Source organism: Actinoplanes auranticolor, assembly GCF_018332655.1.
GTDB classification, from domain to species: domain Bacteria; phylum Actinomycetota; class Actinomycetes; order Mycobacteriales; family Micromonosporaceae; genus Actinoplanes; species Actinoplanes auranticolor.
Genome location: NZ_BOQL01000031.1, coordinates 1 through 103,133, shown reverse-complemented (window position 1 = coordinate 103,133; position 103,133 = coordinate 1). Strand labels below are relative to the sequence as shown.

Below are 103,133 nucleotides of genomic sequence, written 5' to 3'. Positions count from 1 at the left end.
GCCGCGCCGCGACGGCCGTACCGGCGGGCGCACCGGTTCCGGTGCTCGACCGCCCTTGTCGTTACGGCTAGGCCGCGCAGCAGGACGACGAACTTCTTGCGCTGCCCATCAAGCGCCGAGCCGACCTCGGTCACTACGCGGTCCACGGCCACACCCCGGCCGGTAGCCCACACGACGACCCGGGCGACCTGCCGATCCAGATCCGGCTTCTGATCTGCCGACGACCCCCGGGCGTACACCACGACCTGCTCCGCGGGCCGGACTGCACCGGTCAACGGCTCGCCGACCATGATCAGGCGCCCCAGCCGGTACGCAGGAACGGGCAGCGTTCCCGACTCGAACCGCCGCCGCGCGGGCGCGTACGAGATCCCAGTGACTGCCGCCCACTCCTTCAAGTTCACAACGTCACTCTGCCTATTGTTGGCCATTGATGACGACTGACACGCCAGCAGTTTCCTGCCCCGCGCCGGGGCCGTCCAGGCGGCCGTACGCGAGACTGGTCCGGTGCTGATCGCCGCGGACGCCCTGCCCGACCTGCCCATCCGCGCGGTCCTGAAGGAGGTCACCGCCGCCCTGGCCGGTGCGGGTGCGGCGGTGCTGGTCGCGCCCCCGGGCACGGGCAAGACGACGCTGGTCCCGCTGGCCCTGGCCGGGGCCGCACCCACCGCGAAGGTGGTGGTGGCCGAGCCCCGCCGGGTCGCGGCCCGCGCCGCGGCCCGCCGGATGGCGGCCCTGCTCGGCGAGCAGGTGGGCGAGCGGGTGGGTTACACGGTGCGCGGTGACCGGCGCGTCTCGGCCCGGACCCGGGTCGAGGTCGTGACCACCGGTGTCCTGGTACGCCGGCTGCACCGCGACCCGGAACTGGCGGGCACGGCGGTGGTGATCCTCGACGAGTGCCACGAACGCCACCTGGACTCGGACCTGGCGCTGGCCTTCCTCATCGAGGTCCGCGCGGCCCTGCGCCCCGACCTGCACGTCCTGGCCACGTCGGCGACCGCCGAGTCGCAACGCCTGGCCGAGGTCCTCGGCGACGCACCGGTCGTGGAGGCCCAGGCCGCCCTGTATCCCGTCGAGGTGCACTGGTCACCACCACCGCAGCCGATCACTCCCCCGCACGGCCTGCGCGTGGACCCCAAACTGCTCGACCACGTGGCCACGACGATCCGCCGGGCCCTGGCCGGGGGCGACGGCGACGTGCTCGCGTTCCTGCCGGGCGCCCGCGAGATCGAAACGGTCGCGACCAGACTGCGCGGCATCGACGCGGAGATCGTCCCGTTGCACGGCCGCCAGTCGGGCTCCACTCAGGACGCCGCCCTGCGCCCCAGCCCGGTGCGCCGAGTCGTGCTGGCCACCGCGGTCGCGGAGAGCAGCCTGACGGTCCCCGGCGTCCGTGCGGTGGTCGACGCCGGCCTGAGCCGCGTCCCCCGGATGGACCACAGCCGCGGCCTGGGCGCCCTGGTCACGGTGCCGGTCTCCCGGGCGTCGGCGACCCAGCGCGCCGGCCGGGCCGGCCGCGAGGCCCCCGGCCGGGTCTACCGCTGCTGGTCCCAGGCCCGGCACGACCGCCTACCGGCCCAACCGGAACCGGAGATCGCCGCCGCGGACCTGACGGGATTCGCTCTGAACCTGGCGGAATGGGGCCATCCCGACGGCACCGGCCTGAGCCTCCCCGACCCCCCACCCACCGGCGCGATGCAGGTGGCCACGGCCACCCTGCGAGCCCTGGGCGCCACGGACACCGACGGCCGGATCACCGCCCGGGGTCGCGCCCTGGCCGACGCGGGCCTGCACCCCCGCCTGGCCCGAGCCCTCCTGGACGGCGCCACCACCATCGGAGCCCGCCGGGCGGCCGAGGTGGTGGCCCTGCTGGACGCGGACCGCACGGCCGACGACCTGGCCGCAGCCTGGCGCCGGGCCCGCACCGACCGCGACCCGGCCTGGCGCACGGAAGTCCGCCGCCTGACATCGGCAATCCCGAACAGCAGTGACGGCGGTCGCGAGTGGCTGGCCGATGATCTGGCTGCCGGGCTGATCGTCGGCCTGGCGTACCCGGAACGGGTGGCCAAGGTGCGCGAACAAGGCGGGCGGGCGTACCTGATGGCCGGCGGGACCGCCGCCGACCTCACCGGCGGCAGCGGCCTGGCCGGCACGACCTGGCTGGCCATCGCTGATGCGGACCGCGCCCCGGGCGCCCGCACCGCCCGCATCCGCAGCGCCGCCCCACTGGACGAGGCGACGGCCCGCGAGGCGGCCGCAACCCTGCTGGAGTCGGGCACGGAGATCGGCTGGCTGGACGGCGACGTGGTGGCCCGCCGCACCGAACGCCTGGGCGCGATAACCCTGGTGGAACGCCGCATCGACAAGCCCGACCCGGCCCGGCTGCGAGCCGCCCTGCTCGACGGCCTCCGCCGCGAAGGTCTCACCCTGCTCACCTGGTCCCGGGCAGCGACCGAACTCCGCGAACGCCTGGCCTTCGCCCACGCCGCCCTGGGACCCCCGTGGCCGGCCGTGGACGACGAATCCCTGCTCAAAAGCCTGGAGGACTGGCTCCCCCTGGGCCAGTCCCGCCGCCGCGCCGACCTCGCCAGGATCGACGTCGCCGGCGCCCTCCGCCGCCTGCTCCCCTGGTCGGTGGCCGGCCGCCTGGACGACATAGCCCCGGAACGCCTACCGGTCCCGAGCGGCTCCCAGGTCAGAGTCGACTACACGGACCCGGCAGCGCCGGTCCTGGCGGTCAAGGTCCAGGAAGCCTTCGGCTGGCGCGAAGCCCCCCGCCTGGCCGACGGCCGCATCCCGGTCCTGCTGCACCTGCTGTCCCCAGCCGGCCGGCCGGTAGCGGTAACCCGGGACCTCGCATCCTTCTGGTCAACGGGCTACCCCCAGGTCCGAGCGGAACTCCGCGGCCGCTACCCCCGCCACCCCTGGCCGGAAGACCCGACAACAGCCCCACCGACGCGCCGTCTGAACCCCCGGACCCGCTGAGCAACCAGCAGAACTAGGACGCCAGGTGCTTCGAGGGATGCGGGGAAGGCTGGGCCGGAATGGTCGCGGTGAGGCGGTGAACAGGCCCGGGCTGACCGAACAGATATCCCTGCCCGAGATGACACCCCAGCGCGGCGAGGGCGTGAGCACGGGCAGGCGTCTCGATCCCCTCGGCCACCACCGCGATCCCGAGCTCGGCGCAGATCGCCAGCACGGAACGGCACAACGCCCCGGCCCGCTCCGGTGACACGTCCACATCGGTCAGGGACGAGTCCAGCTTCACGATGTCCACCGGCAGCGAGTGCAGCTGCGCCAGCGCGTTGTACCCGCTGCCGAAGTCGTCCAGGGCCACCCGTACCCCGCGCCGGCGCAGGCGTTCCGCGACCTCGATCGCGCGGGGCATGTCCGGGATGCGGCGGGTCTCGGTGATCTCCACGACCAGCCGGGACGGCCGTACGTTGTGCCGGTCCAGCGCCTGGGCCACCGCCTCCTCCAGCCCGTGCTGCCCCAGCCGGGCCGCGGAGACGTTCACGTGCACGTCGATCGGCCGGCCGTACGTGTTGGCCAGCCCCGCCGCGTCCGCGCAGGCCCGGTCCAGCACGAAGTCGTCGATCGCCGCGACCAGCCCGGTGCGTTCCGCGACCGTCACGAACACGTCCGGGTCGACCGGTCCCGCCACCGGGTCGGTCCACCGGGCCAGCGCCTCCACCGCGACGATCGCGCCGTCGGTGAGCCGGACGATCGGCTGGTAGTAGACCTCGAAGCCGGCCGCCGCCGGTGCGCCGGACAGGGCCCGGGCCAGCAGGTGCGGCAGGTCCGCGTTCGGTCCGCCGTCGGCGCCGCCGGAGTAGCGGGCGAGGGCGTTCTTGCCGCGGCGCTTGCTGACGTACATCGCCGCGTCCGCGCGGCGCAGCAGGGTGTCCGCGGACAGTTCGATGTCACCGGGCTCGGGGACGACCAGGCCGAGGCTGGCGCTGACCCCGACGGTGTGGCCGTCGATGACGAACGGTTCGCGCAGCGCGGCCAGGATGCGGTGCCCGGCCGGTTCGGCGTCGGCGGCGCGGTGGTCGAGCAGCACCGCGAACTCGTCGCCCCCGAGGCGGGCCACCAGGGCGCCGGGGCCGGCCGCGGCGACCAGCCGGTCGCCGATCGCGCGCAGCAGCCGGTCGCCCATGGCGTGGCCGAAGCTGTCGTTGATCAGCTTGAAGTCGTCCAGGTCGGCGAAGAGCAGCGCCACCGGTACGCCGCGGTGCCGGTACGCGTCGAGGGCCAGCACCAGCCGTTCGCGGAACAGCGCCCGGTTGGCCAGGCCGGTCAGCGAGTCGTGGTACGCCTGGTGGTGCAGCCGTTGCTGGCCCTCGGAGACGCGGGCGAGCAGCACCGTGTTGTCGACGATGGTGAACATCTGCCGGGCCACCACCAGCCCGAGGCCGAGCCACCCGAGGTACGCCTCGTACGACGTCAGCTGGCCGCCCGTACCGGTGCGCACCGCGATGACCACACCGGTGGCGACGACCGGCACGTACGGCAGCAGCAGGTGCAGCCACTCCGCCTCGGCGTGCTCGTCGAGGCTCGGCTCGCCCAGCCCGGGGTTGCTGATCGCCGCCAGGGCGAGCAGCGCCGGCCCGAGCAGGTAGCCGGCCGACTCGACCGGGGTGAGCACGCCGCTGCTCAGCTGCAGCAGCCGCAGCGTGTCGGAGACGCCCAGGGCCAGCATGGCCAGCGCGGTGAGCCGCAGCGGCACCCGCGCCGCCCGGGAGGCCGGGCGGGTGGCCAGCAGCAGCACGACCATCACGGCGATCAGCAGGTCGGCGACCGGGTACGCCGCCGCGAAGCCCACGATCCAGGGGTTCTCCCCCACCTCGTCGAAGATCCGCCGGGGCACCGCCGACCAGACCAGCGCCAGCAGCGAGCCCGCGATCAGGACGCTGTCGATGACCAGCACGATCCGGTCCCGGCGCAGCGACGCCTGCACCGGCCGCGGCAGGGCCATCGAGCCGGCCACGAGGGCGAGCACGGTGAAGACCGGCAGGGCGAGCACGCCGATGTCGGTCAGGTCGGCCGCGACTTCACGGGTGCGCTCGAGGACGTCGCTGATGGTCCACCACAGGCGCACCACCGCGAATCCGGCCAGGCCGGTGCCGAGCAGGATGCGCCAGCGGCGCCGGTGACCCGACCTGTCCCGTCCGGCGGCGAAGCAGACCACGGCGGCGAGCACGCCCGCGGCGCACTGGGCGGCGTCGGTGAAGAGTCGCTGGCCGGCTCCGGCGGGCACCGCGTACGTGCCGATCGCCGTGACGGCGGCGACGAGCACCAGCGTCACGGCTGACTGTGCCGACAGCCGTCCCGTCGTCATCACCACCCGCAGCAGAGCCGCGGCTGGCCGTCCCGCGACCGGAGTAAGGTACCGCAGCCCCGGGCCGTTGCGGGAAGCCGCGGCGGCCCGGGATCTCGACGCTCAGTCGACGGCGGTCAAATCGGCGACGATCACCGTGATGTTGTCCGGGCCGCCGCCCTGCAACGCGAGGTCGAGCAGGCGCTCGGCGCAGCTCTGCGGCGCGTCGCAGGCGAGCATCTCGGCCTCGATCCGCTCGGCGGAGACCACGGTGGTGAGGCCGTCGCTGCACAGCAGCCAGCGGTCGCCGGGCTCGGGCTCGACGATCACGTACGACGGGCTGACCGGCTCGCCCTGCAGCGCCTGGGTGACGACCGCGCGGCGCGGGTGGCTGCCCGCCTCCTCCGGCCGGATCAGGCCCTGGTCCACCAGCATCTGCACGTACGTGTCGTCCTTGGTGAGCTGGTTGAGCCGGCCGTCGCGCAGCAGGTAGGCCCGGGAGTCGCCGACGTGGGCGAGGGCGGCGCGGTCGCCGGAGAAGATCACGGCGGTCAGCGTGGTGCCCATGCCCTGCAGGGCGGCGTCGGTGGCGACGGTCTCGGCGATCCGGCCGTTGGCCACCTCGAGCGCCTTGTGCAGCGCGTCCATCTGGCTGTCGTTGTCGATCGGCACGTCGAGGGAGGTCATCGCCTCGACGGCGAGGCGGCTCGCGACGTCGCCGGCGGCCATGCCGCCCATTCCGTCCGCAACGACGAGGAGCCGGTCACCGGCGTAGTAAGCGTCCTGGTTGTTGCTCCGGACGTGGCCTCTATCGGTGACGGCCGCCCACCGCAGGTGCAAGGTCATGGCGTGCAGCCTGCCAGGTCCGGTCCAACCTGTCTGCACGTGGTCGGCGGCGCGTCGCGACAACCCGTGCGTACCCGCGCAAATCCCGAGGTCATAGCGGCCGCCCGAGGCAGCGCGGGTCGACGTCGGTGACCTGCCGGGTCGGTGCGACCCATTCGAGCGCGGACTCGTCGATCGGCCAGCCGCGTACCGTGATCCGGCTTTTCTGCGTCCGGATCGGCTCCGGGCACAGGGTCTTGGACCGGACCTCGTCGTTGGGGATGAAGCGCACCTCGCCGCCGCGCTGCAGGATCGTGGTGGCGGTGTCGTCGACGGTGATCAGCTGGCCGCGGAGCACCTCGACGGCGGCACCCCGGGCGCCGACCTCCACGGCGCTGTTGGGCAGCACCGGCGCGCGCAGGAAGACCACGCCGATCACGAAGGGGGCGACGATCATCGCGCCCACGGCCGGCCAGTGCGTGGCCAGCCGCGCGGCGCGGGGCGGGAGCGGGCCGGTGAGCAGCCAGCCGAGCAGCGAGGGGGCGATCAGCAGCGCGGCGGTGCCGTAGTCGCCCGCGGCCAGCGACACCCGGATGCCGGGCCGGACCCAGATCAGGATCAGCAGGCCGAGCACGACCGGGACCACCAGGGTGACCACGGTCAGCATCCGGCGCTCACCGGGGTAGCGCTGCACCGCGGTCAGCGCCAGGATCACCGCGACCAGCATGAGCAGGGTGGGCAGCAGCCGCAGCTGCCAGGTGAAGCCGGCCAGCGCGACCGCGACCCCCACCACCCAGTCCGGCATGCGCAGGGCGGTGAGCGCGAGCAACGAACGCCGGGCCGCCTCCTCCTGGTCCGGCGAGCTGATCAGCAGCAGGCCGCCGAGGACCCGCAGCACCAGCACGACCGCCGGGATGGTCCAGATCAACGTGATGATCAGCGCGCTGATCATGCCGAGCGGGCTGATGTACTGCACCAGCAGCAGCATCGTCGGCAGGTCCTGGCGGCTCAGGTACCAGAGCCGGAGCACGAGCAGCACCAGCGGGAACGCCGGCAGGGCGGTGAGCACCCAGTTGAGCTGGTTGCGGCGCACGCGGCGGGCCGGCCGGGCCATCGGCGTCACGGTCACGGGACCACCTCCTCCCAGGGCAGCTCGCGGACCCGGGGCCGGGCGGTGACCGGCTGTCCCGGCCGGGACAGCGGCACGAGCTGACCGTCGGCCGCCTCGTTCAGTACCGTCTCGGGGAGAATCTTGCTCTTGTACGCCTCCTCCCAGCGCGAGTCCTTCGGGTCTTTGAAGGAGCGGTAGAGCGTGATGTTGACCAGGTCGCGCAGGGCCGCGTTGGCGCCGACGCTGACCCCCCACGCCTCGGTCTTGTCCAGGCCCAGGTCCCAGTGGTCGTACTTGTCCGGAAAACGCGCCTTGTAGCCGCCGAGAATCGCGGCGTCGGTGCTGACCGCGTCGACCTTCTTGTCGTCCAGCAGTCGGAAGCACTCCGATACGCGGTTACGCTGCCGCAGCTTGGCGCGGGAATCGGCAGCCGCCTGGGCGCTGGTGGAGCTGGACAAAGAGCAGACGGTCTTGTCTCGGAATTCCTCGAGGCTGGCGACCTTGTCGGAACCCTTCAACGTGATCACCGACTGCTCGGTGTGCAGGTACGACTGGGTGAACATGACGTTGGGCTCGCGCTCGCGCTCCGGCGTGATGCTGTAGCTCGCGATCACCATCTTGACCGGCACCGGCTTGCCCTCCAGGTCGGTGGCCTCCATCCGGGCCCGGTCCTCGCTCTCGATGCCGTAGAAGAGCACCTCGTCGCGGCGGAAGCCCAGATCTTCGGCGATCATGTACGCGATGTCGATGTCGAAGCCGGCCCACTTGCCGGTCTCGGGATCCCGCTCGGCGATGCCGGGTTGATCGTCCTTGACCGCGATGGGCAGCGTCTGCCACTCGTCGACCCCGGCGGCGCGGCGCAGGTCCTCGACCGAGGGCGGGCCGATGTGGAAGAGCCGCACCCAGGCGAACGCCAGCATCATGACGATGATCACCCCGACGGCCACCAGCCGCCACGGCGCCAGCGAGCCGCCCCAGGTGCGGGTCAGCAAGTCGGTCCGGGCGAACCCGGGCTGGGCGAAGGAGCGCCGGAGCCCGGTCAGCGCGCGCTGCGTCCGGGCCCGGCGGGGGCGGCGCTGGGCGGGCACGCGCCGGTGCACGACCACCTTGCGGACCCGCACCTCGCCGCTCTCGTCGTCCATCATCGACACCGCACTCCCGTCCCTGTACCGGATCGCCCATCGTTTCCGACGAAGGTCACGGAAGGGGATCCGCGGTCCCGTACCCGACGCCGGGCCGGCAGCGCCGCAGCCGCCGTGTGGTCAGCCGCAGGCCCTCGCCCGCGCCGTAGCGCTGCACCGCCTCCAACCCGTAGGCGCTGCACGTGGGCGCGAAGCGGCAGCGGGTCGGCAGTCGGGGCGATAGCCGGCGATAACCACGGATAGCGGCCATGACGGCGCTGCCAGTGCGTGAGCCGGCACCCGCACGGGTCGGCCGGGACAAGGCGAGCAGGATCGCCGACACCAGGCCGAGGCCCAGAGACGGCAGCTCGCAGATGGTGCAATCGCACCCCTCATACCATTTGGTCTTACGCTTGGCGCGCTGCTTGTCTCCCGGCATGACGCCATCGTGGCGTACCCGTGCGACGGGTCCGCATGGTGGCACGAAATCCGGGGTACCGGGACCACATGAGAATCGTTCCTGTCGTGGCAGTGGCTGCCCTCGGCACCGCCGTGGCAGTGCGGGTCGCTCGCTCCCGGGAACGCCGCTTCCTGCATCCCGACGGCCGCTCGTTCACCGGGGATCTGGAGGTCTGGGGTGCGCTCCAGCCGACCGGCGCGGAGCTGTTCGACCGCCCGGGCCGGCATCCGGTCACCCTGCGGATCTCCAAGGGCATCGGCACCCGGCCCGGCCGCGCCGACATCCTCGGCGTCGCCGTACGGGTGCACGGGCCCGTCGCGGGACGGCGGCACGACCTGCTCTTCTCCACCTCCGGCAAGGGCCGGGTGCTGCGTCACGTGCCGGTGCCCCGGACGAGCTTCGACACCGTGTACGGGTCGATCCTGCCGTACCGGACCGGCTCCGGACGTACGTTCCACCTCGGTGTGCAGGCCGACCCGGACGCCGGACCGCTCGGCCGTACCCTCGAATCCGTGACGGCCGCGGCCCGGCACGACGGCGCGGTCCTGCTGCTCGCTCTGGCCGACGGCGCGGCCGTCGAGGTCGTCGGCCGGCTGCGTTTCGGCGCGGCGCTGGCCGCGAAACAGGACGCGGATCTGGCGTTCGACCCGGTGCGCAACGTCGCGGCGGACCTGCATCCCACCGGCCTGGTGCACGGCAGCCGCGCGCTGGCCTACCCGCTGAGCCAGCGCTGGCGCGGCGCCCGGACGGCGGCGCGGAACCCGGCGGCCGTGGCCAGGACGAACCTGCACCGCTGACCGCCGGGTCACCGCACTCAGCGGAAGGCGACCACCACGGCCGACTCCGGCGGGAGCTCGACCCGGTCGCGCTGCAGGACGACGCCCTGCTCGGTGGCGAGCAGCACGCTGCGCGGCACCGCCCGCAGGCTGATCGTCTGCGGGCCCGCCGCCAGGTTCACGGCCACCGCGCAGTCACCGCGGCGCATCACCACGTACTGGTCGCCGTGCCAGACCTCGACCTTGTCCAGGCGCGGGTCGGACAGGTCGGCGCGGCTGCGGCGCAGCGCGATCAACTGCCGGTGCAGCTGGAGGATCTCCGCGTGGCCGGGCTTCTCCCGCTCGTCCCAGTCCAGCTTGGAGCGCTCGAACGTGGCGGGGTCCTGCGGGTCCGGCACCTCGGCCTCGGCCCAGCCGTGCGAGGCGAACTCGCGGCGCCGGCCGTTCTGCACGGCCGCGGCCAGCTCCGGCTCCGGGTGGCTGGTGAAGAACTGCCACGGGTTGCTGGCCGCCCATTCCTCGCCCATGAACAGCATCGGGGTGAACGGCGAGGTGAACAGCAGCGTGGCGCCGATCTTGAGCCGGCCCGGCGACAGGGTCGCGGACAGCCGGTCACCGATCGCCCGGTTGCCGATCTGGTCGTGGTTCTGCAGGTAGGCGACGAACCGGTGGCCCGGGATCCGGGTCCGGTCGACCGGGCGGCCGTGCCGCCGGCGGCGGAAGCTGGACCACGTGCCGGCGTGGAAGAACGCCCCGGTCAGTACGGTCTCCAGGCTCTCCAGCGAGCCGAAGTCGCCGTAGTAGCCCTGCCGCTCGCCGGTCAGCAGCGCGTGCAGGACGTGGTGCACGTCGTCGTCCCACTGGCCCTGCAGGCCGTAGCCGTTCGCCTCGCGACCGGTGATCAGCTTCGGGTCGTTGAGGTCCGACTCGGCGATCAGCGACAGCGGCCTGTTCAGGTGGGTGGACAGGCTCTCCACCTCGGCCGCCAGCTGCTCCAGCAGGTGTACGGCGTTGTGGTCGGCCAGCGCATGCACGGCGTCGAGCCGCAACCCGTCGACGTGGTAGTCGCGCAGCCAGCTGAGCACGTTGTCGATGATGTAGCGGCGGACCTCCTCCGACAGCGGCCCGTCGAGGTTGACCGAGTCGCCCCACGGGTTGCTGCCGGCGGCGCTGAGGTACGGCGCGAACATCGGGGCGTACGCGCCGCTGGGGCCGAAGTGGTTGTAGACGACGTCCAGCACCACCCCGATGCCCTTACGGTGGGCGGCGTCCACGAAGCGCTTGAGACCGTCCGGGCCGCCGTACACCTCGTGCGGGGCGTACCAGCAGACGCCGTCGTAACCCCAGTTGTACTCGCCGTTGAAGGAGTTCACCGGCAGCAGCTCGACCAGGTCCACGCCGAGCTCGACCAGGTGGTCCAGCCGCTCGATCGCGGCGTCGAAGGTGCCCTGCGGGGTGAACGTGCCGACGTGCAGCTCGTAGAGGACCGAGCCGGGCAGCTGGCGACCGGTCCAGGAAGCGTCGGTCCAGGCGAAGGCCGAGTGGTCGTACACCCGGCTGGGACCGTGCACGCCTTCGGGTTGCCACGCCGAGCGCGGATCCGGCAGCGCGCCGTCGTGGTCCGGCAGCAGGTACGCGTAGTCGGTGCCCGGCCCGGCCTCCGGCACGTCGAGGCGCCACCAGCCGTCGTCGCCGCGTTCCATGTCACGGTCCGTTCCGTCGATCCGCAGCCGGACGGTCTTCTCGGGAACCCAGACTTCGAAGAGCGTCATTACTCTTTCACCAGCAGTGCGACGGGATAGGTGTGCAGCAGATCGGCCACCGCCAGGCGGTTACCGCCGTAACTGGTATTCGTGAACACTTCCGTCCACGTGTGGCCGTCGAGTGTCAGCGTGGTGTCGTGCCAGCCGCCGTGGCGTGACAATCCGACCGGCAGCCGGGTCGCCACGGCCACCACGCCGCCGCGGTCGAAGGCGAGCACGTGGTCGGAGACCCGGCCCTCGGCGTAGACGCTGCGGTAGCCGGTGAACAGCTCCGGCCGCTGCCGGCGCAACCGCAACGTACGGCTGGTCACCAGCAGCTTCGCCGCGCCGGTCTCGTCGACCGGCGGCTGCCAGCCGTCGTCGAGGCGGCCCAGCAGCTCGCGCCGCAGGCCGAAGTCGACCGGCCGCCGGTTGTCCGGGTCGACCAGCGAGAAGTCCCACAGCTCGGTGCCCTGGTAGGTGTCGGGCACGCCCGGCATGGCCAGCTGGACCAGCTTCTGGCCCAGCGAGTTGGCCCAGCCCGGCGCGGTGATCGACGCGGCGAAGTCACCGATCTCGGTGTGCAGGGCCGGGTCGTCGTAGATCTTGTCGACCATCTCGCGCAGCGCCGTCTCGAACCGCTCGTCCGGGTGCTGCCAGGTGGTGGCGGCCGCGCCCTCGCGGGCGGCCTTGAGCGCGTACGCCTGCAGCCGCTCCCGCTCGATCGGCCAGGCCCCGACGGCGGCCTGCCAGATCAGGTGGGCCAGCGCCGGATCGCTCAGCGGGGCGGCGCGCACCCAGCGGCGCACCACCTCGGTCCAGTCCCCGGGCAGCTCGCTGAGCACGGCGAGCCGGGCCCGCACGTCCTCACTGCGCTTGGTGTCGTGGGTGGAGAGCGTGGTCATCGTCTCCGGCCACCGGCGCTGCCGCTCGCCGGCGTACTCGTGGAACTCGTCGGGATAGACCCCGAACTTGGCCGGGTCGTTGCCGACCTCGTTGCGGGCGGTGAACCGGGTCCACCGGTAGAACGCGGTGTCCTCGACGCCCTTGGCCATGACCGCGCCGGTGTACTGCTGGAACCGGGCGGCCAGCTCGTCGTCGGGGCGCCGCAGCCGGGCGGTGAGCTGGTCCAGGGCCGGGATCAGGCCGGGGCGCCGCCGGCCCGCCTCGGACCGCGCCTTGGCCAGGTGCCGGGTGCCGAACGGCAGGTAGGACCGGTAGACCGGGAAGCAGGCGGCCAGCTCGGCCAGCGCGCGCGGAGCGGCCTCGATCTCCGGCACCAGCCGGCACATCCGGGCCAGTTCGGCGGCGAGCAGCGTGGTCGCGGCCTGCAGCTTGGTCTCGTGCACCAGGTCCTGCCAGCTGCGCTCACCGCCGGTCAGGTGATGGTCGAGGGTGTCGAAGAACGCCTCCGTGCCCGGGTCCACGAAGACGCCGCAGACCTCGGACAGCGCGTCGTAGCCCGTCGTGCCGGCCACCGGCCAGTCCGGGAGCTCCTCGCCGGGCTCGAGGATCTTCTCGACCGTGAGCCAGGCGTCCGGGGCGCGCTCGTGCAGCCGGCGCAGGTAGTCGCCGGGGTCACGCAGGCCGTCCGGGTGGTCGACCCGGATGCCCTGCACCGCGCCCTCGTCGTACCAGCGCAGGATCTCGCGGTGGGTCGCCTCGAAGACCTCGGGGTCCTCGACCCGCAGGCCGGCCAGGTCGACGATGGCGAAGAACCGGCGGTAGTTCAGCTCCGAGTCGCCGCGGGTCCAGTTGACCAGTTCGTAGTGCTGGCGGTCGTGCACCTCGCGGGCGGTGCCCCCGCCGGTGCCGTCGGCGATCGGGTAGCGCTTGTCGTAGTAGTGGAGCTCGTCGCCCTCGACCTTCAGCTCGTCCAGCGCGGCCGGGTCGTCGGCCAGCACCGGCAGCAGCAGCCGGCCGCGGGACCAGTCGATGTCGTAGAACTTCGCGTACGCCGACTGCTCGCCGTGCTTGAGCACGTCCCACCACGTCGGGTTGTGGGACGGGACGCCCACGCCGGCGTGGTTGGGCACGATGTCGATCACCAGGCCCAGGCCGGCCCCGTCCAGGGCGACCTTGAGCGCCAGCCGGCCCTCCTCGCCGCCGAGCGCGGGGTTGACCTGGTTGTGGTCGACGACGTCGTAGCCGTGCTCGGAGCCGGGCGTCGCGGCCAGCAGCGGCGCGGTGTAGAGGTGGCTGACGCCGAGGTCGGCCAGGTATTCGGCGAGTTCGGCCGTGGACTTCAGGGGGAATTCGGGGCGGACCTGGACACGGTAAGTAGCAGAGGGGGGCAATTTAAACCGTCCTGTCCAAGACGATGAGCGAGCGGTCCGGCACGAGGATGGAGGAGCCGGCCTCGACGACCGAGGGCCGGTCCGGGGACGGTTCCGCGGTCTCGATGACCTTCTCCCACTTCTCGCCGTACTCCGCGGGGGGCGTATGGAACTCGATGGGCGCGTCGTGGGCGTTGAAGAAGAGCAGGAAGGAGCTGTCCACGTGGCGCTGGCCGTACTGGCCGCGCTCGCGGATGCCCTCGCCGTTGACGAACAGGGCCACGGCCCGGCCGAAGTCGTTGCCCCAGTCGTCACCGGCCATCTGCCGGCCGTCCGGGGTGAACCACTCCAGGTCGGGCAGCGGGTCGCCGCCGCCACGCGCGGTCACCGGCAGGCCGGTGAAGAAGCGCCGGCGCTGGAAGACCTGGTGGCGGTGGCGGAACGCGGTCAGCTTGCGGGTGAACTCCAGCAGCGTCTCGTCGGCGTTGTCCCAGTCGATCCAGCTGATCTCGTTGTCCTGGCAGTACGCGTTGTTGTTGCCCTGCTGGGTGCGGCCCAGCTCGTCGCCGTGCGAGATCATCGGCACGCCCTGGCTGAGCATCAGCGTGGCCAGGAAGTTGCGGCGCTGCTTGGCCCGCAGCTGCAGCACCTGCTGGTCGTCGGTCGGGCCCTCGGTGCCGCAGTTCCAGGACCGGTTGTGGCTCTCGCCGTCGCGGTTCTCCTCGTTGTTGGCCTCGTTGTGCTTGTCGTTGTACGAGACCAGGTCGTTGAGGGTGAAGCCGTCGTGCGCGGTCACGAAGTTGATCGAGTGGAACGGCTTGCGGCCGTCGTCCTGGTAGAGGTCGGCCGAGCCGGTGATGCGGCTGGCGAACTCGGCCAGCGTGGCCGGCTCGCCGCGCCAGAAGTCGCGCACGGTGTCGCGGTACTTGCCGTTCCATTCGGTCCAGTTGGGCGGGAAGTTGCCGACCTGGTAGCCGCCCGGGCCGACGTCCCAGGGCTCGGCGATGAGCTTGACCTGCCCGACCACCGGGTCCTGCTGGACGACCTCGAAGAAGGTGGACAGGCGGTCGACGTCGTAGAACTCGCGGGCCAGCGTGGAGGCGAGGTCGAAGCGGAAACCGTCGACGTGCATCTCGGTCACCCAGTACCGCAGCGAGTCCATGATGAGCTGGAGGCTCTGCGGGCTGCGCACGTTGAGGCTGTTACCCGTACCCGTGTAGTCCATGTAGAAATTGGGCTGATCGTCGACCAGACGGTAGTAGGTCCGGTTGTCGATGCCCTTGAGGCTCAGCGTCGGGCCGAGGTGGTTGCCCTCCGCGGTGTGGTTGTAGACGACGTCGAGGATGACCTCCATGCCGGCCATGTGCAGCGCCTTGACCATGGCCCGGAACTCGCTGGTCTGCTGGCCGAGCGACCCCATCGCCGAATAACCGTGGTACGGCGCGAAGAACCCCAGCGTGTTGTAACCCCAGTAGTTGCGCAGTCCCAGGTCCGCCAGGCGGTTGTCGTGCACGAACTGGTGCACCGGCATCAGCTCGACCGCGGTCACCCCGAGCTGCTTGAGGTGCTCGATGATCGCCGGGTGGCCGATGGCCGCGTACGTGCCGCGCATGTCCCGGGGCACCTCGGGGTGCCGCTCGGTCAGGCCCTTGACGTGCGTCTCGTAGATCACCGAGTGGTGGTACGGGATGTCCGGCCGGCGGTCGTTGCCCCAGTCGAAGTACGGGTTGACCACGACACCCTTGGCCATGTGCGGCGCCGAGTCGAGGTCCGACATCTCGTCCGGGTTGTCGAAGTCGTAGGCGTACAGCGAGGGGTGCCACGCGATGTCCGCGTCGACCGCCCGCGCGTACGGGTCCAGCAGGAGCTTGTGCGGATTGCACCGCAGCCCCCGCGACGGGTCGTACGGCCCGTAGACCCGGTAGCCGTAACGCTGACCCGGCTCGACCCCGGGCAGGTAGGCGTGCCAGACGAAGGCGTCCTGCTCGTGCAGCTGTACCTTCCGCTCGTTGCCCGACGGATCGAACAGGCACAGCTCCACGGCCTCGGCGACCTCGGAGAAGATCGCGAAGTTGGTGCCCGTGCCGTCGTACGTCGCGCCCAGTGGATACCGGTGACCCGGCCACACCTGCATGTGCTGCTCCCACCCTCGACCGTTGGTGCCCTGCGGCCGCGAGGCCTCGCCGCGGGGGCGGGCCGTGTCTTCCCCGCCCGGGCGGGGCTCAATCCTGTGCGACCGTGTCAGCGGTCATTCTCACCGATGGGACTGGCGGCGTCCCGGCGACTGTCCGGTTACCCACTGAGACTTCCCCCATTCGCTGCGGACATTCCATGAAATTGGGTGGTTTAACAGGTTCCACAATGAGCATTGCGCCATGGTGGCGCTGAGTGAGCTTCCCGCATGACGATGCCGATCATTCTCGAACCACAGACCTGCGGTTCGCTCGCGGCCGACGGCGGCACCGAGCACGAGTGGCCGGTCACCGACGGGCTGGGCGGATTCGCCTCCGGCACGGCGTGCGGCCTGCGCACCCGAGCACGGGCCGGTGACGCCGCGGATCGGCAAACCGGTGAAGATCAACGTGCTCTGGGTGAACGCACTGGCCGCGCTGGGCGACCTGCTGGAGGAGGCCGGCCGCGACTCGGATGAGCTGCGGGCCCGGCACGCCCGGGCCTCGTTCGCCGCCCGCTACCGAGCGCCCGAGGGCTGGCTGTACGACGTGGTGGACGGGCCCACCTCGGCCTACCCGCTGGGTGCCGGCGCCTTCGACGACGACCCCTCGCTGCGGCCCGACCAGTTGCCGGCGTGGTCCCTGCCGCACCGCCGCTGGCCGGCCCGGCCGAGCGCGACCGCGACCGGGCCGCCGTCCGCGCGGTCGGCGCCGCGCTGCTCACCCCGCTCGGACTGCGCACCCCTCGCGCCCACCGAGTACCGCTACCAGGGCGCCCACCGCGGCGGCCGGGACGAACGAGGTGACGGTGGTGACCCGGCACGCCCCCGGCGCGCTGCGCGAGGAGTACGCCGAGGGTGTGCACATCGTCCGCGCCCCGGACGACCCGCCGGAGTTCCCGGTCACCGACGGCGGTGTCGCAGACCGGCGGGCTGGCCGAGATCGTCGAGCACGGCGTGACCGGGGTGCGCTTCAGTCCGCAGGATCCGGCTTCGCTGGCCGCCTCGGTCGGCGACGTCCCGGCCGACCGGCACTACGCCCGCCGCCTGGCCCGCCGCGGCCGGCGCCGGGTCCGCGACGACTTCGCGTGGCCGGCGATCGCCGCCGACACCGTGGCGGTCTACGCGGCGGCCGGCGCCGACGGCAAGGTCACCCGGGCGGCCCAGGACGTGCTGGCGCTGGCCGGCTCCTGAGCGCCTGAAACCTGGCGGGCGCCCCCAAAATGTCACACCGGTACGCCAGGATGCCTGCATGGACAGCCAAGGGTTCTCATCATGAGCGCACCGGCGATCGAGACCTCCGGTCTCGTCAAGATCTTCGGGGCCAACCGCGCGGTCGACGGCGTCGACCTGACGGTGCCGGCCGGCACCGTCTACGGCCTGCTCGGGCCGAACGGAGCAGGCAAGACCACGGTGGTACGCATGCTCGCCACGTTGCTGCGCCCCGACGGCGGCAGCGCCCACGTGTTCGGCAACGACATCGTCTCCGAGGCTGACGCCGTCCGCGCCCGGGTGAGCCTCACCGGTCAGTACGCCTCGGTCGACGAGGACCTCACCGGCACGGAGAATCTCGTCCTGCTGGCCCGCCTGCTCGGTCATTCCCGGCCGCGGGCCCGTGAGCGGGCGGCGCAGCTGCTGGAGGCCTTCGGCCTGACCGAGGCCGCCGACCGGCAGGTGAAGAAGTATTCCGGCGGCATGCGCCGCCGCCTGGACATCGGGGCGAGCATCCTCAACACTCCCGACCTGCTGTTCCTGGACGAGCCGACGACCGGCCTCGACCCGCGCAGCCGCAACCAGGTCTGGGACATCATCCGGATGGTGGTGGCCAACGGCACCACCGTCCTGCTGACCACGCAGTATCTCGACGAGGCGGACCGGCTCGCGGGGCGGATCGCGGTGATCGACCACGGCAGGGTCATCGCCGAGGGCACCCCCGGCGAGCTGAAGTCGTCGGTGGGCGCGGGCACGATCCACGTCCGGCTCCGCGACGCCGCCCAGCGCCCCGCCGCCGAGCGCATCATCGCGACGGCCCTGGAGACGGCCGTCGAGCTGGACGCCGACCCGGTGTCCCTGACCGCGCGGGCGGTGGGTTCCGAGCAGGGCGCCGCCGAGCACGCGTCCCGGGCGCTGGCCGCCCTGGCCACGGCCGGGATCGTGGTCGACGACTTCGCCCTCGGCCAGCCCAGCCTGGACGAGGTCTTCCTGGCCCTCACCGACCGGCCGGCCCAGCAACAGGAGGTCAACGCATGAGCACCACGACCACCACCCCCGACGCGGCGACCGCCTACGCCCCGTCGGCCGAGACGCTGGCCGCCGTGCTGAGCCGGGGCGAACGCCCACCACGCCCGAGCGCACTGTCGGCCTCACTGACCTTCGGCTGGCGCGCGATCCTGAAGATCAAGCACGTCCCCGAGCAGCTCTTCGACGTGACCGCCTTCCCGATCATCATGACGCTGATGTTCACGTACCTCTTCGGCGGTGCGCTGGCCGGCTCCACGGGTGAATACCTCCAGTTCTTCCTGCCCGGCATCATGGTCACCAGCGTTGTGATGATCACCATGTACACCGGCGTGGGCTTGAACACCGACATCGAGAAGGGCGTCTTCGACCGCTTCCGCACCCTGCCGGTGTGGCGCCCGGCGGCCCTGGTCGGCATGATCTTCGGCGACGTGCTCCGCTACATCCTGGCCGCCCTGGTCATCATGTCCGTCGGCTTGGCCCTGGGCTTCCGCCCCGAGGGCGGCGTAGCGGGCGTGGCCGCGGCGATCGGCCTGCTGGTCGTCTTCTCGTTCGCCTTCTCCTGGGTCTGGACCATGTTCGGCCTGTTCCTGCGCTCGGAGAAGTCGGTGATGGGCGTCAGCATGCTGGTCCTGATGCCGCTGACCTTCCTGAGCAACGTCTTCGTCGACCCGCGCACGATGCCGGGCTGGCTGCAGGCCTTCGTCGAGGTGAACCCGATCAGCCACCTGGTGACGGCGGTCCGCTCCATGATGTCCGGCGCCTGGGACATGAGCGAGATCACCTGGACCCTCATCGCCAGCGCGGCCTTCGTAGCGGTCTTCGGCACGCTGACCATGCGCCTCTACAACCGGCGGTGAGTGCGGTGGGGGCGGCGCCCCGCCCGCCTCCGTCAGCCGGTCTGGGTCAGCACATCGTTGAAGATCTTCTGAATGACGGTCTTCTTCGCCGGCGGGGCGAACGCTCCCACCCCCACCTGCCACGCCCCGCCGGAGGTCGTGAAGAAGTGGCTCATGTCGAGGGTGTACCGCCCCTTGGCATCGGTCGGCGTCTCCACGTACCAGGTGCTCTTGTCGTACGCCCGCCCCTTTGCGCCCGGGTCGAACCATTCCGCGGTCAGCCGGTCCCGCTCCGCCTCCCCGCAGGGCGCCGGGCACGGCCGCAGCATGATCTGCAGCCTTTGTCCGCTTCCCGGGTTGCCCTCGTCGATGCACACCCGGGCCTGCGCCTCCGGGAGGTCGATGCGGCCGGCCAGGCACCCCCAGGTGCCGGGCGTGCGGAACGCGAACGGCCACCCGGCGAAAGCCATCGTGTACGTGTCTTCCCCGGCCGCGTACGCCGGACCGACGAGCTTGCGGACGGGCGCGGACCGCAGGGTGGGCTTGTCCGAGGGGACCGCCCCCGTCGCGCCCGGACTGGGTTCCGTCGTTCGCGGCCGGGCCGGGATCGGCTCCACGGCGGTGGGCCGGGCCACCGGGGTGCCGGATTCCGAGTCGTCGATCAGAGCCGCCGCGCCGAGACCGCCGCACACGCACAGCAGCAGGACCAGCGGCACCACCACGAGCGCGATCGCCGCCGGCAGACCGCGGTACTTCTGTGGCGCCGGCCCGATCGCGCCGTCGAGCAGGGCGATCGCCGGTGCGCGGTACTCCACCTCGGCCACCTGGCCGGGATGGACCGGCACCACCGTGTCGGCAGTGCCGATCCGCGACGGCAGCAGATACGGCACGTGCACGTGGACGTGGTGCTGCCCGGGCGGCACCGGCACGACGGTCCGCCCCCAGCGGGCGGCAACCGGCTGACCGTTGATCGCAAGGTACGGCTTGAACAGGGCCAGCATGAAGGTCAGCCACGAGTACCGGGCAGTCACCGCGATGGCGGTCGAGCCCTGGTACCCGGGACCGGGCGGTGGCGGAGGCGGCGCGCCCCACGAGGGCTGCGGCGAGTCGTACACGGCGATCCTTCCGATCAGAGCTGCGAAGCATACGGCTGCGGTCAGCCGGTCCTGCCGCGGGAGGTCCGGCCGGATCGGGCCGCGCCTGGACCGGCAGTCCGCGCGCCCAGCCGCGACCCGGCCCAGGCCCGCCCGCCCATGCCACCCGGCCGGCCCGGCGGCCGATCCCTCGGCCTGGACCGGCCGCTGGGCCGAGAACCGCCCCACTCCGGCCCGGTGCTGAGGTTGGCCTACGCCGGGACGCTTACCGCAAGGTCGGTCGGTTTATTCGGCCGCCGGTGTTGCAGCTGGTCGGCGCAGGGACGCACGTCGTCGCATGACGCGGCAGTCACCACCAGCACGCGGTCAGGCGGTGAACGATCGGAGGTAGGCCAGGGCCGCCTTCATCGATACCCGCATCGGTTCGGCGGTCCGGGCAGTCTGGCTGAGGATGCTGCCACCCTGGAGCGCTGTCAGCAGGACCATCGACAGCTCGTCGAGGTCGGCTTCCGGGCGGAGCTCGCCTCGTTCGCGCATCGCTCGCAGGCCGTCGTGCAGCAGGGACTGCCAGCGCTGGAAGGCGTTGCACAGGTCTTCGCGGGTTTGTTCGTCGCTCGGGCTGAGCTCCCCCGCCAGAGACGTCAGCGTGCACTCGCCGCGGCCGCTGTTGTGTTCCTGGTGTTCGATCGCGGCGTCGGCCCAGGCCCGCAGTGCGTCGAAGCTGTCCAGGGCGCCCATGACCGGCCGGCCGGGGATCAGCGGCGCCTCGGCCTGGCGGGTGATGACCGCCCTGATCAACGCCTGCTTGCTGGCGAAGTAGTGGTACAGCTGCGAGCCGCTGATGCCGGCCGCCTTCCGCACGTCCTCCGTGCTCGTGCCGGCCACACCGTGCTGGGCGATGAGCTCCGTCGCCGCCTCGAGGATGCGTTCCCTGGTCGCCTGCCCTTTGCGGGTCAATGTCACCGGCCCAGCCTAGCGGAATGGGTTGCACATCCCAAAAAGACGCGGTAGGAATGGGTTCATCAACCCAGAACGGAGTCACATGTCTTCTCTAGCAGGAAAAACAGCCCTGGTGACCGGGGCCACGGCGGGTATCGGCCGGGCCGTCGCGGTGCGGCTCGCGGAGAACGGCGCCGAGGTCGTGGTGCACGGTCGGGACTCCCGGCGCGGGGCCGAGCTGGTGTCCGCCATCGCCGAGCGGGGTGGCCGGGCGCGGTTCGTCACCGCCGACCTGTCCGCCGCCGCGGATGTCGAGCGGCTGGCGGCCGAGGCCGGAGCAGTCGACATCCTGGTGAACAACGCCGGGGTGTACGAGTTCACCTCCACTCCCGGCACCAGCGCCGACAGCTTCGACCGGCATCTGGCGATCAACACCCGGGCGCCGTTCCAGCTGGTCGGGGCGCTGACCCCGGGCATGGTCGCCCGTGGCCACGGCGTGATCGTCAACATCAGCTCGACCGCCGCCACCTCCGTCGCGCCGGTCGGGGCCGCCTACGGCGCGTCCAAGGCCGCGCTGGAGACGCTGACCCGCTACTGGGCCACCGAGTTCGGGGGCGCCGGCATCCGGGTCAACGGGGTCGCGTCCGGTCCGGTGCGCACCCCGGGGACGGCGCCGCTGCTGGCCGCCTTCCCCGACGCGATGGATCAGGTGACCGCGCGTGGCCGGATCGGCGACCCGGAGGAGATCGCGGATGTCGTGCTGTTCCTGGTCGAGCAACGCAGCAGCTACGTGAACGGGACCGTGGTGGCCGTCCACGGTGGAGAGCGCAGCCTGCTGCCGGGCTGACGGCCCGAGGAGCTAGCGGCTGCGGCTGTAGACCGACAGGTTCGTGTAAGCGGCGGCGTACAGCGGCGCGTCCACTCCCAGCCGCTCCGCGTGGGCGACCAGGTCCCCGACGATCGCGTCCGCCTCGACCGGCCGGCCGGCCTGCATGTCCCGGTACATCGACGACGTCGTCGGGACCTTGCGGGCGTTGGTGATGCTCCCGCGCAGGAACGTCAGCGCCTGCTCGCGCGGCGGGTGGCCCGCCGCCGTCACGATGGCGACCGCTTCGGCGATCACCCGATCGGTGAAGGCCGGGCCGCCCGGCGCCGCCAGCACCTCACCCACCGGGCTGCGCATCAGCGTCGTCACCACGCCCAGGCTGGCCAGGAACAGCCACTTCTCCCACATCTGCCGGGTGATCGCCGTCGTGCCCTCGGAGTCGAAATCCGCCCCCGACAACGCTTCGGTCACCGCCGGCAGGCGCGGGTCCGGGCCACCGTCCAGCGGACCGTACGCGAGCCGCTGCAGTCCGGTGAGCTGCACGACGTCGCCCTCGTCGGTCAGCGTGCCGGCGATCATGCACACGCCGCCGTACACGTGAGCGGGCCCGAACGCCGAGACCAGCGCGTCGATGTGCCGCATGCCGTTGAGCAGCGGGACGATCACCGTCCCCGGTCCCACCGCCGGCTTCAGGTCCCGCAGTGCCCCGTCCAGGCCGTAGCTCTTCACGGCGAGCACGATCAGGTCGTACGGGCCGTCGATCTCCCCCGCCGTGACCGTCCTGACCGCGATGGTGCTCTGCCCGGCCGGGGAGTGGATCCGCAGGCCGCGTGCGGCCAGCGTGGCCGCGCGGGCCGGGCGGACCAGGAACGTGACGTCCCGGCCCGCCTCGGCCAGCCGGCCGCCGAAGTAGCCGCCGGTCGCGCCGGCCCCGACGAAGAGCGTCCTCATCGGGGCTCAGACACCGAGTACGTCGTCAACGAAGCACCACTTCCACTTCTCACCCGGCTCGTAGGAGCGCATCACCGGGTGGCCGTCCGTTTCGTAGTGGGTGGACATGTGCCGGCGCGGCGACGAGTCGCAGCAGGCCACGTAGCCGCATTCCAGGCACAGGCGCAGGTGCACCCAGTCGCGGTGGCCGTCGGCCACGCACTCGGGGCACCCCTGCTCGTACGGCGCCTGCGGGGTCGGTTCCCCGGCTTCCTTGAGGTGCTGGCAGGTCAATCGTCACTCCGGTTCAGCTGGGACTCTTCCAGGTCGAGGTCGCGCTGGGCGCGGTTGAGCACCTCCTCGGAGATGCGCCCCTCGTTGCGGGCGATCTTGAAGACGTGGCGCTCTGCGGTAATCATCTCCCGACGCAGCCGACCGTACGCCGCCGACGGGGTCTCCTGCGCCTGATTGCCGAGGCGTTCCCAGGCGCTGTTGGCCCGGCTGTCGGTCAGCGCGCGCAGCCGGTCCACGACCGATTGCGGTGCTTCGCCGGCTGTCGCTTCCAGCCGTTCCAGCGCCGCCCGGCTCGCCGCGTGCTGCACTCCGGCCTCGGCCAGGGCGTCCTCGGCGGTGGTGTCCTCCCTGACGCCGAGGCGCTGCGACAGCAGCGGCAGCGTGGTGCCCTGGATCAGCAGGGTCAGCACGATGACCGCGAAGGCGACGAAGACGAACAGCTCGCGCGGGTAGTCGGCGTTGGCCACGTCCTCGTTGAGCGGCAGGGTCAGCGCGGCGGCCAGGGTGACCACGCCGCGCATGCCGGCCCAGGCGATCACCGTGGGCACGCTGGGCGGCGGGCGTTCCTCCCGGGCCCGGATCCGGGGGATCAGCCGGGCCAGGTACGTAGCCGGATACATCCACGCGAACCGGACGAGCACCAGGGTGAGGAACACCGCCGCGGTGACCGTGACCGTGGTCTGCAGGTCGCGTTCGATCCGGCTGATCAGGTCGCGGATCTGCAGACCGACCAGGAGGAAGACCACACCTTCGAGCAGGAACGTGATCAGCCGCCAGACCGCGTCCATCTGCAGCCGCGAGGTCGCCGACAGCAGGTACGGGATCCGGTGGCCCAGGTAGAGCCCGGCCACCACGACCGCCACGACGCTGGAGGTGTGCATCCGTTCCGCCACGATCACCACGACGAACGGCGTGAGCAGCGAGACCGCGTCGTCGAGCAGCGGGTCGGTGATCCGCTTGTGCAGCCAGGCCGCGCCGATCCCGAACGCGAAGCCGAGCAGGAGGCCGCCGCCCGCCTTGAGCGTCACCTCGCCGGTGATCTCCCAGAAACCGACGGCCGAGCCGAGCAGCGCGCCGATCGAGATCCGCAGCAGCACCAGGGCGGTCGCGTCGTTGAGCAGGCTCTCGCCCTCGAGGATGACGACCACCCGGCGGGGCAGGCCGATGCGACGGGCGATCGCGGTGGCCGAGACCGCGTCGGGCGGGGCGACGACGGCGCCGAGCGCGACGCAGGCCGCGAACGGCACCTCCGGCAGCAGTGCGTGCACGACCACGCCGACGGCGAACGCCGTGACCACGATGAGCCCGACCGCGAGCAGCAGGATCGGGCGCAGGGCGCGGCGGAAGGCGACCACGTTGGTCTGCAGCGCGGCGACGTAGAGCAGCGGCGGCAGGATGCCGATCAGCACCAGCTCCGGCTCGACCTCCACCTCCGGCAGGCCGGGGACGAAGGACAGGCCCAGGCCCGCCACCAGCAGGACCAGGGGCGCGACGAAGCCGAGCCGCCGGGCGAGTGCCGCGCCGAGCACGGAGATCGCCACGAGCACGACCGTGTCGACGATGGGTTCCATGCCCGGAAGCTTAGAGAAGTCCGGGCCCGCCGCCCTGTGGCGCCTCCCACCCCGGCAGCCCCTGGTCCTGGTCGCGGGGCCTAGGAAGAATGAGCCGTTCTACTCACGCCGCGGACCCCGGCACTGCTGAAGGCTGGCGCCCATGACGACGACCGTTCCCCGCGTGGGTATCACCGCCGTGGCCAGCTCGCTGCCCGAGCAACGGCTGACGACCGCCGAGCTGCAGGAGCGGGTGGCCGGCGGCCTGCCGTTGCCGCCCGGGATGTTCGCGCAGGCCACCGGCATCACCACCCGCCGGGTCGCCGCCGACGGCGAGTACGCCTCCGACCTGGCCGTCGCCGCCGGGCGGCAGGTGCTCGAGCAGGCCGGCCTCGATGCGCTGGACGTGGACCTGCTGCTGTTCGCCTCGGCGACGCGGGACATGGCCGAGCCGGCCACCGCGCACGTCGTGCAGGCCGCGCTGGGTGGCCGGGCGCACGCCCTGGACGTGACGAACGCCTGCAACAGCTTCCTCAACGGCATCGACCTGGCCCGTTCGATGATCCTGGCCGGGCGGGCCGGCCGGGCGCTGGTGGTGACCGGCGAGACGCCGACCCGCGCGATGCGGCCCCGGCTGGACGGCATGCGGCAGGCCCGCCAGGCGTTCGCGGGTTACACCTTCGGCGACGCCGGGGCCGCCGTGCTGGTCGAGCCGGTGGCCACCGGCGGCATCCTGGACGTGGACGCCGAGACGCACTCGCAGCACTGGGCGGTGGGCGGCATCTTCGGCGGCGGCTCCCGGCATCCGCGCGGTGACGAGCACACCTACTTCACCGGCGACGGGCACAAGCTGCGCGGCGTCTTCGAGAAGATCGGGCTCGGCCTGGTCGAACGTGTCCACCACCGCACCGGTCTGGGCTGGGACGACTACGCCCGGGTGCTCGTGCACCAGGTGACCCTGCCCTACCTGCAGCGGTTCGTGGAGGTGGCCGGGGTGCCGGTGGACAAGCTCGAGGTGACCGTGCCCGAGCTGGGCAACATGGCCAGCGCCACGCTGGGCGTCCAGCTCGCCCGGGTGCGCCCCGCGCTGCGCACCGGCGACAAGGTGCTGCTGGTCGGGCTGGGCGGCGGCGTGAGCCTGATGACCATGATCTGGGAGGTGTCGTGACCGCGCTGTGGGTGATCGTGCCGGCGTACAACGAGGCCGGGCGGATCGCTCAGACCCTGCGGGCGCTGGCCGCGCAGACCGACACGGACTTCGAGCTGCTGGTGGTGGACAACGGCTCGACGGACGGCACCGCCGCCATCGCTCGCGCGTTCGTCGCGCCGTTCCCGGTGCACGTGCTGGTCGAGCCGGAGAAGGGCGTCGGGTGCGCGGTCGACACCGGCTTCCGGCACGCGATCGCGGCCGGGGCGACCATGCTGGCCCGTACGGATGCCGACTGCCTGCCCCGGCCCGGCTGGCTGGCGGCGGCCCGGGCCGGGCTGACCGGTGGCGCCGGGCTCATGTGCGGGCGGATCACCGCGCGCCGCGACGAGCACGGCCCGGCCGGACGCGCCCTGTTCCGCCTGTTGGTGGCGATCGCCGCCACCTTCGGACGGCTCCGGCCGGCACACCGCGCGGACGGCTACCGGGCGCCGTACCGGATGCACGCGGGCAACAACATGGCCATCACCGCGCAGCTGTACGAGGCCTGCGGCGGCATGCCCCGGCGCCCGTCCCCGACCGACCGCACCTTCCTCAACCGGGTCCGCCGCAGCACCACCGCGATCCGGCACAGCCGCACGATGGTGGTGGAGAATTCCACCCGCCGGCTGGCGGCGTACGGGATCGTCGGCACCGCCAAGTGGTATCTGGACCGCGGCAGCGGCCCGCTCACGGCGGATCCCCGCTGATGCTGGGCGAGCTCATCGCGGGCCTGCGCGACGACGACTACCGGCCGGCCGTGCTCGGCGCCGGGCGCACCGGGCGGACCGTGGTCCGGGCCACCCGCGCCGACCTGTCCCGGTTGACCGGCGGATATGCGACCGCTCTGCACGCGCGCGGGCTGGTGGCCGGGGACACCGTCGGCATCGCCGTGCGCCCGGGGCCACGGTCGCTGGCGGTGCTGCTGGCGGCGTACCACCTGGGTCTGCGGGTCGCGGTGCTGGACCCGACCGCCGGGCCGGAGGTGCTGCTGTCCCGGCTGCGGCTCGCCGAGCCGCGGCTGGTGCTGGCCGACGCCGCCGCGCAGGCGGTCGCCGGCTGGGCCGCTCCCCTGGCCCGCCGCGCCCACCTGGCTCTGCCCGACCTGGCCGCGCTGGCGCCTGCGGTGACGATCGGCCGCCGGCTGCCCGGCACCGCGCCCGGCCTGGTCCCGGCGCGCGGACCGGTCCCGGCGGCGTTCGACGGCGACGGCGACGCGGTGGTGGTCTTCACCTCCGGCACCACCAGCCGGCCGCGCGCGGTCGTGCACACCCGGACCAGCGTCTCCGCCGGCATGCGGGCCGTGCGCAACCTGGTGCTGCCGGTGCCCGGCCGCCCGGTGCTCGGCGGCACCTTCTTCGTCCTGGTGCCGTCGCTGGCCGGCGGCGCGCCGGTGGCGTTGCCGGCGCGCCGGCCGCGGACCTTGGTCCGGCAGCTCGCGCGGCTGGCGCCGCAGGCCACCTATCTGACGCCGCCACAGTTGCGGGCCGCCCTGGCCGCCGGGGCCCGGTTCACCGGGCGGATCTACAGCGGATCGGCCCCGGTGAGCGCGGGACTGCTGGCCGCCGTCCGGCGCGCGGGGGCGGAGCAGGCCTGGGGCGTGTACGCCCTCACCGAGGTCTTCCCGGCCGCCGCGGTGGAGAGCGCCACCAAAACGGCGTTCGCCGGGCCCGGTGATCTCGTCGGTGAGCTGCTCCCGGGGGTACGCGCCCGGGTCGGCGAGGACGGTCAGCTGCTGCTCGCCGGGGCCAACGCGGCGGACCGCTACCTCGGCGAGCCACCCAGCCCGTGGGTGGCGACCGGCGACATCGGCCGGGTCGACGGCGGCACGGTGGTGCTCGGCGGCCGGTGCAAGGACATGATCCTGCGCGGCGCCGAGAACATCTACCCGGGCCTGTACGAGCCCGCGCTGCACGTCCCCGGCGTCGAGCTGGCGGTGATCGTGGGTGTACCGGCGGGTGACGGCGACGAGCGGGTCGTGGCTGTGGTGCAGCCCGCGGCCGGCGCCGCGCCGGAGGCGGTCCGGGCCGCGTTGCGTGTGCCGCTGGCCCGGATGGGCTCGGCCCGGCCGGACGCGGTGGTGCTCGCCGAGGTGCCGCTGGCCGGGCGGTCCCGCAAGCCCGATCGCGCGGCGGCGGCACGGCTGGCGGCGCGCGCATGAGGGACCTCGCGGTGATCGTGCCGGCCTACAACGAGGCCGCGCTGCTGCCGGGCCTGCTGGCGGCGCTGGCGGCGCAGTCCGATCAGGACTTCACGCTGGTCGTGGTGGACAACGCCTCGACCGACGGCACGGCCGCGATCGCCGCCGCCCATCCCGGCGACGTGGTGGTCCTGCGCGAGCCGGAGCCGGGGGCGGGCACGGCGGCCGACACGGGTTTCCGGCATGCCATCGCCGGTGGCGCGACCCGGCTGCTGCGTACCGACGCCGACTGCCTGCCGGCCCGCGACTGGGTGGCCACCGGCCGGCGCCTGCTCGACCGGGCCGACCTGGTGTGCGGGCGCAGTGTGCCGCGCCGCGACGAGGGACCGAGCCTGGCCGAGCGGCACCTCTACCCGGCCGTCGTCCGGCTGGCCGCCCGTTACGGCGGGTGGCGGCACCGGTCCCCGGCCTACCGGTGCCCGTTCGTGCTGGTGCACGGGCACAACGTGGCGATCACGGCGGAGCTCTACCAGCGCTGCGGTGGCACACCCCGGGAGGCCCTCGGCGACGGCTCGGAGGACGTGACGATGCTGAACAGGGCCCGCCGGCACAGCGACCGGGTGGTCCGCGCCGAGGACCTGGTCGTGGAGTCGAGTCTGCGCCGGCTGCGGGCCTGGGGCGCCCGCCGCACCCTGCTGTGGCACTGGGACCGGCGGTACCGGCCCGCGCCGGCCGCGGTGCACGTCCGATGAGGGCGCGCTCCCGGGACCGGCTGGTCTATCTCGGCAGTCATCCGGTGCTGTTCGCGTTGCTCGCCGCGGCCCGGCTGCGGCCGGTGCTGCGGCTCGGCGGCACGCTGCTGATCAACGACGCCGAGGCGTACACGGCCGGACTCACCCGGATCCCGCTGGACCGTACCGCCGAGGGCACCACCGGCGGGGCCGCGGGCCGGCTCACCGGCGGCGATCTGCTGTTCGACCAGCACGGCGACGATCACCGGCGGGCGCGGCGCGGCACGGCCGACGCGCTGGGAGCGGCCGGGGTGCAGCGGCTGCGCCCGATCTGGACGGAGGTGCTCGACCGGGGGCTCAAGCCGCTGGCCGACGGGGAGACCGTTGATCTCGTACCGGTGGTGACGGAACTGGCCGGGACCACCGCGGCGGCGTTGCTCGGCCTGGAGATCGACGGCCCGGCGCTGGCCGCGGCCGCCCGCGAGGCGGCCGCGACGGCAGCCCGCTCCCACCTGCCGGGCCCGGGCCGGCGGCGGGCCCTGACCCGGGCGCGGGCGGCCACCGACCGGCTGTCCGCGCTGGTCGCGCCCGAGGGCGGGCCGGAGACCGGACTGGCCGTGATGCTGGCGGTGGCCGCGGTCAACACGACGGTCGCCGCACTGCCGCGGGCCGCGGCCTGGGCCGCGGACGCCGATCTCTGGGGGTACGCCGGGAGCCCCGCCCTGGCCACCGAGCTGCTGCGGGTCACGGCCCCCACCCCGCTGCTGCCCCGCGTCGCCGCCGAGCCCGGCCGCCTGCCCACGGCCGCCGGCGGCTGCCCGGTCCACGCCGGCGACCGGATGCTGCTCATCGCCCGGCATGCCGTCGGCGCCCACCACCTCGACCCGGACCCGGGCGCACCCGCACCGGCGCACATCGCCCAGCTCGTCTTCGGGGTCGGCCCGCATGCCTGCCCGGGTGCGCGGCTGGCCCGGGCCCAGCTCGGCGATCTGTTGCAGGCGCTGGCGCCGCTGCGCCCGGTGGTGGTGCGGGCCCGGCCGGATCGCCGTGCGGCCCTGCCGGGCTGGGGTTCCTTGACGGTACGGGCGACATGCGGCTAGCTGTCACCGGCGCGTCCGGCTTCTGCGGCGCGGCCGTGGCCCGCCTCGCCGTGGCCCACGGGCACGACGTGCTCTGCCTCGGTCGCCGCCCCGGGCCGGTGGGCCGGCACGTCGGTTGGGACGCCGCCCGGGAGCTGCCCGACCTGACCGGCGCCGACGCCGTGGTGCACCTGGCCGCCGCCGTCGGTGACCCCCGCCCGGGGCGCCGGGCCGAGGCGGCGTTCCGGGCCGTGAACGTCGACGGGACGGCGCGGCTGCTGCGCGCGCTGGACGGCCGGCCGCTGGTGTGGGTGAGCAGCGCCAGCGTCTACCGCCCGGGCCCGTACCCGGCGCCGGTGCACGAGGATCATCCGGCCGACGGCCAGCGGGGCGTGTACGGGCGGACCAAGGCGGCCGGGGAACGGCTGGCCCTGGCGGCCGGTGCGGTGGCGCTGCGTCCGCGGGCGGTCTACGGCGACGGCGACCGGCATCTGCTGCCGCGGCTGCGCCGGGTGGTGCGTGGGGGCCGGGCGTGGTTGCCGGGACCGGACGTGGGGATGAGTCTCACGGCGGTGGAGAACCTCGCGGAGGCCTGCCTGGCGGCGGTGGGGTGGCCCGGCGGCGCGTACAACATCGCCGACGAGCGGCCGTACCGGCGTGACGAGGTCTTCGCCCGGGCCCTGCGGGTGCCGGTGCGGCACGTGCCGGCCGGGCCGGTCCGGGCGCTGGCCGCGGTGTCCCCGACGGTCACCCGCTATGCCGTCGATCAGCTCACCGACGGCATGGTCCTGCGGCTGGACCGGGCCCGGTCGCTGGGCTACCGCCCGGCCCGCACCCTGGCCGACTACTTGGTGTAGACGACCGACGAGCGGAAGACCGTCGCCGCGTGGGTGCCGTCGCCGCTGCGGCGGGTGACCACCGCGTCGACCGTGAACACGTAGCCGGTCCTGCGGTCGAGGTTGGGCACGGTCGCGCGCAGGTAACCGCACGGGTTGCCCGGCTTGACCGTCACCCAGCCGACGTCACGCTGCTCGCCGTGCTTGAGATCCTGGCTGACCGCGGTGATCCGGAACTCGACGATGTTGTAACCGCCGACGTTGTACCAGCTCACCGTGGCCGAGGTGGTGCCCGGCGTGGCGGTCAGGGCGTTGATCTTGTTGAAGTGCGGGGTGTCCCGGGCACAGGTGGCCGACGGGGTGGGCCGCACCACCGGGGGCAGCGGCAGGAAGCCCCGGGTGGTCGCGGTCGGGGCCGGCGAGACGCCGGTGCTGGGCCGCGGGGCCGGCGTGGCACTGCCCTGGGCCACGACCAGCCACTGGTCGCTGCCGGTCACCTCGGAGGTGATGTCCGTACCGCCGCCCTTACTGGTGCTGGGCGCGGTGAACATGCTGCAGCCGGTGAGCAGCAACGGGGCCACCAACAGCGGGAGCCACCGCTTGCGCAACGGCAAGCGGCCCCCGGCGTTCGTGTCCCTGTCCATCACAGGAGCACTCATCGACAACGCTCGAGCGGACTTTAGGACTCGGCGGGCCCTCAGGAGCCGCCGCGGTACAGCTCCGTGGTGCGCTGGGCCAGGTCCTTGGTCGCGGCGGAGTTCGCCCAGGTGCCCAGCACGACCGCCGCGCCGGGGATGACCTTGGCGGCCATCCGCCGCGCCGCCTTGACCCCGGCCATCTGGGCCAGCTTGACGCCGAGCTTGAGCATGACCCCGGTCAGCGGCTGGCCGGCCGAGGTCGCGAAGAGCCGGCTGGCGCGTTCCCGGCCCGCGGCCACGCCGAGCGCGAGCCGGGCCGCCTCGGCCGCCTTGTGCACCCGCTGCAGCACCAGCAGATCGGTGGCGCGTTCCGGGCCGGTCGGGTCGACGCCGTACGCGGCAGCGATGTGCAGCACCATGCGCGCCTGGGTCCAGGCGAGCACGCCCACGTCCACCACCGCGCCGGGCAGACCGGTGGCGCCCGAGACGGCACCGGAGAGGCGGGCGTGGTTGGTGAAACGCCGGACCACTTGTTGGGCCAGCGCGTCCGCGGTGAGGTCGGGGTGCTCCTGGCGGGAACGCTCGGCCCAGCGCTGCGCCTCGGGGCCGAGCCGGCGGACCGCCTCCAGGGCGAGGTGCTCGGGGGCGTACTGCGGGTCCGCCTTCATCCGGGCCCAGAGTGTCCCGGGCGGGCCGGCGGGGTCCGGCCCCTGGTCAGAGGCGTTCGGTGGGGTCGGGAGGGCGGGTACGGCGGAATCGGTCACCAGATCACTCCGAGGGGTCGAGAGGGGATCTCCTTCCATTGTGCCGTGCAGCTGCACGTGCACGGCAACGTTTGGCCGGATCCCACGCTGTGCGTCCGCCCGGTGACGCTCACCGCCCCGCTTTTCGCTCATCCGGTCCACCCCGCGACCGATGAGCCCTGCACAGGCACACATCCGCGGCGGAAGGACGACGCACGCAATGACGACGAGCGAGGAACGGCAGGTGGAACGGCTACGGCCGACACCGATGCTGATCACTGCGGTCGCCGTACTGGTCGTGTCGATCGGCGTCTTCGCGGCGAACTTCGCCACCCAGCGCAGCCCGGTGGTATGGGGCTGGATGCCCGCCATGCTCGGCACCGCGATCGCGGGCTGGGCGTGCTGGCGTACCGCCTTCGCGCCCGGGCTGGACCTGGTGACCCGGCGCGTCTGGCGGTCCCTGGCCGTGGTCTGCGTGCTGATCGTGCTGGGTCTCACCGGCGATGCCCGGTTCACCGTGCTGAACCCCGGCCGGCTGGACCAGCAGCACGACATCCCGACCTCGATCTGCTACGCGCTGGCCATGCTGGTACTGCTCTGGGCACTGCTGCGGCTGCCGATGGCCAAGCGGGAGAGCAGGGACCGGATCATGGTCCGCTTCCTGCTGGACGCCGCGACGATCAGCATCACGGTCGGCATCTTCGCCTGGTACTTCGTGCTGCAGGTGGCCAACGCCTGGGAGGCCGACGGGTCGGCCGCCGTACCGGTGATCATGCTGATGTCCCTGGGCCTGGTCGGCTCGCTGGCCTTCGTCAAGGTCGCGCTCAGCGGCTTCGGCGGCGTGGACCGGATCGCCCTGCGGCTGCTCGCGGCCGCGGCGGCCGTCGGTGCCGTCGGCGGCGGGCTGTTCCCGCTGCTGTTCGACCTGCACCCGGGCCTGAGCGGGTCGCAGATGTTCGTGCCGGCGACGCTGCTGTTCGTGGCGTTCGCCGCCGACCGGCAGCGCCGCGCCGCCGGGGTCCCGCAACCCGAGCGCCGCCGCCGGCCCTTCAGCGTGGTGCCCTACCTGGCCGTCGCGGCCACCGACGCCCTGCTGCTGACGGTCAGCAGCCAGGCCGGCAGCGCCGTGCTCACCGTCGCGATGGCCGCGGTGCTGCTGACCGCGCTGGTCGTGCTGCGCCAGGTCAACGCGCTGTCGGAGAACGGCCGGCTGCTCGGCCGGGTGGACGCCAACCTGGTGGAACTCAACGGCTACCAGCGCCGGCTCACCCACCGCGCGACCCACGACGCCCTCACCGATCTCGCCAACCGCAGCCTGTTCGAGCAGCGGACCCGCGCGGCCCTGGCCGAGACCGAGGCCGGTGCGGCCGACACGCTGAGCCTGGCCCTGATCGATCTCGACGACTTCAAGGCGATCAACGACCGGCTCGGTCACGCCGTCGGCGACGCCCTGCTGGTCGTGGTCGCGCAGCGGCTGCGCGAAGCGGTCCGGGAGGACGACGTGGTGGCCCGCCTCGGCGGTGACGAGTTCGGCCTGCTGCTGCGCGGCCTGCGCCTGGCCGAGGCGACCGAGGTGCTGGACCGCATCGCCGAGTCGCTGACCCGCCCGGTGCACGCGCTCGGCTACGACCTGCTGGTCAAGGCCAGCATCGGCCTGGCCGAGGTGTGGCCCGAGGCCAGCCCGCAGGAGCTGCTGCGCCGCGCCGACCTGGCGATGTACGCCGCCAAGGAACGCGGCAAGGGCCGGCACGCGGTCTACGACGCCCGCCTCGAGCAGGACCAGGCGGCCGACGCCCAGCTCGGCGCCGAGCTGCGCCAGGCCCTGGACAACGGCGACTTCACGCTCGTGTACCAGCCGATCGTCTCGCTGCCCGACGGCGAGTGGACGTCGCTGGAGACGCTGATCCGCTGGAAGCACGCCGAGCGCGGCTTCATCGGCCCGGACGTGTTCATCCCGATCGCCGAGCGCACCGGCCTGATCGTGCCGCTGGGCGACTGGATCCTGCGCACCGCGCTGCGCCAGGCCGCCGAGTGGCAGGACGTCTTCGGCTCCGGCGCGCCCGGCGAGATCGGCGTCAACGTCTCGGCCCGGCAGTTGCGCGAGCCGGGCTTCGCCGCGGACGTACGGGCGGCGCTGGCGGACAGCGGCTTCGACCCGGAGAAGCTGGTCGTCGAGGTCACCGAGACCGCGGTGTTCGACGGCGGCGTGGCCCTGGACACACTGCAGAGCCTGGTCACGCTCGGGGTCAAGGTGGCGCTGGACGACTTCGGCACCGGGCACTCGTCGCTGGGGCTGCTGCGGACCTGCCCGGCGGACACCCTCAAGGTCGACAAGTCCTTCGTAGACGGCATCGGCGGGCGCTCGGAGGAGGCGGTGATCGCCACCGCGATGATCCAGATCACCAACGGGCTGCACCTGCAGGCCATCGCCGAGGGCGTGGAGACGGCCGAGCAGGCGGAGACGCTGTACCGGCTGGGCTACCGCTTCGCGCAGGGCTACCACTTCTCCCGCCCGCTCTCCCCGCAGCAGGTGACCGAGCACCTCGAGGCCGCCCGGGTGCTGACGGTCTGAGCTAGTGCACCACCGGGCTGCGTCGTTCCAGCAGGACCACGTCACGCCAGCGGCCGTGGTGCCGGCCGACCCGTTCCCGGGTGCCGATCACCCGGAACCCGGTACGCCGGTGCAGCGCCAGGCTGGCCTCGTTCTCCGGGAAGATGCCGGACTGGATGGTCCAGATGCCGGCGGCCTCGGTCGAGGTGAACAACCGCTGCAGCAGCGCCCGTCCCACGCCGCGGCCCTGGGCGGCGGCGTCGACGTAGACGCTGTGCTCGACGACGCCCGCGTACACCGGCCGGGGTGAGACCCTGGTGACAGCGACCCAGCCCAGGACGGTGCCGCCGGCCTCGGCGACCCAGCGGTGATCGGCCAGCCGGCCGGCGTCGAAGGCGGCCCAGTCCGGCGCCGTCGTCTCGAAGCTGGCGTCGCCGCCGTCGAGCGCAGCCTGGTAGATCGCGAGCACGGCCGCCGCGTCACCGGGCACCATCGGCCGTAGGGAAAGATCAGGCATGCACCGATCCTCGCGCGCGACGGCAGGAATGAACACGCGAGGCCCGGTGTTCCCACCACATGGCCCGCCCCCGCGGGCGCTTCTCGAGGAGGTCCGCAGCGTGCTCGACCCACATGGGCTCTACGAGTTGGCCGACGACCTGCCCGACCTGGACGAGCCGGTGCTCGTGCAGGCGCTGACCGGGTTCGTCGACGCCGGGAGCGCGATCCAGCTCTCCCGCGAACATCTGCTGGAGCACCTGGACACCCAGGTCCTGGCGACCTTCGACATCGACCAGCTGCTCGACTACCGGTCCCGCCGGCCTTCGATGATCTTCGTCGAGGATCACTGGGAGAGCTACGAGGAGCCGAGCCTGGCGCTGCACCTGGTGCGCGACCAGCTGGGCACCCCGTTCCTGCTGCTCGCGGGGCCCGAGCCCGACCTGCAGTGGGAACGCTTCATCGCGGCCGTGACCGGGCTGATCGAGCGGTTCGGCGTGAAGCTGACCGTCGGCCTCAACGCCATCCCGATGGCCGTGCCGCACACCCGCCCGGTGAGCGTCACCGCGCACGCCACCGACCAGCGCCTGCTCGGCGACCGCGAGTCCTGGCTGCAGCGCGTCCAGGTCCCGGCCAGCGTCGGCAACCTGCTGGAGTTCCGGCTGGGCGAGTCCGGCCACGACGCCATGGGGTACGCCGCCCACGTGCCGCACTACCTGGCCCAGACCACGTACCCGGCCGCCGCCGAGCTGCTGCTGGACTCGGTCTCCCGGACCACCGGGCTGGCTCTGCCCACCGGCCGGCTGCGCGACGCGGCCGAGGTGGTCCGCCAGGAGGTGGACAAGCAGGTCGCCGACGACGAGCAGGCGAGCCGGCTGGTGCTGTCGCTGGAGGAGCAGTACGACGCGTTCCTGCGCGGCCGGCAGGGCAACCTGCTGGCCGACTCGAGCGGGCCACTGCCGACCGCCGAGGAGCTCGGAGCCGAGCTCGAACGATTCCTGGCCGAGCAGAGCCGCGACAACGACCAGGGCTGAGCTCGCCCGGCTTCGCGCAAACCCACCCCCACCAGGCCGGCCTGTCCGATGATGAGAGCAATCGGGCGGGGATACTCGGTCAGGTATGGGGGATACAAGTGGCACCATTTCGGTCCCGGCGGTCGGACGAGGCGGCACTGCGCCCGATCCCTCGTGACGTCGAGAGCCTCGAGAAGCTGATCACGGACCTGGAGCGGGCCCAGGACCTGGCGTCCACCTGGCGGATCACCGTGGACAGCACGGTCCAGTCGCACAACTTCAGCTACGGCGCGGTCTGGCTGCCCGACGGCAAGGGCAACGTCCGGATCGAGTACGAGACCGGCCCGATCAGCCGCGAGCTGCAGGCCGTGGTCGCGGGCGGACCGGTGCCGGCCAACGTCGGCCTGGTCGGCAAGGCCTGGCGCACGAAGCAGTTCGTGTACCTGGGCTCGATGGCCGAGTGCGCCGACTGCCTGCGCTGCCAGGCCGCGGGCAAAGCCGGCATGGCGGCCGCGGTGGTGATTCCGGTCATGCACCGCAATCAGCAGGTCGCGGTGCTGGAGTACTACTCGGCCGAACCGCTCTACATCGACGGGCCACGCAGCGAGAAGTGGGCATCGATCGCCCGGATCGCCGAGCAGGCCCGGTTCACCGCCGTCGCCGCCGCCGAGCTGCGCCAGGTCGCCGACGATCGGCTGGCGGTGACCAACGTGGTCACCGCCCTCGGCGGCGCGACCGACACACCCTCGGCTCTGCGGATCGCGCTGGACTCGGTGCGCACGTCGTTCGGCTGGGCGTACGGCTCGTACTGGCAGGTCGACGACGAACAGCGGGTGCTGCGCTTCCAGGTCGAGTCCGGTTCGGCCGGCGACGAGTTCCGCAAGGTGACCCTGGCCGCCACCTTCGCCGAGGGCGTCGGGCTGTCCGGCCGCGCGTGGCGTGCCAAGGACCTCGTCTTCGTCCGCGACATCGGCGAGCTGACCGACTGCGTCCGGGCCCCGGCCGCGCAACGCGCCGGGGTGCGCTCGGGCGTCTGCTTCCCGATCGTGAGCCACGGCCAGATCATCGGCACGATGGACTTCTTCACCAGCGAGTACATCGACCTGTCGGAGTCCCGGGCCTCCGCGCTGCGCAACGTGGCGCAGCTGGTGTCGCAGCGGCTTGACATCGTCCGCGCGGCCGAGGCGGCCCAGGAGAACGCGCGGGCCCTGCTGGACACCGTCTCGCGGCTCCGCGCGGCCAGCGACGACGCGACCCGGGTGGCCCAGGACGCGGTCGACCGGGCCAAGGACATGACCCACGAGGTCGAAGCGCTCGGCAACGCCTCCACCGCCATCGGGGACGTCATCAAGATCATCTCGTCGATCGCCGACCAGACCAACCTGCTCGCCCTGAACGCGACGATCGAGGCCGCCCGGGCCGGTGAGGTCGGCCGCGGCTTCGCGGTGGTGGCCGGCGAGGTCAAGGACCTGGCCCGGGAGACCGCCGAGGCCACCCAGCGGGTCGCCGAGCAGATCACCGGGATCCAGAACAGCGCGCGTACGGTCTCCGCCGGCATCCTGACCACCAGCGACACGATCGGGCAGATGGACGCGGTCCAGGCCCGGATGAACGATGTCCTCGAGGAGCAGGCCCGGATGGCCGGCGCCCTGCAGCCCTAGTTCTTCAGGGGCAACCAGTCCAGCACGGTCTGAATCTGGGCGTCCCAGTAGCTCCATTCGTGCGCACCCGGCCCGAACGCGGCGTCGAGGTCGACGTCGTGTTCGCGGCAGGCCGCCACGAAGCGCTCGTTGGCGGCGAGCAGGTGGTCCTCGGTGCCGCACCGCAGCAGCAGCCGGGGCAGCTCGCGGCCGTCGGCGGTGGCCACCAGGTGCAGCAGGTCGTCGCCGGTGCCGGCCAGCGGGCGGTCGAAGACCCGGCCCAGCAGCTCCACGATGTGCGGCCGGTCGTCGTGCTGCTGCATGCCGGCCACGTCGAGGGCACCGGAGAGGCTGGCCGCGGCGGCGAACCGCGCCGGCTCGCGCAGCGCCCACTTCAGCGCGCCGTAGCCGCCCATCGACAGGCCGGCCACGAAGGTGTCCTCGCGGCGGGTCGAGACCCGGAAGAACGACGACACCACGGCCGGCAGCTCCTCGGACAGGAACGTGAAGAACCGGGAGCCGTGCGTCTCGTCGGCATAGAAGCTGCGGTGCACCTGGGGCATGACCACGGCGAGGCCGCGGGCGGCGGCGTACCGCTCGATCGAGGTGTAGCGGGTCCAGGCGGTGTCGTCGTCGGTCAATCCGTGCAGCAGATAGAGCACCGGCGGCGGCGCGCCGGTGTCGTGACCGGTGATGCCGATCTGGGCGCTCGCCCGCTCGGGCAGCACGACGGTCATCGAGGTGCCGAGCGCGAGAGTCTCGGACGAGAAGTCAACACGGAGCAGAGCCATCGCTCCAGTATGTCGTGATTACGGAACGCACCTGCATCGTCACGGCAGTGCTTGGGGAATGTCGTACCCGTCGATTAGTATGTGTGTACTAAAACAAGCGCTGAGCTGCGGGGAGATCACCTTGACGACGCCCGTTTCGTCCACTTCCACCTCGATGATTCCGCCCTACGCGACGATGCTGGGATTCACCCGTTACGTCGCCCGCACCGGGCCGGCGAAGGCCACCTTCGTCGGCGGACTGCGCCGCCAGCGCGAGCGGCGCTCGGGCTTCAACCCGCACGGCCAGCTCGTCAAGGCCCTCAAGGCCGACATCGCGTTCCGCACCGGCGGCAGCTACCTCAACGGCGTCGCCGACCTCGTCAAGCCCCGGTGGAAGCCGCTCTACGAGGCGGTCAGCGCCGGCGCGACGACCTACCTGCACTCCCTCGGCGACCCGGAGGGCGTCGGCCTCGCCCAGACCCGCGACGCGCTGGCCTCGGTCGGCCCGCTAGCCGTCAAGATCAACCCCCACTTCGGCCTGCGGTACGCCGACGGCCGGCGCGAGGCGGTCCGGCTGCACTTCGACGAGCTGCCGCCGACGCCGGAGGCGGTCACCGCGACCCTGCACCTGATGGCCCGCCACATGGACCAGATCCTGCCCAACGCCGAGCCGGTGCTGGTCGACCTGCGCCGCGGCACCACCCACCGGATCGACCCGGGAGCCCGGCCGGGCGACGTGGAGAGCTGGCTGGCCGGCGAGGCGGCCGCCTTCACCGCCATGTGGGCCGCGACCGCCGCCTGACCGATCAGCCGCCCCAGCTGTCCGAACGGTCCGTATTTCTCCGGGTTTCGGCGCGGGAACTTCTTAGGTGCAGCCCGGTTGCGACGATGTCTCCGGTGTAGGTGAACGGCGACACGTCGGGGGGCGTTCGGACATGCGGGTTGTGACTCGGGTAGCAGGCAGCATGATGCTGACGGTGCTGGGAGCCGCGGCGGGGGCGCTCTTCCAGACGGCGCCCGCCACCGCGGCCACCCCGGCCATGCCGAGCCTGGTCGCCTACGTGCGCGCCGGCGACGTCTGGGTGAGCAAGGGCGCGACCGAGACGAAGCTGACCACCGGCGGCGGCTGGTCGCGCCCGCGCTTCGCGCCCAACGGCCGCTCGATCGCCCTGCTCAGGGCCGGTCAGCTGTGGACCATGAAGGCCGACGGCACCGGCCAGCGCCGGCTGACCACCCGCGCGGCGTCCGGCCCGTCCTGGTCGCCGGACAGCAGCACCATCGCGTTCGCCTCGCTGTCCTGCTCCGGCGGACCGGGCGTCTACCAGATCTCGGCGACCAAGGCCGGGGCGGCGCCCACGGTGGTCTTCCCGGCGTACTGCCGCGACGAGCCGCTGCCGGCCGAGCCCGCCCCCACCGCGAAGGCCGCCGCGCCGAGCGCACTGCCCGACCGCCTCCGCACCGACGACGCGGTGGCCTGGTCGCCCGACGGCACCCGGCTCGCCTTCCGCGGCGGCGACTGCGAATCGATCTACGACGCCTGCCTGACGGTGGGCACGGTGGCGACCGGCGGCGAGAAGACGGTCGCGGCGTACGGCGGCGGCAGCCTGCAGAACTCAGGCTTCGCGGTGGTCCCGAGCTGGCGGGCCGACGGGGCGAAGCTGGCCTGGACGGCGTACCAGCAGGGCGAGACGGCGGCGGACAACAAGCCGGTGCACGTGGTGGAGTACGACACTGCCACAGGCGCGAAGCGGACGGTGGGGGCGAGCCAGGACCGCGAGCTGGCGTACGTGGACGTGAACCGCGGGGTGGCCACGGGCACGTACCGCAACGGGTCGTGGGTGATGGTGGTCAATCTGGCGACGGGCGCCCGGACGCCGTTCCACCAGGGCTCCCAGCCGAGCGTCCAGCCGGTGAGGTGACTTCCGGAGCACCTTCGACGGCCGGCTCCCCGATCCTGGGGTGGCCGGCCGTTCGCCGGGCCGGCCGGGTGATCGTCTTCCGGGGCTGCGTATCGTGGACGGCCTGATGAGTGAGACGACAGAGCGCCCGATCCGGACGTTCCACCCCCGGCGTGGCCGGATGAGCAGCCGGCACGCGGACGCCATGGCCGACGTCTGGCCCCGGTACGGGCTCACGGTCCTCGACGGTGACCGCACTCCCCTGGATCTCGTGGAGCTGTTCGGCCGCGACGCGCCCAGGGTGCTGGAGATCGGCTTCGGCATGGGCGACACCACGGCGGCGATGGCGGCGGCCGATCCGGGCCGGGACTACCTCGCGGTGGAGGTCCACACGCCGGGCATCGGCAACCTGCTCTCCCTGATCGGCGAGCGGGACCTCACCAACGTACGGGTCGCGCACGGCGACGCGATGGAACTGGTCCGCAAGCTGCCGGCGAGCAGCCTGGACGCGGTGCACGCGTTCTTCCCGGACCCGTGGCCGAAGGCCCGCCACCACAAACGCCGCCTGATCCAGCCGGCGAACGTGGCCCTGCTCCGCGACCGGCTCCGCCCCGGCGGCACGCTGCACTGCGCGACCGACTGGGCGCACTACGCGCAAGCCATGGCTGAGACGCTGGACGCCGACCCGGGACTGACCAACGCCCACGGGGGCTTCGCACCACGCCCGGCGCACCGCCCCGAGACGAAGTTCGAACGGCGTGGGGTCGGCTCCGGCCGGGAGATCTTCGACCTGATCTACCGCAGGACCTGACACCACCGCCGACATGAGTGGCGGCGTTGCGAATCTGCCGCCGCCCATCGGCGGAGGACTGCGTGCCTCATGCCGGGTGGCGGCCGCCCCGCACGGCGCTGCCCCACCGGGCACGCCACTCACCCAGGCCTTCGGCACCCCGGCTGCCCGGCGGCGGCCGGGTCGGGCGTTCACGCACCGGCGACCGCCACCCGGCGGAGCCTGTCGGGCCGCAACCCGGCGGGGCACCGACCCGGTCGGCACGGCACGAGCTCACCGGTCCGGCAGCACACTGGCACCACGCCGGCTCGGCACAACGATCGCCCGGCCGGCACCCCGCTCGCCCAGCACGACGAAGGCCCGACAATCCGGCGGTTTGCCGGTTTTATGGCTTCTTGGTCCGTACCCTGAGGAACGGAGGTCCAAGCATGCCGCGAAGTGATCTTGGCCTCGAGCGTCCCGCCGCACCGGTGGCGCCGAGCGCCCGGCCTGCCGGAACGCCTGCGGCGGCGACCACGCCGGCCGGCGCCGAACCGGACGGGCGAACGCGACCCGGCACCGCGCCGGTCGCGAACCCCCCAACGCCCGCCACGCCGGACCCGTCCACCGATCCCGAAGCCACCCACCCGGCGACCACGCAGACCGCAACGGCCCAGCATCCGGCAGCCCAGCACGCCACGGCCCAGCACCCGGCCGCCCAGCATGCGCTCCTGAGGACCGCGCCAACCCGCACCCCGCTGAACGGCACCGGCCAAGCCGAGCCCTACCGACCAGCCACCCCCGAAGGCATCTCCCCCAACGGCCGGCAGTCCTGGCCGGACATCTTCTCCGCCCGCGACGACGCCATCAACAGCGCCGCCGGCGAACAACTGGCCGCGCTCATCGCCCGCGCCGCGCACGCCCCCAGCGGCCTCGTGCATTTCGTCGACGGGGAGGCGCTGCGGATCTACGGCAGCTACGGGCTGCCGATGCGCTGGGAGGACATCGGCGACACCCCGCTGCGGGACAGTCTCGCCGGGTTGATCGTTGCTGACGGGCGGCCTCTCGTCGTCACCGACTTCACCACGGATCCTCGGATTCCGGCCAATTCGCCGATTCGGCGGCTCGGGATCAGCGGCGCCTATCTCGGTCAGCCGATCCGCGACGCCTCCGGTGCCGTGCTCGGCATCTGCTGTGCGCTCGACAGCCGGCCGCATGAGTGGTCCGCCAATGATGTCGCCGCCGTCGGTGATGCCGCGCGGCTCGGGACCTTGCTGATCACCGAGCAGCAGGGCCGGCAGGAGGTCGACCGGCAGCGGCGGTTCCTCGACGCGGTGCTGGACAACTTGCACGACGGGGTTACCGCCTGCGATGCCGATGGGCGGATCGTGCTGGTCAATGCCCGCATGCAGCGGCTCTGGGGTGGGGCGCGGATGCCCGCCGACCTGTCCGACGAGACTGCCGTCGCCGGGCTGAGTGATGGCGACGGCCAGCCCATCGCGCCCGGGGATGTCGCGTTGTTCCGGGCGTTGCGGGGTGAGCGGTTACGCAACGAGGAGATGGTGGTGCAGGGGCGGGGCCGGCGTACCCGGTACTACCTCATCGACGCGCAGCCGATTCTCGGGCCCGGTGGGGAGACCGTGGGCGCCGTCCAGGCCGTTCAGGACGTCACCCGGCAGCGGCGGGCCGAACGGTTCCGTACCTGTGAGCTCGCCGTCGTCACCGCCCTCGCCGCCGCGCCGACCATCGAGGCCGCCGGGCCGCGGGTGCTCGAGGCCGTGGTCGGCACGCTGGGCTGGACCCACGCCGAGTTGTGGCTGGTCGACGAGGCTGCCGGGGTGGTGCGGTCGGCCGCCAGCTGGAACTCGCCCAGCTGGCAGGCCGACATCGACGTGCCGGCCGAGCTGCCGTACGGCACCGGGCTGCCCGGCCGGGCCTGGCAGGCCGGCAAGCCGCTGTGGATCCGCGACGTCGGCCAGCCGCAGAGCCTGATCTCCCCCGAGACCGCCGAGAGCTCGCGGCTGCACACCGCCCTGGCCATCCCGGTGCGCAACGGGCTCGAGCCGCTCGGGGTGCTGACCGCGTTCGCCGACACGGTCGAGGATCCCGAGGACGAGCTGGTCGCGCTCATGTCCGGGATCTCCGCGCAGATCGCCCAGTTCATCGAGAAGCGGCTGGTCGAGGATCTGCAGCGGCAGCTCATCCGGACCAAGAACGAATATCTCGCGCTGATCGGTCACGAGCTGCGCACGCCGCTGACCTCGATCGCCGCCTACACCGAGCTGCTGCGCGACGCGGATGCCGAGACGCTGGTGGCCGAGGGACCGCGGCTGCTGGAGGTCATCGACCGCAACGCCACCCAGCTGCGGCACATCATCAACGAGCTGCTGGAGCTCTCCGCGCTCGACACCGGGCACGCCGCGGTGCAGCTGAGCCCGATCAACCTGGCCGAGCTCGTCCGGGAGTCGGTGCAGACCGCCCGGGACGCCATCACCGACGAGCCGGTCTCGATCGTGGCGGAGCTGCCCACCGAGCTGGTGCTGCCCGGCGACCGGCACCGGCTGCGCCAGGTCGTCGACAACGTGCTCGGCAACGCGGTGAAGTACAGCCCGGACGGCGGGCGGATCGCCGTCCGGCTGCGGACGGTCGGCCGCGCGGCCGAGCTGTCCATCTCGGACACCGGGATCGGCGTCTCGCAGGACGAGCGGGAGAAGATGTTCACCGGTCTCTACCGCACCAGCCGGGCCCGGGACCGGGCGATTCCCGGTACCGGGCTGGGGCTGACGCTCAGCCGTGCGGTCGTGCAGCGCCACCACGGCAGCATCGAGCTCAGCGAGCACGAGGGGCCCGGCACCACCGTGTGCGTGCGGCTGCCGCTGGACGCCCGTTGACAACTCGTTGACACATGTGACCCTGTTCACCGGGCGGCCGCCGGACGAGGATCACCATCATGACGAGGTGGACACCAGACCCGACGTTCTATCCCTCCCCGCGTGATGCCGCCGGGGCCCCCGCCGAACAGCTGGCCTACCTGGCCGCGTTCGACCGCTCGGCCGAGCAGCCGGACGCCATCGCCGTCGTGGACACCGACCCGGGCTCGGCCTCGTACGGCACGGTCGTCGGCTGGACCGAGCTGCCGCACACCGGCGACGAGGTCCACCATTTCGGGTGGAACGCGTGCAGCAGCGCGTTGTGCCCCACCGCGCCGCACCCGCACGTCGAACGGCGCTACCTGATCGTGCCCGGCCTGCGCTCGTCGCGGATCTACGTGCTGGACACCAAGGACGACCCGCGCACCCCCGTCCTGGTCAAGGAGATCCCGGCCGAGGAGCTGGCCGGCAAGGCCGGCTATTCGCGGCCGCACACCGTCCACTGCGGCCCGGACGGCATCTACGTCTCGGCGCTCGGCGGTGGCTCGTCCGACGGACCGGGCGGCATCGCGGTGCTGGACCACACCACCTTCGAGGTACGCGGCGCGTGGGAGAGCGACCGCGGCGACCAGTACCTGGCGTACGACTTCTGGTGGCACCTGACCCGGGACGTGCTGGTCTCCTCCGAGTGGGGCACCCCGTCGATGATCGAGGACGGCCTGGTCCCGGAGCTGCTGCTGGGCCGCAAGTACGGCCACCGCCTGCACTTCTGGGACCTGGCCAAGCGTTCCCTGGTGCAGACGGTCGACCTCGGCGACCAGTACCAGATGACGCTGGAGCTGCGGCCCGCCCACGACCCGCGCAAGGAGTACGGCTTCCTCGGCGTCGTCACCAGCGTCGAGGACCTGTCCGCCTCGGTCTGGGTGTGGCACCGTGGTGACGACGGGCAGTTCGCGGTCACCAAGGTCATCGACGTACCGGCCGAGCCCGCCGACGCCGGAGCCCTGCCACCGGCCCTGCAGCCGTTCGGTGCGGTGCCACCGCTGATCACCGACATCGACCTGTCGGTGGACGACCGCTTCCTGTACGTCTCCTGCTGGGGCACCGGCGAGCTGAAGCAGTTCGACGTGAGCGACCCGTTCCACCCGGTGCAGACCGGCTCGGTCCGGCTCGGCGGGGTGGCCGGCCGGGTGGCGCACCCGTCGTTCCCGGACGAACGGCTGGCCGGCGGCCCGCAGATGGTCGAGATCTCCCGCGACGGCCGCCGGGTCTACGTCACCAACTCGCTGTACGGCTCCTGGGACGACCAGTTCTACCCGGACGGCGTGGGCGCGTGGCTGGCCAAGATCGATGTGGACACCGAGAACGGCGGCATGACCCTGGATCCCAACTTCTTCCCGCACGGTGACGAGTTCCGGGGCCGGCGAGTGCATCAGGTACGGCTGCAGGGCGGCGACGCCTCGTCCGATTCGTACTGCTTCCCGTGACCGGTGGCCAGCTCGCGGTGCTGGCGGCGCTGGGGGCCTTCCACGGGCTGAACCCGGCCATGGGCTGGCTCTTCGCGGTGGCCCGGGGCATGCAGGAACGCAGCCGGGCCGTGCTGCTGCGCTCGGTGCCGCCGATCGCCGCCGGGCACCTGGCCTCGGTGGCGATCGTCGCGGCGGTGGTCTCGGCGACCGAGTCGGTGGTGGCCGGCAACGTGGTGGCGATCGCCGGCGGGGTCGTGCTGGTCGGTTTCGGCCTGTGGCGGCTGCTCTCGGCCCGGCATTTCCGGTGGGCCGGGATGCGGCTGTCCGCGGCGCAGCTGGCCGGCTGGTCGTTCCTGATGTCCTCCGCGCACGGCGCCGGCCTGATGCTGCTGCCGGTGCTGGCCACGACGACGGAGACGGCCCAGCCGGCCGGGCATGCCGGGCATCTCGCCGGGGCCGCCCCGGCCGGTCTCAGCGGTACGCCCGCCGCGGCCCTCGACGGGTTGCTCGCGGCGGGCGTGCACACGGTGGCGATGTTCGCGGTGCTGGCGCTCTGCGCTGTGCTGGTCTACGAGTTCGTCGGCCTGAGCGTGCTGTGCCGGGCCTGGTTCAACGTGGACAAGCTGTGGGCCGCGGTCATGGTCGCGGCCGGCGCGCTGACCATCGCCCTGACGGCGTGAGGCCTGTCCTGCCGCGGGGCAGGACAGGCCGTCCGCTCAGCGGCGGGGATGGACCACGCCGGCGGCACCACCGCCGCGCCGGGCGGGCTCGGCGCTGGCGATCATCCGGCCGCCGCGGCCGAACTCGATCGCCGTGGCGGCACCCAGCTCGGCCACGGGTGTGAAGGTGTGCCCGAGGCCGCCCAGCCCGGGGCCGTACTGCGCGATGAACGCCGGCTCGGCCTGCACGGCGGCGGTGTTGCGCTGCGACGCGCGCGGCGCCGCCATCGCCTCCGGCAGGGTCATGCCCAGGTCGATCCGGTTGACCAGCACCTGCAGCACCGTGGTGATGATGGTGGCGCCGCCGGGCGAGCCGAGGGCCAGGAACGGCCTGCCGTCCTTGAGGACGATCGTGGGCGACATGGAGCTGCGGGGGCGCTTGTTCGGGCCGGGCAGGTTCGGATCGGGCGCGCTGCCCTGCGTAGGTGTGAAGTTGAAGTCCGTCAGCTCGTTGTTGAGCAGGAAGCCGCGGCCCGGCACGACCATGGCGTTGCCGCCGGTCTGCTCGATCGTCAGGGTGTACTCGACGACGTTGCCCCAGCGGTCGGCCACGGTGAGGTTGGTGGTGCTCTGCCCGTCCTCGACCTTGCCGCCGGCGCGCGCCGGCGTGCAGCCCGAGGCGGTGATGTCGCCCGGCGGCACCGGCTTGGTCAGGGCCTGCGCCGGGTCGATCTGGCAGGCCCGCTGACGCGCCCACCGGTCACTGATCAGCCTGTCCAGCACCGGCTGCGGCGTGTACGCGCCCACGTACCGGTTGCGGTCCGCGAACGACAACGCGGAGGACTCGAGGTACTGGTGCAGGGCCTGGGTCCTGGAGACCTCGGAGAGGTCGGTCCGCTCCAGGATGTTCAGGGCCTCGCCGACCGCCGTGCCACCGCTGGACGGCGTGGACATGCCGTAGACGGTGAGGCCCCGGTAGTCGGACCTCGTCGGCGCCGGGAACCGCAGCCGGTAGTTGGCCAGGTCGGACAGGCGCAGATCGCCGGGGCGGATCGGGTACGCCCACGGGGCGGCGGGGTCGTCGGCGACCGGCGGGTTCTGCACGGTGCGCACGATGTCGGCGGCGACCGGACCGCGGTAGAAGACGCCGGTGCCGCGCCGGGCGATCAGCCGGTAGGTGTCGGCGAGGTCGGGGTTGCGGTGCACGGAACCGACCGCGGGCGGGGCGCCACCGGGCAGGTACAACTCGCGGGTGGAGTCGAACTGGGCGAAAGGCGCCGCGTTGTCGGCGATCTGCTGCCGGAAGGTGGCGTCGACGGCGAAGCCCCGGTCGGCGACCTTGGCGGCCGGTTGCAGCAGGCTGCCCAGCGAACGGGTGCCCCACTTGCCGGTCGCGGCCTCCCAGGTCGCCAGGGTGCCCGGGGTGCCGACGGAGAGGCCGCTGACCCGGGCCTCGGCGAAGTCGTAGGGCAGGCCGTCGGCCGGATCCACGAAGATGTCCTCGGTCATCGTGGCCGGACCGGACTCGCGCCCGTCGATGGTGTGCACCTTGCGGTGTTTCGCGTCGTAATAGACGAAGAACCCGCCACCGCCGATACCGGCGGAGAACGGCTCGGTGACCCCGAGCGTCGCGGCCGCGGCCACGGCGGCGTCCACCGCGTTGCCGCCGCGGCGCAGCACGTCGAGCCCGACGGCGGTCGCGGTGGGATCGACGGTGGACACGGCGCCGCCGTAGCCGCCGGCGGTCGGGATCTGAGGTGGCGCACCGCCGTGGGCGGAGGCCGCGGCGGGCACGAGGGCGACGGTGGTCGCGGTGAGCGTGGCCGTCATGGCCAGCGCGGTCGAGAACCGCATCATGCCTCCGGGAGCGGTCGGAACAGAGTGGACAGACTCCTGCCTACCGCTAGTGGGAGGTGGGCACAACCCGGGACACGCCCGTCAGGGTCACTCCTCGGCGGTGAAGGGCGGGATCCGGCGGCGGACGTCGTCGACCGTCGCCGCGCCCGGCTGCCAGGCCGACACCCAGGCCCCCTCGGTGGACCGCGGGACGATGCCCTCCTCCAGGAACGCGTACCGCCCGCCCAGCACCCGCCGGGTGGCTTCGCCGTCCAGCGAGTCCGTGTTCTCCCAGAGAGCGGCGAACAGCGCCTCCGCCCGCAGCCGCGCCTGCCGGCAGAACAGGTCGGCCAGCTCCTGGGCCGCCGCGCGGTGCTCCCGCTCGGTCCGGGCCCGGACGCACACCGCCGACATGGCGAACAGCTCGGCCCCGATGTCGACGATGCGGCCGAGGAAGGCCTGCTTGTGCTCCAGCCCGCCCTGCCAGCGGGACATCCCGTAGAACGTCGACCGGGCGAGTTTGCGGGAGGTCCGCTCGATGTAGCGCATGTGCCGGGCGAGCGGGCCGAACTCGGCGTACCCGGTCGGCGTCTGACCGCGGCCGACCGCCAGGGTCGGCAGCCATTTCGCGTAGAAGGATCCGGCCCGGGCCCCGGCGCGGGCCTTACGGCCGATCCCGGCCTCCGGGTCGATGATGTCGCCGGCCACCGAGAGGTGCGCGTCGACCGCCTCCCGGGCGATCAGCAGGTGCATGATCTCGGTGGAGCCCTCGAAGATCCGGTTGATCCGCAGGTCCCGCAGGATCTGCTCGGCCTCGGCCGCGCGCTCGCCCCGGGCGGCCTGCGAGGCGGCCGTCTCGTAGCCCCGGCCGCCGCGGATCTGGATCAGCTCGTCGGCCACCAGCCAGGCCGTCTCGCTGGCGAAGAGCTTGATCAGCGCGGCCTCGATCCGGATGTCGTTGCGGTCGTCGTCGGCCAGCAGGCAGCACAGGTCGAGGGTGGATTCCATCGCGTACGTGGTCGCGGCGATGAAGGCGATCTTCTTGGCGACGGCCTCGTGCTGGGCGACCGGCCGGCCCCACTGCACCCGCTGGGCCGACCACTCCCGGGCGACGGCGAGCGACCACTTCGAGGCGCCGACGCACATCGCCGGCAGCGACAGCCGGCCGGTGTTGAGGGTGGTCAGTGCGATCTTGAGGCCCTTGCCGAGCCCGCCGATGACGTTGCCCGCCGGTACGAACACGTCGTGGAACCGGGTCACGCTGTTCTCCAGGCCGCGCAGGCCGAGGAACTCGTTGCGCCGCTCCACCGTGATGCCGGGGGCGTCGCCCTCCACGACGAAGGCGGTGATGCCCTTGCCGGGCACCCGGGCCATCACGACCAGCAGGGTCGCCACCGTGCCGTTGGTGGCCCACAGCTTCACGCCGTTGAGCCGGTAGCCGCCCTCGACGGGCTCGGCCACGGTGCCCAGGCGGGCCGGGTCGGAGCCGACGTCGGGCTCGGTGAGCAGGAACGCGGACACCTCACCGGCGGCCAGCCGGGGCAGGAACGCCTTCTTCTGCTCCGGAGTGCCGAACTTCTTGAGCGGCTGCGGCACGCCGATCGACTGGTGTGCCGACAGCAGCGCGCCGACGGCCGGGCTCGCCGAACCGATGAGCGTCAGCGCCCGGCAGTAGTGCAGATTGGACAGGCCGAGGCCGCCGTACTCCTTGTCGATCTTCATGCCGAACGCGCCGAGCGCGGCCAGGCCGTGGAAGACCTCGTCCGGGATGCGGGCCTCGCGTTCGATGCGGGCGCCGTCCACCTCCGCGACGAGGTACGCCTCCAGCTTGGCCAGGAACTCCTCCGCGTCGGGACGGGGCTCCGCCGCGGGCCAGGGATCGATCAGGTCGAGCCGTAATCGCCCGAGGAAGAGCTCCTTGCCGAAGCTGGGCTTGCGCCACTCGGACTGGCGCGCTTCCTCGGCTATCTTGCGCGCCTGCTTCTCGGAGACGTCGGCCGGTTCGGTCACGGTCTACCCCCTTGACCCGGGTACGGCTGGTCGTAGCAGCCACGCTACCCAGCGGGGTTACCGCAGGGTAGCCCCCGACCGATGTCGATCAACGACACCCGCGTTCACGATTCGGCGGGGATGTCCGACTCGAGCTGGTCGGTACGCCCAGCGGATCCGGTCCGCGGCCTCGGCCAGGGCAGCGCGCGGCGCAGCCAGGACATGCGCTGGTCGGGGTCGATGGCCGCGCGGGGCACGCGGCGGCTCAACAGTGAGCCGGGGCGAGGGCGGACGGAGGGGTCACGGCGCCTCCGGGTACTTAGCCAGGCTAAGAATACCCGCGGGCGGGCTACGCGGCACGCCAGATCCGTGACGATGCAAGTACTTCTCGTTCGGTGATGAGTATTGATCTCCGTCGCTCGGAGTGATTGAGTGGCTTCGCGTATCGCGCAGGTGACATAGGTCACTGGTCATTCCATCATGCATGCCCCGGAGGGGGTTCTATGACGGCGAATCGGTACGGGCCACCCAACTGGCCCCCTCCCCCTACCTATCCGCCCTATCAGGATCATCGACCCGGTGTCGCGCCGCCGGCCGCGGACCGGCGCCCCGGGCCGCAGCACGGCACCGGCGAGTGGCGCACCATCCGCGAGCGCAGCGCGACGCGCCGGCCGGCCCGGGTGCGGCGGGAGGACGCCAGCCCCTGGAACTGGCTGCTGCTCGTACCGATAGTCCTGCCGTTGATCCCGGGTCTCTACAACCGCATCGAGCCGACCGTGTTCGGGATCCCGTTCTTCTACTGGGGTCAGCTGTCCTTCGCCTTCCTCGCCAGCGCGATCCTCACGTTCCTCCACCTGAAGGTGCGGTGACGGGGACCGGTGTCCGACAAGCAGGTCATGCAGCTCGCGGTCTTCCTGGCGGTCTTCGGCGCGGTGACGATGCTGGGCTTCGCCGCGGCGCGCTGGCGCCGGCCGGATTCGATCCACAGCCTCGAGGAGTGGGGTCTCGGCGGCCGCGCGTTCGGTAACTGGGTGACGTTCTTCCTGCTCAGCGGGGATGTCTACACGGCCTACACGTTCGTCGCGGTGCCCACGCTGGTGTACGGCGTCGGCGCGGCCGGCTTCTTCCCGGTGCCGTTCCTGGTCATCGTCTACCCGATGCTGTTCGTGGTGCTGGCGCGCTTCTGGTCGGTGTGCCACGTGCACGGCTTCGTCACCCCGGCCGAGTTCGTCCGCTCCCGTTTCGGGTCGCGCGGGCTCGGCACCATCGTGGCCGTCCTCGGCATCGTCGCCACGATGCCCTACATCGCCCTGCAGCTGATCGGCATGGAGGCGGTGTTCGAGGTGATGGGCCTGCCCAAGGGCTGGCCGCTCACCGTGGCGTTCGCGGTGCTCGCGCTCTACACGTTCAACGCCGGGCTGCGCGGGCCGGCGCTGGTGTCCATCATCAAGGACGCGCTGGTGCTGTGGACGGTGCTGGCGGTGATCATCATCGTGTCGATGACCCCGGGCCAGTGGGACGTGGTGTTCCGCGTCGCCCAGGACAAGTACGCGACCAGCCCGCGCACCGACGACGGCCTGCTGCTCGCCTCGCAGAGCCAGCTCAACTACGTGACCCTGGCCCTGGGCTCGGCGGTCGCGCTCTTCCTCTACCCGCACACGCTCACCGGCGTGCTCGCGGCCCGTAACCGCGGCACGCTGCGCCGGAACCTCGCGGCTCTGCCGCTCTACACCCTGACCCTCGGCGTGCTCATGCTGATCGGTTTCGCCGCGGTCTTCGACGGTACGACGGCAGTGGGCGGCAACGGCAACACCGTGGTCCCCCAGTGGTTCGCGGAGAACACCCCGCCCTGGACCGCCGGGCTGGCCTTCGCCGCCATCGGCGTAGGCGCGATGGTCCCGGCGGCGATCATGTCCATCGCCGCGGCCAACCTGTTCACCAGAGACCTCTACCGCCAGTACATCCGCCCCCACGCCTCGGCCCGGGAGGAGACGTACGTCAGCAAGACCGTGTCGCTGACGGTCAAGTTCGGCGCCCTGCTGGTCATCCTGCTGCTCAACACGCAGTTCGCCATCGACCTGCAGCTGATCGGCGGTGTCCTGATCATGCAGACCCTGCCGGCAGTCGCCCTGGGCCTCTACACGAACTGGTTCCACCGCTGGGCCCTGGCCGGCGGGATCGGTGCGGGCCTGGCGGTGGGCCTGCTGATGCTCTACCAGGTGCCCAAGTACGCCGGCGACGGCCGCACGGTGGTGCGCGAGCATCTCGGCGGATCGGCCTGGCCGCTGAGCAACCTGGGCATCGACAGCGACGCCTCGATCTACGTAGGAATCGTCGCCCTGGCGGTCAACCTGCTGGTCGCGGCGCTCCTCACGCCGGTGCTCCGGGGCGCGGGCGCCGCCGACGGCCACGACCACACCCGGGAACACGACTACGTCGCGGACGAGGGGGACCCGACGGTACGCCGGATGGTGGAGATCCTGGACGGCGAGCCGGTCCCCGACCGGCCCGAGCAACCGGTCTCGCTGTTCACCCCGGTGCCCCGCCGTCCCCGCGACGACGAGGGGGTCAGGACCAGGTGATCCCGCCGGCCCGGGGATACCCGCGGCGCGGCGTGATGCCGCCCACGCCGGCCGCCTCGGGCTCGACTCCCGGGCACCGGGCCCCGGCGGCGGGCGGCCGGACGGTCAGCAGGTAACGGTCCACGGTCCTGCCCACGCAGTCGCTGCGGCCGTAGACGGTGTGCCCCCAGCCCTCGTAGGTCAGCAGGGACGCTTTCGGGCCGAGCTGGGCGGCGACATGCTGGGCCCAGGCGTACGGGGTGGCCGGGTCGTGCCGCGCGTTGACCAGCAGCACCGGGCCGGTCCGGGCCGGGGACAGCGCCCGCTGCGGGTTGTCCGTGCCGTCGGTGCGGCCCAGGCAGCCGTAGACCGAGGAGAGCGCGAGGGGTGAGAACGGCATCTGCGGCGACCGGGCGGCGATCCGGTCCAGGCGGGCGCGCAGGTCGGCGTACCCGGACACGGGCATCGACCAGTCGTCGCAGAAGACGGCGTGGAAGTTGTGCTCGCTGACGTCGACGGCGGCGCGGCCCAGCTTGGTGCCCGCGCCGTCGGTGGCTTCCTTGATGAACATCCCGAGTGAGTGCCACTGCGGGTCGTACATCGAGCTGAACGCGACCCCGACCAGCTCGTAGTGGGTCAGCTTGGACGCCGTGTCCTTCGGGTCCCGCAGTGTCCCGCGGCGCGCGGACGCGAGCAGGCCGGCCCACAGCTTGCGAACGTCCCGGCCGTGCACCGCGCACTCGGTGCTGCGCGCGCACCAGGCGACGAACTCGTCGAACGAGTCCTGCGCGGTGGCCGCCTCGCCGCCGAGGAATCCGTCGGTGTCGACGGTGTGGTCCATGACGCTGTCGAGCACCATCGCGCGGATCCGCCGCGGGTAGCGCTCGGCGTACTGCTGGCCGAGCAGGGTGCCGTACGAGGCTCCGTAGAAGCTGATCTTCTCCTCGCCCAGCGCGGCCCGCACCGCCTCCAGGTCGCGCACCACGCTCAGCGTGTCGACGTGCCCGTAGAGCGGCCCGGTGCGCCGGGCGCAGTCCGCGGCGAGCCGGCGGTTGTAGGCGACGAACGTGTCGTACGCCTTCGCGCTCTCGATCACCGGCGGCGGGGCGGCGGTCAGCACCGTCGTGGTGCAGACGATCGGGTGGCTACGCGAGATCCCGCGCGGGTCGAAGCCCACGATGTCGAAGCGCCGGCGCAGTTCGGGGCTGAAGAACGTGCTGTCGAGGGTGAAGTCGACGCCCGATCCACCGGGACCGCCGGGGTTGACCACCAGCGTCCCGATCCGCTGCTTCGGGTCGGCGGCCGGGCGGCGGGCCAGCGCGATCGCCACGGACGGCCCGTACGGCTGGGACCAGTCGACCGGGACGGTGAGGGTGGCGCACTGGGCGGTCTTGTCCTCCTCGCAGGGCTGCCAGTTCGGCGCTCTCCCGCGTACCGCGTACGCGGGGGTCGCCGCCGCAGTCAGCGCGACCAGGACAGTGAGGAACGCGGCCAGGATCGGCCGTGTCTTTGCTCGCACCGGTTGTCTCTCCGCCCTGCCCGGCAGGCGCGCCGCGCGCCTCCTGTCTAGAGCAAGCGCGCGGCGCGATCTGCGGTTCTGGCGGTTTACCTCCGAAAGAGGATTACCTCTTCAGGTGACGCAGGGCCCGGCGGACCAGGTCCACCCGCTTGTCCTCGGGCAGCCCCTCCAGGCCGAAGCCCAGGTAGACGCTGTCCGTGGTGGTCACGGCGGCACCGGAGTCGAAGGCGAGCTGGCTGCGCGCCCAGTCGGTGCTGTTGCGGCCGGAGCCCGGCGGCGGCCCGGCGACGGTCCAGCCGCCCAGGTCCGCCTCGAACGAGGTCTGCTGCGCGACCGTGCCGCCGACCTCGACCCGGATGTCGTCCAGGAAGACGCCCAGACCCTGGGTGCCCCAGTCCGACATGTAGGAGATCGAGAGCTCGACCTGCTTGCCCGCGTAGGCGCTCAGGTCGGCGTCGAACTCCTTCCAGCCGGAGCTGGTGCCGGTGGCGGCGTTCCAGGTGCCGGTGGTGCCGGTCGGGGTGCAACCCTCGCCCTGGTAGTGGGCCAGGAACGGATGGATGCTCTGGATGCCGGACTGGCAGCTGTCACCGGTCTCGGTGGTGGTCAGCCCGCCCGCGTCCGGCAGCGTGGTCCAGTCGTCGGTGCCCACGACGTGCGCCTCGACGAACAGGAAGTCCCAGTTCGCCTCGGTGTCGAAGGACGTCTGGAACTTCAGCCGCGCGGCGGTCGCCGCCGTCAGGTCGACGGTCTTGGTGAGCCGCTTGTACGAGACGTCCGACTGCCCGCTCCACAGGTACCAGTCGCCGTCGTACGGGTCGTACGGCGCGGCCCCGGGCAGCTGCCAGTCGATCGGCGCCCGCGAGTTGCCGAACTGCGGGAACTGCTTCGGCGGCAGGAAGCTCGAGGTGGTCAGGAACGACGCGGTGTGGTCACCGGCCGGGGTGGCACTGAAGCCCTTGAAGGCTCCCTCGGCGCCGACCAGCGGGAACGGCGTGCCGTCCGGGCCGGTGCCGCCGTCGCTGACGTAGGAGTACGCCCCCAGCCAGTACTGCTGGAAGTCGTTGCTCAGCGGCAGACAGGTCGGGTCGTCCGCGTCCAGGCACTCCGCCGGGGCGTTGGGCTGGTACACGTAGGCACCGTTGGCGGCCTGCGCGAAGCCGGCGTACTTGCCGCTGAACAGCAGCTTGCCGCCCTCGTTCAGGTAGTCGCGTACGGCCAGCTCGGTCTCCAGTGTCGAGCGGGCCGCCGTACCGGCCGGCTGGCCGGGCGCGCGCGGGATGATGTCGTCGCCGGTCTCCCACAGCACCGTGCGGTAGTGCGAGAGCACGCCGAGCGGGTGCGGCGCCTGCCGGGCGTTGGCGTCGATGTCGTAGACGTCGGCCGAACGGCCGGCGCGCTTGAGGGCTGCCACGTGCGCGGCGGCGTACCGGGCCGTGGTCGCGCCGTCGGTGTTGGCCGGCGAGATGCCGGTGACGTCCTCGGCCGCGAGCACCAGCACGTCACCGCCGATCTTGTCGGCCACCGTGTAGGTGAAGCTGGCCGACTTGACCGTCTTGCGGCCGTTGCGGGCGGTGAACCAGACCTGCACCTTGTCCTTGGCGCGGGCCTTGCTCACCGTGCCCCGGCGCTCGGCGAAGTACTTGTCGATGCCGTCGCCGTAGCGCTCGCCGCCGCGCCACTCCCGGGTCCGGTCGGTGCGCTCGCGCCCGCCGTTGATCCGGTAGTGCAGGGTGACGTCGCGCAGGGCCCGCCGGGCGGTCACCGCGACCTGCTGGCGCGAGCCGTACGACGTGCTGAACGCGTCCACGGTCAGGTCGGCGGTGCTGCGCCCGACGACCGAGACCGGGTTGTCCGGGTCGACGGCCGACTGGCCGACCGACAGCGCGAACGGCAGGTTCTTGCGGAACTCGTCCTCGACCAGCTTCTCATCGTCCGGGAAGTTGAAGCCGCTCTCGCAGTCCTCGGCCTTCCACTGGTCGTCCGGGTACAGGTTGGAGATCGTCTCGCAGGTGCTCATCTCCGGGGTGAAGCCGAGCGCACCGGTGCGCACCTGGGCGTGGAAGTCGGTGTCGCCGTTGGTGGTGTAGAGCTCGGCCGAGATGTCCGGGTCGTAGCCGGGCACGGCGGGGTGCGCGTCGTCGCCGGCCAGGGCGATCTGGATCTGGTCGTCCGGGCTGGGCGTGCTGACCTGCCAGCCGATGCCGTAGAGCAGCAGCTCGGCGGCCGAGTGGTAGTTCACCAGGAACTCGAAGCCGACCCGCTTGAACAGGGCGTCGAGCGCCCTGGTCTCGGGCTCGGAGTTCGGGCTCGGTCCGCGGTAGGTCTCGCTGGCCGGGTCGGGCGACGAGCCCTCGTTGTCGTAGCCCCACTTCTCCGCGAAGTTGCGGTTGAGGTCGACGCCGTCGCCCGCGGTGATCTCACCGTCGCCGTTGTTGTCGCGCAGGTTCTTGCGCCAGAGCCGGTGGCCCTCGGTGAAGGTGAAGTCGTAGCCGTCCGGGTTGGCGACCGGCAGGAACCAGACCTCGGTGGTGTTGAGCAGCCTGGTCAGCGCCGGGTCGGTGCCGTAGCCGTCGATGACGTGGTGCATCAGCCGCCGGGTCATCTCGGGGGTGATCCACTCGCGGGCGTGCTGGGCGCCGATGTAGAGCGTCGCCGGGCGGCGCCCGTCGGGCACGACCCGCGCGTCGCGGGTGACCTTCACGGCCTGGATGGGTACGCCACGCACGGTCTTGCCCACGGTGACCAGCTTGGCCAGGCGTGGGTTCCGGGCGGCGGTTTCGGCGAGCTCCGCGCGCAGGCCACCGGGCGCGTTGTACTGCCGGAAGACGGTCGGCGCCGCGGCGGCCTGCTTGCGCATCGCCGTGGACTTGCGCTTCTCGGCGAGCGGCACGCCCGCGGCTATCAAAGCTTCGGCCTGGCGGCGGCCGAGGATGGGCTGGACGGTGACTTTGCCGCCGGCGGCAGCGGTCACGGCGCTCTCGTCGTGGTCGATGCCGACGGCCCGAAGGCGTTGCAGCTGTGCTGCGTCGAGGGTGCCCACGTACACAGCGAGATCGTCCTCGGCTGGTACGGCGGCGGCCGGCGCGATCCCGGACAGGGCCGCGGCGGCCACTGTCAGAAGGGATAACGCGCAGGCGGTAGCCCGGCGGGCTGGGGTCATGGTGTGAGCCTCCATGGGTGGGAAGGTCGTGAGTGGACCCTCCCGGCCATCCGCCGAGGCTGTCAAGGATGCGCATACCTGTATTGGTGAAGAAATGGTAACGGTCCGTACCCGTTCAGGTTTCTCTCAGCAAGGCGAGGCACGGTGGGACCCATGTCAACCGCCGATCGGTCGAGTCTGCGCTGGAAAGTAGCCGTTACCGCTGCTGGCGCGGCCCTGCTGGCCGCCTGCTCCAGCGAGGAGCCGACCGCCGCTCCCGCTCCCCGCGCCACCCCGCCTACCTCCACCGCGCCGGCCTCGGCCGCCCCGTCCACGGACGGTGGCACCCCGGATCTGAGCGCCCCGGAGACCATCGCGACCGGCATCGAGGTGCCGTGGGGGCTGGCCTTCCTGCCCGACGGCAGCGCCCTGGTGGCCGAGCGCGACAGCGGCGACGTGCTGCGGGTGCGCGCCGGTGGCGGCCGGCCGGAGCAGGTGTTCCGGGTGCCGGGTGTCGCGGCCGACGGCGAGGGCGGGCTGCTCGGCCTCGCGGTCGCCGCGGACTACGCCCGGACCCGGTGGATCTACGCCTACCACACCGCGTCGGACGACAACCGGATCGTGCGGTTCAAGCTCGGCGGCGGGGCCCCGGAAGTGATCTTCGACGGGATCGGCAAGGCCGGCATCCACAACGGCGGCCGGATCGCCTTCGGGCCCGACAAGATGCTCTACGTGGGCACCGGTGACGCCGGGGACGGCAGCGCGTCGCAGGACGCCGGCGACACCAACGGCAAGATCCTGCGGCTGACCCCGGAGGGCCGGCCGGCGCCGGGCAACCCGACGGCCGGCTCGCCGGTCTGGAGCCTGGGGCACCGCAACGTGCAGGGCCTCGCCTGGGCGGCGGACGGCACGATGTACGGCATCGAGTTCGGCCAGAACCGCCTCGACGAGGTCAACAAGATCGAGCCCGGCGCCAACTACGGCTGGCCCGAGGTCGAGGGCAAGGGCGGCGACGGCGACTACGTCGACCCGATCGTCACGTGGAGCACCGATGAGGCCTCCCCGTCCGGGGCGGCGATCGCCGGCGACACCCTGTACGTCGCCGCGTTGCGGGGGGAGCGGCTGTGGACCGTGCCGCTCGACGGTGGCGAGCCGAGGGCCGAGTTCTCCGGGCGGTACGGGCGGCTACGCACGGTAGCCGTCGCACCGGACGGTGCCCTCTGGCTCACCACCTCGAACACGGACGGACGAGGCGACGTCCAGGATGGCGACGACCGGATCCTGCGCTTCCGGGCCCGCTGACGGCTCGGGCCGCGAAGCGCAGGCGTTACGTCCGATTGTTGGGCGGGAGCAGCGGCAACGTGGAGATCACCGTCGCGTAGTGGGCGATCTGCCGGGAGTTCGGCACGACGCCGACACTGCGCAGCTGATCCTGAATGGCCTGTGCAACTTCATCCTCGGACTTGCCGCGATGCGTCTGCATGACCTTGTTGACCGCGTAGTCAACGCGAAGCTGCATCTGCCAGCCGACGGGCCGCTGTCCGGCCCCGCCGGCGAAGCTCACTGAGGCGAGGGGTTCCATGACCTGAGTATCGGGAGCACCCCCGGTGGATCGGAAGGTTCGGGGTAGCGGTGCAACCCTCTTGCACCCGGGCCGCACCGACTTCTCCATCAATCGGGCGGCCCGGGTTGCCGTTCAGTCCTGCACGGGCTTGCGCGGGCCCTCGTCGGCGTCCGGACCGGCCTTCGCCGGGGGCAGCTCGGCCGGGCGCCACCAGAGCCAGAGCAGGAAGAACCCGCCCAGCGCCAGCATCGCCAGCCCCATCCAGAGGTTGATCCGGACACCCTGGGCCTTGTCGATCTCCGCGCCGGTGTCGAAGATCCCGAGCAGCGTGACGATCACTCCGTACACCACGAACAACCCGCCGATCACCCGGCGCACATCGAACAGGCGCGCCGCGGCCGACACCTTCTCCAGATCCTCGCCCTGCGCCAGCTGCTCGTCGTCGGGCCGGTTGGACTCCTGCGACATGTCGACTCCTCTCGTGGCTCGCGCCGGTTACCAGACGGGGATGTAGAGCAGGAAGGCCAGCGCGACGGCGATCGCGCCGAGCAGGGCGGGATTGCGCCACCAGACCTTGTCCCCCGCCATGATCACCTCGCCGGAGGTGGTCGGCCCGCCCAGTCCGTAGACCAGGCCGCGCAGCTCGTTGTCGGACTTGCTCTCGGTGAACATCGTGACCGCCACGGCCACCACCACGGCGGTGAAGAAGGCCAGGCCCGCACCCCAGAAGCTCTCCTCCAGGTCGGAGTTGAACGTGACGACGTCGGCCAGGTAGAGCAGGTACAGCGTCAGCGACGACGCCGTGCCCAGCAGCAGCGACCAGAAACCGGCCCAGGCGGTCATCCGCTTCCAGAACATGCCCACGATGAAGGTCGCGAACAGCGGGGCGTTGAACAGCGAGAACAGCGCCTGGATGTAGTTCATGATGTTGCTGAAGCCGGCCGCGATGAACGCGGTGCCGATGCCGACGACGATGCCGCCGACCGTGGCGACCCGGCCGATCCGCAGGTAGTACTCGTCGGAGCGGTCCTTGCGGACGTAGGTCTGCCAGATGTCGTAGGTGAAGACGGTGTTGAAGCCGCTGACGTTGGCGGCCATGCCGGCCATGAACGAGGCGATCAGACCGGTCACCGCGACGCCGAGCACACCGTTGGGCAGCAGGTCGTTCATCAGCAACGGGATGGCGTTGTTGTAGACCAGGTCACCCTCGTCGGCGCCGAGACCCTTGACCGTGACGATGGCGATCAGACCGGGGATGACGGTGACCGCCGGGATCAGCAGCTTCGGGAACGCGGCGATGATCGGGGTCCGCCGGGCGGCGCTCATGTTCTTGGCCGACAGCGCCCGCTGCACCTCGGCGAAGTTCGTGGTCCAGTAGCCGAACGAGAGCACGAAGCCCAGGCCGAAGACGATGCCGATCCAGTTCGCGCCCAGCGGGTTGTCCTGGCTCGCCGTGCCCTGCCAGGTGTGCAGGGCGGCGTCACCCAGCTCGCTGTTGCGGACCGCGTCGAACAGGCCGTCGATGCCGCCGACCTTGACCAGGCCGATGACGGTGATCGGGATGAGGCCGGCCAGGATGACGAAGAACTGCAGCACCTCGTTGTAGATCGCCGAGGAGAGCCCGCCGATGCCGATGTACAGCAGCACGATCGCCGCGCCGATCACGATCGAGACCCAGAGCGGCCAGCCGAGCAGCGCGTCCAGGACCAGGGCCAGGGCGTAGAGGTTGACCCCGGCGATCAGCACCTGGGCGACCGCGAAGCTCAGCGCGTTGAACAGGTGGGTCGGGCGGTTGAACCGCAGCCGCAGGAACTCGGGGACGCTGCGGACCTTGGAACCGTAGTAGAAGGGCATCATCACGATGCCGAGGAAGACCATCGCCGGTACGGCGCCGATCCAGTAGTAGTGCAGGGTCATCAGGCCGTACTGGGCGCCGTTGGCGGCCATGCCGATGATCTCGAGGGCACCGAGGTTGGCCGAGACGAACGCCAGGCCGGTGACCCAGGCGGGCATCGATCGGCCGGACAGGAAGAAGTCGGCGCTGGTCTTGATCGCTCTTCGGGCGGCGAAGCCGACGCCCAGGACGGTCGCGAAGTAGATCGCGAGGATCAGGTAGTCGAATACGTCGAGATCGAGCCGTAGCCCTTCAGCCGCGAGCGTCTCCACGGGCACCTCCCTGTGCGGTCCAGGCGGCGATACCCGTCATGAAGATCCTTCACACCTGCCTGTGTCATCCAGGTAAATCGGCCGTCCGACCGGGCTCGATCGGCTGTCGTGAATATTTTTCTGGATCTCTGTAACGCGCGTGAAATATGGTCATCCTTCGACGCGAAGGAGATTCGATGCGCCTACGGCGACTGTCCTCCACTGTGCTCGGTGCGGCGTTGGCTGCCACTACCTTGGCCGCTCCGGCGGCCGCCGCGGAGCCGCTGTCCTGGTCCGTCAGCGGTCCGGGGGCCGCTGTGTCCGCGCAGCTCGCCCTCGACGAGGCCGGCCGGCTGCGTTTCGGGGTCGACCGGGCCGGCACGACGGTGCTGTCCCCCGCACCGATCGGCCTGGTCACCACCGCTGCGGACCTCAGTGCGGGGCTGAGTTTCGTGTCGCGCGGCAACCGCACCGTCCGCGAGCGGTACACGAAGACCACCGGCAAGCAGCTGACCCGCGACGTCACGCTCACCGAGTCGACGTTCGCCTTCACCGGTGCCGGCGGGGCCCGCCTGGACGTCGTGGTGCGGGTCTCGGCCGAGGGCGCCGCCTACCGGTACGTGCTGCCGGCCGGCGGCACGATCACCGGGGAGACGTCGTCGTTCTCCCTTCCCGCCGACGCACCCGCGTGGCTGCTGCCGTACTCCCCCAACTACGAGAACGACCGGGTGCAGACCACCGCGGGTGCCGCCGCCACCGGTGACTACGGCTTCCCGTCGCTGTTCCGGGTCGGCAGCACCTACGCCCTCGTCACCGAGTCCGACGTGGACGGTCGCTACTCCGGCGCCCGGCTGTCCCACAGCGCCGGCTCGGGGGCGTACACGATCAAGCTCGCCGACCCGCAGGTCGTGGCGACCAGCCGGCTGGCCACCCCCTGGCGTACGGCGATCGTCGGCGACCTGGCCACCGTCACCGGCTCGATGCTGGTCGACGACCTGGCCCCGCCGGCCGAGCTGGCCGACACCTCCTGGGTCCGGCCCGGCACCACCGCCTGGTCCTGGCTCTCCGAGCACAGCAGCCCGGCCGACCCCGCCCGGCAACGGCAGTACATCGACTTCGCCGCCCGCAACGGCTGGCCCTACGTGCTCATCGACGAGGGCTGGAGCGCGCAGTGGGTGCCCGAAGTGGTGCGCTACGCCCGGGCCCGCGGCGTCGACGTGCTGCTCTGGTTCCACTGGACCGCGCTCGACACCGCGCAGGAGCGGGACAGCATGCTGCCGCTGCTCAAGTCGTGGGGAGTCGCCGGCGTCAAGGTCGACTTCATGGACTCGGACAGCCAGGCCCGGTTCCGGTGGTACGACGACATCCTCGCCGCCACCGCCACCCACAAGCTCATGGTCAACTTCCATGGCGCCACCGTCCCGCGCGGGGTGCAGCGCACCTGGCCGCACGTCATGACGCTGGAGGCGATCCGCGGCGCCGAGCAGTTCCGCACCCGGGCCGCCACCAACACGATGTTCCCGTTCACCCGCAACGTGGTCGGCGGCATGGACTACACGCCGGTGACCTGGGTGGTGGCCGACCGGGACACCACCGACGCGCACGAGGTGGCCCTCGCGGTGGTCTACGAGTCCGGCTGGCAGCACCCCGCCGACAAGCCGGAGACGTACGAGTCGCATCCCGAGGCCCTGCGGACGCTGAGCCAGCTGCCGACCGTGTGGGACGAGACCAAGCTGCTGGCCGGGGCGCCCGGCCAGGAGGCCGTCATCGCCCGGCGCCACGACGACCGCTGGTACGTCGGCGGCATCTCCGCGGTGGCCGCCAAGACGTTCAGCACCCCGCTCGGGTTCCTCGGCAGCGGGCGGTACCTGGCCGAGACGCTGCGCGACGGTGACGGCGGGCTGGTGCGGGAGAGCCGGATCGTGCGCCGTGGCGACACGCTCACCGTGCCGGAGCGCACGAACGGCGGCTTCGTCACCGTGCTCTGCGCGTACACCGGGTCGGCCACCTGCGACCGGCCGGTCCGGCGCGTACCCGTCACCACGCTGACCGTCGACCCGGCGAGCGCGGACGTCCGCCCCGGGCAGACGGTGCCGGTGTCGGCGACCTTCACGCTGCCCGCCGGTGGCCCGATCACCGGCGTGACGCTGGCACCCGTACCGCCGGCGGGCTGGACCGTCTCCGGCGCGGTCGTCCGCGACGCCACCATGCGCGGCGGCGACACCTTGCGCGGCACCTGGCGGTTCACCGCACCGGCCGGCGTCGCCGCCGGCTTCGTCGACCTGCCGGTCGCGGCCGACTTCACCTACCCCGCCGACCCCGGCTCCCCGGACGCCCCGGGAAGCCGCCGGCCGGTGCACGTCGAGCAGGCGGTCCGGGTCCTGGTGCCGCCGGCCGACCCGGCCGGCACCCCGGCGGTCAGCGACCTGCCGTTCCTGACCGAGACCAACGGGTACGGGCCGGTCGAGCGCGACCAGTCCAACGGGGAGGCGGACCGCGGTGACGGCCGGGCGCTGAGCATCCGCGGCACCGTGTACGCCAAGGGGATCGGCATGCACTCCCCGGGCGAGGTCACCATCTGGCTGGGCGGCGCCTGCACCCGCTTCACCGCGGTGGCCGGCATCGACGACGAGGTGACCCAGTCCGGCTCGGCCGACTTCCAGGTGCTCGGTGACTCCCGGCAGCTGGCCGCGACCGGGATCCGGCGCAGCGCGGACCCGGCCGCCGCCCTGACCGTCGACGTCACCGGCGTGCGGGTGCTGACCCTGCGGGCGACCGACGGCGGGGACGGCAAGAACTTCGACCACGCGGACTGGGCCGACGCCCGGCTCAGCTGCGCGCCCGGCGCCGGTCGATAAGGATTTCCAGGCCGTCGAGGATGCGGTCCAGGCCGAAGGTGAAAGCCTGGTTCTGACCGCCCTCGGCGGCCGTCTCCCGCATGGCCGCGGTCAGCTGCGGGAAACGCGCGCCGTGCAGCGTCAGCACTTCGGCCATCGCGGCGTTCATCTCGTCCTCGTCAAGCCGGGCGGCGGACTGCTGCGCCAGCATCCGGGCGTGCCCGGCGAGCACCGCGATGGCGTCCAGCCGTTCCGCCCCGGTGAGCCCGGAGCCGGCGCCCAGCGCGGCGAGCGCGCACTCCATCCAGCCGAGCTCGCGCGGGCCGAGCGGACGCCGCCCGACCGTGGCGTCGACGGACCAGGGGTGCCGCAGGTACGCCGCGAAGAGCAGCTCTGACCACTCGGTGAGCGCGGCCCGCCAGGCGTCCGCCCGCAGCACCGGCGGCTCCCCGATCGCCCGCTCGATCATCAGCGCCACGAGCTCCGCCTTGCCCGGCAGGTAGCGGTAGAGCGACATCTTCGTCTTGCCCAGCTCGGCGGCCACCCGCTGCATGGACACCGCGGCCAGGCCCTCGGCGTCGGCGACCGCGATCGCGACGTCCGTGATGCGCTCCAGGCTCAGCGCCGGCTTGGGCCCGCGGGTGGGCCGGGCGCGCCCGCCCCACAGGAATTCCACTGACATCCGACGACCTCTTGCGCTCCGGCGACAACTGTCTCTACCGTACACAGAAATAACTGTTACCCATGGACACAGTTTGGAGCCGCCATGACCGGCACGGTCCTGATCTCGGGCGCGGGCATCGCCGGGCCCGCCCTGGCCTACTGGCTGGGCCGCCACGGCTTCCGGCCGACGATCGTCGAGATCGCCCCGGCCCTGCGCCCGGGCGGCAACGCCGTCGACTTCCGCGGCCCGGTCCACCTCGGCCTGCTGGAACGCATGGGCGTGCTGGCCGCCCTGCGCGAGGCGCAGACCGGAGGCACCGCGATGCGCTTCGTGGACGCGGACGGAGTGCGGACCATGGAGATGCCCGCCGACTTCGCCGGCGGCGACCTCGAGATCCTGCGCGGCGACCTGTCCCGGATCCTGTGCGCGGCCGGCGACGAGTGGACCGGGTACGTCTTCAACGACAGCATCGCGGCCCTGCACGAGACCCCGGACGGCGTCGACGTCACGTTCACCTCCGGCCGGCAGCGCACCTTCGACCTGGTCGTCGGGGCCGACGGGGTGCACTCCCACGTCCGCCGGCTGGCCTTCGGCGCGGGACGGCACGTGAGCCACCTCGGTTACTACGTGGCCGGCTGGCCGATGCCCAACCACCTCGGCCTGGGCCGCGACACGCTGGGCTACAACGTCCCGGGCCGGCTGGCCTCGATCGGCGGCGACCACCGGGACCCGGCCAAGGCCGGCGCGTTCGTCGTCTTCGCGTCACCGGAGCTGAGCTACGACCGGCACGACGTCGACGAGCAGAAACGGCTGGTGCGCCGGCGTTTCGTGGACCTCGGCTGGGAGGTGCCGCGCATGCTGGCCGCCCTGGACTCCACCGACGACCTCTACTTCGACCAGATCTGCCGGGTGGACGTCGAGCCGTGGTCACGCGGGCGGATCGCCCTGGTCGGCGACGCGGCCTGCGGGGCGACCATCGGCGGCATGGGCAACGGTACGGCGCTGGTGGCGGCGTACACGCTGGCCGGCGAGCTGGCGGCCGCCGGCGGCGACCACACCGTGGCGTTCCCGCGCTACGAGGCCCGGATCAGCCGCTTCGCCAGACGCGCGCAGCGGGGTGGCGCGGGCGCGGGCCGGTTCCTGGCCCCGAAGACGGCGCACGGCCTGGCCGTCCGCAACTGGCTGCACAACCGGGAGTGGTTCATGAAGCTGACCTACCGGGTCGCCGGCGACCGCAGTGGCGGCATCGATCTGCCCGCCTACGAGGTCGCGGAGTCCCGAGCCGGCCGCGCGGACCGGCCCGGGGACCCGCTCAGCGGAGCTTCTCGACCGCCTCGACCGTGAGCTCGTCCAGGCCGTTGATGACCAGGGCGGCCAGGGCCAGGGCGTCGTCCGCCGGCGGATAGACCCCGTGCGGCACCGCGATGACCGCGAGTCCGGCTGCGGCCGCCGAGCGCAGGCCGTTGCTGGAGTCCTCGACCGCCGCGCAGACCTCGGGGGTCAGCCCGAGGCGCTCGACCGCAGCCAGGTAGACGTCCGGTGCCGGTTTGCCGCGCGGCACCTCCTCGGTCGACAGAGTGACCCGGAACGTGCCGGCCAGCCCGGCCGTCTCGAGGACCTGGTCGATGAGGATCCGGGCGGACGAGCTGGCCAGGGCGACGGGGAAGCGTTCCGCGAGCCGCCGCACGGCGTCGACCGAGCCGGGGATCAGCGGCAGCGCCGAGCGGTACCGCTCGGCCATCCGGGCGAGCACGTCCGCGGCGACCTGCTCCGGGGTGCGGGGTACGCCCACCTCGGCACTGAGGTGCGTGGACCATTCCCCGGTGCTCATCCCCATCATCCGGGTCTGACTGTCGGGGAGGAACTCGCGCCCGTGCTCGGCGACGTAGCCGCGGCGCACCTCTTCCCAGACCTCTTCGGTGTCGATGATGACGCCGTCGAGGTCGAAGACCACTGCTCGCACCGTCACAGCGCCTCGATCGTGGGCATGACCCGGGTGCGCAGCGTCTCGAGGCCCTCGAAGCGTTCCGCGGTGTGCAGACCCAGTTTCACTGAGACTCTTCCTCTCCTGTTCCGGCGGCCGCCGGCCCGACCGACGGCGGCCCGCCCGGTGAACCCTATCCCCGGGATGCATCGCGGCGCCGGGCCCCCGAACCATCACGGTACGGATCCTCAGCGCCCGGATTGTCACATATGGGGGTGCCGCACCGTCCACTTTCCTCACTCACAGCGATGGGCGATCTGTCCAGATTCTCGATCGCTTAACCGGTAAAGGCGCACCGGAGCTGCATATACATGACTGTCCGCCACCGGCCGCTGTGTCACCCTCACGACCGGTTGACGCACCGTAATCGATTGGTAAGTTGTTGGCCGGTCCCCCCGATGACCTCCGTACCGCACCCGCCGAGGAGCCACCGCCATGCCTCCCGCGCCGCGACAGCCGGCGAACCACGCCTCGTGGTCGTCGCCATCCGTGACCGTCGTGATCCCCGCCCTCAACGAAGAGCACAACCTGCCGCTGATCCTGGAGAACCTGCCGCCGGTGGACGAGGTCGTCGTGGTGGACGGCCGGTCCCGCGACGACACGGTCGCGGTGGCCCGCGAGGTACGCCCCGACGTGGTCGTGGTCCGCCAGACCCGTACCGGCAAGGGCAACGCGCTGGTCTGTGGTTTCGCCGCGAGCACCAGCGACATCGTGGTCACGCTCAACGCCGACGGATCGGCCGATCCGCAGGAGATCCCGCGTTTCGTGGACGCCCTGCTCTCCGGGGCCGAGGCCGCACACGGATCGCGCTTCCGGGCCGGCGGCGACCACCGCGACGCCGGCGCCTTCGAACGCTTCGGGCACGGCCTGCTGTGCCGGGTCGTCAACCTCTTCTTCGGCACCCGGTTCACCGACCTCAGCTGTGCCTACAACGCCTACTGGCGCGACCTGCTGCCGGTGCTGGAGCTGCCCGCCCCGGACGCCCGCGGGCCCAAGCGCGGCCGGCCGGCCTGGGGCGAGGGACCGGAGATCGACACCCTGACCACGCTGCGGCTGGCGACCCAGGGCCTGCGGGTGGTGGAGGTGGCCACGGTCGGCTATCCCCGCATCCACGGCGAGGACCGGCCCCGGCGGGTCCTGCCCGCGGCCCTGCGGGCGCTGCGCACCGCCTGGAGCGAGTACGTCCGCCGCTGGCAGATCGGTCGCCGCCCGGCCCCGCAGCGCTACGAGGCCCCCGGGCAGGCTCGCTACGAAGCGCCTCGGGAGTCCCGCTACGAAGCACCCAACCCCCGCAGTCCCTACGTGGACGAGCCGACCGGACGGCACGCGGCCCGGCACTCGGTGCCCCCGCCCGACCGCGACCGCGACATCCGGGACATCCGCGAGGGCCGGGACATCCGCGAGGGCCGGGGACGCGACGGCCGGCGGCCGGTGCGGCGGCGCGGCGGCGAGCCCGGCCGCCCCGACCTCACCATCATCCGGGGCGAGGGCCGGGACGAACGCTGGGACGGTCCGGCGCACCTGCGGGCGGTGCCGGGCGAGAACTACCGGGGGTACTGACCCTCGGTGGCGCGCTCGCGCAGGCGGGGCAGGATCTGCTCGCCGTACACCCGCAGGAAGCGGTCCTGGTCCGGGCCCGGCGCGTGGAAGACCAGGTGCCGGAAGCCCATGTCGAGATACTCGGCGACCTTCGCGGCGTGCTCGTCCGGGTCCGACGAGACGATCCAGCGGCTGACCGTACGGTCCACCGGCAGCGCGTCCGCGCGCCGCTGCATCTCGATCGGGTCCTCCACGCCGGTCTTCTCCTCCGGCGACAGGGCCAGCGCACCCCAGTAGGCGGTGTCGTTGCGGGCCTGCTCGATGTCCGGGTCGAAGGAGACCTTGACCTCGATCATCAGGTCGACGTCGTCGAGTGACCGGCCCGCCTTCCCGGCGCCCTCGCGGACGGCCGGCAGCAGCGTGTCGGTGTAGAGCTCGCTGCCCTTGCCGCTGGTGGTGATGAACCCGTCGGCGATGCGCCCGGCGAGCCGGGTCGCGGCCGGGCCGGAGGCGCCGATGTAGATCGGCACCGGCTGCTCCGGCTTGTCGTAGATGGTGGCCAGCTCGGTGCGGTAGAAGGTGCCCTCGAAGGTCACCCGGTCCTCGGTCCAGAGCTGCCGGATCAGGGTGACCGCCTCCTTGAGGCGGGCGAAGCGCTCCTTGCCGTCCGGCCACTGCAGGCCGAGCGGGACCTCGTTGAGCGATTCGCCCGAGCCCACGCCGAGGATGACTCGGCCGGGCGCCAGGCACCCGAGGGTGGCGAACGCCTGGGCGACCACCGCCGGGTGGTAGCGGAACGTCGGGGTGAGCACGCTGGTGCCGAGCAGGACCCGCTCGGTGCTGGTGGCGAGCGCACCGAGCCAGGGCAGTGCGGCCGGCGCGTGCCCGCCGTCGTGCCGCCACGGCTGCAGGTGGTCGCTGACGAATACCGAGTCGAAGCCCTGCTGCTCGGCCTGGATGCCGTAGCGGAGCAACTCGCGCGGGGCGAACTGCTCCGCCGATGCCTTGTAGCCGAACCGAATCATGGTCCGACCTTATCCCGCGGCGCTACCCGGCGGCCTTGTACGCCTTGCCCGCCTCGGTCGGTGTGGAGGCGTCCTTGTAGAGACCGAAGTCGACGCTGTCCCCCACCGCGGGCAGGCCGAACCAGGCGTACCGCTCGACGAAGGAACGCTTCTCCATGCCGGTCGTGGTGCCCTTGATGAAGGCCGCCTCCTGAGCTCCCGTGGGGTACTTCGGGGAGCCGGTGAAGTTCATCAGGCCGTACTCGGTGACCCAGATCGGCAGGTCGTACCGGGCGTGCACGGCGTCGACGTAACCGAGGAACTGCCCGACCGCGGCGTCGCTGAAGTCCGAGCCGTACCAGTGCACGGTGATGAAGTCCACGCGCAGATTCTTCTCCTTCGCGCCCTTCATGAACCGGTCCAGCCAGCCGCCCGGGGTGTCGCCGCCGTAGGCGACGGCCGGGCTGCCCAGCCGCATGCCGGTCTCCTGCAGCTTCGGCCAGGCGGCGAGGGCGTCCTCGACGCTCATGTCGGCCTGCCCGCCCATGTCCGGCTCATTGAAGCCGAGCAGCACGTCGCCCTCGCGCTCGGCCTTGGCCAAGGTCCCGGCCGTGACGTTGGCCTTGCCCCAGATCATCGGGACGAACTCGACGTCGGCGGGTCCGGGCATGGAGTCGTTGTCGGGCGACCAGTTGTAGTACCAGCCCGCGCCGACGTCGTCGAGCGCGCCCTTGATCCCGTCGAACTGCCAGGTGCCGACGCCCTTCTTGGCCGAGGTCGCGGTGGCAGGCACCGGCGCGACGGGCGCCTTGGTCTTCTTCTTCGACGGCGAGGGTTTGGCCGACGGCGACGCCGAGGTGGCGCTCGGCGTGGGCGTGGCCGGCAGGGACAGCCGCGGCGTGGGGGCGAAGGTGGAGATCACCGCCGCGTTGGCGACCGGCTTGTCGGCGTTGGTGTACACGACCACGGCCGCACCGCCGCCGGCCACCGTGCCGGTCGCCAGCATGGCCGTGGCCACCCGCCGCCCGACGCCGACGCCGCCCTTCACGGCGATCTTGGCGGCCAGCGCCTTGCCGGAGAGCGCGTGCGCGGCGTGCGAACCGGCCTGCGCGCCACCGAAGGCGGAGAGGGCACCGCCGCTGAGCGAGTGCGGCAGCGGCACCAGCGCCATGCCCACCAGCAGCCGTTCCGCCGCCACCAGGCCCGACCAGGCCGGGGAGCATTGCCGGCAGTCCCGGGTGTGGCGGGCGATGCGCTTGCGCCACAGCGCGCCGGGCCGGCCGTCCCACTCGGCGGTGACCAGCGCCAGGTCCGCGCACGGCGGGTTGGCGGCCAGCGCGCGCACGACCACCCGGGCCGTCTCCAGCTGGCCCTTCATCCGCTGGATCCGGACCGCCGCGTGCTGGCGGGTCACCTCGGTGGCGGCGACGATCTCGTCCCGGGTCAGCTCGCCGGAGGCCTCCAGCCACCACAGCGAGAGCAGCTCCCGGTTGTCCTCGTCCAGCCAGCGGGTGGCCTCGGCGGTCTCCCGGCGCTGTCCGGCCAGCTCCAGCCGGGTGATGGCCAGGTCGGTGAAATCGGCCCCCGGGTCGCGGACGTCGTCGGGCAGCAGGGTGTCCGGGGCGGAACGGCGGACCCGGTAGCGCTCCCGCACCTGACGCACGGTGATGGCCACCAGCCAGGACCGGAACGCCTCGGGCTCGCGCAGGTCACCGAGGTTGCGCAGGACGCGCAGCATGGTGTCCTGCACGACGTCGTCGACGTCGGCGTGCCCGTCGAGGGCCCGGCCGACGATCGTGTAGACCAGCGGCAGGTAGCCGGCGACCAGGCGGTCGACCGCGGCCGGGTCGCCGTCGCGGGCGGCGACCACCGTCGCGGTGTCCGGTTGAAACGCCATCAGAGTCCTGACCTCTTCCCGTGGAGCCTCGATCATTGCGCGCGGCGGCCGTTTCGCCGACCACGGGAAGGGAGACCGCCCGAACGGCCTGCGATAACAAGAACTTCGGTCGGCTGGTTCCGGACCGGCGGGAAGCCGGATCGCCCGTTTCGGGATTAGCCCGGCCGTCCAGCGGGAACATCACCGTCAGCGAACCGGGCAGGCGCCGGGTCGACAACGGGGGAGGAGTCGCATGCGTATCTCGGTACGGCTCAACCTGCCGCGTGAGGTCGACAGCGTGCCGGCGGTGCGCCGCCTGCTGCGGTGTGCCCTGTCGGCGTTCCAGGTCGACCGGCAGGACGGCGACGACCTGGAGCTGGCCCTGACCGAGGCGTGCGCCAACGTGGTCAAGCACGCCACCGGCGCGGACGGCATCGAGGTCCGCCTGGACGTGGCCGAGGACCGGTGCGCGATCGACGTGGCCGACAACGGCGCCGGCTTCGACGCGAGCGCGGTCGATGACCCCGGGCCGAACAGCGAGCGCGGCCGGGGACTGTTCCTGATCAAGGCGCTGAGCGACAACGTGCGGATGCAGTCCACCCCGCGCAGCGGCAGCCTCATCCACTTCGAGAAGTCCTTCGCACTGGCCGGCGGTGCGGGCGCGCACTGAGCGACCCGCCGTCCGCCGTACCTGCTCCGCCGTACCCCCATCTGCCGGCTCGTCGCCCGCACCCGCGGCGCACCGCCGTGCCTCTATCATCCTTGCCGTACAGCAAATATTGCTGTTCGCTCGATGCTTCGCGCCCCGAGAGAAGAGAGGTCGTTTTGTCCGACCGTCCGACGCCCGTCGGAGCGCTGCTGCGCGCGGCGCCGCCCGACCGGCTGCCCGAGGTCGTGGCGGACCACCTGCGCCGGCACTACGCGGCCGGCCGGGTCGAGGTGCTGCTCGGCGACCTGACCCTGACCGGACTGTGGCCGCTGCTCGAACCGGACGGTCCCACCGGCAACGCCCTGGCCGTGCGCTGTTTCGGCAGCCAGCGGCCACTGGTCGACATCGCCGCGGACGCCAACCGTGCCTACCTGCCACTGACCGTCTGGGGCGAACGCCTCGGCGTGCTCGTCGTGCAGACCTCGCTGCCCTCGGGCACCGGGCTGACCAGCGACCTGTCGGCGGTTGCCGACGAACTCGCCGTGGCCCTGCGGGCCGCCGGCGCCGTCACCGACCGGTACCACCGGGTGATCCGCCGCGAGCGCCTGACCATGGCTGCGGAGCTGCAATGGGAGCTGCTGCCGGGGCGCTCGCTGGGCGACGACCGCTTCCTCGTCGCCGGGCAGCTGGAGCCGGCGTACGCGGTCTTCGGCGACCACTTCGACTGGACCCTCGCCGGTGACCGGCTCACCATCACCGTGCTCAACGGCGCCGGCGACGGCCTCGACGCCGCGGTGCTCACCACCGTCGCGGTCAACGCCATGCGCAACGCCCGCCGCTCCGGCGCCGACATCGTCGAGCAGGCCGAGCTGGCCGGCGACGCCGTCCACGCCCGGTACGGCGGCGCCGCGCACGCCGCCACCCTGCTGCTCGAGATCGACCTGGTCGGCGGGCACGTGGCGGCGGTGGACGCGGGCTCGCCGCGCGCCGTCATCGCCCGCGACCGGGACATCCGGGCGGTCACCCTGGAGCAGCAACTGCCGCTGGGCATGTTCGGCGAGACCCGGTACGAGATCCAGCGGTTCCGCCTCGAACCGGCCGACCGGCTGCTCGTGGTCAGCGACGGGGTGCACGCCGCCACGCCGGGCGGCCGGGCCCCGTACGGGGAGAGTGCCCTGCTGACGGCCCTGCGCCGGACACGCCTGCAGCCCGCCACCGAGGCAGTGGGTACGGTGATGCGGGGCCTGCGCGAGTATCACGCGGGTGCCGATCCGGACGACGACGCGGTCACCGTCTGCCTCGACTGGCGGCGATGACCGACGTGGTCCAGGCTGGGAGAGGCCCTGACCTGGTAGGCCGAAATGCCCCGACTTTGAGCACACAGAGGACCGGCATGGATCGCGTCACGGACGTCGCAGCGGCGATGGAGTCGACGGTGGAGTCGCTGCTCGGTGTGCTGGAAAGCGCCCGGCTCGCCCAGTCGCCCGCCGTACCCCCGGCCCAGCTGCGCGTTCTCACCATCATCGCGCGCGCCGGGCACACCAACATGAGCCGGCTGGCCGAGGCCCTCGACGTGGTGCCGTCCTCAGCCAGCCGGCTGTGCGACCGGCTGGAGGCCACCGGGATGCTGCGCCGGGTGCCCGATCCGCGCGACCGCCGAGAGGTCCGGCTGCTGCTCACGCCCGCGGCCCAGCGCCTGCTGGAGGACCTGCGCGAACGCCGCCGATCCGCGCTGGCCGAGGTACTCGAACGGATGAGCCCGACCAGCCGGCAGGAGCTGGTCCGGGCCATGGCGGCGTTCGACACGGCGGCCGGCCCGGCGACGGTCGCGGGCGACAAGGACGGCCTGCGCTCGGCGTGAGGTAGCGTCCTCGCGTGCGTATCGGCATCGTGATCCTTCCCGACGAACGCTGGTCCGTGGCGGGCCGCCGCTGGCGCCTGGCCGAGGAGTACGGCTTCGACCACGCCTGGACCTACGACCACCTGGGCTGGCGGGACCTGGTCGACGGTCCCTGGTTCGACGCCGTACCGACCCTGACGGCGGCGGCGATGGTGACCCGCCGGATCCGCCTCGGCACGTACGTGGCCTCACCGAACTTCCGGCACCCGGTGCACTTCGCCCGCGAGCTCACCGCCCTGGACGACATCTCCCAGGGCCGGCTGCTGCTGGGCGTGGGCGCGGGCGGCACCGGCTTCGACGCGACGGTGCTGGGCGCGCCGGAGCTGACGCCGCGCCAGCGGGTGGACCGCTTCTCGGAGTTCCTGGAGCTGCTCACCCAGCTGCTGGAGAACGACAAGGCCGACTTCACGGGTGACTACTACCGCGCGGTGGACGCCCGCAGCACCCCGGGCCCGGTGCAGAGCCCGCGCCCACCGCTCGTGGTGGCGGCCAACGGCCCCCGCGCACTGCGGCTGGCGGCCCGGTACGGCGACGGCTGGGTCACCACGGGCGCGCAGGCCGTGGACGACGAGGCGGCGTGGTGGCGTTCGGTCGCCGAGGTCAGCGCCCGCTTCACCGACGCGGCAGCCGGCCGCGAGATGGACCGGTACCTCAACCTGGACTCGTCGCCGGTGCTCTCGCTGAGCAGCGTCGAGGCTTTCACGGATGCGGTGGGCCGGGCGGCGGAGCTCGGCTTCTCCGACGTGCTGACGCACTGGCCCCGCAAGTCGGGCTGGTACGCCGGGGACGAGCGGATTCTCGAAGCCGTGGCACCGATGCTGCCGAAGCTCCGCGCCCGCTGAACCGGACTGACCGCAATCCTTCCGGTTGCGGCTATCCCGGCGCCGTCCTTATCCCGCCGGGTGCGTGCTATTCACCGCGGAGATCAAGCCCTACCGTCACTACTCGCGCATGCATTGCCACCGTTAGCGATCACTCGCCGGGCTTTGAATGCGCAACGCCTATGCCGTTAACACCGGCGGTCCGCCGGGCGGCGCGGTGATGCGCTCCGCGGGCGCACTTCGGCCGGCCGTCTTTACCGGGCGGGCCCGGCGGTGGACGGTCCGCGCCGCCCTTGCCCTGTGGCAAAGGAGCCCCCTCGCGGCAGTCGTTTCCCGATGCGCGGGGACCGTTAGCGGTGGGCTGGGTGGTTGCGGGTCGTTTCTCGGCGAAGCGGCGCGGCAGCTCGGTCAGTGCCGTTACCAGGGGCGCGGCGGATGGGCCACGGCATCGGCCGCCGGTGGCTTTCCCCACTTCGGCCGGGGCGGCCCGCCGGCGTTCGCTCTGGGGCTTTCCCCGCTTGGGCGGCGGCGGCCCGTCGACACCCGCTCCGGGTGCTCGTGAACGCCGTTTTCCCGCGCGGCGATCATTCCGGGTGCGGCCCTGCGGGTGACGACAGTGGCCTCAGGGGGCATTGACCGGCGCCTTTGCTGGCACAGGCAGGCTGTGGTGCCCGACCGACATTGCGTTGATCCTGGTCGCACCGGTGCCATCGCGGCCCGGCTAATCCCGGCGACGGTCAGGCATCGCCCGGGCGCGGGCCGGACCGATGCCGATCCACCGTGCCTGGCTATTCCGAGCCCTCGGCCGGTGTTGCCCGTCCTTGTCAGCGCAAGAGCACCGACGCGAAATCCGCCTCACTGGACGTCCCCGGGCCCGTACCTCGCGCACCGGCCCGGCGTCGCCATCCTCCGCGGCGGGCACACCGGGGGCCCGGCGCCTCGCCGGACCCCGGTGCACCACAAGGGATCAGCGGCCGTGCGCCGCCCGATAGGCATTGCTGACACTCTGCGGGATGCGGCCCCGCTCGGAGATCTGGTGGCCGTTCTCGGCCGCCCACTCGCGGATCAGCCTGTTCTCGTCGCGACTGCCCGCCGTGCGGCCCGTGCCACTCGCCGGCCGGCCCGCGGCACGGCCGGAACCGCCCCGGCCGATGCGCGTGCCCGCCTCGATGAACGGGTCCAGCGCCTTGCGCAACTTGCCGGCATTGGCCTCGGAAAGGTCGATGGTGTAGCTCGTGCCGTCGAGGCTGAACTCCACCGTCCGATCGGCCGGCTTTCCGTCCAGGTCGTCGATGAGGGTCGTGATTACCTGCCGCGCCATAACGACTCCTGACGTAATCCGAAGAACGCGCCCAGTCTCGCCTGTGACGCACTCCGCGCGCAACTGTTCGCCTGAATTTCACAGAATAACGGAGACCCCGGGCAATTATCGCCCCGTCCCCTTCGAAATGCGACCGCGCTATTCCGAGGAATCGCGGCGGGCGGGCCGGTTAGCGTGGGCGGAGGGAAAACCCGGGTGGCTGGGCGCGCGCGGATGCCGTTAGGGTCGTCGCCATGGACGCCGACGACCGTGCCGCCTGGGAAGAGCAGCGCCGGCAGGCAGTCGCCGGGCACGGTGCCGCGCTCGAGGCGGGCCGGGCCGCCGAGGCGGAGCAGGCCGGCCGGCTGCTGGCCGACTTCGTGCGCCGGGCCGGCGAACGCGGCCTGCCGCCGGTGGTGCTGCGGGCCCGGGCGTTCGACGGCCACGCGACGTACCGCACCCGGCTGCGCGGCTGGTATCTGAAGGCCAACCGCTCGGTGGCCGTCGGCGAGGACGGCCGGTTCTACGTCCTGTCCGTCCCCTCCTCACTGCGCGCCCGCATCACCGGCGCGGACGTGGCCCCCAGCCCGGCCCGGCTGATCATCGGCGCGGGCGGCGGCGACGGTGAGACCATGCCGCTGGAGCAACTGCTGCAGCGCCGACTCGACGCGGGAGCCGTGTGGCCGTGAGGCTCATCCACACCCCTGCCCCCACCCGGCGGCGGACCCTGGCGGCCCTGGCCGCCACCGCGACCCTCGCCACCGCCACCCTGACCGGCCCGGCCCACGCGGCGCAGCCCCCGACCCGGGCAACCGCGGCCCAGGCATCGGCCAGCGCGGCACAGACCCAGGCGGCGCCCGCAGTGCCGTGCCCGCGTCCCAAGGTCAAGCCCCCGGCCGGACGCCCGGCCCGTCCCACCCCGCCCGAGGACGACCCCGTCCTGCGCGCGGTCGGCGGCGACGACCTGGCCACCGACGGCCTGGTCGTGCCGCGCGGGGCGCCGAAGCCACCCGCCCTGACCGCCACCAGCTGGCTGGTCGCCGACCTGGACACCGGCGAGGTGCTCGGCGGCTGCGGCCCGCACGTGTACGGCACCCCGGCCAGCGTGCAGAAGCTGCTGCTGGTGGCGACCGTCATCGACAAGCTCGACCCCCGGCAGATCGCCACCATCACCGACGGCGACCTGGACATCGAGCCGTACAGCTCGGCTGTCGGGCTGCTCAAGGGTGGCCGGTATCCGGTGAGCACGCTGTGGCTCGGTCTGCTGCTCAATTCCGGCAACGACGCGGCCAACACGCTGGCCCGGCTCGGCGGTGGCCGGGGCGGGCTGCCGGCCACGGTCGCCGCGATGAACGCCGAGGCCAAGCGGCTGGGTGCGTACCAGACGCATGCGGTGACCCCGTCCGGGCTGGACGGGCCCGGGCAGTTCACCAGCGCGTACGACCTGGCGCTGATCGCCCGGCAGTGTTTCGCCAAGCCCGCCTTCCGCAAGTACGCACTCACCGAGCGAGCCCGGATCCCGGCGCAGAAGAAGCTGAAGAAGGGCGGCTTCCAGATCCAGAACGAGAACAAGCTGATCTACAACTACCCGGGGGCGCTGGGCGGCAAGACCGGCTTCACCAAGCTGGCCCGGCACAGCTATGTCGGCGGCGCCGAGCGCAACGGCCGCCGGCTGGTCGCCACCGTGCTCGGTGCGGAGGCAGCGCCGCTACGCGGCTGGCAGCAGGGCGCCGCGCTGCTGGACTGGGGTTTCTCGCTGCCCAAGGACGCGTCGGTGGGCAAGCTGGTCGAGCCGGACAGCCCGGACGCGCACGGTACGGCCACCGGCGCGAGCGCCGCTCCCGCCCCGGCAGCGAAAGACGAGCGGCCCGCCGCCACGGCAGTGCGCGCCGCCACGAACAAGGGTCTGCCGCTGGGCCTCGCCGCGACGATCGCCGTCGTGCTGGCCGGCGCCCCGCTGCTCCTGCTGCTCACCCAGCGCCGCCGTCGGCGGTTGCGGCGCCGCACCCCAGCGCCCCACTAGAACAGGTAGGAACCGCGCGGCGGGTCAGGTGGCGAGCAGGCCGAAGACCCAGATCACCGCGATGCCCAGCGCCGCCGCGAACTCCACCAGCAGGGACAGCCCGACCGCGCCCAGCGCCTGCCGGGTGGACGGCCACGCCTGGCCGGGGCCGAGCCGCAGCCGCTCGGCCACCCACAGGCCGCCGATGAAGCCGAGCACCAGGCCCACCACCGGCACCACGAAGAAGCCGACGATCCCAGCACGCCCGCGATCAGCAGCGACGACGTGGGTACGCCGGTGCTCTTGAGCCGCTTGCCGGGCCACAGGTACTTCACCACCGTGCCGCCGACCGCCACCACGGTGGCCAGGCCCAGCACCACCCAGCGGCCGCCGTCCGCGTCGCCCAGGATCGCCCAGAGCAGCACCGCCAGCCAGCACAGCAGCAGCCCGGGCAGCACCGGGATCACCACGCCGAGCACACCGGCCAGCATGGCCACGCCGGCGATCAGGTTGACGGTGGTGCCGGAGTCGGTGAGATCCATGCCGACCAGCGTGCCGTAGTCACGCCACAACCCTCAAGCCGAGCCACCGGTGACCGATGGACACTCAGCGCCGCCGAAGCCCCGCGCCGGCGCACCGAGAGACCACGGAGTCCGGAATGACGCGCAGCGTCCTGGCGGTCGGTACGCACCCCGGTGACATCGAGTTCGGGTGCGCCGGGACGCTCGCCGCCCACCGTGCGGCCGGCGACTCGGTCACCATGCTCGTGCTGACCTGCGACGGGCCGGACACCGTCCGCAGCCGGCAGGCCGAGGCCGCCGCCCGGGAGCTCGACTGCCTGCTGGTCTGGGGCCCGCAGGCGGCCGAACGCCGCTCCGGGGACCGCCGGGGGTACACCCGCGCGAGCAGCGACCGCCGGTCGCGCCACCAGCAGCCCGGCGAGACGTGGCCCGGGCTGGTCTCCTCGGCCGCGATGACGGTGGCCGCCATCGAGAACGTGCTGACCGGCGTCGACGCCGACGTGGTCTACGTGCACGCCCCCGAGGACGCCAACGCCGAGCACCGCGCCGCCGCCGTGGCCACCCTGTCCGCCGCCCGGCACAGCAGCCGGATCCTGCACTACGCCGGCGAGTCGACCCTGCAGTTCGCCCCCGCGCTGTTCGTCGACATCTCGCCGTTCCTGGACCGCAAGCTCGCGGCGCTGGCCGAGGCCCCGGTGCCGGTGGATCCCGAGCTGCCCACCGGCACCGCTCGGCACTTCGGCGCGCAGGCCCGCGTCCGGTACGCGGAAGCCTTCGCCCCCGCCCGCTTCGTCTGGGACCTCGCGATCGCCCGCGTCCCCGCCCGGGCCGCCTGACAGAAGGAAGCGAAGCAACCGGTCGGCAACTCTGCGCCACCGGAACATGTACCCAGCGTCACCCAAAGTCTCTCCTTGTCAGCCGGTGCCCACCCGCCGCGGGCCACCGACAACACACGGGGGATTCACATGACCAGCACCATGACGACCGCTGCCGACCTCGCCGCCGACACCGCGACCGCCGTGCCGGCCCTGTCCGCCGCCGAGCAGGAGGACCTGATCCGCACCAACATGCCGCTGGTCGGCCACCTGGTGCGGGACATGCTCAGCCGGATCCCGAACCACATCCACCGTGACGACCTCACCAGCGCCGGGCTGCACGCGCTGGTCACCGCGGCCCGCGGCTGGGACCCGACCCGCGGCATCCCGTTCAACCGATTCGCCACCACCCGGATCCGCGGCGCCATCCTCGACGAGCTGCGCTCGCTGGACTGGGCGACGCGCTCGGTGCGGACCAAGGCCCGGGTGACCGACACCACGCGGCAGAGCCTGACCACCACCCTGGGCCGGACGCCGACCAACGAGGAGCTGGCGCAGGCGCTGGGCACCACCACCACGGACCTGCACCAGACGGACAACGACGTGCAGCGGGCCACCGTGCTGTCGCTGCAGGGCTTCACCACCAGCAGCCCCGACGACCTGGTCACCGAGCGCACCCCGGGCCCGGAGGACATGCTGATCCGCCGCGAGCAGATCGGTTACCTGCACCACGCGATCGCGTCGCTGCCGGAGCGGCTGCAGACCGTCATCACCGAGTACTTCCTCAAGGAGCGGCCGATGGCGGACATCGCCGCCGACCTGGGGGTCACCGAGAGCCGGATCAGCCAGCTCCGCGCCGAGGCGCTCTCGCTGCTCAAGGACGGCCTCAACACCCACCTCGACCCCGAGCTGGCGCCGGCGCCGGAGAACCCGGACAGCATCATCGCCCGCCGCCGGGCCGGCTACTACGCCTCCATCGCCGGCAACACCAACCTGCACTCGCGCCTCGCGATGACCAACGCCCACGGCTTCACGCCGCCGGCGCACGGCGCGGCCGCCTGACACCACGACGACGAGCGGGGCCGGTGCGTACGCGCACCGGCCCCGCTGTCGTTCCCGTTCAGCTCAGCGCGTCGAGCACCTTGGGCAGGTCGGCCGTGTGCAGGACGCCGAGCCGGCGCGTGGCCCGGGTCACCGCCACGTAGAGGTCGCTGAGGCCGCGCGGGCTCTCCGCGATGATCTCGTCCGGCTGGACCACGATCACGCTGTCGAACTCCAGCCCCTTCGCCTGCCGGACGGTCATCAGCACGATGTGGTTGAGCAGGTCGGGCTGCTCACCCACGGCCGCCTCGGGGATGGCGGCGGTGAGCTCGCGGCCCAGGGATTCCTCCAGCCCCGCCGGCACCAGGACACCCACGCGCCCCTCCGCGGCGGCTGCGGCCTCCCGGCGTACCGCTGCGATCAGCTCCGTCGCCAGCTCGGCAGGCCGCACCCGGGCCGCCCACGGCTCCTCACCGGCGGTCCGCACCGAGCGTGGCGGCTGCAGCGAGGGGTCGACGGCGGCGAGCACGTCCGCGGCCACGGCCATGACCTCGGCCGGGGTGCGGTAGTTCACGGTCAGCTCGGCCAGCCGCCAGCGCTGCGCGACGTACGGCTCGAAGACCTGCTCCCAGGTCGTCGTCCCGGCCAGCTCGCCGGTCTGGGCCACGTCCCCGACCACGGTCATCGACCGGCTCGGGCAGCGGCGCATGAGCAGCCGCCAGGCCATCGGCGACAGCTCCTGCGCCTCGTCGACGATCACGTGCCCGAAGACCCAGGTCCGGTCGGCCGCCGCCCGCTCGGCCGCGGTCCGGGTGTCGATCACCTCGTGCCGCTCGACGAAGGCGCTGGCGTCGACGACGTCCGTGGCGGACAGGATCTCCTCCTCCTGGTCCTCGAAGTCCAGCGACCGCGAGCCCTCGACGATCTCCAGCACGCCCTCGGCGTACTCGATCGCCTGCTCGCGCTCGCGGGCCACCGCCCGGGCCCGCAGGGTGTCGTCCACCCCCAGCAGCTCGGCCAGCTCGTCCAGCAGCGGCACGTCGGCCGGCGCCCAGCCGGCCCGGCGCTCGCGCAGCAGCAGCGCCCGCTCGTCGTCGCTGAGCTCCGGCGCGGCCGAGGCCAGCCGTTCGGGGTCGCTGAGCAGGTCCCGCAGCACCTGCCGCGGGGTCAGGATCGGCCACAGCTCGAACAGTGCGGCCTGGACGTCCTCGTCCTCGCGCAGCTCACGCCGGGTCTCCGCGAGGTCGGCCTCCTCCAGCAGATTGTCGCCGCCGAGCGGGTCGGCGCCGATCCGCTCGGCGATCTGCAGCGACAGGGTGTGGATGACCGCGGTCACGAAGATCGACCGGGCCAGGTTGTGCGGGCGGCCGGACCGCCGGGCCTCGGCGCGGGCGTCCTCGCAGACGGCCCGCTCGATGCGCAGCGGGAAGCCGTCGTGGTCGACCTCCACGTAGTCGTCGGGCACGGTCTGCCGGTCGGCGACCGCGGCGGCGAGCACCTCGAGCATGTCGACCCGGCCCTTGAGCGCGGCGGCGGCCGGCGCCTCGGTGGCCCGGGCGGTCACGCCGGGGAACATGTCACCGAGGGTGGCGAGCAGCACGCCGGTCTCGGCGAGCGAGGGCAGCACCTGCGAGATGTAGCGCAGGAAGGTGGCGTTCGGCCCCAGGATCAGCACACCCTGCTTGGTCAGCTGGGCCCGGTGCGTGTAGAGCAGGTAAGCCGCGCGATGCAGCGCCACGGCCGTCTTGCCGGTGCCGGGACCTCCCTGGACCACCAGGACACCGGGCAGCCCGGCGCGGATCACCTCGTCCTGTTCGGACTGGATGGTCTCGACGATGTCGCGCATCCGGCCGGTGCGGTTGGCGGTCAGCGCGGACAGCAGCGCGGCCTCACCCGTCACGTCCTCGCGGCCGTCGGTGGCACCAGCCTCGATGTCGAGCACCTCGTCGTCGATGCCGGTCAGCTCGCGGCCCCGGGTGCGCAGGTGCCGGCGGCGGGTCACCCCCTCGGGGGACACCGCGGTGGCGAGATAGAACGGGCGCGCCGCGGGCGCCCGCCAGTCGATCAGCAACGGATCCTGATCACGGTCCTCGGCGAACAGTCCGATCCGGCCGATGTAGCGCGGATTGTCGGCGGCGAAATCCAGCCGGCCGAAGCACAGGCCGTTCTCGACGGAATTCATCTGGGCCAGTTGCTCGGCCCAGTGGCTGCGGGTCGCCTCCCGCTGGGAGCGGCCCTGCGGGGTGCCGCCGGCCTCGAGCAGAATCGCGCGCAGCCGCTCGTCGGCCTGCTCACGCAGCAGGTCGAGGCGGTCGTACAGCACGGCCAGGTAGGCCTTTTCGGACTCGATGTCGTCGTTCCGCAGTGTTTCCGTGCCGCCGGCGGAGCTTGACAAAGCTACTCCCTGTTGTGGTAGCATTCCGAGGTCAGCCACCTTTTCGGGTGGCTTTTTTCGTTTCCGTGGAAACGCTCAGAATAGCCGATGCATCGGGCTCCCGGCGAGACCGTGACCGGGGTTACGGCTGCGGTGGCAAGTGTAAGGAATCCGTCACGGCAGGGCCTTGCCCGTTACGCCGGACGGTCCATCGACATTAAGCGGTGCATGAACCACAGCCACCCGTTCCGACGCCTCGGCGCGCTGGCGCTCATCGCCGTCGCCGCCGTCTCCCTCACCACCGCCTGCTCCGACGACAAGGAGCCCGCCCCGGCCGGCAACGCCGCCGCCGCGGCCGCCGGCGGCCCGCAGCCCAAGACGATCGACGGCGCCAAGGCCGCCGCGCAGACCGTGTTCGACCGTTTCAGCGGCGGTGACTTCGCCGGCGCCTGGGACATGTACACCGACGCCGGCAAGCAGGCCATCACCAAGGCCGACTACGTCAAGCTCAACACCGCGTGCTCGCGCAAGGGCCTGGCCATCACGCTCAGCAGCGCCCGGATGGAGGGCGCCGACCGGGCCGTCGTGATCGCCAAGCAGCTGGTCGCGGCCCAGTCCTACACGATGGTCTACGAGAAGGACTCGTGGAAGCTCGAGCCCGCCAAGGAGGGCCTGGCCCTCTACGCCAAGGGCGCCGACAAGGCGATCGCCGCCCAGAAGAAGGCCGGCACCTGCGCCAACGCGTGACCCCAGCCCGGGGCCGGCTCCGCGCGGAGCCGGCCTCAGGCCGCCACCGGCAGCCCGTCCGGGCTGGTCAGCGCGAGCCGGTCGCGCAGCCCGCCGCGGGTCGCGATCTGGTCGTAGTACGCCGCCCGGCGGCGCGCCACGCACCCGTCCCTGACCGGGCTCTGAGCCGCCAGCGCCGGGTCCAGGTGCGTGTTCAGACCGTCCTTGAGCAGGGCCAGCGCCTCGGCGCGCAGTTGCGACACCCGCGACTCGGTGACCCCCAGCTCCTCGGCGATCCGGGCCATCGGGCGCTCCTCGAAGAAGTAACCGGTGATGACCGCGCGCAACCGGTCCGGCAGCACGTCGATGGCGTGCCGCAGGTAACCCAGCCGCTCGCGCCGGATCAGCAGCTCCTCCGGGCCCGCACCGGGCTCGGTCACCATGTCGTCGGCCCCCACGGTGGCGAAGCCCTGCAGGCTGAACACCACGGCCCGGGCCACGTCGTCGTCCGCGGACTCGATGTCCTCGACCGTGCAGCCCAGGTGCGCGGCGACCTCGGCGGCCGTCGGGATCCGGCCCAGCTCGGCGGTCAGCTCCTGGCGGGCGGTGTCCGTACGCCGGGCCCGCTGCCGCACCGACCGGCTGGCCCAGTCCAGCCCGCGCAGCTCGTCCAGCAGGGCACCGCGCACCCGGGCCGCCGCGAACCGGGCGAACGGCACGCCCCGCGCCTCGTCGAAGCCCCGGGCGGCGGCGACCAGGGCCGCGTACCCGGCTGAGAGCAGGTCGTCGCGGTTGACGTGGGCGGGCACCCGGGCCAGCATCTCGCGGACCAGATGACCGACGAGCGGCATGTGCGCCCGTACGACGTCCTCGCGACGGCGGTCGAAGACAACAGCACCGCTCATGGGGGTCTCTCCTCGCAATACCGGCCGGCGGGGGAGTCCGGCACTGAGGAGAAACGGTGAGTGCCGCGGGGTGCAGGAAGGGTCACAGTCGGGTGCGGCGGGGTTGCGGTACGACAGCGCGTACACTTGATCTCGCGGCCCGCCCAGTTCTGCCTCGGGCCGCCTTTGGATCGACCACCACGCGCCGCGACCCGTGAGGTCTGCGCCGGGCAGGACGACCCCTTCAGACTTACGGAGTTCACACCTACATGTCCTCGTTCACCGACCTCGGCGTGCCCACGAAGCTTGCCGCGGCCCTCGCCGACCTCGGCATCACCAGCCCCTTCCCGATCCAGGCGGCCACGCTGCCGGACTCGCTCGCGGGCCGCGACGTGCTCGGCCGCGGCCGCACCGGCTCCGGCAAGACGTACGCGTTCGTCCTGCCCGTGCTGGCCCGGCTGGCCGAGAGCAAGTCGCCGCGGCGGCCGACCCGGCCTCGCGCGCTGATCCTGGCGCCGACCCGTGAGCTCGCCACCCAGATCGAGGCGACCATCGCCCCGCTGGCCGCGATCCTCGGGTTGCGTACCCTCACCGTCTTCGGCGGCGTCGGGGCGAACCCGCAGATCAAGGGCCTGAAGGCCGGCGTCGACATCCTCGTCGCCTGCCCGGGCCGGCTGGCCGACCACATCCAGCAGGGCTACGCCAGCCTGGACGCGGTCGAGATCACCGTGCTCGACGAGGCCGACCACATGGCCGACCTGGGCTTCCTGCCGGTGGTCCGGCGGCTGATGGACGGCACCCCGGCCAACGGCCAGCGGATGCTGTTCTCGGCGACCCTCGACAACGGCGTCGACGTGCTGGTCAAGCGGTTCATGCACAAGCCGGTCACGCACCACGTCGACTCGGCGGCCGAGGCCCCGATCGAGATGACCCACCACGTGCTGCACGTGCGCCACGACGACCGGTTCCCGGTGCTGGTCGACCTGACCGCCGCGCCCGGCCGCACGGTGGTGTTCACCCGCACCAAGCGCCGCGCCAAGACGCTGACCCGTCAGCTCGTGCAGGCCGGCGTGCCGGCGGTCGAGCTGCACGGCAACCTCGCGCAGAACGCCCGCAACCGCAACATGGCGGCGTTCTCCGACGGCAGCGCGCAGACGCTGGTGGCCACGGACATCGCGGCCCGCGGCATCCACGTGGACGACGTCGCGATCGTGATCCACGCCGACCCGCCGGTCGAGCACAAGGCGTACCTGCACCGCTCCGGGCGTACCGCCCGGGCCGGCGCGCAGGGCACGGTCATCACGCTGATGACCGACGACCAGCAGAGTGAGGTCCGCGACCTCACCCGCAAGGCCGGCATCAGGCCGACCACGAGCAAGGCCCGTCCGGGCGACGCGCTGCTCGCGCAGCTCGCTCCGGGTGAGCGCACCTACAGCGCGCCGGTGTCCCCGGTGCCCGAGCCGGTCGAGGAGCAGGGCGGCCAGGCCCGGCGCGGCCGGTCGGGCGGCGGTCGCGGCGCAGCCACGGGTGGCCCCCGGGCGGCGGGCGGCGGTCGCGGCACGGGCGGCGGCCGTACGGGCGGCGGCGCGCGTGGTGCGGGCGGCGACCAGCCGGCCGGCTCCGGCGCTCGCGGCCAGGGCGGCCACACCCAGGGGGCCCGCTCCTCCGGCGGCCGTTCCCCGGCGGCCCGCACCCAGGGCGGCGGCGCCCGCGGTGCCCGGCGCGGCGGCACGGGCTCGACCGCCGTGCACACGAGCCAGTCGTCCAGCGGCGGCGCGGCGGCGTTCTCGGCCCGCAGCCGGGCAGCGCGCTAACCACCCGCGAGCAGAGGGCGCTGAGGGTCACCCCTCAGCGCCCTTTCTGCTGTCACCGGCCGGCCAGGGCGGGATCGCGCCAGGCCGTCAGGACACAGAACTCGTTGCCTTCCGGGTCGGCCAGCACGATGTACGGCTCGTCGCCCTTCTGCCCCACGTCCGCATGGCGGGCGCCCAGGCCGATCAGGCGTTCCGCCTCAGCCTGGGGGTCGGCGGCGGTCAGGTCCGGATGGGCGCGGTTCTTCCCCGACTTCGGGCCGGCCGACGCCTGCAGCCACATGTGCTGGGCGCCCGGCGGTGCGTCGTCCGGCGGGATCAGCGACGCGTTGCCGTCGTCGCCCTTCTCCACGCGGTAACCCAGAGCCGCCGACCAGAAGGCCGTCATCACGTCGATGTCCTGCACGTCCAGGGTCAACTGTGCGATTCTCAGCATGTGTGCTGACTACCCCGATCAGCTGGATGTAACGCGGCACTCCACGGTCACCCGGACGTGCCGGCCGATCAGGGCACGGCCCGCGCCCACTCCCGCCGCCACCCGGTCGACCGTCGTCGTGGCCCGGATGCGGTAGCCGTCGGTGACCGGTTCGACGTCCACGATGGACAGCGTGATCGGGGCCGAGCCGCCGCGGACGCTCAGCACCCCGGCGAGCTGCCAGCCGTCGGCCGTACGGCTCAGGCCGGTGCTGCGGAAGCCGATCGCCGGGTGGGTCCCGACGGCCAGGAAGCGCTTGCCCCGGACGTCCTTGTCGCGGCGTGGATCATCGGTGGTGAAGCTGGCCGCGTCCAGGTCGGCCGAGACCGTGGACTGCTCGGGTCTCGTCCCGACCATCACCGTGCCGGACCGTACGGCCACGGTCGCGTCCACGGGTCTGAGGCCGAAGGTGTGGGTCGCCGTGAGCCGCACGCTGGAACGGGCGGCGTCGATCAGATAGGTGCCGGGCCGGATGTCGCCTTCGAGGCGCTGGTGCTGAGTCATCCCCGAAGCCTCGCGACTGCGGCGCCCGGACACCTCAGTACTACCGCTGAGCTTCGGTACGTAGCCAGGACGCGACCTGGGTGCGGTTGCTCAGCCCCAGCTTGGCCAGCAGGTTGCGCACGTGCGTCTCCACGGTGCGTTCGGAGAGCACCAGCCGCCCGGCGATCGCGCGGTTGGCGAGCCCGTCGGCCACCAGCCCGGCGATCTCACGTTCCCGGGCGGTCAGCGCGCCCGCTCCCCCGCGTACCCCCGCGGTCTCCTCGGCCAGGACCTGCGCGCCCGCCGCGACCCGGCTCATGCCCAGCCGCCGGCCCGTCGCGGCCGCCGTGGCCGCGAGGTCGTGCGCGCGGCGCCGGTCACCCGGCGCGGCCCGGGTGATCAGCGCCCGCGCCTGGGCCAGCTGGGCGTGCGCCAGGAACGGCGGCGAACCGGCGTCCATCGTGATCGCGGCGTCGAGGTGCCGGACCGCGGCGTCGTGCTCGCCGAGCGCCGACGCCATCGAGCCGATCGCGCGGGCGGCGGCCCCGTGGCAGTTCGTGGTGCTGTTCAGATAGACGCCGGCGTGGCGCGCGGTCCGTTCGTAGCAGGTGCGGACCGCGTCGTGATCGCCCAGCCCGGCTGCCAGCTCGCCCCCGAGGACCAGCACGTAGGTACGCAGGCTGCCGGCGAACGGGTCGTCCAGCCGGGGCCGCAGATGCTGCCAGCACAGCCGGGCCATGTCGCCCGCCCCCACGTCCAGCGCCGTGCGGCCGAGCTGGGCCGCGGCGATCGGCAGCGACAGGGCACCCGCCATCCGCCCGGCCGCGGCGACGTATTCCTCCGCCCGGCCGGTGTGCAGGGCCAGACCGGCCAGGAACGCGTAATAGAGCCCGACCGCGCTTGGATCCTGCATGCGTTCCCCGACCTCCCGGGCCTCGGCGGCGAGCTGCTCCGCCTCGGTGAGCCGGCCGGACAGCAGGGCCCGGGTCGCCCGGGCGCGCAGCAGGTGCCAGCGGGCGAGCGGCCAGCCCAGCCGCCGTGCCAGCGTGTCCAGCCGCAGCGTCTCCGCGTCGGCGGCGGCGTTGTCCCCGGCCATCAGGTACGCGTCGATACGCCACGTGCGCCCCCAGAGCTCGGCGTCGGGACGACCCAGGGCGCAACTGCGCTGGGCCAGGGCCACCACCTCCGCCGGCTGCTCGAACGGGTCGGTCACCTGATGCCGGGCGTGCACCGCCGCGGCCACGTCGTCCGGGCTCGCGCTCAGCTCGGCCAGCGTCATCGCCTCGGCACTGATCTCCCGCGCCCGCAGCACGTCCCCGGAGTCCGCCAGCAGGTACGCGTACTGGGCGAGCACCCGCGGGTGCCGGCCGGCGACGCCCAGTGCGCGTTCGCAGAGCAGCCGCAGGGCCGGTCCCAGCTCGCCGGCGACCCCGCGGACCACCAGTGCCGCCTCGACCGCCAGGTCCGCCCGGTGGTCGCGTTCGGCGCTGTCCAGCACGGCCGCGCAGTCGGTGAGGGCCAGGTCGAGCCGGCCCTCCGCGTACGCGGCCGCGGCCCGGGCCAGCCGGTCGGCCGGGTCGCCCGCCAGCTCGACGGCGTGGCCCTGCCAGCGGATCGTCTGCGCGTAGTCGAGGGCGAGCGTGGCCGCCGTGGCTGCGGACCGGCAGGCGTCGACCGCGCTCTGCCGGGTGCGGGCGTCCACGGCCGCGCGTACCCGGTGCCGGGCGATGTCGGCGGGTGCGGCACCGGCCGCGACCAGGGCGTCGGCCAGCCGCTGGTGCCAGGCGATCCGTTCGCCGCGGGACAGCTCGTCGTAGCGGGCCTGCCGGACCAGGTCGTGCGCGAACGCCAGCAGGGCGGGCCGCCACGGGTCCTCGGTCAGCACGCCGGCGTCCAGAGCCTCGGCGAGCAGCCCGTCGACTGCGGCCGGATCGCTCGCCGCCGTCCGCAGCACAGCCACATCGATCTCCGCACCCAGCGCGGCCGCCCCGCCCAGCAGATCCCGGCAGCCGGCGCTGAGCTGGGCCGTCCGCCGGCCGACCAGCCGCCGCAGCTCGGCCGGCACCTCCAGCCGTCCGGCCGGGCGGCGCAGCCGGTCCTCGCGGGACAGCTGCCGGGTCAGCTCCCGGACGTAGAGCGGGTTGCCGCCGCTGAGCCGGTGGACGACGGCCGGCCAGGAACCGTGCACGTCCGGCCCGGCCTCCTGGGTCAGGTAGGCGGCCACGGCCGGCGCCTCCCACGGCTCCAGCCGCAGCACCTCGACGGCGGGCAGATCGTCGAGCGGCACCGGCGGGCGGACCGTGCCGATCACCAGCAGCCGCGAGCCGGACAGGTCCCGGCACAGCAGCCGCAGCAGGGCGATCGACGCAGCGTCGGCCCAGTGCAGATCCTCCAGCACCAGGACGAGGTGACCCGCCTCGCGCAGCGCGCGTACCGTCCGCTGCGCCACCCGGAACCGCACGGCGGCCTGGGACTCGCCCTCGGCGGCGGTCGCGGTGAGCAGCTCCGGCGAGAGTCCGGGCACGTCCTCCAGCAGCCGCAACCACGGCCAGTACGCGGGCGCGCCCTCGTCGGGCACCGCCCGGGCCACCCGGACCGTGGCCCCGGCCGCAGCCGCGCGGGCCGCCGCCTCCTCGACCAGGGTGGTCTTGCCGATGCCGGCCTCACCCACGATCAGCGCAGCGGCGCCCTCCCCGGCTGCCGCAGCGGCGCGCAACCGGTCCAGGGCGACGACCTCGGGCACCCGGCCCACCAGAACCACGGGCCCAGAGTAACTACGGCGTTACCGCGATCTCCGCGCCGAGCCGGTAGCCGTCGCACAGCTCCAGGTCGTCACCGCTCCAGAAGCGGCCCGGGTCGTACCAGCTGGGCTGCTTGCCGTGCGGCAGCAGACCCATGTCCTCGTAGGTCACCGCGACCACCTCGGCGCAGTACGCCGTCTCGAGGTCGGCCTCATCGGCTCCCGGCTCCTGCCACGGCAGGCGGATGCGGGGCACCCGGCCGCGGGCCCAGCGCCAGGCGAGCTGGGCGCTGGACGGGAACGGTGTGCCGTCGAGGCGGGCGACCGTCTTGAGCGCCCGGTCCTCCATCTCGGTGGTGACCGGCTGCTCGAGCTGCCGCAGCCAGCCGCGCTGGCCGTACCGCCGGGCCCAGACGGTGACCGCGTCGCGCAGGTCGTGCAGCTGCACGCCGCGCTGGAAGGTGCCGGACCACATGTCGGGCAGCGATTTGCCCAGCTCGGCGTGCCACATCAGCGGCGGCATGTCCTCGATCACCAGCGACATGCCGACGTGGTTCACCGGGCTGTTGGTCATCGCCTGGATGGCCCGGTCCGGCCCGGAGCGGCCACGGAACAGCCAGATGTCACCAGTACGCGTCAGATCTATGGCCTCGTCGAGGCTGATGTCGGCGACCACGTGTCTATCCTCAGCAGATGCGTTGGTGGAAGGTAGCGGGACTGGCCGGGCTTGCGGGAATCACAGCCACGGGGGTGGTGCTGGCACGCTCCGAGCGGCGGCGCCGGGCGTACACGCCGGAGGAGATCCGGGAAAGGTTGCACGCGCGGGTCGCCGAGGGCACGGCCGACCGGACGCCGGAGCCGGCCGACACCGACCGGGACTGACCCTCAGACAATGTCGGTGTCCCGCAGCAGGGACCACAGGCCGGCGCCGTCCGGGGCGGTGAACCACGTCTTGCCGCCCGATCCGACCGCCTCGGGGGTGCCCGACGGCCCGGGGATCGCGCCGGCCAGCACGGCCTGCGTCGGCGAGAGCCGGCGGATGGCCACGGCCGCCACGTTGTCCGAGTGCTCGCGCGCGAACTCCGAGTAGATCTCCGGGTCGTGCTGGCCGTCGTCCCCGATCAGCAGCCACTTGATGTCCGGGAACTCGGCGGACAGCCGGCGCAGAGTGTTGCGCTTGTGCTCCTGGCCGCTGCGGAACCAGCGGTCCGGCGTCGGGCCCCAGTCGGTGAGCAGCAGCGGGCCGGCCGGATACAGGTGCCGGGACAGGAAACGGGCCAGCGTCGGCCCCACGTTCCAGGCACCGGTCGACAGGTAGAACACCGGCGCACCCGGGTGCGCCGTGACGAGCCGTTCGTAGAGCACCGCCATGCCCGGGACCGCGGCGCGGGCGTGCTCGTCCAGGACGAACGTGTTCCACGCCGCGAGCAGCGGACGGGGCAGGGCGGTGACCATCACCGTGTCATCGATGTCGGAGACCACCCCGAACTTCATGCCCGGGTCCACCACCCGGATCGGCGCCTCGACCGACTCGGCGCCCTCGGTGCTGAGCCGGACGCTGGCCCAGCCCGGCTCGAGGTCGCCGGTGACCCGGGCGTCGACGTAGCCACTACGGTCGGTGCGGGTCTCGTGGACCTGGTCGCCGATCTGGATCCGCACCGGCGCATTGTTCACCGGCGAGGTGGTGAAGCTGCGCCAGCCGCGCACCTTGTCCAGCTGCCGGACGGCCCGCGTGCGGCGGGTCAGCACCACCCGCGCCATCACCCGCGCCCAGCCCGGCGATCCGTAGCCGGTGTACGCGGTGATCACCGGCTCCCAGCCGCGTTGCCGCAGCCGGCGCTCGATGACCTCGTGCACGGCATCCTCGATGCGCGCGGCACGATGCAGCCGTAGGGCAGGCGGGGGGCCCGCCGGGGTCAACGACACTTCGGCCTCCTGCCGTCCGTCATCAGCGACCCTGACGGTACCCGGCCCACCTGAGTCCCGCCCGCAACCGGGCCCGGCGGCAGCCTGACGGGTGACCACATTCCACTCTGGACGATCGCGGGCGGCTCAGCGCACTGCCAGCCGCGCCTTGGCCGGGCGCGCCGGCGTCCACTGCTGCTCGTAGTGCACGTCGCGGCCGGCGGGGACCCGGACCGGGCGGGCCTCGGCCCGCAGGCTGCGCAGGGTGGCGGCGGCGCGCTCGGACTTCTGCCACGCCAGCCGCTCCTGCTCGGCCGCGGCCTGGTAGGCGGCGAACCGGTGCTCGCGCACGGCGGCCCGCAGCGCGGCCTCCTGGGCGACCGGGTGCCGCCGCGGGTTCCAGCTGCCGCGGTGGGCGAGCACCTCGTTGAGCTGCGCGATGGACAGCTCCCGCTGCCGGCAGGCCGCGGTGGCCATCCGGTGCAGGTTGCGCTCGCGGTCGGCCAGCTCGGTGCGGGTCCGGCGCTGCTTGAAGACGGGGAAGGCGGCCGCGGCGGCGACCCGGCGCGCATCCCGGTCGGCGGCGTCGAACGCCGCCCAGGCCGCGTCGACCCGTTCCTGGGCGCGCTCCCATTCGGCCCGCCGGCGGCGGGACAGCTCGGCGGCGCGCTCGGCGGCCACGGCGCGCTCGCCGGCCTGCGGATCGGGCGGCAGCGCGCCGGGGCGGGCGGGACGGCGGGGCACGGCGAAGAGGGCCGTCGCGGCGGCGACGGCGATGAGCAGGACCATCCAGATGGTTGCGGCGGTTTCCACGATGAACATCCGCTTCTCTAGGGGTTCGTCACTGATCTCGGGCCGCTGACGGGTCGCGGCGGTGCCGGCTTCCGGCGTTTCCCGTACGCGCACAGGAGTCGCTCATGAAAGCCGAGGGGCCGGCGCCGTCCGGGGACGGGACGCCGGGTGGGATGCGGGGTGGTGTGCCCGGCTCAGGCGCGCGGTGGGCCGCGCTGGCCGTGGACACGCTGGGTGACGCCGCCGACGGCCGCGCGGGCCTCGGCGCAGATCTCCCGGCCGCCGTGCCGCGACTGGACCGGCAGATCGGTCCCGCCCCGCACCGTGCCGGCGTCGCCCTGCCCGGGAACCGGAGCGCCGCCCTCAGCGGCCTGAGCGGCCTCGGCAGCCTCGACGGCCTGAACGGTCCCGGCGGTCCGGGCAGCCTCAGCGGTCCGGGCCTTGACGGTCCGGGCGGCTTCAGCGGTCCGGCCGCTCTCAGCGGCCTCGGCGATTCCGGCGGCCTCGGCGATTCCGGCGGCCTCGGCGATTCCGGCGGCCTCGGCGATTCCGGCGGCCTCAGCGATTCCGGCGGCCTCAGCGATTCCGGCGGCCTCAGCGATTCCGGCGGCCTCGGCGGTTCGGGCGGCCTCAGCGGCCTCGGCGGTTCGGGCGGCGTCGGTGACGCCGTTCGCCGGCTCCGGGTCGCTCAGCGCCAGGCCGGCCTGGTTGCCGCCCGGGCGGATCGGCGCGGGGGCCTCGACCATCGGCACGGCCGGGCCCGCCGGGGTGTCGACCGTCGTGACGATCGTGACCGGCGACTCGGCCGGCGTGTCGGACGGGCTCAGCACCGAGGGGAGCGCGAAGGCCAGGGCGATCAGCGCCAGGCCGGCGAGGAACTGCAGCAGGCGTCGACCGTCCCAGTAACGGGGCAGCAGGCGCGCGACAGTGGCCACTCTGACAACTTACCGTTCTCGGCCCCTGCGTGCACAGATAGTGGTGAGTGCGTCCTTCGTCCCACTCCGGCGAGTGAGGGACCATGGACGGGTGACGCAGATCGAAGAGCTCGCCGAGTGGGTCGGTGACGGTGGCGTGGTGGTGCTCAGCGGGGCCGGCCTGTCCACCGATTCCGGCATCCCGGACTACCGCGGACCCTCCGGCGCGGCCCGCCGCGCCACCCCCATGACGTACCAGGCGTTCACCCGGGATCCGGTCGCCCGGCGGCGGTACTGGGCGCGCAGCCACCTGGGCTGGCGCACCATCGGCGACGCCCGGCCCAACGCCGGGCACCGGGCCGTGGCCCGGCTGCAGGAGCTGGGCCGCCTCGACGGGATCATCACCCAGAACGTGGACGGGCTGCACCAGGCGGGCGGCGCGCACGGCGTCGTGGAGCTGCACGGCAACCTGTCCCGGATCACCTGCCTCGACTGCGGTGAGCTGTCCGACCGGATGGCCCACTCGGACCGCCTCGACGCGGCGAATCCGGGCTTCGCGGCGGCCGTCAGCGCGGTCAATCCGGACGGCGACGTGGAGATCGACGACGCCGAGCTGGACGGCTTCACGGTCGTCGACTGCGAGTCGTGCGGCGGGATGCTCAAGCCCGACGTCGTGTACTTCGGCGAGACCGTCCCGGCCGAGCGGGTCAGTCGTTGTTTCGAGCTGGTCGCGGGCGCGCGGACGTTGCTGGTGCTCGGATCCTCGCTGACCGTGATGTCCGGGCGGCGGTTCGTGCTGCGCGCCGCCAAGGACGGCATCCGGGTGGCGATCGTCAACCAGGGCGTCACCCGCGGCGAGCCGTACGCCGGCCTGGTCGTCGACGCCGCGCTGGGTGAGGTGCTGCCCGACGTGGTCAGCCGGGTGGAGGGTGTCGCCGTACTCGGCTGATCTGGGTATGCGGGCTCATCCCGCACCCCCGGGCACCGCCCTAGGTTTCCTGCCATGCGCGCAAACAAGTTCCGTTCCCTGTCCGGCCTGCTCGCCCTGGCCGCCGCCACCGTTTTCAGCTGGTGGGCCTGGCTGGGCCGGGACACCACGAAGACGCTGGATCCCGAGACCGGGAACTACTCCGGCCCGTACACCACCGCCCAGGTCGCCGGCGCCGTGCTGACGCTCGCCGCCCTGCTGGTGGTCGCCGTGCTGCTGCGGGTGCCGGCGCTGCCGGCCGCCGCCGTGATGACCGTCGTGTTCACCGCGGCGTGGACCGCGCAGGCCGCCGGCGAGGACGAGACGGGGCTCTACCTGGTCGGCGCCTTCCTCGTGCTGGCCGGCATGACCGCCGGCACGACCGTGGTCGCACTGATCACCGCGCGCCTACGCCGGCGGACGACCTGATCCCGTCCGGCCACCCCGCCCGTTTCACCCGGTATCGAGGGGCTCGCGAAGCACGTAAACGATTAAGCCGCAACCTAGTTACCGTCTCGAAACCTAAATAAAGCTACCGACGCGTTGACGTGACCCGGCTCACCAGAGTTAACTGCCCGGAACCGCTCCCGAAACCGGTTCCGAAACTGCGGTGCAACCATCTGGACACAAGTCGGAGGACACGTGCCAATCACCATCGCCGATGTGGCAGCTCGGGCCAAGGTCAGCAAGACCACGGTCTCCCGGGTGCTCAACGGCAAGGGTGAGCTGGACGAGTCGACCGCCGCCCGGGTCCGCAAGGTCATCGAGGAACTGGGCTATGTGCCCAGCTCACGGGCCGTGGGCCTGGCCCGCGGCCGGACCCGCGTGGTCGGCATGCTGGTCCCCTCGCTGACCTGGCCGTGGATCGGCGAGGTCCTGCAGGGCGCCGTGGACGTGCTCGAGACCGAGCGCTACGGGCTGCTGCTGTTCACCTGCAACCGCGGCGAGGAGTCGATGCGCCAGTTCGGCGCCCAGGTCTCCGCCAAGAGCTTCGACGGGCTGCTGGTCATCGAGCCCGAGGGCACCCTCGACTACATCGCCATGCTGCACGCCCGCGGCCTGCCGGTGGTGCTGATCGACGACCGTGACGTGCAGCCCGGCCAGATCCCCAGCGTGGGCACCACCAACCACACCGGCGCGGGCGCCGCCGCCCGGCACCTGCTCGAGATCGGCCGGCGCAAGCCGCTGGTCGTCGCGGGTCCCGCGCGCTTCGGCTGCACGGTGCAGCGGCTCGACGGCTTCGCGAGCGTCTTCGCCGAGGCCGGCCACCCGGTCAGCCCGGACCGTGTGCTCCAGGGTGACTTCACGATCGCGCGCGGCTTCGAGCTCGTGCAGGCGGCGCTGGAGTCCGGTGTGGAGTTCGACGCGATCTTCGCCCACAACGACCTCTCCGCCACCGGGGCGATGCAGGCCGTGCTCGACAGCGGCCGGCGCATCCCCCAGGACGTCGCGGTGGTCGGCTTCGACGACATCCCCATGGCGGCACACACCCAGCCGCCGCTGACCACCGTGCACCAGCCACTGCGTGAGATGGGCGAGGCGGCGGCACGCACGCTGCTCGCCCACTTCGAGGGCTCACCCCTGCCCAACCGCCCGACCGTCATCCCCGCCACATTCACCGTCCGGGGCTCCACCGGCGTGAGCCCGGAGCCCGACTCCGCATAAGCCGTACCCCCTGTCACACCCCCATAGATCCGCAAAACGGCCGGCGTTGCGACGTCCGGCGCACTCGCCCTGCCTCGGGGCACCCCCTCTCACCCGATTCGCACCACCTGAGGAGAAATCAGAGATGCAGCGCAGGAAATTGTTCGCGGTCGCCCTGGCGGGCGTGCTGGCCTCGGGCGGCCTCGCCGCCTGCGGCGACTCCCCCAACGAGGGCAACAAGAAGGCCGGCAGCGGGGCCACGTTCCTGACCGTCGGCATGCCCAACGGCCCGCAGACCGAGAACCACAACCCGTTCCTCACCACGTCGGCGGGCGCCTCGCTCGGCTACCGCTGGATGATCTACGAGCCGCTGCTGATGTGGAACCCGGTGAAGCCGGCCGAGCCGTCCCGCCCGTGGCTGGCCACCGGCGCCGAGTGGACGCCGGACTTCAAGAAGGCGACCATCACGGTCCGGGACAACGCCAAGTGGTCCGACGGCAAGCCGGTCACCGGTGACGACGTCGCCTTCACGTTCAACCTGATCAAGAAGAACGAGGCGCTGAACCTGGCCGCCACGCCGTACGGCGAGATCACCGCCAGCGGCAACACCGTGACGGCCACGTTCACCAGCTCGATGTTCGTCTACAAGGACAAGTGGCTGGGCCAGACCCCGATCGTGCCCAAGCACATCTGGGAAGGCATCAAGGACCCCACCACCGACCCGAACAAGACGCCGGTCGGCTCGGGCCCGTACACGCTGAAGTCCTTCACCCCGCAGACCACCACGCTGACCGTGCGCGCCGACGGTTACTGGCAGGACCTGCCCCAGGTCAAGGAGCTGCGCTACACGTCGTACACCGACAACAACGCGCAGACCACCGCGCTGTCCGACGGTTCGAACGAGTGGAGCTTCGTCTTCATCCCGAACTACAAGACGGTCTTCATCGACAAGGACCCGGCGCACTACAAGGTCTGGGCCCCGCCGGTGCTCGGCATCCACGGCCTGTACATCAACACCACCAAGGCGCCGTTCGACAACGTGGCCCTGCGCAAGGCGATGAGCATGGTCGTCAACCGCGAGGACATCTTCAACCAGGCCGAGGCCGGCTACTTCCACCCGCTCATCACCAGCGTGACCGGTCTGCCGTCGCCCGCCGGTGACGCGTTCGTCGCCCCGGAGTACAAGGGCGTCAACCAGAAGGTCGACGTCGAGGGCGCCAAGAAGGTCCTCGCCGACGCGGGCTTCAAGCTCGAGGGCACCACGCTGAAGGACCCGAGCGGCAAGCCGGTGAAGATCACCCTGACCGACCCGAGCGGCTGGTCCGACTACCAGACCTCGCTCGAGATCGTCAAGAGCAACTTCGCGGAGATCGGTATCGCGGCCACGGTCGACAAGGCGAACCAGGACGCCTGGTTCCGCAACGTGGAGGAGGGCAAGTTCGACGCCACCTTCCGCTGGACCAACGGTGGCTCGACGCCGTACGACATCTACCAGACCATCATGGACGGCAAGCTGCTGAAGAAGATCGGCGTCGCCTCCCCGGGCGGCAACTTCGGCCGCTTCAACAGCCCCGAGGCGACCGCGGCGCTGGCCGCGTACGCCAACGCCGCCGACGACGCCGCCCGCACCACCGCGCTCAACACGATCCAGAAGATCTTCGTGGAGCAGGTGCCGATGATCCCCGTCGGCGCGGACAACATCGGCATGGCCTACAGCACCAAGAACTGGGTCGGCTGGCCCGACGACACCAACCCCTACAGCGCCGGCCAGCCCACGCAGGCCAACGCTCTGGACGTCGTCCTGCACCTCAAGCCCGCCAACTCCTGATCCGCGGCGCCGCGCCCCGGCCGGGTAACTCCGGCCGGGGCGCGGCACCCCGGCTGTCACCCGAAGGAATTCGGCATGATGCTTAACCCGGAAACCGGGGCGCCGGCCAACGAGGTGGTGCTTGAGGCGATCGGCCTGACCAAGCACTTCCCCGTCCGCCGGAAGCTGCGCGACCTTTTCAACCGCACGCACGACGCCGTCCACGCGGTTGATGACGTACATCTCACGCTGCGACGCGGCCGCGTGACCGCCCTGGTCGGCGAGTCCGGCTCCGGCAAGTCCACCGTGGCCCGCCTGCTCGCGCAGCTCTACCCCCGCACCGCCGGGGACATCCAGCTGCACGGCCAGAGCACGAAGGTCAAGGGCGGACGGCAGTTCCGCCAGTACGCCGCCCGGGTCCAGATGATCTTCCAGGACCCGTTCGCGTCGCTGAACCCGGTGCACACCATCCGGTACCACCTCACCCGGTCGTTGAAGATCCACCACAACGCCGGCAACTCCGCCGAGGAGCTCGAGGCCGCGCTGAACAACCTGCTCACCCGGGTCAGCCTCACGCCGCCGGAGCGCTACCTCGACAAGTTCCCGCACGAGCTCTCGGGTGGCCAGCGCCAGCGCGTGGCCATCGCCCGGGCGCTGGGCGCGGACCCGGAGGCCCTGCTGGCCGACGAGCCGGTGTCCATGCTGGACGTCTCGATCCGGCTCGGCGTGCTGAACCTGCTGCGCGACCTCAAGGAACGGCTCAACCTCGCCATCCTCTACATCACCCACGACATCGCCTCGGCCCGCTACTTCGCCGACGACACGATGGTGATGTACGCCGGCCGGATGGTCGAGGGCGGCGACAGCGAATCCGTGACCCAGTCGCCGGCGCACCCGTACACCCGGCTGCTGATCGACTCCGCGCCCGACCCGGACCGGATCGCCAACATGCTCGGTGACGCCGCGGACCGCGGCAACGGCGAACCGCCCAGCCTGATCAAGCCGCCGAGCGGCTGCCGGTTCCACCCGCGCTGCCCGATGGCCATGCCGCGCTGCCACACCGACCTGCCGGTCCGCCTGGAGATCGGCGACAAGCCCGGTCACTGGGCCGCGTGCTGGCTCTACGACGAGGCCACCGTCGCCGCCCAGCCGCCCGGCTCGGCCGCCGCCGGCCACTCCCCCGAGGCCGTCACGGTCGCGGCGGACGCGCACCCGGAGGAGGTCCGATGAAGTTCCTGATCCAGCGGATCCTGTTCTACCTCTTCACGGCCTGGGCCGCGATCACCATCAACTTCTTCATCCCCCGGCTCATCCCCGGCGACCCGGTCAAGTCGCTGCTGGCCCGCTTCCAGGGCCAGATGAGCAGCGACGCGATCGACTCGCTGTACGTGCTGTTCGGCCTGGACAAGGACGCCAGCATCTGGAGCCAGTACGTCGACTACTGGAAGCAGCTGTTCCAGGGCGACCTGGGCCTGTCGTTCACCGCGTTCCCGTCGCCGGTGTCCGAGGTCATCAGCGACGCGCTGCCGTGGACCGTGGCGCTGGTCGGCATCACGACCGTCATCAGCTTCTTCCTCGGCACCAGCCTCGGCGTGCTCGCCGGCTGGCGGCGCGGCTCGTGGATCGACGGCCTGCTGCCGGCCACCACGTTCCTGTCCTCGGTGCCGTACTTCTGGCTGGGCCTGCTGGCCATCTACCTGCTCGCCGGGCCGGACAGCTTCTTCCCGTCCTCGGGTGGCTACGGCACCGACGTGGTGCCGTACCCGGACTGGCCGTTCATCTCCAGTGCCCTGCAGCACAGCCTGCTGCCGGCGCTGACCATCCTCATCTCCTCGGTGAGCGGCTGGATCCTGAGCATGCGCAACATGATGGTCACCGTCGCGGCGGAGGACTACATCACGGTCGCGCACGCCAAGGGCCTGTCGGACCGCCGGGTGGCGCTGAGCTACGCGGCCCGCAACGCCCTGCTGCCCAACATCTCCGGCTTCGCGCTGTCGCTGGGCTTCATCGTCGGCGGTACCCTGCTGGTGGAGATCGTCTTCTCCTATCCGGGGCTGGGCTTCCTGCTGTTCCGGGCGGTCGGGGCCAAGGACTACCCGCTGATGCAGGGCATCTTCCTGGTCATCACCATCTCGGTGCTGGTGGCCAACCTGATCGCGGACATCGCCTACCTGATGCTCGACCCGCGTACCCGCAAGGAGGGCTGACAGGTGACCATTCCCACCTCCAGCATCGACCAGGTCATCCCCGGCCAGGGCGCGATGGCGCAGCCCGAGGCGGCCAAGCCCGGCAGGGCGGCCAAGCGCCGCAAGTTCCGGTTCATCTCCAACAAGAAGGCCATGACCGGGATCGTCATCCTGGGTATCTACCTGCTGTTCGCGATCATCGGGCCGTGGGTCGCGCCGTACGACCCGGACGCCCGCGGCAAGCAGTTCGTCGCGCCGCCGTCGGCCGACCACTGGTTCGGCACCACCCACCTCGGCCAGGACGTGTTCAGCCAGATCCTGGTCGGCACCCGGGCCGTCATGCTGGTCGGCCTGGCCGCCGGCGTCATCGCCACCATCCTGGCGGTGCTCATCGGCGTCACCGCCGGCTACCTGGGCGGCGGCTGGGACGACAGCCTGTCGGCGCTGTCCAACGTGTTCCTGGTCATCCCGGCCCTGCCGCTGATCATCATCGTCACCGCGGCGGTACCCAGCGGCGGTGACACCCTGGTCGCCCTGATCATCGGTCTCACCTCGTGGGCCTGGGGCGCACGGATCCTGAGAGCCCAGACACTGTCGCTGCGCAGACGTGACTACGTCGAGGCATCCCGGGCCACCGGCGAATCCACCTGGCGCATCATCATCTTCGAGATCCTGCCCAACCTGACCGCGATCATCGCGTCCGGCTTCGTCGGCACGGTCATCTTCGCGGTCACCTCGGAGATCACCCTGGCCTTTATCGGCATCGGCTCGGCCACCTCGTGGAACTGGGGCACGATCCTGTTCTGGGCGCAGAGCCAGCAGGCCCTGGCCCAGGGCGCGTGGTGGTGGTTCGTCCCGGCCGGTCTGGCGATCGCGTTCCTGGGCACCGCCCTCTCGCTGATCAACTTCGGCATCGACGAGTTCGTCAGCCCGCGGCTGCGCAGTGCCGGCAAGACGAAGATCAAGACCACCTCGGGCCGTACGGTCCGGATGCGGGTCGGCTTCACGCCGGTGCTGGACAACTCGGCGGCGCCGCACACCCACGCCAGCCCGATCCCGGTCATCGGTGGCAAGCCGACCCCGGTCACCCGCAGCAAGGAGGCCACTCGATGAGCGAACCCGTTCTCGAGATCAAGAACCTCAATGTGGACTACGGTCTGGGCGACCAGGCGGTACACGCGGTCCGCGACGTCAACCTCACCCTGCACCGCGGTGAGGTGCTCGGCCTGGCCGGCGAGTCCGGCAGCGGCAAGTCCACGCTGGCCTACGGGCTCACCCGGCTGCTGGCCCCGCCCGGCGTGGTCAGCGGCGGCGAGGTCATCTACCACCCCGAGAAGGGTGAGCCGTACGACGTCCTGGGCCTGACCGACAAGCAGCTGCAGGCGTTCCGCTGGGCCGAGACGGCGATCGTGTTCCAGGGCGCGATGAACTCGCTCAACCCGGTGCACAAGATCTCCACCCAGCTGACCGACGTGCTCGCCGCGCACGAGCCGCAGATGTCCGCGCACAGCCGCAACGCCCGGGCCCGGGAGATGCTCAAGCTGGTCGGCATCTCGGCGGACCGGATGGACGCGTACCCGCACCAGCTGTCCGGCGGCATGCGCCAGCGCGTGATGATCGGCATGGCGCTGATTCTGCAGCCGCAGGTGGTCATCATGGACGAGCCGACCACGGCACTCGACGTGGTCATGCAACGGCAGATCCTGGGTCAGCTGATCGAGCTGCGCGAGCGGCTCGGCTTCTCGGTCATCTTCATCACCCACGACCTGTCGCTGCTGGTGGAGTTCTCGAACCGGATCGCCATCATGTACGGCGGCCGGATCGTCGAGGAGGCCCAGGCGAACTCGCTGTACCGCGACTCGCTGCACCCGTACAGCAAGGGCCTGCTCTCCTCGTTCCCCGCTCTGCGGGGGCCGCGCCGGGAGCTGGCCGGCATCCCCGGCTCGCCGCCCGACCTCAAGGCCATGCCGACCGGATGCTCGTTCCACCCGCGCTGCCCGCGGGCCTTCGAGCCCTGCGCCGGCAACATCCCCGTGCTCGGCAACCCGGACACGCCGGACGGGGCCAACCGCACCGTCGCCTGCTGGCTGCACCCGGTCAAGCAGCCGGTCGGCTGAGCACAGCACGCCGACGGCCCCGGCCCCACCAGCCGGGGCCGTCCCCGTATCCACCCCCCTTCAGGAGAACCATGAACCCGACTGTCACGCCCGCTCCCGGGCTGCTCCTGCCCACCGCCGACCTGCCGCCGTCGTTCCGGTGGGGCGTCGCCACGTCCTCGTACCAGATCGAGGGCGCCGTCGCCGAGGACGGCCGGACCCCGTCCATCTGGGACACGTTCTGCCGGATGCCCGGCGCCGTGGTGGGCGGCGACAACGGCGACGTCGCGTGCGACCACTACCACCGGATGCCGCAGGACGTGGCGCTGATCAAGAGCCTGGGTGTCGACACGTACCGGTTCTCGGTGGCCTGGCCGCGGGTGCAGCCCGGCGGCCGGGGCCCGGCCAACCAGGCGGGCCTGGCGTTCTACGACCGGCTGACCGACCGGCTGCTGGCCGAGGGCATCGACCCGTGGGTCACGCTCTACCACTGGGACCTGCCGCAGGAGCTGGAGGACGCGGGCGGCTGGCCGAACCGGGACACCGCGTACCGCTTCGCCGACTACGCCATGCTGGTCTTCGACAAGCTCAGCGACCGGGTGGACAACTGGACCACGCTGAACGAGCCGTGGTGCTCGGCCTGGCTGGGCTACTACGTGGGCGTGCACGCCCCCGGCCGCAAGAACTTCGACGACGCCATCGCCGCGGTGCACCACCTGCTGCTCGGTCACGGCCTCGCGACCCAGCGGATGCGGGCGGCGGCGACGCGCGAGATGAAGTTCGGCATCACCCTCAACATGGGTACGGCCGACCCGGCCACGGACACGGCGGCGGACCGGGACGCGGCCCGCCGCGCCGACGGCATGGGCCTGCGCATCTACCTGGACCCGCTGCGCAAGGGCAGCTACCCGGCGGACATGGTCGAGGACCTGGCCGCGCGCGGCACGGCGTTCCCGGTCCAGGACGGCGACCTCGAGGTCATCTCGACGCCGTTCGACGTGCTCGGCGTGAACTTCTACTTCGGCCAGGACTTCAGCGGCACCGACGAGCAGGGCAACACCCACGACGCCGACGGTCACCCGGTGGTGCGGGCGATCCTGCCGGCCGGCCCGCGCACGGCGATGGACTGGCCGATCACCGCGGAACGCTTCACCCAGCTGCTGGTCCGCCTGCACCGCGACTACCCCGGCCTGCCGATGGTGATCACGGAGAACGGCGCGGCCTTCGACGACAGCGCCGACGCCGACGGCAACGTGGCCGACGAGGACCGGACCTCGTACCTGGCCGAGCACATCGCGGCGGTCGCGGCGGCCCGGGAGCAGGGGGCCGACGTGCGGGGCTACTTCGCGTGGTCGCTGATGGACAACTTCGAATGGGCCGAGGGGTACGCGAAGCGGTTCGGCATCGTGCACGTGGACTACGAGACCCAGGTGCGTACGCCGAAGCAGTCGGCTCTCTGGTACCGCGACACGATCAGCCGGGTCCGCGGCAGCTGAAGTGGCTGGGCCGGCGCGGCGACCGGGTGGTCACCGCGCCGGCGTGGCGTCGTCAGCTCCGACCGCGGCGTCATCAGCTCCGACCGCGGCGTCATCAGCTCCGGCCGTGGCGTCGTCAGCTCCGGCCGC

Annotated in this window: 86 protein-coding genes and 2 pseudogenes; 48 read left to right on the top strand and 40 right to left on the bottom strand. The window is 72.4% G+C overall.

What is annotated here, in order from left to right; all coding sequences use genetic code 11:
• Nucleotides 1-401 (bottom strand): recombinase family protein (locus tag Aau02nite_RS20690; protein WP_212990167.1); only part of this gene is annotated, 401 nt, incomplete at its 3' end.
• A 109-nt stretch (nucleotides 402-510) separates the two neighbouring features.
• On the opposite strand from Aau02nite_RS20690, the gene hrpB reads away from it, so the two are divergent.
• Nucleotides 511-2,982, top strand: a complete 2,472-nt coding sequence (hrpB, locus tag Aau02nite_RS20685; protein WP_212990175.1) for an ATP-dependent helicase HrpB — start codon at nucleotides 511-513, stop codon at nucleotides 2,980-2,982.
• Nucleotides 2,983-2,995: 13 nt separating this feature from the next.
• Here the strand turns inward: hrpB and Aau02nite_RS20680 are convergent, their stop codons facing one another.
• The 5 genes from Aau02nite_RS20680 to yidD form a co-directional block, all read right to left on the bottom strand.
• Complete coding sequence (locus Aau02nite_RS20680) at nucleotides 2,996-5,305, bottom strand: putative bifunctional diguanylate cyclase/phosphodiesterase (protein WP_246595307.1); 2,310 nt, start codon at nucleotides 5,303-5,305, stop codon at nucleotides 2,996-2,998.
• Nucleotides 5,306-5,440: 135 nt separating this feature from the next.
• Nucleotides 5,441-6,163, bottom strand: a complete 723-nt coding sequence (locus Aau02nite_RS20675; protein ID WP_212990165.1) for a PP2C family protein-serine/threonine phosphatase — start codon at nucleotides 6,161-6,163, stop codon at nucleotides 5,441-5,443.
• A gap of 91 nt (nucleotides 6,164-6,254) precedes the next feature.
• Nucleotides 6,255-7,271 carry a hypothetical protein gene (locus tag Aau02nite_RS20670; RefSeq protein ID WP_246595306.1) on the bottom strand — a complete coding sequence of 339 codons (1,017 nt, stop codon included), beginning with the start codon at nucleotides 7,269-7,271 and terminating at the stop codon, nucleotides 6,255-6,257.
• Nucleotides 7,268-8,395: a transporter substrate-binding domain-containing protein gene (locus Aau02nite_RS20665; RefSeq protein WP_212990164.1), complete on the bottom strand. Its 1,128-nt coding sequence runs from the start codon at nucleotides 8,393-8,395 to the stop codon at nucleotides 7,268-7,270. The genes Aau02nite_RS20670 and Aau02nite_RS20665 overlap by 4 nt, the downstream gene beginning before the upstream one ends.
• A 55-nt stretch (nucleotides 8,396-8,450) precedes the next feature.
• A complete protein-coding gene (yidD, locus tag Aau02nite_RS48075; protein WP_212990163.1) occupies nucleotides 8,451-8,813 on the bottom strand; it encodes a membrane protein insertion efficiency factor YidD in 363 nt (120 codons plus the stop codon).
• Between the two features lie 68 nt (nucleotides 8,814-8,881).
• Here yidD and Aau02nite_RS20655 point away from each other — a divergent pair, with 68 nt between their 5' ends.
• Nucleotides 8,882-9,631, top strand: a complete 750-nt coding sequence (locus Aau02nite_RS20655) for a hypothetical protein (protein WP_212990162.1) — start codon at nucleotides 8,882-8,884, stop codon at nucleotides 9,629-9,631.
• Between the two features lie 17 nt (nucleotides 9,632-9,648).
• Here the strand turns inward: Aau02nite_RS20655 and treZ are convergent, their stop codons facing one another.
• From treZ to glgX, 3 genes are read right to left on the bottom strand one after another with little or no spacing between them, the layout of a single operon-like run.
• The gene (gene treZ / locus Aau02nite_RS20650; RefSeq protein ID WP_212990161.1) at nucleotides 9,649-11,382 is read right to left on the bottom strand and encodes a malto-oligosyltrehalose trehalohydrolase; all 1,734 of its coding nucleotides are present in this window, start codon (nucleotides 11,380-11,382) and stop codon (nucleotides 9,649-9,651) included.
• Nucleotides 11,382-13,649: a malto-oligosyltrehalose synthase gene (treY, locus tag Aau02nite_RS20645; protein ID WP_212990160.1), complete on the bottom strand. Its 2,268-nt coding sequence runs from the start codon at nucleotides 13,647-13,649 to the stop codon at nucleotides 11,382-11,384. The genes treZ and treY overlap by 1 nt, the downstream gene beginning before the upstream one ends.
• Nucleotide 13,650: 1 nt before the next feature.
• Nucleotides 13,651-15,762: a glycogen debranching protein GlgX gene (gene glgX / locus Aau02nite_RS20640; protein ID WP_212990159.1), complete on the bottom strand. Its 2,112-nt coding sequence runs from the start codon at nucleotides 15,760-15,762 to the stop codon at nucleotides 13,651-13,653.
• Nucleotides 15,763-16,129: 367 nt separating this feature from the next.
• Here glgX and Aau02nite_RS20630 point away from each other — a divergent pair.
• From Aau02nite_RS20630 to Aau02nite_RS20615, 4 genes and pseudogenes are all read left to right on the top strand, one after another.
• Nucleotides 16,130-16,759 (top strand): annotated as a pseudogene (locus Aau02nite_RS20630) (amylo-alpha-1,6-glucosidase); the annotation flags it as partial.
• The gene (locus tag Aau02nite_RS20625; RefSeq protein ID WP_246595304.1) at nucleotides 16,714-16,992 is read left to right on the top strand and encodes a glycosyltransferase; all 279 of its coding nucleotides are present in this window, start codon (nucleotides 16,714-16,716) and stop codon (nucleotides 16,990-16,992) included. The pseudogene Aau02nite_RS20630 and the gene Aau02nite_RS20625, both read left to right, overlap by 46 nt.
• 81 nt (nucleotides 16,993-17,073) lie before the next feature.
• The gene (locus Aau02nite_RS20620) at nucleotides 17,074-18,048 is read left to right on the top strand and encodes an ATP-binding cassette domain-containing protein (RefSeq protein WP_212990156.1); all 975 of its coding nucleotides are present in this window, start codon (nucleotides 17,074-17,076) and stop codon (nucleotides 18,046-18,048) included.
• On the top strand, nucleotides 18,045-18,896 hold the full coding sequence (locus tag Aau02nite_RS20615) for an ABC transporter permease (RefSeq protein WP_212990155.1): 852 nt from the start codon (nucleotides 18,045-18,047) through the stop codon (nucleotides 18,894-18,896). The genes Aau02nite_RS20620 and Aau02nite_RS20615 overlap by 4 nt, the downstream gene beginning before the upstream one ends.
• A gap of 32 nt (nucleotides 18,897-18,928) precedes the next feature.
• Here Aau02nite_RS20615 and Aau02nite_RS20610 read toward each other — a convergent pair whose 3' ends face one another.
• Together Aau02nite_RS20610 and Aau02nite_RS20605 are read right to left on the bottom strand one after the other, a co-directional pair.
• On the bottom strand, nucleotides 18,929-19,990 hold the full coding sequence (locus tag Aau02nite_RS20610; RefSeq protein ID WP_212990154.1) for a hypothetical protein: 1,062 nt from the start codon (nucleotides 19,988-19,990) through the stop codon (nucleotides 18,929-18,931).
• A gap of 345 nt (nucleotides 19,991-20,335) precedes the next feature.
• Entirely contained in the window at nucleotides 20,336-20,932 is a 597-nt protein-coding gene (locus Aau02nite_RS20605) for a TetR/AcrR family transcriptional regulator (protein WP_212990153.1), read from the bottom strand.
• A 109-nt stretch (nucleotides 20,933-21,041) separates the two neighbouring features.
• On the opposite strand from Aau02nite_RS20605, the gene Aau02nite_RS20600 reads away from it, so the two are divergent.
• Nucleotides 21,042-21,755, top strand: coding sequence for an SDR family NAD(P)-dependent oxidoreductase (locus Aau02nite_RS20600; RefSeq protein ID WP_246595303.1), 714 nt, complete (start codon nucleotides 21,042-21,044; stop codon nucleotides 21,753-21,755).
• A gap of 12 nt (nucleotides 21,756-21,767) precedes the next feature.
• Here Aau02nite_RS20600 and Aau02nite_RS20595 read toward each other — a convergent pair whose 3' ends face one another.
• Genes Aau02nite_RS20595 through Aau02nite_RS20585 form a run of 3 tightly spaced genes read right to left on the bottom strand, consistent with a single transcriptional unit; the run spans nucleotide 21,768 to nucleotide 24,529 of the window.
• Entirely contained in the window at nucleotides 21,768-22,685 is a 918-nt protein-coding gene (locus Aau02nite_RS20595; RefSeq protein WP_212990151.1) for a ketopantoate reductase family protein, read from the bottom strand.
• Nucleotides 22,686-22,691: 6 nt separating this feature from the next.
• Entirely contained in the window at nucleotides 22,692-22,958 is a 267-nt protein-coding gene (locus Aau02nite_RS20590) for a UBP-type zinc finger domain-containing protein (RefSeq protein WP_212990150.1), read from the bottom strand.
• Nucleotides 22,955-24,529: a Na+/H+ antiporter gene (locus Aau02nite_RS20585; protein ID WP_212990149.1), complete on the bottom strand. Its 1,575-nt coding sequence runs from the start codon at nucleotides 24,527-24,529 to the stop codon at nucleotides 22,955-22,957. Before Aau02nite_RS20585 ends, Aau02nite_RS20590 begins: the two co-directional genes overlap by 4 nt.
• A 142-nt stretch (nucleotides 24,530-24,671) precedes the next feature.
• Here Aau02nite_RS20585 and Aau02nite_RS20580 point away from each other — a divergent pair, with 142 nt between their 5' ends.
• Genes Aau02nite_RS20580 through Aau02nite_RS20555 form a run of 6 tightly spaced genes read left to right on the top strand, consistent with a single transcriptional unit; the run spans nucleotide 24,672 to nucleotide 30,501 of the window.
• On the top strand, nucleotides 24,672-25,676 hold the full coding sequence (locus Aau02nite_RS20580; protein WP_212990148.1) for a 3-oxoacyl-ACP synthase III family protein: 1,005 nt from the start codon (nucleotides 24,672-24,674) through the stop codon (nucleotides 25,674-25,676).
• Nucleotides 25,673-26,404 (top strand): glycosyltransferase family 2 protein, encoded by a 732-nt coding sequence (locus tag Aau02nite_RS20575; protein ID WP_212990147.1) that lies wholly within the window; start codon nucleotides 25,673-25,675, stop codon nucleotides 26,402-26,404. Before Aau02nite_RS20580 ends, Aau02nite_RS20575 begins: the two co-directional genes overlap by 4 nt.
• Nucleotides 26,404-27,855 (top strand): class I adenylate-forming enzyme family protein, encoded by a 1,452-nt coding sequence (locus Aau02nite_RS20570; RefSeq protein WP_212990146.1) that lies wholly within the window; start codon nucleotides 26,404-26,406, stop codon nucleotides 27,853-27,855. Before Aau02nite_RS20575 ends, Aau02nite_RS20570 begins: the two co-directional genes overlap by 1 nt.
• Nucleotides 27,852-28,586, top strand: coding sequence for a glycosyltransferase (locus tag Aau02nite_RS20565; RefSeq protein WP_212990145.1), 735 nt, complete (start codon nucleotides 27,852-27,854; stop codon nucleotides 28,584-28,586). The genes Aau02nite_RS20570 and Aau02nite_RS20565 overlap by 4 nt, the downstream gene beginning before the upstream one ends.
• Nucleotides 28,583-29,665, top strand: a complete 1,083-nt coding sequence (locus tag Aau02nite_RS20560) for a cytochrome P450 family protein (RefSeq protein ID WP_212990144.1) — start codon at nucleotides 28,583-28,585, stop codon at nucleotides 29,663-29,665. Before Aau02nite_RS20565 ends, Aau02nite_RS20560 begins: the two co-directional genes overlap by 4 nt.
• Nucleotides 29,656-30,501: an NAD-dependent epimerase/dehydratase family protein gene (locus Aau02nite_RS20555; protein WP_212990143.1), complete on the top strand. Its 846-nt coding sequence runs from the start codon at nucleotides 29,656-29,658 to the stop codon at nucleotides 30,499-30,501. Before Aau02nite_RS20560 ends, Aau02nite_RS20555 begins: the two co-directional genes overlap by 10 nt.
• On the opposite strand, the gene Aau02nite_RS20550 is transcribed toward Aau02nite_RS20555, so the two are convergent.
• Together Aau02nite_RS20550 and Aau02nite_RS20545 are read right to left on the bottom strand one after the other, a co-directional pair.
• Nucleotides 30,489-31,124, bottom strand: coding sequence for a fibronectin type III domain-containing protein (locus tag Aau02nite_RS20550; protein WP_212990142.1), 636 nt, complete (start codon nucleotides 31,122-31,124; stop codon nucleotides 30,489-30,491). The genes Aau02nite_RS20555 and Aau02nite_RS20550 overlap by 13 nt on opposite strands.
• A gap of 53 nt (nucleotides 31,125-31,177) precedes the next feature.
• Nucleotides 31,178-31,882 (bottom strand): EcsC family protein, encoded by a 705-nt coding sequence (locus tag Aau02nite_RS20545; RefSeq protein WP_246595302.1) that lies wholly within the window; start codon nucleotides 31,880-31,882, stop codon nucleotides 31,178-31,180.
• Nucleotides 31,883-32,081: 199 nt separating this feature from the next.
• Between Aau02nite_RS20545 and Aau02nite_RS20540 the strand changes: the two genes are divergently transcribed.
• Entirely contained in the window at nucleotides 32,082-34,433 is a 2,352-nt protein-coding gene (locus Aau02nite_RS20540) for a putative bifunctional diguanylate cyclase/phosphodiesterase (RefSeq protein WP_212990140.1), read from the top strand.
• Nucleotide 34,434: 1 nt separating this feature from the next.
• On the opposite strand, the gene Aau02nite_RS20535 is transcribed toward Aau02nite_RS20540, so the two are convergent.
• The gene (locus Aau02nite_RS20535) at nucleotides 34,435-34,929 is read right to left on the bottom strand and encodes a GNAT family N-acetyltransferase (RefSeq protein WP_212990139.1); all 495 of its coding nucleotides are present in this window, start codon (nucleotides 34,927-34,929) and stop codon (nucleotides 34,435-34,437) included.
• A gap of 100 nt (nucleotides 34,930-35,029) precedes the next feature.
• Between Aau02nite_RS20535 and Aau02nite_RS20530 the strand changes: the two genes are divergently transcribed.
• The gene (locus tag Aau02nite_RS20530) at nucleotides 35,030-35,941 is read left to right on the top strand and encodes a proteasome assembly chaperone family protein (RefSeq protein ID WP_212990138.1); all 912 of its coding nucleotides are present in this window, start codon (nucleotides 35,030-35,032) and stop codon (nucleotides 35,939-35,941) included.
• Nucleotides 35,942-36,039: 98 nt separating this feature from the next.
• Nucleotides 36,040-37,581 (top strand): GAF domain-containing protein, encoded by a 1,542-nt coding sequence (locus Aau02nite_RS20525; RefSeq protein WP_212990137.1) that lies wholly within the window; start codon nucleotides 36,040-36,042, stop codon nucleotides 37,579-37,581.
• On the opposite strand, the gene Aau02nite_RS20520 is transcribed toward Aau02nite_RS20525, so the two are convergent.
• A complete protein-coding gene (locus tag Aau02nite_RS20520; protein ID WP_212990136.1) occupies nucleotides 37,578-38,351 on the bottom strand; it encodes an alpha/beta hydrolase in 774 nt (257 codons plus the stop codon). The two genes, Aau02nite_RS20525 and Aau02nite_RS20520, sit on opposite strands and share 4 nt — an antisense overlap.
• 154 nt (nucleotides 38,352-38,505) lie before the next feature.
• On the opposite strand from Aau02nite_RS20520, the gene Aau02nite_RS20515 reads away from it, so the two are divergent.
• From Aau02nite_RS20515 to Aau02nite_RS20490, 6 genes are all read left to right on the top strand, one after another.
• Nucleotides 38,506-39,132, top strand: a complete 627-nt coding sequence (locus Aau02nite_RS20515; RefSeq protein ID WP_212990173.1) for a hypothetical protein — start codon at nucleotides 38,506-38,508, stop codon at nucleotides 39,130-39,132.
• Nucleotides 39,133-39,295: 163 nt separating this feature from the next.
• Nucleotides 39,296-40,249, top strand: a complete 954-nt coding sequence (locus Aau02nite_RS20510; RefSeq protein WP_246595301.1) for a TolB family protein — start codon at nucleotides 39,296-39,298, stop codon at nucleotides 40,247-40,249.
• 106 nt (nucleotides 40,250-40,355) lie between these two features.
• Nucleotides 40,356-41,039 (top strand): tRNA (guanosine(46)-N7)-methyltransferase TrmB, encoded by a 684-nt coding sequence (trmB, locus tag Aau02nite_RS20505; RefSeq protein WP_246595300.1) that lies wholly within the window; start codon nucleotides 40,356-40,358, stop codon nucleotides 41,037-41,039.
• A 407-nt stretch (nucleotides 41,040-41,446) separates the two neighbouring features.
• The gene (locus tag Aau02nite_RS20500; RefSeq protein ID WP_212990134.1) at nucleotides 41,447-43,888 is read left to right on the top strand and encodes an ATP-binding protein; all 2,442 of its coding nucleotides are present in this window, start codon (nucleotides 41,447-41,449) and stop codon (nucleotides 43,886-43,888) included.
• A 59-nt stretch (nucleotides 43,889-43,947) separates the two neighbouring features.
• The gene (locus tag Aau02nite_RS20495) at nucleotides 43,948-45,354 is read left to right on the top strand and encodes a selenium-binding protein SBP56-related protein (RefSeq protein ID WP_212990133.1); all 1,407 of its coding nucleotides are present in this window, start codon (nucleotides 43,948-43,950) and stop codon (nucleotides 45,352-45,354) included.
• Nucleotides 45,351-46,016, top strand: a complete 666-nt coding sequence (locus Aau02nite_RS20490) for a hypothetical protein (RefSeq protein ID WP_212990132.1) — start codon at nucleotides 45,351-45,353, stop codon at nucleotides 46,014-46,016. The genes Aau02nite_RS20495 and Aau02nite_RS20490 overlap by 4 nt, the downstream gene beginning before the upstream one ends.
• 36 nt (nucleotides 46,017-46,052) lie before the next feature.
• Here Aau02nite_RS20490 and ggt read toward each other — a convergent pair whose 3' ends face one another.
• Both ggt and Aau02nite_RS20480 read right to left on the bottom strand, forming a co-directional pair.
• Nucleotides 46,053-47,852 (bottom strand): gamma-glutamyltransferase, encoded by a 1,800-nt coding sequence (gene ggt / locus Aau02nite_RS20485; protein WP_438841157.1) that lies wholly within the window; start codon nucleotides 47,850-47,852, stop codon nucleotides 46,053-46,055.
• Nucleotides 47,853-47,939: 87 nt separating this feature from the next.
• Nucleotides 47,940-49,841, bottom strand: coding sequence for an acyl-CoA dehydrogenase family protein (locus Aau02nite_RS20480; RefSeq protein WP_212990130.1), 1,902 nt, complete (start codon nucleotides 49,839-49,841; stop codon nucleotides 47,940-47,942).
• Nucleotides 49,842-50,323: 482 nt separating this feature from the next.
• On the opposite strand from Aau02nite_RS20480, the gene Aau02nite_RS47690 reads away from it, so the two are divergent.
• Both Aau02nite_RS47690 and Aau02nite_RS20470 read left to right on the top strand, forming a co-directional pair.
• Nucleotides 50,324-50,689 (top strand): DUF3311 domain-containing protein, encoded by a 366-nt coding sequence (locus tag Aau02nite_RS47690; RefSeq protein WP_212990129.1) that lies wholly within the window; start codon nucleotides 50,324-50,326, stop codon nucleotides 50,687-50,689.
• Nucleotides 50,690-50,716: 27 nt separating this feature from the next.
• Nucleotides 50,717-52,402: a sodium:solute symporter family protein gene (locus Aau02nite_RS20470; protein WP_212990171.1), complete on the top strand. Its 1,686-nt coding sequence runs from the start codon at nucleotides 50,717-50,719 to the stop codon at nucleotides 52,400-52,402.
• On the opposite strand, the gene Aau02nite_RS20465 is transcribed toward Aau02nite_RS20470, so the two are convergent.
• Both Aau02nite_RS20465 and Aau02nite_RS20460 read right to left on the bottom strand, forming a co-directional pair.
• Nucleotides 52,389-53,900 (bottom strand): alpha/beta hydrolase, encoded by a 1,512-nt coding sequence (locus Aau02nite_RS20465; protein ID WP_212990128.1) that lies wholly within the window; start codon nucleotides 53,898-53,900, stop codon nucleotides 52,389-52,391. The genes Aau02nite_RS20470 and Aau02nite_RS20465 overlap by 14 nt on opposite strands.
• Nucleotides 53,901-54,003: 103 nt before the next feature.
• Nucleotides 54,004-57,063 (bottom strand): M14 family metallopeptidase, encoded by a 3,060-nt coding sequence (locus Aau02nite_RS20460; RefSeq protein WP_212990127.1) that lies wholly within the window; start codon nucleotides 57,061-57,063, stop codon nucleotides 54,004-54,006.
• Between the two features lie 153 nt (nucleotides 57,064-57,216).
• Between Aau02nite_RS20460 and Aau02nite_RS20455 the strand changes: the two genes are divergently transcribed.
• Complete coding sequence (locus tag Aau02nite_RS20455; protein WP_212990126.1) at nucleotides 57,217-58,344, top strand: PQQ-dependent sugar dehydrogenase; 1,128 nt, start codon at nucleotides 57,217-57,219, stop codon at nucleotides 58,342-58,344.
• 25 nt (nucleotides 58,345-58,369) lie between these two features.
• On the opposite strand, the gene Aau02nite_RS20450 is transcribed toward Aau02nite_RS20455, so the two are convergent.
• The 3 genes from Aau02nite_RS20450 to Aau02nite_RS20440 all read right to left on the bottom strand — a co-directional run bounded on the left by Aau02nite_RS20450 (nucleotide 58,370) and on the right by Aau02nite_RS20440 (nucleotide 60,772).
• Complete coding sequence (locus tag Aau02nite_RS20450) at nucleotides 58,370-58,624, bottom strand: hypothetical protein (RefSeq protein ID WP_246595299.1); 255 nt, start codon at nucleotides 58,622-58,624, stop codon at nucleotides 58,370-58,372.
• A gap of 114 nt (nucleotides 58,625-58,738) precedes the next feature.
• A complete protein-coding gene (locus Aau02nite_RS20445; protein WP_212990125.1) occupies nucleotides 58,739-59,074 on the bottom strand; it encodes a hypothetical protein in 336 nt (111 codons plus the stop codon).
• 27 nt (nucleotides 59,075-59,101) lie between these two features.
• The gene (locus tag Aau02nite_RS20440) at nucleotides 59,102-60,772 is read right to left on the bottom strand and encodes a sodium:solute symporter family protein (protein WP_212990124.1); all 1,671 of its coding nucleotides are present in this window, start codon (nucleotides 60,770-60,772) and stop codon (nucleotides 59,102-59,104) included.
• Nucleotides 60,773-60,948: 176 nt separating this feature from the next.
• On the opposite strand from Aau02nite_RS20440, the gene Aau02nite_RS20435 reads away from it, so the two are divergent.
• A complete protein-coding gene (locus Aau02nite_RS20435; RefSeq protein ID WP_212990123.1) occupies nucleotides 60,949-63,609 on the top strand; it encodes an NPCBM/NEW2 domain-containing protein in 2,661 nt (886 codons plus the stop codon).
• Here the strand turns inward: Aau02nite_RS20435 and Aau02nite_RS20430 are convergent.
• On the bottom strand, nucleotides 63,581-64,270 hold the full coding sequence (locus tag Aau02nite_RS20430) for a TetR/AcrR family transcriptional regulator (protein WP_212990122.1): 690 nt from the start codon (nucleotides 64,268-64,270) through the stop codon (nucleotides 63,581-63,583). The two genes, Aau02nite_RS20435 and Aau02nite_RS20430, sit on opposite strands and share 29 nt — an antisense overlap.
• An 84-nt stretch (nucleotides 64,271-64,354) precedes the next feature.
• On the opposite strand from Aau02nite_RS20430, the gene Aau02nite_RS20425 reads away from it, so the two are divergent.
• Entirely contained in the window at nucleotides 64,355-65,596 is a 1,242-nt protein-coding gene (locus tag Aau02nite_RS20425) for an FAD-dependent monooxygenase (RefSeq protein ID WP_212990121.1), read from the top strand.
• Here Aau02nite_RS20425 and Aau02nite_RS20420 read toward each other — a convergent pair.
• Nucleotides 65,565-66,221: an HAD family hydrolase gene (locus Aau02nite_RS20420; RefSeq protein WP_246595298.1), complete on the bottom strand. Its 657-nt coding sequence runs from the start codon at nucleotides 66,219-66,221 to the stop codon at nucleotides 65,565-65,567. The genes Aau02nite_RS20425 and Aau02nite_RS20420 overlap by 32 nt on opposite strands.
• 504 nt (nucleotides 66,222-66,725) lie before the next feature.
• Between Aau02nite_RS20420 and Aau02nite_RS20415 the strand changes: the two genes are divergently transcribed.
• The gene (locus Aau02nite_RS20415) at nucleotides 66,726-67,796 is read left to right on the top strand and encodes a glycosyltransferase family 2 protein (RefSeq protein WP_246595297.1); all 1,071 of its coding nucleotides are present in this window, start codon (nucleotides 66,726-66,728) and stop codon (nucleotides 67,794-67,796) included.
• Here Aau02nite_RS20415 and fgd read toward each other — a convergent pair.
• Together fgd and Aau02nite_RS20405 are read right to left on the bottom strand one after the other, a co-directional pair.
• Entirely contained in the window at nucleotides 67,781-68,800 is a 1,020-nt protein-coding gene (gene fgd / locus Aau02nite_RS20410; protein WP_212990119.1) for a glucose-6-phosphate dehydrogenase (coenzyme-F420), read from the bottom strand. The two genes, Aau02nite_RS20415 and fgd, sit on opposite strands and share 16 nt — an antisense overlap.
• Nucleotides 68,801-68,822: 22 nt before the next feature.
• Nucleotides 68,823-70,676, bottom strand: coding sequence for a sigma-70 family RNA polymerase sigma factor (locus Aau02nite_RS20405; RefSeq protein WP_212990118.1), 1,854 nt, complete (start codon nucleotides 70,674-70,676; stop codon nucleotides 68,823-68,825).
• Nucleotides 70,677-70,908: 232 nt separating this feature from the next.
• Here Aau02nite_RS20405 and Aau02nite_RS20400 point away from each other — a divergent pair, with 232 nt between their 5' ends.
• From Aau02nite_RS20400 to Aau02nite_RS20385, 4 genes are all read left to right on the top strand, one after another.
• Nucleotides 70,909-71,325 (top strand): ATP-binding protein, encoded by a 417-nt coding sequence (locus Aau02nite_RS20400; protein WP_212990117.1) that lies wholly within the window; start codon nucleotides 70,909-70,911, stop codon nucleotides 71,323-71,325.
• 155 nt (nucleotides 71,326-71,480) lie between these two features.
• Nucleotides 71,481-72,620, top strand: a complete 1,140-nt coding sequence (locus tag Aau02nite_RS20395) for a PP2C family protein-serine/threonine phosphatase (protein ID WP_212990116.1) — start codon at nucleotides 71,481-71,483, stop codon at nucleotides 72,618-72,620.
• Nucleotides 72,621-72,697: 77 nt separating this feature from the next.
• The gene (locus tag Aau02nite_RS20390) at nucleotides 72,698-73,165 is read left to right on the top strand and encodes a MarR family transcriptional regulator (RefSeq protein ID WP_212990115.1); all 468 of its coding nucleotides are present in this window, start codon (nucleotides 72,698-72,700) and stop codon (nucleotides 73,163-73,165) included.
• Between the two features lie 14 nt (nucleotides 73,166-73,179).
• Nucleotides 73,180-74,046, top strand: coding sequence for an LLM class flavin-dependent oxidoreductase (locus Aau02nite_RS20385; RefSeq protein WP_212990114.1), 867 nt, complete (start codon nucleotides 73,180-73,182; stop codon nucleotides 74,044-74,046).
• Between the two features lie 946 nt (nucleotides 74,047-74,992).
• Here the strand turns inward: Aau02nite_RS20385 and Aau02nite_RS20380 are convergent.
• The gene (locus tag Aau02nite_RS20380; protein WP_212990113.1) at nucleotides 74,993-75,346 is read right to left on the bottom strand and encodes a histone-like nucleoid-structuring protein Lsr2; all 354 of its coding nucleotides are present in this window, start codon (nucleotides 75,344-75,346) and stop codon (nucleotides 74,993-74,995) included.
• Nucleotides 75,347-75,579: 233 nt separating this feature from the next.
• Here Aau02nite_RS20380 and Aau02nite_RS20375 point away from each other — a divergent pair, with 233 nt between their 5' ends.
• Together Aau02nite_RS20375 and Aau02nite_RS20370 are read left to right on the top strand one after the other, a co-directional pair.
• Nucleotides 75,580-76,014 (top strand): hypothetical protein, encoded by a 435-nt coding sequence (locus Aau02nite_RS20375; RefSeq protein WP_212990112.1) that lies wholly within the window; start codon nucleotides 75,580-75,582, stop codon nucleotides 76,012-76,014.
• Nucleotides 76,011-77,348 carry a D-alanyl-D-alanine carboxypeptidase family protein gene (locus Aau02nite_RS20370; protein WP_212990111.1) on the top strand — a complete coding sequence of 446 codons (1,338 nt, stop codon included), beginning with the start codon at nucleotides 76,011-76,013 and terminating at the stop codon, nucleotides 77,346-77,348. The genes Aau02nite_RS20375 and Aau02nite_RS20370 overlap by 4 nt, the downstream gene beginning before the upstream one ends.
• A 24-nt stretch (nucleotides 77,349-77,372) precedes the next feature.
• Here the strand turns inward: Aau02nite_RS20370 and Aau02nite_RS20365 are convergent.
• Nucleotides 77,373-77,785 (bottom strand): annotated as a pseudogene (locus Aau02nite_RS20365) (DUF456 domain-containing protein).
• Between the two features lie 200 nt (nucleotides 77,786-77,985).
• Between Aau02nite_RS20365 and Aau02nite_RS20360 the strand changes: the two are divergent.
• Together Aau02nite_RS20360 and Aau02nite_RS20355 are read left to right on the top strand one after the other, a co-directional pair.
• Nucleotides 77,986-78,684, top strand: coding sequence for a PIG-L deacetylase family protein (locus tag Aau02nite_RS20360; RefSeq protein ID WP_212990110.1), 699 nt, complete (start codon nucleotides 77,986-77,988; stop codon nucleotides 78,682-78,684).
• Between the two features lie 129 nt (nucleotides 78,685-78,813).
• Entirely contained in the window at nucleotides 78,814-79,725 is a 912-nt protein-coding gene (locus Aau02nite_RS20355; protein WP_212990109.1) for a sigma-70 family RNA polymerase sigma factor, read from the top strand.
• A 58-nt stretch (nucleotides 79,726-79,783) separates the two neighbouring features.
• Here the strand turns inward: Aau02nite_RS20355 and Aau02nite_RS20350 are convergent, their stop codons facing one another.
• Nucleotides 79,784-82,123 (bottom strand): HelD family protein, encoded by a 2,340-nt coding sequence (locus Aau02nite_RS20350; protein WP_212990108.1) that lies wholly within the window; start codon nucleotides 82,121-82,123, stop codon nucleotides 79,784-79,786.
• A 183-nt stretch (nucleotides 82,124-82,306) separates the two neighbouring features.
• Between Aau02nite_RS20350 and Aau02nite_RS20345 the strand changes: the two genes are divergently transcribed.
• Nucleotides 82,307-82,825: a hypothetical protein gene (locus tag Aau02nite_RS20345; RefSeq protein ID WP_212990107.1), complete on the top strand. Its 519-nt coding sequence runs from the start codon at nucleotides 82,307-82,309 to the stop codon at nucleotides 82,823-82,825.
• Between the two features lie 35 nt (nucleotides 82,826-82,860).
• Here Aau02nite_RS20345 and Aau02nite_RS20340 read toward each other — a convergent pair whose 3' ends face one another.
• Nucleotides 82,861-83,709, bottom strand: coding sequence for a sigma-70 family RNA polymerase sigma factor (locus Aau02nite_RS20340; protein ID WP_212990106.1), 849 nt, complete (start codon nucleotides 83,707-83,709; stop codon nucleotides 82,861-82,863).
• 248 nt (nucleotides 83,710-83,957) lie between these two features.
• Here Aau02nite_RS20340 and Aau02nite_RS20335 point away from each other — a divergent pair, with 248 nt between their 5' ends.
• The gene (locus tag Aau02nite_RS20335; protein ID WP_212990105.1) at nucleotides 83,958-85,502 is read left to right on the top strand and encodes a DEAD/DEAH box helicase; all 1,545 of its coding nucleotides are present in this window, start codon (nucleotides 83,958-83,960) and stop codon (nucleotides 85,500-85,502) included.
• 52 nt (nucleotides 85,503-85,554) lie between these two features.
• On the opposite strand, the gene Aau02nite_RS20330 is transcribed toward Aau02nite_RS20335, so the two are convergent.
• The 4 genes from Aau02nite_RS20330 to Aau02nite_RS20315 are packed head-to-tail and all read right to left on the bottom strand — an operon-like array spanning nucleotide 85,555 to nucleotide 89,873.
• A complete protein-coding gene (locus Aau02nite_RS20330) occupies nucleotides 85,555-85,935 on the bottom strand; it encodes a VOC family protein (RefSeq protein ID WP_212990104.1) in 381 nt (126 codons plus the stop codon).
• Nucleotides 85,936-85,953: 18 nt separating this feature from the next.
• Nucleotides 85,954-86,478, bottom strand: coding sequence for a YceI family protein (locus Aau02nite_RS20325; RefSeq protein ID WP_212990103.1), 525 nt, complete (start codon nucleotides 86,476-86,478; stop codon nucleotides 85,954-85,956).
• A 40-nt stretch (nucleotides 86,479-86,518) separates the two neighbouring features.
• Nucleotides 86,519-89,218, bottom strand: a complete 2,700-nt coding sequence (locus Aau02nite_RS47405) for an ATP-binding protein (protein ID WP_212990102.1) — start codon at nucleotides 89,216-89,218, stop codon at nucleotides 86,519-86,521.
• A 13-nt stretch (nucleotides 89,219-89,231) separates the two neighbouring features.
• Complete coding sequence (locus Aau02nite_RS20315) at nucleotides 89,232-89,873, bottom strand: hypothetical protein (protein ID WP_212990101.1); 642 nt, start codon at nucleotides 89,871-89,873, stop codon at nucleotides 89,232-89,234.
• A 17-nt stretch (nucleotides 89,874-89,890) separates the two neighbouring features.
• Between Aau02nite_RS20315 and Aau02nite_RS20310 the strand changes: the two genes are divergently transcribed.
• Entirely contained in the window at nucleotides 89,891-90,079 is a 189-nt protein-coding gene (locus tag Aau02nite_RS20310; RefSeq protein WP_212990100.1) for a hypothetical protein, read from the top strand.
• Between the two features lie 3 nt (nucleotides 90,080-90,082).
• On the opposite strand, the gene Aau02nite_RS20305 is transcribed toward Aau02nite_RS20310, so the two are convergent.
• The 3 genes from Aau02nite_RS20305 to Aau02nite_RS20295 all read right to left on the bottom strand — a co-directional run bounded on the left by Aau02nite_RS20305 (nucleotide 90,083) and on the right by Aau02nite_RS20295 (nucleotide 92,829).
• A complete protein-coding gene (locus Aau02nite_RS20305) occupies nucleotides 90,083-91,222 on the bottom strand; it encodes an App1 family protein phosphatidate phosphatase (protein ID WP_438841155.1) in 1,140 nt (379 codons plus the stop codon).
• A gap of 27 nt (nucleotides 91,223-91,249) precedes the next feature.
• Nucleotides 91,250-91,924 (bottom strand): hypothetical protein, encoded by a 675-nt coding sequence (locus Aau02nite_RS20300; RefSeq protein WP_212990099.1) that lies wholly within the window; start codon nucleotides 91,922-91,924, stop codon nucleotides 91,250-91,252.
• 164 nt (nucleotides 91,925-92,088) lie between these two features.
• Nucleotides 92,089-92,829 carry a hypothetical protein gene (locus Aau02nite_RS20295; protein ID WP_212990098.1) on the bottom strand — a complete coding sequence of 247 codons (741 nt, stop codon included), beginning with the start codon at nucleotides 92,827-92,829 and terminating at the stop codon, nucleotides 92,089-92,091.
• A 91-nt stretch (nucleotides 92,830-92,920) separates the two neighbouring features.
• On the opposite strand from Aau02nite_RS20295, the gene Aau02nite_RS20290 reads away from it, so the two are divergent.
• The 9 genes from Aau02nite_RS20290 (at nucleotide 92,921) to Aau02nite_RS20250 (ending at nucleotide 103,004) form a co-directional block, all read left to right on the top strand.
• Nucleotides 92,921-93,757 (top strand): NAD-dependent protein deacetylase, encoded by an 837-nt coding sequence (locus tag Aau02nite_RS20290; protein WP_212990097.1) that lies wholly within the window; start codon nucleotides 92,921-92,923, stop codon nucleotides 93,755-93,757.
• A gap of 54 nt (nucleotides 93,758-93,811) precedes the next feature.
• Nucleotides 93,812-94,204, top strand: coding sequence for a hypothetical protein (locus Aau02nite_RS20285; RefSeq protein ID WP_212990096.1), 393 nt, complete (start codon nucleotides 93,812-93,814; stop codon nucleotides 94,202-94,204).
• 213 nt (nucleotides 94,205-94,417) lie between these two features.
• Nucleotides 94,418-95,440, top strand: coding sequence for a LacI family DNA-binding transcriptional regulator (locus Aau02nite_RS20280; protein WP_212990095.1), 1,023 nt, complete (start codon nucleotides 94,418-94,420; stop codon nucleotides 95,438-95,440).
• Between the two features lie 124 nt (nucleotides 95,441-95,564).
• Nucleotides 95,565-97,247: an ABC transporter substrate-binding protein gene (locus Aau02nite_RS20275; protein WP_212990094.1), complete on the top strand. Its 1,683-nt coding sequence runs from the start codon at nucleotides 95,565-95,567 to the stop codon at nucleotides 97,245-97,247.
• A gap of 75 nt (nucleotides 97,248-97,322) precedes the next feature.
• Nucleotides 97,323-98,456 carry an ABC transporter ATP-binding protein gene (locus Aau02nite_RS20270; RefSeq protein ID WP_212990093.1) on the top strand — a complete coding sequence of 378 codons (1,134 nt, stop codon included), beginning with the start codon at nucleotides 97,323-97,325 and terminating at the stop codon, nucleotides 98,454-98,456.
• Nucleotides 98,453-99,433: an ABC transporter permease gene (locus Aau02nite_RS20265; protein ID WP_212990092.1), complete on the top strand. Its 981-nt coding sequence runs from the start codon at nucleotides 98,453-98,455 to the stop codon at nucleotides 99,431-99,433. The genes Aau02nite_RS20270 and Aau02nite_RS20265 overlap by 4 nt, the downstream gene beginning before the upstream one ends.
• A gap of 3 nt (nucleotides 99,434-99,436) precedes the next feature.
• Nucleotides 99,437-100,525 (top strand): ABC transporter permease, encoded by a 1,089-nt coding sequence (locus tag Aau02nite_RS20260; protein ID WP_212990091.1) that lies wholly within the window; start codon nucleotides 99,437-99,439, stop codon nucleotides 100,523-100,525.
• Nucleotides 100,522-101,529: an ABC transporter ATP-binding protein gene (locus Aau02nite_RS20255; protein WP_212990090.1), complete on the top strand. Its 1,008-nt coding sequence runs from the start codon at nucleotides 100,522-100,524 to the stop codon at nucleotides 101,527-101,529. Before Aau02nite_RS20260 ends, Aau02nite_RS20255 begins: the two co-directional genes overlap by 4 nt.
• A gap of 71 nt (nucleotides 101,530-101,600) precedes the next feature.
• A complete protein-coding gene (locus Aau02nite_RS20250) occupies nucleotides 101,601-103,004 on the top strand; it encodes a GH1 family beta-glucosidase (protein ID WP_212990089.1) in 1,404 nt (467 codons plus the stop codon).
• Nucleotides 103,005-103,133 lie beyond the last annotated feature (129 nt).

Bases quoted from the DNA above. Each gene is read 5' to 3' on its own strand.
- Aau02nite_RS20265 (WP_212990092.1), top strand. From the start codon at position 98,453: ATGAAGTTCCTGATCCAGCGGATCCTGTTCTACCTCTTCACGGCCTGG.
- Aau02nite_RS20425 (WP_212990121.1), top strand. From the start codon at position 64,355: ATGACCGGCACGGTCCTGATCTCGGGCGCGGGCATCGCCGGGCCCGCC.
- Aau02nite_RS20275 (WP_212990094.1), top strand. From the start codon at position 95,565: ATGCAGCGCAGGAAATTGTTCGCGGTCGCCCTGGCGGGCGTGCTGGCC.
- Aau02nite_RS20390 (WP_212990115.1), top strand. From the start codon at position 72,698: ATGGATCGCGTCACGGACGTCGCAGCGGCGATGGAGTCGACGGTGGAG.
- Aau02nite_RS20585 (WP_212990149.1), bottom strand. From the start codon at position 24,529: ATGGAACCCATCGTCGACACGGTCGTGCTCGTGGCGATCTCCGTGCTC.
- Aau02nite_RS20350 (WP_212990108.1), bottom strand. From the start codon at position 82,123: ATGCTACCACAACAGGGAGTAGCTTTGTCAAGCTCCGCCGGCGGCACG.
- Aau02nite_RS20400 (WP_212990117.1), top strand. From the start codon at position 70,909: ATGCGTATCTCGGTACGGCTCAACCTGCCGCGTGAGGTCGACAGCGTG.
- Aau02nite_RS20335 (WP_212990105.1), top strand. From the start codon at position 83,958: ATGTCCTCGTTCACCGACCTCGGCGTGCCCACGAAGCTTGCCGCGGCC.
- Aau02nite_RS20515 (WP_212990173.1), top strand. From the start codon at position 38,506: ATGATTCCGCCCTACGCGACGATGCTGGGATTCACCCGTTACGTCGCC.
- Aau02nite_RS20405 (WP_212990118.1), bottom strand. From the start codon at position 70,676: ATGGCGTTTCAACCGGACACCGCGACGGTGGTCGCCGCCCGCGACGGC.
- Aau02nite_RS20555 (WP_212990143.1), top strand. From the start codon at position 29,656: ATGCGGCTAGCTGTCACCGGCGCGTCCGGCTTCTGCGGCGCGGCCGTG.
- Aau02nite_RS20325 (WP_212990103.1), bottom strand. From the start codon at position 86,478: ATGACTCAGCACCAGCGCCTCGAAGGCGACATCCGGCCCGGCACCTAT.
- Aau02nite_RS20430 (WP_212990122.1), bottom strand. From the start codon at position 64,270: ATGTCAGTGGAATTCCTGTGGGGCGGGCGCGCCCGGCCCACCCGCGGG.
- fgd (WP_212990119.1), bottom strand. From the start codon at position 68,800: ATGATTCGGTTCGGCTACAAGGCATCGGCGGAGCAGTTCGCCCCGCGC.
- Aau02nite_RS20270 (WP_212990093.1), top strand. From the start codon at position 97,323: ATGATGCTTAACCCGGAAACCGGGGCGCCGGCCAACGAGGTGGTGCTT.
- Aau02nite_RS20570 (WP_212990146.1), top strand. From the start codon at position 26,404: ATGCTGGGCGAGCTCATCGCGGGCCTGCGCGACGACGACTACCGGCCG.
- Aau02nite_RS20655 (WP_212990162.1), top strand. From the start codon at position 8,882: ATGAGAATCGTTCCTGTCGTGGCAGTGGCTGCCCTCGGCACCGCCGTG.
- Aau02nite_RS20380 (WP_212990113.1), bottom strand. From the start codon at position 75,346: ATGGCGCGGCAGGTAATCACGACCCTCATCGACGACCTGGACGGAAAG.
- Aau02nite_RS20560 (WP_212990144.1), top strand. From the start codon at position 28,583: ATGAGGGCGCGCTCCCGGGACCGGCTGGTCTATCTCGGCAGTCATCCG.
- Aau02nite_RS20450 (WP_246595299.1), bottom strand. From the start codon at position 58,624: ATGGAACCCCTCGCCTCAGTGAGCTTCGCCGGCGGGGCCGGACAGCGG.
- Aau02nite_RS20375 (WP_212990112.1), top strand. From the start codon at position 75,580: ATGGACGCCGACGACCGTGCCGCCTGGGAAGAGCAGCGCCGGCAGGCA.
- Aau02nite_RS20580 (WP_212990148.1), top strand. From the start codon at position 24,672: ATGACGACGACCGTTCCCCGCGTGGGTATCACCGCCGTGGCCAGCTCG.
- Aau02nite_RS20460 (WP_212990127.1), bottom strand. From the start codon at position 57,063: ATGACCCCAGCCCGCCGGGCTACCGCCTGCGCGTTATCCCTTCTGACA.
- Aau02nite_RS20285 (WP_212990096.1), top strand. From the start codon at position 93,812: ATGCGCGCAAACAAGTTCCGTTCCCTGTCCGGCCTGCTCGCCCTGGCC.
- Aau02nite_RS20615 (WP_212990155.1), top strand. From the start codon at position 18,045: ATGAGCACCACGACCACCACCCCCGACGCGGCGACCGCCTACGCCCCG.
- Aau02nite_RS20510 (WP_246595301.1), top strand. From the start codon at position 39,296: ATGATGCTGACGGTGCTGGGAGCCGCGGCGGGGGCGCTCTTCCAGACG.
- Aau02nite_RS20665 (WP_212990164.1), bottom strand. From the start codon at position 8,395: ATGGACGACGAGAGCGGCGAGGTGCGGGTCCGCAAGGTGGTCGTGCAC.
- Aau02nite_RS20520 (WP_212990136.1), bottom strand. From the start codon at position 38,351: ATGGCTCTGCTCCGTGTTGACTTCTCGTCCGAGACTCTCGCGCTCGGC.
- Aau02nite_RS20500 (WP_212990134.1), top strand. From the start codon at position 41,447: ATGCCGCGAAGTGATCTTGGCCTCGAGCGTCCCGCCGCACCGGTGGCG.
- Aau02nite_RS20675 (WP_212990165.1), bottom strand. From the start codon at position 6,163: ATGACCTTGCACCTGCGGTGGGCGGCCGTCACCGATAGAGGCCACGTC.
- Aau02nite_RS20470 (WP_212990171.1), top strand. From the start codon at position 50,717: ATGCAGCTCGCGGTCTTCCTGGCGGTCTTCGGCGCGGTGACGATGCTG.
- trmB (WP_246595300.1), top strand. From the start codon at position 40,356: ATGAGTGAGACGACAGAGCGCCCGATCCGGACGTTCCACCCCCGGCGT.
- Aau02nite_RS20595 (WP_212990151.1), bottom strand. From the start codon at position 22,685: ATGAGGACGCTCTTCGTCGGGGCCGGCGCGACCGGCGGCTACTTCGGC.
- Aau02nite_RS20535 (WP_212990139.1), bottom strand. From the start codon at position 34,929: ATGCCTGATCTTTCCCTACGGCCGATGGTGCCCGGTGACGCGGCGGCC.
- Aau02nite_RS20250 (WP_212990089.1), top strand. From the start codon at position 101,601: ATGAACCCGACTGTCACGCCCGCTCCCGGGCTGCTCCTGCCCACCGCC.
- glgX (WP_212990159.1), bottom strand. From the start codon at position 15,762: ATGCAGGTGTGGCCGGGTCACCGGTATCCACTGGGCGCGACGTACGAC.
- Aau02nite_RS20310 (WP_212990100.1), top strand. From the start codon at position 89,891: ATGCGTTGGTGGAAGGTAGCGGGACTGGCCGGGCTTGCGGGAATCACA.
- Aau02nite_RS20565 (WP_212990145.1), top strand. From the start codon at position 27,852: ATGAGGGACCTCGCGGTGATCGTGCCGGCCTACAACGAGGCCGCGCTG.
- Aau02nite_RS20435 (WP_212990123.1), top strand. From the start codon at position 60,949: ATGCGCCTACGGCGACTGTCCTCCACTGTGCTCGGTGCGGCGTTGGCT.
- ggt (WP_438841157.1), bottom strand. From the start codon at position 47,852: ATGATGCGGTTCTCGACCGCGCTGGCCATGACGGCCACGCTCACCGCG.
- Aau02nite_RS20355 (WP_212990109.1), top strand. From the start codon at position 78,814: ATGACCAGCACCATGACGACCGCTGCCGACCTCGCCGCCGACACCGCG.
- Aau02nite_RS20340 (WP_212990106.1), bottom strand. From the start codon at position 83,709: ATGAGCGGTGCTGTTGTCTTCGACCGCCGTCGCGAGGACGTCGTACGG.
- Aau02nite_RS20455 (WP_212990126.1), top strand. From the start codon at position 57,217: ATGTCAACCGCCGATCGGTCGAGTCTGCGCTGGAAAGTAGCCGTTACC.
- treZ (WP_212990161.1), bottom strand. From the start codon at position 11,382: ATGACGCTCTTCGAAGTCTGGGTTCCCGAGAAGACCGTCCGGCTGCGG.
- Aau02nite_RS20445 (WP_212990125.1), bottom strand. From the start codon at position 59,074: ATGTCGCAGGAGTCCAACCGGCCCGACGACGAGCAGCTGGCGCAGGGC.
- Aau02nite_RS20540 (WP_212990140.1), top strand. From the start codon at position 32,082: ATGACGACGAGCGAGGAACGGCAGGTGGAACGGCTACGGCCGACACCG.
- Aau02nite_RS20550 (WP_212990142.1), bottom strand. From the start codon at position 31,124: ATGGACAGGGACACGAACGCCGGGGGCCGCTTGCCGTTGCGCAAGCGG.
- Aau02nite_RS20345 (WP_212990107.1), top strand. From the start codon at position 82,307: ATGAACCACAGCCACCCGTTCCGACGCCTCGGCGCGCTGGCGCTCATC.
- Aau02nite_RS20360 (WP_212990110.1), top strand. From the start codon at position 77,986: ATGACGCGCAGCGTCCTGGCGGTCGGTACGCACCCCGGTGACATCGAG.
- Aau02nite_RS20330 (WP_212990104.1), bottom strand. From the start codon at position 85,935: ATGCTGAGAATCGCACAGTTGACCCTGGACGTGCAGGACATCGACGTG.
- Aau02nite_RS20495 (WP_212990133.1), top strand. From the start codon at position 43,948: ATGACGAGGTGGACACCAGACCCGACGTTCTATCCCTCCCCGCGTGAT.
- Aau02nite_RS47690 (WP_212990129.1), top strand. From the start codon at position 50,324: ATGACGGCGAATCGGTACGGGCCACCCAACTGGCCCCCTCCCCCTACC.
- yidD (WP_212990163.1), bottom strand. From the start codon at position 8,813: ATGCCGGGAGACAAGCAGCGCGCCAAGCGTAAGACCAAATGGTATGAG.
- Aau02nite_RS20300 (WP_212990099.1), bottom strand. From the start codon at position 91,924: ATGTTCATCGTGGAAACCGCCGCAACCATCTGGATGGTCCTGCTCATC.
- Aau02nite_RS20620 (WP_212990156.1), top strand. From the start codon at position 17,074: ATGAGCGCACCGGCGATCGAGACCTCCGGTCTCGTCAAGATCTTCGGG.
- Aau02nite_RS20255 (WP_212990090.1), top strand. From the start codon at position 100,522: ATGAGCGAACCCGTTCTCGAGATCAAGAACCTCAATGTGGACTACGGT.